This is a genomic window from Arthrobacter arnarulunnguaqae, from assembly GCF_051262515.1.
In the GTDB taxonomy this organism is placed as follows: Bacteria; Actinomycetota; Actinomycetes; order Actinomycetales; family Micrococcaceae; genus Arthrobacter_N.
The window spans coordinates 57,672-170,631 of the sequence record NZ_JBIMER010000003.1; the positions used below are offsets into that span (position 1 = coordinate 57,672).

A 112,960-nucleotide genomic window follows, 5' to 3' on the forward strand; every position below is an offset into this window, starting at 1 on the left:
ATGCCCGACGGCGAGGTCGGAACCGTCGAAGCGTAGGCGTTCCCGGGCACCGGGGGAGCGGCGCGTGCGGGGGGCGACACACCGCTGCATCGCGGGCGTCCGCGTCCGGGGCGGCGGCCGGCATTAGAGTGCTAGTGCCGGTGCCGCAACTTCCCCCAGCAAAAGCCCCGCATCCATGGCCGTTGAACCGGTGGTCCGTGTGGGCAGAACCGACATGATCAGATTTGAGCACGTCACGAAGGTCTACGACCAGACGTCGCGTCCGGCATTGGACGACATAGACATCGAGATTAACCGTGGCGACTTCGCCTTCCTGGTCGGCGCCTCCGGCTCCGGCAAATCGACGTTTATCCGGCTGATTCTCCGCGAGGACACGTCCTCGCGTGGTTCCGTGCACGTCGCCGGGAAGAACGTCGCGCGCATCCCCTCCTGGCGAGTCCCGCGCCTGCGGCGGGGCATCGGCGTCGTGTTCCAGGACTTCCGCCTCCTGCCGAACAAGGACGTGTTCGGCAACGTCGCCTTCGCCATGCAGGTGATCGGCAAGAGCCGTGCGATGATCCGCGAGACCGTCCCCGAGGTCCTGAGGACCGTGGGCCTGGAGGGCAAGGAAAAGCGCATGCCCCACGAACTCTCCGGCGGGGAGCAGCAGCGCGTCGCAATCGCCCGCGCGATCGTCAACCGGCCCGGGATCCTCCTGGCGGACGAGCCCACGGGCAACCTCGACCCCGCGACAAGCGTGGGGATCATGAACGTCCTGGACCGCGTCAACCAGAACGGCACGACGGTGGTCATGGCAACGCACGACGACGACATCGTCAACTCCATGCGGCGCCGGGTCATCGAACTCTCCGATGGACGGATCGTACGCGACGAGGCCGTCGGCGAGTACACGGCCATGATTCCCGTGGTCAAGTCCGACGGTTCCCGCGAGCTCCGCATCGCGGACCCCAACGACCAGGCGATCGCCCCCTTCGACCCGGAGGATTCCGACGCATGAGACTTGCATTCATCCTCGGGGAGATCGGCTCCGGCCTGCGCCGCAACCTGTCCATGGTCGTCTCCGTCGTCCTCGTGACGTTCATTTCGCTGACGTTCGTCGGGGGCGCCGCCCTGTTGCAGCTGCAGATCAACCAGATGAAGGGCTTCTGGTACGACAAGGTCCAGGTGGCCGTCTTCCTCTGCGGTGAGAACTACGGAACGCAGACCTGCGCGGACGGGGCCGTCACCGATGCGCAGCGCGACGACATCAAGGCCATGATGGATTCCGCCGCCGTCACGCCCTACATCGAAAGCTACGAATACGAGTCCAGGGAACGGGCCTTGGGCCACTTCCAGGACCAGTTCAGGAACTCGCCCATCGTCGACTCGGTGACGGCGGACCAGCTGCCCGAATCCTTCCGCGTGCGCCTGGTGGACCCGGAGAAGTACGAGGTCATCAACGAACTCTTCTCATCGATGGAGGGCGTGGACGTCGTGGTGGACCAGCGCGAGCTCCTCGAGAGGATCTTTTCGATCATGAACATCGCGTCCCTTGTCGCCGTGGGGATCGCGGGCGTCATGATTGTCTGCGCGGTGTTGCTGATCGCGACGACCATCCGCCTTTCGGCCTTCAGCCGTCGACGGGAAACCGGGATCATGCGCCTGGTCGGCGCATCCAAGCTGGTGATCCAACTGCCCTTCGTGCTGGAGGGTGTTATCGCCGCGTTGATCGGGGCGGTCCTTGCCTCGGGATCGCTGTGGGCCGTGGCACACTTCCTCATCGACGGGAGGCTGGCCAACGAATATCCTGACACGGCGTTCATTTCCACCGGTGAGGTGTTGCTGGTGACACCCGTGTTGCTGGTGTTAGGCGCGGTACTCGCTGGTGTATCGTCGATGCTAACCTTAAGGCGCTACCTTAAGGTCTAGTTCGCTCCCTGTTTTAATAGGCCTCCGCTCCCCCGTGGAGGTAGGTAACGAAAGGACGCCCCTTGGCGGATCGCCCCCGGTGCACTATGCCCATGACCGCCCTGAGCGGTGCCCTGGCGGCCGTGTTGGTCCTTTCCCTTGCCACGGGGGCGCACGCCGACGAGCTCAACGACCAGAAGCGCGACATCGAAAACAGCATCGACGGGCTTGAGACCGACCTCGAGTTCCTCAATGAGGACATCCAGAAGGTTGCCCGCGAGCTGAAGGGCTACCAGGCGCAGCTGCCGGCGGCCCAGCAGGCCCTCTCCGACGCGCAGGGACGGGTGCAGTCCGCCACGGACGAGGTCAACGCACTGTCCCAGCGCGTCCAGGTGGCCCAGGAGACGCGGGACGAGATCGCCCGCCAGATAGAAAACGACGCCGCGAAGCTGGAGGACACCCGAAAGCTGATCGGACAGATCGCCACGCAGGCCTACAAGCGCGGCGGGGTCTCAAGCAACCTCAGCCTGATGATGGACGCGGGCGCGGACGGAAACCTGGCAACCGGGATGGATCTTGCGGACCAGGCGCTGCGCAGCCAGAATGCCGTGCTGGACGAACTGAGCCAGCAGCACGCGACAGACCGCAATTCCCAGGCGCGCCTCGCTGCCGTCGAGGAAGAGATCCGCGGGTTGAAGGTCAAGGCCGATGCCGCGCTGGTCCGCGAACAGGGCGCCCGCGAAGAGGCGGAGGCCAGCAAGCGCAAGGTCGATGGGCTGATCGGGAAGGCCGAGGCGCTCAGTGCGGAGCTGACCGAAAAGCGTCCACAGATCAAGGCGCAGATCCAGGCCCAGGAGGCCGAACACGCCTCCGTGCTTTCGGATATCAAGGAACGTCAAGAGCGACTGATCCGTGAGGCCGCGGAGAAGAAGAAGCGAGAAGAGGCCGCCGCCGCCGCACGCAAGAAGGCCGCGGAAGCCGAGGCCCGAAAGCAGGCCGCGCTAGCGCGCGAACGTGCGGCCGAGGCCCGAGAGCGTGCGGCCGAGGCCGCCGAGGCCCGTCGGGCGAATGCGCGGGACGCGGCAGCCAAGCAGGCGGCCGCGGATGCCGCGGCCACGGCGTCCGCCCGCAAGGCGCGCCAGGCGCGCGATGCCCGAAACGCTGCGTCGTCGTCGAGCTCATCCTCGTCGGGTTCGTCGTCCTCGGGCACCTCCAGTAGCGCATGGGGCCTGCGGATCCCAGCGTCCGGAGGCTACATCACCTCGGGCTTCGGATGGCGTCCGACGCCGGCCGGAACGGTCGATTACGGAGGCATGGGCGGCTACGTCCACGCCGGCGTTGACTGGGGCTTCGGTGGCGCCTGTGGGGCACCCATCCACGCCGCCGCCTCCGGAGAGGTCTGGTACGCGCAGCGTTCCGGGAGCTCCGGGAACAAGGTCACCGTCAGCCACGGGGTGGTCAACGGCCACGCCTTGGCCACCAACTACCATCACATGTCCTACTACACGGTGTCCGCCGGGCAGAACGTCAGCAAAGGCCAGGTCATCGGCTACGTGGGGACGACGGGCAACTCGACCGGCTGCCACCTGCACTTCGAAACCATTCTGGACGGCAGCGCAGTCAACCCCATGGGCCTGCTGTAGCGTAGGATTGATCTTCCGCCATTGGGCGGAACCAATCACCGTTGCCAGAGGAGGTCGCCGTGCCCAAGGAAACCGGACGCAAGGTCGTTGCGACCAACCGCAAGGCCCACCACGACTACAACATCACCGACACCTTCGAGGCCGGGATGGTCCTGAGCGGCACGGAGGTGAAGTCGCTGCGCGAAGGCAAGGCATCGCTTGTCGACGGGTTTGGGCAGTTCTACCGCGACGAGCTCTTCATCGAGGCCGTCTACATTCCGGAGTACCTGAACGGTTCGTGGACCAACCATACGGCGCGGCGACGCCGCAAGCTGCTTCTGCACCGCGAGGAGCTGACGAAGATCGGCCGGAAAATCCAGGAGTCCGGGTTCACCATCGTTCCCTTGCAGCTGTATTTCAAGGACGGGCGCGCCAAACTGGAGATCGGCGTCGGCAAGGGGAAACGAGAGTTCGACAAGCGGCACACGCTTCGGGAAAAGCAGGACAACCGGGAGGCGCTGCGCGCCATGCGCGAGCGGAACCGCCGCTCCGCCTAGGCCCGGCGGGAATGGCCGGATCCGTGGGGAATGAATCGACGGCGGTCGGGGTTACACTAGAAGTCCGGAGCGAGAGTTCCGGGAGTTGGGCGGGGAAACCCGCCGTTGACAACAAAATACGGGGATGATCGGTTTCGACGATGTGAGTCGCGACAGGGGAAGCGGGCCGAGGATGCAGGGTTATCTCGCAAACGCTCTCTGCAAAACAATAAGTGCCGACTCTAAGCGCACTGACTTCGCTCTCGCTGCCTAAGCAGCCAGACAGTCCGTCAGCCAGGATTTGCTATCGCTCCTGATACTGGCGTCATTTAGATAGCCACTGCCAGGTATCCTCGTCACCGGGGTGCTTGGCATAACTTAGGTGACTGTGCCCAGGACGGCCCGCAAGGGTCCAGCCGCTTGTTTGCGCGACGGCTGATGGGGCAGAGAAAGTCCACAGCAAACTGCGCCCGGAGAAGACCTGGCAACACCACATCGGACGGGGGTTCAATTCCCCCCATCTCCACAGAATCGGGCCCCGGAAACGATGCGTTTCCGGGGCCTTTTTTGGCGTTGCCCCTACGCCGGCGTGGCGTCCCAAATCGGCTGCCGCGCAACAAGCACGAGAAAGCGTCCCCGCCTGCCTATGTGGCGGGGACGCTCTCAAGAAGTGCTGCAGCACTGGATTGCTTCGCGACCATGGGTGGCGAAGCGTGTCCGGCAACTCTTGGGGGACGCTGCCGGAACACATTTAACTTACCATGTAAGTTTCCGGTTTCCTGCATCCGGGTTACCCAACGGTAAACGCCGATTCACAAGCCATGACGGAGCCACCCGCATGCCGGTTTATGGGCGTCCGCCGCATCTTTGGGGTGCCAACGCCGGGTGCCACCGCGCATAGAATGGTCCCGGACATCATCACGCGCACGTTCGGGAGCCCCTCGGGTGGGTCGCGGCGGCCAAGACGGAGGGACCGCATATGGACATGGGGAGCAGGGAACCCGAGGGCAACGGCGGCCGGGTGCGTGCATCAGACGCCCTGGCGTTTGCGCTCGAAGTCGCGTTGCTGGGTGCCTCGGGTCTGTGGGCCATCGAGGTCCTGCCGCTGTTTCCGCTGTTCGCCATACTGGTGGTCGTAGTCCCGTTGATCGCTTTCTGGGGCCTGTTCATGGCCCCCACAGCCCCCTATCGCATCGCCTGGCCGGCCCACCCGGTGGTGGCCCACGGCCTGTTCCTACTGGGAAGCGGACTCCTGTTCGGGATCGAGCGGACAGGACTAGGCCTCGTGATGCTCGTCCTGACCGGCATGAGCGCGTTCCTGGCCTGGCGGCACCGCTCCCACGGAGCCGCGGAAGCCCGGCCCGCATCCGAACGGCGGCGCGGTCAGCCGGCGAGGCGGTCGGCGGGCCGCCGGACCGCGCGGTAACCCACCACTACCGTGTGCGATAGCCAGCAGCCACCGGTCCCGTTCGTGCGGCTAGCGGACTCCCAGCCAGAGGCCGGCCGTGGCCGCGGCAACCCCCAGCAACACATTGGCGCAAGCATTTCCCACGGCGGCTCCGTGCCGTTCCGCCTGCCACAGCCGCACGGTGGCTACGCCGAACGTGCTGAACGTTGTCAGCCCGCCGCAGAGGCCGACGGACAGGATGGCCTGAACCTCCGGACTCCAGCCCGAACCTTCCGCGAATCCGGCGAGCAGACCCATCGCGAAGGACCCCAGGATATTCGCCGCCAGCGTGCCGGCCGGCCATGGGTGGTCGTGCCCGGCGGAGACCGGGACATACCTGGTGACCAGCGTGTCGAGCCAGACGCGCAAGACAGAGCCGGCGGCCCCCGCGAGACCCACGCAAAGCCCGAGGACCAGCGCAGTCATCCGTTCCCCCTGCGTCGGGCGAGCACGCCGCCCAGCCAGAGTCCGCCGCCGGCCGCCGCCAGACCGAGGACGAGCGAGGCCGCAAGGTAGGCCGCGGCCTGTCCCGGCGACGGAGCGACGCCGTACCGAGCGCCGGCAGCCAGGTGGACGGCCACCGCGGAAAAGGTCGTGAACGACCCGAGCAGACCCGGACCGACGGCCGCGCGCAGCGCCGCGGAACGCGAGCCCGGGCCACCCGCCAACCAGACGGCCGTCAGCAGCCCCAAGACCAGGCAGCCGACGACGTTGATGGCGAGCGTGGTCCACGGGAAGCCCAAGTCGTCCGGTGCGATCCCGGCCAGGGAGTACCGCAGCAACGTGCCGACGAATCCACCCCCGGCCACGGCCCCCGCGATGCCAGGGGTGAGCCCTGCGGTCCTCACGCGCGCGAGGCCGATGGGACGATCCAGACCCCGCTGGCCTGTTCGGGGGTCAACGGATGGCTTTCCGGATCCAGCTGGGAGCCCGGGACGATGCCGACGGCCGCACAGGCGCGCAGCAGGCCTGGGTCGGCGTCGCTGACCCGAACGACGACGGCGCTTCCGGAAGACGCTTGATCCAGGCGCACCGCGGCGGGAAGCCGGAGATCGCCACCGGCCGTGGGAATGGGGTCCCCGTGCGGGTCGCTGGCGGGGTGGCCGAGGCGCGCGTCCAGCCGGTCGATGAACCGTGCCGAGACGGTGTGCTCCAGCAGCTCGGCCTCGTCGTGCACCTCGTCCCAGCCGTAGCCGAGCTCACCGACGAGGAACGTTTCGATCAGCCGGTGGCGCCTCACGACGGCCAGGGCGCAACGCCGTCCCTCCGGTGTGAGCGACACGGCGCCGTACGGCGGGTGGTCCAGCAGGCCCCGACCGACCAGCTTGGCCACCATGGACGTCGCGGAGGCGGGGGAGACCCCGAGCTTGGCGGCGACGGCTCCGGTGGTGACCGGGTGCCTGTCCCACTCGCCCAGGCCGTAGACGGCCTTGAGGTAGTCCTCTTCGTTGCTTGAGAGCGTCACCCGGACACAGTATCGCGCCGCAGGGCCGTCGTCAGAACCCCCGTGCGCGGGGCGAACAGATAGGCGATCAGGAACATCGCCGCCTGCGCCAGGACCACGGACGCTCCGGTCGACAGATCCAGGTAGTAGCTGGCGTAGATGCCGGCCACCGCGGAAAGCGCGCCCAGCGTGGAAGCCATGAGGAGCATGCGTCCGAAGCGGCGGGTGAGCAGGAACGCGGTGGCCCCGGGAATGATCAACATCGCCACGACCAGGATGATGCCCAGCGCCTGCAGGCTGGTGACGACCGTGAGGGCGAGCAGCCCCAGCAGGATGGCGTTCAGAACGCGGGCGTTGAGGCCGATCGCGTGCGCGTGCACGGGGTCGAAGGCCAACAGCGTCAGGTCCTTGCGCAGGTACAGGACCACGGCCAGTGTCACCGCGCCGAGGACGAGGACCTGGGCGAGCTCGCCCGGCCCCGTGCCGAGTACGTTGCCGAACAGGATGTGTCCGAGGTCGACCTGGCTGGGGGTGCGGGAGATGATGGCGAGGCCGAGAGCGAAAAGGGCCGTGAACACCACGCCGGTGGCGGTGTCCGACTTCAGTTTCGTGGTCGCCCGCAGTCCGCCGATGAGATAGACGGCGCCGAGCCCGAAGACCAACGCCCCGACAACGAACGGCACGCCCACCAGATAGGAGAGGGCGACCCCGGGCAGCACCGCGTGGGAGATGGCGTCGCCCATCAGGGACCAGCCCATGAGCACCAGCCAGCAGGACAAAACCGAGCACACCAGCGCCGCGGCGAGGGTGACGGCCAAGGCATTCGTCATGAACCCGTAGCCGAACGGCTCGACGAGCCATGCCACCGGATTCACTGTTCGCCCTCGCGCCCGTCGGAACCGAAGGCGAGCGCGAGGTTGGCGTCCGTGAGGACGTCGTCCGGTAGGCCGCTGGCGAGGACCCTACGGTGCAGTAGAAGGGCGTGGGTGCACAATTTGGGGACTCCGGCCAGGTCGTGGGTGGACATGAGGATGGTTCGGCCGGCTCCGCGCAATATCTCCAGCTGGGCGCTGATCAGGCGTTCCGAACCGACGTCGACGCCGGCGAACGGTTCGTCGAGCAGCATGAGGTCCGCGTCCTGCGCGATGCCGCGGGCGACGAAGGCACGCTTGCGCTGTCCGCCGGACAGTTCGCCGATCTGGCGGCCGCCCGAACCTGCCAGGTCCACGCGCTCCAGCGCTTCGTCGACTGCGTCCCGGTCGACGGCGGAGGGCCTGCGCGAGCGCCCCATGTATCCGTAGCGTCCCATCATGACGACGTCCCGGACGCTGACCGGAAAGGTCCAGTCGACCGCTTCCGCCTGCGGGACGTAGGAGATGCGACCTTCCTTGCGGGCACGGGCCGGTGCGAGGCCGAAGAGCCGGACCGTTCCGTTCGAGGGGGAGACCAGGCCCATGAGTGCCTTGAACAGTGTCGACTTTCCGCTCCCGTTGACGCCCACCAGACCGCACAGCTCTCCGGCCGGGAGGCTGAAGTCGACTCCCTCCAAGGCGCGGGTGCTCCCGTATTTGACGCCGAGTCCGGCCACGTGGATGGCCGCCTCCGGGGGTTCAGCCGTTGGCAGGGGCATGGTCGAGTCCTTCCAGGATCAGGTCCAGATCGTGGTTCAGCAGCTCCAGGAACGTGGGGACCGGCCCCTCGGGGCCGGAAAGCGAATCGACGTACAGGAGTCCGCGCAGGGAAACGCCCGCCTCTTGGGCGACTCGTTCCTGTGCCGCCGGGTTGATCGTGGATTCGCAGAAGACCGCCGGAACGTCCTTGTCCTTCACGAATTCAATCTGCTCGCGGATCTGGCGGGGCGTCCCCTCGGCGTCCGAGTTGACCGGCCACAGGAAGTGCTCCTCCAGGCCGAGGTCGCGGGCCAAATAGGAGAACGCGCCCTCGCACGTGACGAGGGCGGCGTGCGGGTTGTTGGCGACGCCTGCGCGCGTGCGGCGCTCGAGGTCCCTGAGCTCGCCGCGGAACGCGTCGGCGCGGCGGGCGAAGTAGTCGGCGTCCTCGGGGCTCAGCCGGGCCAGCGCCTTTTCGGCGTTGTCGACGTAGGTCCGTGCCTGCACGGGGGACATCCAGGCATGCGGGTTGGGCCGTCCCGAGTACGCGCCGGTGGCGATGTCCACCGGGTCCACCCCGGCGGACAGAACCGCATGGGGAACGTCGAGGTCGCGGACGAACCGGCCGAACCAGCGTTCCAGCCCGAGGCCGTTGTCCAGCACCAAATCGGCCTCGTGGATTCGCACGAGATCGGACGGGGTGGGTTCGTAGCCGTGGATCTCCGCGCCGGGTTTCGTGATGGACAGGACCTCCACGCGGTCGCCTCCGACCTGGCGCACCAGGTCCGCCAACACGCTGAACGTGGTCAGGACCACGGGCTTCTCGGTTCCGGTCTCCGCCGGGGCGGGCGCCGAACAGGCAACGAGCACCAGGACGCAGGTTAACGCCAGTGCCGCGGCGCAGCGCCGCGGGGGCGTGCCCTGTTCGGGGTTCACACGCACGGAACTAGGCGACGGTGACGATTTTTAGCCATGGCTGAATATTGCACTCAGGGGTGTTTGGCGCAACTCGGACGAAAAACGTCCGCACGCCAGACGGCGCGCGGACGGTGCAGATCCCCGGGGCGGCGTGCCCCTAGCCGCGCTCGAAGATGGCGAGCGCGGATTCGTGCAGCTTGTTGTTGGTCGCCAACGCGTTTCCGCCGAAACAACCGTCCTCGCCTTCGAGGGACGTGAAGCGTCCGCCCGCCTCGGTCACGATGGGCACCAGCGCCGCCATGTCGTGGAGGTTGAGCTCGGGTTCGCAGGCGATGTCCACGGCTCCCTCGGCGACGAGGCAGTACGACCAGAAGTCGCCGTAGGCGCGGGTGCGCCACACCGAGTCGTGGAGTTCGAGCATCTGGTCCAGCTGTCCGCGGTCCCGCCAACCCCCGAGGCTGGAATAGGACAGCGACGCGTCGGCCAGCGCGCCGACGTCGGACACCTGGAGACGGCTCGCGGCGGCAAGGGACTTGCCGGTGTAGGCGCCCATCGCCTCGGCCGCCCACCAGCGCCGGCCCAGCGCGGGCGCGGAGACCAGGCCGACGACGGGGCGTCCCTCGTCCAGCAGCGCGATGAGCGTGGCCCACACGGGCACACCGCGCACGAAGCTCTTGGTGCCGTCGATCGGGTCGATCACCCAGCGGCGGGGACCGTGTCCGGTGCTGCCGAACTCCTCGCCGAGCACCGCGTCCCGCGGCCGGGCCCGGGACAAGTGGCTTCGGATGGCTTCCTCGGCCGCGCGATCGGCGTCCGTCACGGGGGTGAGGTCCGGTTTCGTGTCCACCTTCAGGTCCATCGCCTTGAAACGGGACATGGTCAGGGAATCCACCGAATCCGCGATGACGTGGGCCAGTCGCAGGTCATCGTTGTAGTTCATAACATCGCGGTTCATGCCCTCCAACCTACCGCAGGCGCCGCCGCAGCCCGTGGTGCTAGACGGCTCCGAGCTGTTTGGCCTCCGCCTTGTCTTCGGCGCCGAGCAGCCGGCGCAGCGAGGCAAGCCTGGCCGGTGCGGACGGGTCCGCCTCGGCCCGGACCACCCACGCGTCGAGGGCGCATCCCACGGCATCGGCGGCATGCGTGCAACCCCGGGGGCAATCGGCGGAGGCGGGGAACAGGTCCGGGAACGAGTCGAGGATGTTGTCCGCGTCCACCAGCGCCAGTCCGAACGAACGGATTCCGGGGGTATCGATTATCCATGTTCCGGCGGGCGCGTCCCCGACCCGCAGGGCGATCGCGGAGGACGACGTGTGCCGACCCCGACCGGTCACCGCGTTGACGCCACCCGTGGCGCGCTGCGCCCCGGTCAATGCGTTGACGAGTGTTGACTTGCCGACGCCGGAGTGGCCCAGCACCACGCTGACCTTTCCGGCCAGGAGTTCGTGGAGCCGCTCGACGGCCGCCCCTTCCAGCCGCGCGGACAGACCGTCGGCCGACCGCGCGTCGATTCCGGTCGCCGAGTCGCCGGCGGACCTGCTCACCACCACCTCGAGGTCGAGATGCCGGTAGTTCTCCAAGAGCGCTCCCGGATCCCGGACATCGGCCTTCGTGACGCACAGGACCGGTTCGATTCCGGCGTCGTACGCGGCGACCAGAGCACGGTCGATGAATCCGGTGCGGGGTTCGGGGTTCGCGGCGGCGACCACGATCACCAACTGGTCGGCATTGGCCACGACGACCCGCTCCACGGGATCCGTGTCGTCGGCGCTGCGGCGCAGGACGGTCTCCCGGTCTTGGATACGCACCAAGCGGGCCAAGCTGTCCGGTGAACCGCTGGTGTCGCCAACCAACGCGACGAAATCCCCCGGCACCACGGGAGAGCGGCGCAGTTCGCGCGCGCGGGCCGCGACGACGATCCGCTCGGTGTCCGTGTCCTCGTCGAGAATGGCCGTGTAGCGTCCCCGGTCGACAGTGACGATGCGGCCGATCACCGCGTCATCGTAGGCGGGGCGGTCCTTGGTGCGCGGCTTGGACCCCTTCTTGTTCGGACGGATGCGGACATCCGATTCGTCCCACTCGTAGGCGTCGCGCCCCATGCTCAGCCCCGGTCCGCCGTAGCGGCGAGGGCGCTCCACAACTCGGGGAACTCGGGCATGGTCTTGGCGGTGGCACCGATGTCCTCGACCTCGACGCCTTCCACGGCCAGGCCGATGATCGCACCCGCGGTCGCCATGCGGTGGTCCGCGTAGGTGCGGAACAGGCCGCCGTGTAGCGGCCGCGGGCGGATGACCAAGCCGTCGGGAGTCTCCTCGGCGTCGCCACCGAGGTTGTTGATCTCCGTGACCAGCGCGGCGAGCCGGTCGGTCTCGTGGCCCCTGAGGTGGGCGATGCCGGTCAGGCGCGATTCGCCGTCGGCCAGTGCGCACAGCGCGGCCACGGTGGGGGCGAGCTCCGAGGCGTCGGCGAGGTCGATGCCCTTGATCCGTCCGCCGCCGCGGACCGTGAGCGTTCCGTCGCTCAGCTCCACGGAGGCCCCCATCCGCGCGAGGATCGACTGCCAGGCGTTGCCGACCTGGGTGGTGGGTTCCGGCCAGTCGGGGATCCGGACCGTCCCGCCCGTGGCCAGCGCCGCGGCCAGGAAGGGGCCCGCATTGGACAGGTCCTGCTCCATCCTGCGATCGAAGGCCGCGACGGGCCCGGGGGAGACCACCCAGTGGTTGGGCACGGAGTCGTCCACCTCGACGCCCACGCTGCGAAGCACTTCCACCGTCATACGGATGTGGTCCAGGCTCGGCACCGGGTTTCCGGCGTGCTCGAGGTGGAGCCCTTCGCTGAAACGCGAGGCCACGAGAAGCAGTGCCGAAACGAATTGGGACGAGCCGCTGGCGTCAATCACCACGTGTCCGCCGCGGACCCGGCCGGTGCCCGCGATCGTGAACGGCAGGCTACCGCGGCCGCCGTCGGCGACGTCGATTCCGAGGTCCCGCAGTCCGCCGAGCACCGCACCTATGGGGCGCTTGCGCATGTGGTCGTCTCCGTCGAAGGAAACCGTGGAACCCGTCATCGCCGCCAGCGGGGGCACGAATCGCATCACGGTGCCGGCGAGGCCACAATCCACGTGGACGCTCCCCAAATCAGCGCCGGGCGAGATCGGGTGGACCACCAGATCCGGGCCGAAGCGGTCGTCATCGCCGGCGACCTCTTCGATTCTCGCCCCGAGTGACCGCAGTGCGCTGACCATCAGGACGGAATCCCGCGAATGCAGCGGCGCGCGAAGTCGGCTCGGTCCCGACGCCACGGCGGCAAGCACCAGGTAGCGGTTGGTCAGCGACTTCGATGCCGGAACGCGCAGCGTCGCGTCGACGGGAGCCGCGGCCCGGGGGGCGGGCCAGGGAGCGGGTGTGGAGGGGGCTGAGCTGGCGGAAATCGTCATGCGGGTCGGGCCTAGTGGCCGATCACCCCTCCTGCGGTTTTCCGCGCCTCGGCGGTGGTGCGCTGGACGGTTCGTCCGAGGTCGCGGTTGGTCTTCGCCAGGTGCTTGCGGGCGTCGGCCGTCAGGTGCTGGGCGCGCCAGGCGAGCGAGGGTTGGCCGGCCGTGTCGACGGATGCCAAGAGGATCCCGCCCGCGAGGGAGGCGTTGCGAAGGCGCGACGCCGACTTGGCGCCGTTGGCCGAATCGGAGGAGTCCTCGAACGAGGCCAACGCGGAGGCGCCCACGAGGAGCGAGGCGGACAGGCGCGGGAAGCGGCCGAGGGCAAACAGGAGTCCGGCAACGACCTGCACGCCGCCGACCACGCGGGCGACCGCGGCGGGCTGATCCGCGAACTGCTGGAGCTGCGGGACGACCGTGGAGATGCGTCGCAGCCCCGGCTGGAGCCGCTCGCCCGATTCGTTCGGCTTGCGCAGGCGTTCCAACCCCGACCACACGAAGCTTGAGGCCAACAGGGGACGGGCAATCAGGCGGACGAGAGACATGTGTACCTCCGGGTTCGTCGGGTGCGTTTTCGCTGCACCTAGTCTTGCACTTTTTCCTTGCCGGCGGGCCCGTTGCGGGGAATACCGGCACTGATCCGGCTGTTGTGATGAGCACGTGTGGAACGAGCCCGGCGTCCGGTTGCGGCGTGTGTTCCGCGACTGAAAGGAGACGAGCCTATGGCGACACTGACGGAGGAAGCTCCCGCCGTGCCCGGCACGGCGTCCGGCGTAGACTGTGGCGTGATGACCGAGAGCAGCCAGAGCACCGAGATGGTGCCAGACGGAGCAGAGACCGAAGAGCAGCGGCGGGAGCGTTTCGAACGCGACGCCATGCAGTATGTCGACCAGCTGTTTTCCGCCGCCATGCGCATGGCGCGGAACCCCAGCGATGCCGAGGATCTCGTCCAGGAGGCGTACACGAAGGCCTATTCGGCGTTCCACCAGTACAAGCCCGGTACGAACCTGAAGGCTTGGCTCTACCGGATCCTCACGAACACCTACATCAACCTGTACCGCAAGCGCCAGCGCGAACCGCTGCGCGCCAATACCGACAACGTCGAGGACTGGCAGATGGCGCAGGCGGCGGAGCACACGCCGACCGGCCTGCGTTCGGCGGAGGCCGAGGCCCTGGACCATCTGCCCGACTCCGACGTCAAGGACGCGCTGCAGTCGATCCCTGAGGAGTTCCGCCTCGCCGTCTACTTCGCGGACGTCGAGGGGTTCGCCTACAAGGAGGTCGCCGAGATCCTCGGGATCCCCATGGGAACCGTGATGTCGCGCCTGCACCGGGGACGCAAGCAGCTACGCGAGTTGCTGGCCGACTACGCCGCCGAACGTGGGCTCGGCAAAAGGAAACCAACGGGTGGCCGCTCCGCGGCGGCCCCACAGGAGGAAAACTAATGGGCGATTGTCAATCGCTGGGCGACTGCGACGATAAGCGGATCGTCCGACTTTACGAATACCTGGACGGCGCGCTGTCGCTCGAGGATCTCAACGAGGTCAAGGACCACCTCGAACACTGCAAGGAGTGCGCGCACGAATACGACCTTGAGTGCATCATCCGCTCCGTGGTTCGGCGCAGTTGCCAGGAGGTTGCCCCCCAGACCCTGAAGTCGCGGATCATGGGCCGCATCAGCGAGATTCGCGTCGAGTCCGGCCACGCGTAGGGGCGGTGGTAACCGCCCCGCGCGGCAAAAGGGTCCGTCTCCCAGTGGGAGACGGACCCTTTCGCTTACCGAACCGTTTAGGTGTTGGGGCGCTTACCGTGGTTTGCGCCGCCACGCTTACGGTCACGACGCTTGCGTGCTCGCTTGCTCATAGCTGCCTCCTTACTTAGATCAAAAAGAACTGCGTCCCAGTCTCCCACACGCCGGTGGGGTGGCCTAACCGGCATGCGTGCGCAATCAACCCGCGGCGGCGGGCTCCGGGAGCTCCAGCCACTTGTGCCAGCCGCGGTGTAGCACCAACCAAGCCACCAGTCCGTGGCCCGCCTGCCCGGGGAGCCCCCCGTTCGCGGCCAGGTCACTGCGCCACTGCTCGTGGTTCTGCAGCGGGCCGAAGGTGTCCACAAAGGCATGATGGCGCCGGGACGCCACGTCGCCGTACGCGGCGGACAGCTCGGCCAATCGGGTGTTGCGCTCGGTATCCAGCCCTGGGGTGGGGCCGACGACGAGGGCCTTGATGCTGAGCTGGGACGCGGCGTCGAGAATGTTGGCAAGGTTGAGCCGACTCCGGGCGGTGGAGAGACCAACGTCGAGATCGAAGTCCGAGAGCGCGACAACCAAGCGGTTATCGCACCCGTCCCCGAAGCGACGCCCGGCTTCCTCCAGCCAACGCTGTGCCAGTACCTCGGTGCCCTCGTCGGGACTGGCAAGGGTGTAGCTCTCCAGACGCACGTCGTCGGCCGCTGTGCGCGCCAGGACGCGTCCGTACCACCCCAACGCACGTGGATCGCCGTGTCCGGCCAACAGCTCGTTGCCTACTGCCGCTATGCGGATGATGCGTTGTTGCACGAAGGACCTCTCTTGGCGGTTGGGGACGCCTCGCGGCGGCCACCCGGGTACGGCATGCGGGCGGGACGGAATCCGCCCCGCCCGCTGGAACTGCTCGCGTTCGCGGATCGGGTCTAGCCCCGACCGAAGGCCTGCTGCAGCAACTGGGACTGCTCGACGTCGTGCCGCTTGTGCGAACCGGTCGACGTCGCGGCGGAAGCCGTCCGGGACACGAGCCGGATATCGCGGTCCAGTTCCGGCGCAAGGTTGAGTCCGATGAAGGGCCACGGGCCCTGGTTCGCCGGCTCGTCCTGCGCCCAGAGCACATCCGCTTTGGGGTACTTGGCCAACTCGGCGGCGATCTCCTCCGCCGGCAGCGGGTACAGCTGCTCGACGCGGACGATTGCCGTCTTCTCGTCCGCGGCCTTACGGCGCGCCGACTCGAGGTCGTAGTACAGGCGCCCCGAAACGAGCACCACCCGGTCCACCTTCTTGGCGTCGAGTCCGGCGGTGTCAGGGATGACCTGCTGGAAGCGGCCCTCCGTAAAGTCCTCCACCGTGCAGGCCGCGGCCTTGAGCCGCAGTAGCTGCTTCGGCGTGAAGATGATCAGCGGCCGGCGCGGCCGCGCGTAGGCCTGCCGGCGCAGCAGGTGGAAGTGGTTGGCGCCGTTGGACGGGTTGGCGACCACCATGTTGTCCTCCGCGCACATCTGGAGGAAACGCTCGATGCGGGCCGACGAGTGGTCCGGGCCCTGACCCTCGTAGCCATGCGGGAGCATCAGCACCAGCGACGAGCGCTGGCCCCACTTCTGCTCGGCGGAGGAGATGAACTCGTCGATGACCGTCTGGGCGCCGTTGACGAAGTCTCCGAACTGCGCCTCCCAGAGGACGAGGGCGTCCGGCCGTTCCACGGAGTATCCGTATTCGAAGCCCATCGCCGCGTATTCGGACAGCAGCGAGTCGTAGATCCACAGCTTTGCCTGGTCGTCGGACAGGTGGTGCAGCGGCATCCACTCGTTGCCGTTGGCGCGGTCGTGGAAAACGGCGTGGCGCTGGACGAACGTACCGCGCCTCGAGTCCTGGCCGGCAAGCCGGACGGGTACGCCTTCCATGGAGAGCGAGCCGAACGCGGCGAGCTCGGCGAAGCCCCAGTCGATGCCGCCTTCGCGGGACATCTGCTCGCGTCGCTCCAGCAGCGCCTTCAGCTTCGGGTGCACCGTGAAGCCGTCGGGGATCTGCGTGTGCGCGGCGCCGATCCTGCCCAGGGTCTCCGGCGTGATGGCGGTTTCGGTGCGCGACGGCGTCGACTCGTCGTCGAGCTGCGACGTCGGCAGCTCGAGGTCGTGCACCGTGGTGCCGTCCGAGCTGATGACCGGGATGGGGGAGGTCTGGGCGGCGTGCGTCTCCGAGAAGACACGCTCCAGGCGTTCCTGGTAGTCGCGCAGGGCCTGGTCCGCTTCCTCCTGCGTGATGTCGCCGCGGCCGACGAGGGCCTCGGTGTATAGCTTGCGGGTGGAGCGCTTGGCCTCGATGAGGTTGTACATCATCGGCTGCGTCATCGACGGGTCGTCGCCCTCGTTGTGTCCACGGCGCCGATAGCAGACCATGTCGATCACGACGTCCTTGTGGAACTTCTGGCGGTATTTGAAAGCGAACTGGGCCACGCGGACCACGGCCTCGGGATCATCGCCGTTCACGTGGAACACAGGTGCCTGGACCATCTTCGCGACGTCCGTCGAGTAGACGGAGGAGCGCGAGGCGGTCGGTGAGGTGGTGAAGCCGACCTGGTTGTTCACGACGACGTGGATCGTGCCGCCGGTGCGGTAACCGCGCAGCTGGGAGAGGTTGAGCGTCTCCGCCACCACGCCCTGGCCGGCGAACGCGGCGTCGCCGTGCACGAGCAGGGGCAGGACTCCGAAGCCCTCGTCGCCCTGGTCGAGGCGGTCCTGCTTGGCGCGGACGATGCCCTCCAGGACCGAATCGACGGCCTCGAGGTGCGAAGGGTTCGCGGCCAGGTACACCTTCGTCTCGTTTCCGCGGTCGGAGACGAACTTCCCCTCCGTGCCGAGGTGGTACTTCACGTCGCCGGAACCCTGGACGCTGCGGGGATCCTGGGTACCCTCGAACTCGCGGAAGACCTGCGCGTAGGTCTTGCCGGCGATGTTGGTGAGAACGTTCAGGCGGCCGCGGTGCGCCATACCGATCGCGACCTCGTCGAGACCGTCGTCGGCGGCGTCGGAAATGATTCCGTCCAGCAGCGGGATCAACGATTCCCCGCCCTCGAGCGAGAAGCGCTTCTGGCCGACGAACTTGGTCTGGAGGAACGTCTCGAAGGCCTCGGCGGCATTCAGCTTGCTCAGGACGCGCAGCTGCTCCTCGCGTGTCGGCTTGGAGTACTCGTGCTCCAGCTCGGTCTGGAACCAGTCGCGCTCCTCCGGATCCTGGATGTGCATGTATTCGATGCCGGTGGTGCGGCAGTAGGCGTCGCGCAGGACGCCGAGAATCTTGCGCAGCGGGAGACGCGGTTCCCCGCCGAACCCTCCGGTGACCCATTCGCGGTCCAGATCCCACAGGGTCAGGCCGTAGGTCTGGATGTCGAGGTCCGGGTGGCGGCGCTGGACGTATTCGAGGGGGTTGGTGTCGGCCATGAGGTGGCCGCGCACGCGGTAGGCGTGGATGAGCTGCTGGATGCGCGCGATCTTGTTGACCTGCAGTTCGACGTCGACCTGGTTGTCGACCGTCCAACGCACGGGCTCATAGGGAATGCGCAGGGCCTCGAAGATTTCGTCGTAGAAGCCCCGTTCGCCCAGGAGGAGCGACTCCACCAGGCGCAGGAACTCGCCCGAGCCCGCACCCTGGATCACGCGGTGGTCGTAGGTGGAGGTCAGCGTGATGATCTTGCCGATGCCCTGGATGGCGACCGTCTTCTCGCTCGCGCCGCGGAACTCCGCCGGGTACTCGAGGGCGCCGACGCCCACGATTGTCGCCTGGCCCTTGGAAAGGCGCGGAACGGAGTGGACGGTGCCAATGCCGCCGGGGTTGGTCAGCGAAACCGTGGTGCCGGCGTAGTCGTCCGCCGTCAGCTTGTTGTTGCGGGCCCGTTTGATGAGGTCCTCGTAGGTGTTCCAGAATTCCGAGAAGTTCAGGTTCTCGGCCTTCTTGATGTTCGGCACGGCCAGCATCCGCGTGCCGTCCGGCTTCGGCATGTCGATGGCGATGCCGAAATTGACGTGGGCGGGCTGGACGGCGAAGGGCTTGCCGTCAACCTCCGCGTACGTGACGTTCTGCGAGGGGAAGAGTTTCAGGGCGCGGATGACGGCGAAGCCGATGAGGTGCGTAAAGGAGACCTTGCCGCCACGGGCGCGGGCGAGGTGGTTGTTGATGACCACCCGGTTGTCGATCAGGGCCTTGGCCGGCACTGCACGCACGGTGGTTGCCGTCGGGACGGTGAGGCTCTGCTCCATGTTGGTCGCGATGGCCTTGGCGGGGCCACGCAGGGGAGTGGACTTGTCCTCTTCCGTCGCGGCGGACGCCGAGGCGGACTTCGGCAGTTCCGCGGGGATGGGCTGGGTCTTGGGCGCGGCCTTGCTCTGGTCCTTGGGGGCTTCGGCGGGAAGGCTCTTGCCGGCCGCCGTGGTCGCGGGCTCGGAAGACTCGGCGGACGAGTTGGCGCCGGTGCCGGTTGCGTTCACGACGCGCGCGTCGGTCGCCGAACGGGGCGTGGCCTTCTTCGCTGCGGGCGCCGCGTCGGCCGGCTTCGCCGGCGCCTGCTGAGCCGGTGCGTTGTTCGGCTGGGCCTGGCGCGGGGAATCCGTGCCGCCGAAGGATTCGAAAATGTCCCACCACTTCTTGTCGACGGAGTTCTTGTCTCGGAGGAACTGCTGGTACAGCTCGTCGACAAGCCACTCGTTTCCGCCGAATTCCTCGGTCAGTCGGTGGTGTGGTTGTTCTGGCACGGTGACGCCTCTTCCCTGGTTGCCTCGTCGCTTGTAGCCCATGGGCCAGGACTGCACGACGACATAGTCCTAGGCCTCCGGCCAGTCTAGTGACTTTCCGCCGACCGTTGCGAATCTGCCGCCGTGCGTTTCCCCAGTCCCCGCGCGGCCCCGCGACCAGCGGTTGTTCTGTAGACTGGGGGCCTCATGGACAGCCATTCACCGTGCCGGCCAGCCGCCCCAGGGCGCAGCGCCGGCATTCCCCACATTGCCTCCCGCACGCCATCCGAGTCACCGACGGAGCCCTCCAGACCGGGTTCCCAGACTCCGCCGCCGCACATCGGCGCGCCTAGGGCGGTGGCCCGCTAGATGGAGTGGTTGCTGCTCCTGAGCGGCCTCGTTCTCATTCTGGGCACCGGTTTCTTCGTCGCCGTCGAATTCTCGCTGGTTGCCTTGGACCAATCCACGGTCCAGCGGGCCGTCGACTCCGGCGACAAGGCCGCGGTTCCCCTGATGCGTTGCCTCAAGTCCCTGTCGACACAGCTCTCTTCCTGCCAGCTCGGCATCACGCTGACCACGTTGCTGACCGGTTACGTGATGGAGCCCTCCGTGGGCAAGCTCCTAACGCCCGTGCTGGCCGCGGCCGGATTCGGCAACGCGTCCGCCCCCACCTCGCTGATCGTGGCCATGATCTTGGCCACGCTCTTTTCGATGGTGCTGGGTGAACTGATCCCCAAGAACCTGGCCATTGCCGAGGCGCTCGCCATCGGCAGGCATGTGGCGCGTCCGCAGCTCGTCTTCACGGCCATTTTCAGGCCGGCCATCGTCCTGCTCAACGGTTTCTCCAACCGGGTCCTGCACCTCGTGGGCCTCGAGGCCAAAGAGGAGATCTCGGGGGCGCGGAGCCCGGCCGAGCTGGCCTCCCTGGTGCGTCGTTCGGCGGACATGGGGACCCTGGACCCGGACACCGCCAACTTCCTCTCGCGAACGCTGCGCTTTTCCGAGCGGTCCGCGGCGGATGTCATGACCCCGCGCATCCGGATGGAGACGGTTCGCAACGACGACCCGCTCACCGAGGTGATCGAAACGGCCCGCCGGACCGGCTATTCGCGGTTTCCCGTGATCGGGGATTCGGCCGACGACGTCCTCGGCGTCTGCCACATCAAGAAGGCCGTCGCCGTGCCGCGGCGCAAGCGTGGCGGCCTGGTCGCCGGGAACATCATGACGGACATCGTCTCCGTGCCTGAGACCGTCCACCTGAACTCGCTCATCTCCGACCTGCGGGAAGCCAATCTCCAGGTGGCCATGGTCTTGGACGAATATGGCGGCACTGCCGGCATGGTCACGTTGGAGGACCTCGTGGAGGAGATCGTCGGAGAGGTGGTCGACGAGCACGACCGCACCAAACCCGGCGTCCTGCAGTCGGCCTCGGGCGACTGGTACTTCCCGGGGCTGCTTCGCCCGGACGAGCTGAGGGACCAGGTTCCCGGACTCCACATTCCCGACGACGCATCCTACGAGACGGTCGGGGGCTACCTCATGAGCGAGCTCGGCAGGATTCCCGCCGTCGGAGACACGGTTGCAACGGGTACCGGCCAACTGGAAGTCCAGCGCATGGACGGACGCCGCGTGGAACGCGTGCGCTTCCGGCCGGAGCGCGGTTCCTCCGCGCACATCGACGGTCCGATGGCGGAGGAGGTCCGATGAGCGACTGGGCCGGCATCGTCTGGTTGGTGGTGCTTCTTATGGGCAACGCGTTCTTCGTGGCCGCCGAGTTCGCCGTGATGACGGCGCGGCGCAGCCAGATCGAGCCGCTGGCGGACGCCGGAAGCGTCGCCGCGCGAACGGCCCTGAGGGCCATGGAAAACGTGTCGCTCATGCTCGCGGTGTGCCAGTTGGGGATTACGGTGTGTTCGCTGTTGATCCTCAACGTGGCGGAGCCCGCCATCCACCATCTCTTCGCGGCGCCGTTGGAGTCCGTCGGCGTTCCCCACGCGGTGGCCGACACGACGGCGTTCGTCCTGGCACTGGCCATCGTCACCTTCCTGCACGTGACGTTCGGGGAGATGGTGCCGAAGAACATCTCGGTCAGTGTCGCGGACCGCGCGGTCCTGGTCCTCGCTCCGCCCCTGCTGTGGATCTCGAAGCTGGTCCACCCGGTGGTGGCGTCCCTGAACTGGATCGCGAACCGCGCCCTGCGGCTGATGCGGGTCGAGGCCAAGGACGAGGTGACGTCGTCGTTCACGCTCGAAGAGGTGCAGTCGATCGTTCAGGAGTCCACCCGTCACGGCTTGGTGAAGGACGAGAGCGGCCTGCTTTCCGGGGCCCTGGAGTTCTCCGGACACACGGCGGGCAACATCATGGTGACCCTCGACGAGCTCGTGTCGCTGCCGCCGAGCACGACGCCGTCGAAGTTCGAGCGGGCGGTGGGCCGCACGGGGTTCTCCCGGTTCGTCATCCTCGACGAGGACGGCGAGCTCTTGGGCTACCTCCACCTCAAGGACGTCATGAACATCCCGCCCGCACGCTACGACGAGCCGATACCGGTGACCAAACTCAGGACGCTCGCCAACCTCGCCCTCGACGACGAGATCGAGGACGCGCTGGCGGTCATGCAGCGGACCGGCTCCCACCTGGCCCGAGTCAACGACGTCTCGGGGACGACGCGCGGCGTCCTGTTTCTCGAGGATGTGTTGGAGCAGCTCGTGGGGGAGATCCGCGACGCCACCCAATCCCAGGGCCTGAGACGGACCAATGGCAGCGGCGATAATGCAAATGAATCGCATTTGAGTTAGACTGGGATGGGCCGTTTGGCCCTACCACGCGTCATCCGAAAGGCATTCCCATGCGGCCGAGCGTCCTCCTGTCAGTCACCGCCCTGGCCTCCCTCGTCCTCGCGGGCTGCGCCACTGAACCCGCCGAAGAATCCGCGGACGGGACCCTCGCCGTCGTGGCTTCCACGAGCGTGTACGCCGACATCGCGCGCGCCGTCGGAGGGGACGGGGTCGAGGTCACCGCGATCATCGACAAGACGTCGCAGGATCCGCACTCCTACGAGGCGACGGCCCAGGACAAGTTGGCCATCTCGAAGGCCGACCTGGTGATCGCCAACGGCGGCGGATACGACCAGTTCATCGACGTCCTGACCAAGGACCTGGACATGGACGAGAACGCCGTGGTCACCGCCGTCGACCATGCCGAAGGCGCGCACGAGGGCGAGTCCGAGGCCGGACACGACGACCACGCGGGTGGGGACGAGAGCTCCCACTCCGAAGAGGAAACCCCTGCCGACGACGACGGCCACGACCACGCCGCCGGCAACGAGCACGTCTGGTACGACGTCCACACGGTCGCCGCCGTTGCCGGGGAGATCGCCCATCGACTCGGTGAGTCCCAGCCGGAGAACGCGGAAGACTTCGAAGCGAACGCGGAAGACTTCGTCGCGTCGCTGAAGCCGGTCGAGGACCGCATCGCATCGTTGGCCGAGGCGACCTCCGGCAAGAAATTCGCCATGACCGAGCCCGTTCCCTACTACCTGCTCCTCGAGGCCGGCCTCGAGGACGGGACCCCGCAGGGATTCAGCGAGGCAATCGAACAGGGCGACGACGTTTCCCCCGCGCTGCTGCGGGAACTGCGCGACGGCCTGGCCGATGGTGGGTATGCTGTCCTCGCATACAACCCGCAGACCGCGGGACCCCAGACGGAATCCGTGCGCAGCGCCGCGGAGTCCGCGGGTGTCCCCGTCGTCGAATTCACCGAGACCCTGCCGGAAGGTACCGATTACGTGTCCTGGATGATGTCCAATGCCGAGGCCCTGGCGGCGGCACTTGACGGCTGATTTACCCGCAGCCGGACCCGCCCTCCGGTTGCGCGGGGCACGGTTGAGTTTCGGACGCCGGACCCTGTGGGAAGGACTCGATCTCGACGTCGCCCCGGGGGAATTCCTGGCGGTCCTCGGACCCAACGGATCCGGCAAGACCACCCTCTTGCGGGTGTTGCTTGGCCTCCAGGAACTCTCGGCAGGCACCGTGGAGGTCTCCGGCCGCCCCGCCAGCCGGGGGTCCCGACTCATCGGCACGATTCCACAGCAGAAGGGCTTCCCCGAGGACACACCCCTGCGCGCGCGCGACCTCGTGGCCCTCGGCATCGACGGCCACCGATGGGGCCCCCGGCTCTCCAGCCGCAAGTCGTTGGCGCGGCGCGTCGATGGACTGTTGGAGAAGGTCGGCGCGACGGACTACGCCGACCGCCCCGTGGGAGTGCTCTCCGGCGGCGAACAGCAGCGGCTCCGCGCCGCGCAGGCGCTTGCAGACAACCCGCGACTACTGCTCTGCGACGAGCCGCTGTTGTCCCTGGACATGCACCACCAGCAGGCGGTCTCGTCGCTGATCCACCGGCAGGCATGCGACCAGGGAAGCGCCGTGGTCTTCGTCACGCACGAAATCAATCCCATCCTGCAGTACGTCGACCGGGTGCTCTACCTGGCCGGGGGCAAATTCCACATCGGAGCACCCCACGAGGTGATGACCAGCGAGGTCCTGTCGGAGCTCTACGGCAGTCCCGTGGACGTCTTCCACAGCAACGGGCGCATCGTCGTCGTCGGAATTCCCGACGCCGTCGCCCACCACCACGGAGAGGACGCCTGAGACCCGTGGACACCAACGAATTCCTCCGCACGGTCTTCAGCTTCGAGAACTACGGCGAGATCCTGCCGCTCGTGTCCAACTCGATCGTCGCCGGGGCCGTGCTCGGGCTGGTCGGGGGGCTCATCGGCGTGTTCATCATGATGCGCGACATGGCGTTCGCCGTGCACGGCATCGCCGAGCTGAGCTTCGCGGGCGCGGCATTCGCCCTGCTCATCGGGGCCAATGTGGTGTTCGGCTCGATCGCGGGTTCCATCGTCGCCTCACTGGTGCTCGGACTCCTGGGCGCGAGCGCCAAGGACCGGAACTCCATCATCGGCGTGATGATGCCGTTCGGCCTGGGCCTGGGCATCCTCTGCCTGGCGCTCTACGAGGGCAGAAGCGCCAACAAATTCGGCCTGTTGACGGGACAGATCGTGGCGGTCGACGACGTCCAGCTCGGACTGCTCGTGGTCTGCGCCGTCGTCGTGGTCGCCGGACTGGTCGCCATCTGGCGCCCACTGACGTTCGTCAGCGCGGATCCGGTCGTTGCCGCCGCGCGCGGCGTGCCCGCCGGCCGGCTCTCGGTGGCCTTCATGTTGCTGCTCGGGCTCGCCGTGGCCCTGTCGATCCAGATCGTCGGCGCGCTGCTCGTCCTCAGCCTCTTGGTGACTCCCGCGGCCGCCGCCCTGCGCGTCACCGCGCGGCCGGCGCTGACGGTGTTCCTGAGCATCGCATTCGCCATGACGAGTGTGGTGGGCGGGATCATGTTGGCCCTGGCCGGAAGACTGCCCATCAGCCCCTATGTGACGACCATTTCGTTCCTGATCTACGCCATCTGCAGGGTCATCGCGTGGCGCAGGCACGCCACACGGCGCGAGCACATCGCAACGGCGTCGCCCACGGCTGCCTAATTCGGCGCGTTTTTGCGGGCGGTGCGGACGCGGTCAGCCGCGCGGGCCATCCGCCGCCGCCGTGCACGCGGGACAAAGACCGTAGATCTCGACCGTGTGTGTCGGCGCCGTATAGCCGTTCTCGGATGCCATGCGTGCCGCCCAGGTCTCCACCGCGGGCGCCTCCACCTCGACGGCCTTGCCGCAGTTTCGGCAGACCAGGTGATGGTGGTGGTGGTCGGCGCGGCAGCGCCGGTACACGGACTCGCCCTCCGCGGCGCGCAACACGTCGACCAGTTCGTCGTCGGCCATGGACTGGAGGATCCGGTACACCGTGGCCAGCGAGACCTTGTCCCCGCGGTCGAGGAGCAGGCGGTGCAGGTCCTGCGCGCTGACGAAGTCGTCGAGCTCCTTCAGGGCCGCCGCAACGGCCAAGCGCTGCTTGGTGACGCGCTGTTCGCTGCCGCGCTTTTCGGGGGCGGGGCTCGTCATGACGGGGATGGCTCCTGGTGCTTGGTGGACGGTCCGGCGCACACCGCGGGTGCGCGGCCGGGGATCCAAGCCTAACAGCGCAAAGGCGCGCCCGCGGGGCCCGTTCCGGGCGCCAAACCCCCGGCGTAGGCTGGCCCCATGAGACTCGCCAAGCATGGGCACGCGTGCGTGCGGTTGGAGAAGGACGGCAGGGTCCTGGTGATCGATCCCGGGACATTCAGCGATGTCGAAACCGCCGTGCCGGGGGCCGCCGCGATCCTCGTCACCCACGAGCATCCCGACCACATCGACGCGGACCGTGTCCTGCCGCTGCTCGCGGCCGACGCCGCGGCGGTCCTTTACGCTCCGGCCACCGTGGTGGACCGGCTGCGGCACCACGCGGCGGCCGGCGACGCCGCCGGACGCATCCACGCGGTCGAACCGGATGGCGCCTTCGAGGTCGCCGGTTTCCGGATCAGGACCTTCGGGGGCCAGCACGCCCTGATCCATCCACGCATCCCGATGGTCGCGAACATCGGCTACCTCGTCGACGAGCGGGTCTACCACCCCGGCGATTCGTTCACCGTCCCCCACGGCGCCGCCGTGGAGACGCTGTTGGTTCCCGCGCACGCGCCCTGGTCCAAAACCGGGGAGGTCATCGACTTCGTGGTCTCCGTGCGCGCCGAGGCGGCCATCCCGATCCACGACGGCCTGCTGAACGACGTCGGACTGCGCCTCGTCGACGGACACCTGTCCCGGATCGGCGGACTCCACGGCACCGAGTACGTGCGGCTGGCGGACGGCGAAAGCCGGGAGGTCTAGCTCTAGCCGCGCTTCCCGCGGCGCGGCCCGACGGGTCCCGACCAGAGGCCGGTCTCGAGCAACGCCTCTATGGTCCCCTTGAAGGGGGCGGGGTCGATCCCGGCCCGTGCCAGCCACGCGGGATTTCCGTGCGAACCGGCGTAACGTTCCCCGCCGTCGCACAGGATGGACACCACGCTGCCGGGTCGCCCCTCGGCGACCATGCGCGCCACCAGCTGCCAGGCGAGCCAGAGGTTGGTTCCCGTGGAGGGGCCGGCCGACAGGCCGCCCCAGGTCGCGAGGTGGCGCATGGCGGCGACCGAGGCGCCGTCGGGGACGGCCCGCACCAGGTCGATGACCGAGGGGATGAAGCTGGGCTCGGGCCTGGCCCGGCCGATGCCCTCGATGCGGCTGGGCCGTCCGACGGCCGCGAGGGGGTCGCCGCCGTCGTGCCACGCCTGCCAGGAGGGCAGGAACGCGGAGCCTTCGGGATCGGCGACGGCGAGCCGGCTCCGGAGCCGGTGGTAGCGGACGTAGCGCCCGATCGTGGCGCTGGTGCCGCCCGTCCCCGCGCCGACCACCACCCACTCCGGCACGGGATGCGGTTCCATCGACAGCTGGGAGAAGATGGACTCGGCGATGTTGTTGTTGCCGCGCCAATCCGTGGCCCGCTCCGCGTGCGTGAACTGGTCCATGTAGTGCCCGCCCGTGGCCCGGGCGACTTCCTCGGCCCGCGCGTAGACCGACGCCGGGTCGTCGACGAGGTCGCAGGACCCTCCGAAGCCCTCGATGAGTGCGATCTTCTCCGCCGACGTGCCCCTCGCCATGACCGCCACGAACGGCAGTCCCAGCAGCCTCGCGTAGTAGGCCTCGGAAACGGCGGTGCTCCCGCTGGAGGCCTCGACGATCGTCGTCGTCTCGTTGATCCAGCCGTTGACGAGGCCGTAGAGGAAGAGCGAGCGGGCCAGCCGGTGTTTGAGGCTGCCGGTGCGGTGGGTCGACTCGTCCTTCAGGTAAAGGTCCACGCCCCACCGCGCCGGGAGCGGCAACCGGTGCAGGTGGGTGTCCGCGGAGCGGTTGTTCTCTGCGTCTATCAGGTGGACGGCCCGGTCCACCCAGGCGCGCCCGGTGAGGCGGGGGAGCGGGGAAACGGGGTTCGGCTGGCTGTCCACGGAATCACCCTACCCGTGGCGTCAGCGGTCGACGGGCCCTTGCCGCGCGATGCACCGGCGGGTGCAGAATGGAGACGGAAACCCGAGGAAAGGTCGAAGCGATGCGCGCGTTGGTGGGTGTGGACGAGCTGTCCGAGCGGATGGCGGGCGCGGAGCGCACCGTGTTGCTCGACGTACGCTGGGCGCTGGGGGATCCCGACGGGAAACGGCACTACCTTCAGGGGCATCTCCCGGGTGCGGTCTACGTGGATCTGGCGACCGAGCTCGCGTCGCCGGGCGGACCGGAGACCGGCCGGCATCCGCTGCCCGAGCCGGAGGACTTCGCCGTCGCCGTCCGGCGGTGGGGCGTCCGCGACGGCGACACCGTCGTCGCGTACGACGCCACCGGTGGGCTCGCGGCGGCCCGGGCGTGGTGGCTGCTCCGGCACGCCGGCGTGGGGGACGCGTACCTGCTCGACGGCGGCCTGTCCGCCTGGACGGCGGCCGGCCTACCGCTCGAATCGGGGGACGTGCATCCGAGCGCCGGCGACGCCGCCACCGGCTGGGGCCACCTGCCCGTCGTCGACACCGAGACGGCGGCACGATGGCCGGACCGCGGGATCCTCCTCGATGCGCGAGCCGGCGACCGCTACCGCGGCGACAGCGAACCGGTCGATCCGCGGGCCGGCCACATCCCCGGCGCCCTGAGCGCACCGACGACGGGGAACCTGGGCGCCGACGGCCGGTTCCTGCCGGCGGACGCGCTCCGTCGGCGGTTCGCGTCCCTGGGGGCCGGGCCGGCCGCCAGGGAACTCGCCGTCTACTGCGGTTCGGGGGTGACCGCCGCGCACCAGATCGCGGCCCTGGCCGAGGCGGGCATCCCGGCGGCGCTCTACCCGGGTTCGTGGTCGCAGTACCAGGCGGATCCGAAGCGGCCCGCCGCCACCGGACCCGAACCGCGTTCGCGCGACGGCGGCCGGGACGTATAGGTTCAAACCATGACAGGACGTCCCGTTCCCCCCAGCCCCTCGGCCATGGCGCAACTGCGCACGGCCGCCCCCGTGACGGTCGGCGCCTCCGGCGTCGCCACGCCCGGCGGCGTGCTGGAGCCGGTCTTGATTTCGCGTCGCGCGCCGCTGGAGGACGACGTCGTCATCGACATCGACTTCTGCGGCCTCTGCCACTCCGACGTCCACGCGTCCCGCGGGGAATGGGGCGCACGCCAACTCCCGCTCGTGCCCGGGCACGAGATCGTCGGGCGGGTGGCCGCCGTCGGCTCCGCCGTCGCACGCTTCTCCGTGGGCCAGCGCGTCGGCGTCGGATGCCTCGTGGATTCCTGCCGCGAGTGCGGCGCGTGCCGCGGGGGCTTGGAGCAGTACTGCGAAAACGGCGCCACCGGCACCTACGGGGCGACCGACTGCCGCACCGGCGAATATACCCAGGGCGGCTACTCCACATCCATCGTGGTCAACGAGGGCTTTGTCCTGAACATCCCCGTCTCGCTCGATCCGGCCGCCGCGGCGCCGCTGCTCTGCGCGGGGATCACCACCTTTTCCCCGCTGCGGCACTTCGGCGCAAAGGCCGGGGACGCCGTCGGGGTGGTGGGACTCGGGGGCCTCGGGCACATGGGGGTCAAGATCGCCAAGGCCATGGGCTGCACGGTCACGGTGTTCACCACCAGCGCCGCGAAGCGCGGGGCGGCCGCCGAACTGGGCGCGGACCGCGTCGTCGTCTCCACGGACGACGGCGAAATGGCGGGCGCCAGGGACAGCCTGGACCTCATACTGGACACGGTCGCCGCCCCGCACGATCTGGAGCCCTACCTCGCCGCGCTCCGCCTGGACGGCGCGCTCGTGCAATTGGGCCTCCCGGCCGGACCGATGCCGCCGGTGAGCCCGGGGCGACTGATACGGCGCCGGCTGCGCTACGGCGGCTCGATGATCGGCGGCATCGCCGAGACGCAGGAGATGCTGGACTTCTGCGCCGCGCACGACGTCCAGGCGGGCGTCGAAGTGGTGCCGGCCGGCGGGCTCAACGATGCCTGGGACCGGATGGTCGCGGGTGATGTGAAGTACAGGTTTGTTTTGGACAACTCGACGCTGGGCACGCCGGCGTCGTCCGAGGCTAGGAGTGATGGCGCATGAGTACCCTCTTCACCAAGATCATCGACGGGGAGCTGCCCGGCCGGTTCGTGTGGAAGGACGCCGACGCCGTCGCGTTCCTGTCCATCGGCCCGATCACCGACGGCCACGTGCTGGTGGTCCCGCGCCGCGAGGTCGACGCCTGGACGGACGCGGAACCGGCGCTGGTGGCGCACGTGGTTGAGGTGGCGCGGATCATCGGCCGCGCGCAGGTGCGGGTGTTCGGGGCCGAACGCGCCGGCCTCATGGTGGCCGGCTTCGAGGTGCCCCACATGCACGTGCACGTGTGGCCGACGAACTCGTTGGCGGATTTCGACCTCTCCCGCGCGGACAGCGACCCGGACCCGGGAGGTCTCGACGCGAACGCCGACCGCCTCCGCGTGGCGCTGCGCGAGGACGGCCACGCGGACAATATCCCCGCGGAGTAGACCCGTCCCGCCCCCACCCCGCGAAGTGGACATTACCGCGGTTAACTAACCCCCGGTAATGTCCACTTCCGGTGGTTAGGTGGGCGGGGTGGGGAGGCCGCGGTGCTAGGCCTTTGCCGCGGCGCGGAGGGCCGTGCGGATTCGCTTTTCCGACACCGAGAACGCGGTCCCCAGCTCCTGGGCGAACAGGCTGACCCGCAGTTCCTCGATCATCCACTTGACGCTGGCGAGCGAGGCCGGTGTCCGCGCGCCCGGAACCAGGGCTTCGAGTGCGGCGTCGTATTCGTCCTCGAGCGCCTGGACCGCGAGCGTCGCCACGTTGTCCCGCGCCACGTTGCCGGCCTCCAGCTTGTCCAGGCGCTTCTCGATGCCGGACAGGTAGCGCGGGAGCTGCGAGAGCTGGGCGTAGCCGGTCCGCGCGACGAAACCGGGATAGACCAGCTGTCCCAGGTGCGTGCGGATGTCGCCGAGCGCGTTGACCAGGGCCAAGCTGGAAGCGGATTTGATCCGCTTTTCGATCCGGCGGGCGGAGGACAGCACGCGCTCCACCACGGCCGTCACGGTGAACATCGTGTCGATCAGCTCGGCACGCACCGACTCGAAGAGGTCCAGGAAGGCCTCGCGGGTGAACGGCAACTCGGCCGGCACCAGCTTGTCCACGGCCGCCAGGGTGCAGTCCTCGATCAGCGACGCGACCGAGCCGTGCGGATTCTGCGTGAAGACCAGCTTCTCCGTGTTGTTGAGATGGTCCAGGACGTAGCGCGCGGGCGAGGGCACCTTGAGCAGAAAAATGCGGACGACGCCGGAGCGGTGCGCGGCGAGCTGCTCGGCCTCGTCGCGGAACACCGTCAGGGACGCGGTGGCCCCGGCATCCACCAAGGCGGGATACGCGGTGACCCGCTGGCCCATGATGTTGGTGACGACCTGGCGCTCGATCGTCCCCGCGGCGCCGAGGTCCTCCGGCCAGTCCGTTAGGCCGGTGCGCTCCCAGCGCGCGGCGGCGGCCCGGTTCGCCTCCGCGGCCGACGCCGGAGCCGCTGTCGTCCGGGAGGGCTCCCCGGCGCGATCCGCGCCACGAGGGGTGGGGCCGGGTGAATCCGTGCCCGGGGCGGCGGACACCGACCGGGCACCCGCGGCGACCAGGCGTTCTGAGCCGGCGCCGAGGGACTCCGCCAGCGCCTGCCGGTTCTCCGCGGCCAGCGTCTCCTGCAGGCGCGCGAGGTCCTTCGACTCGTCGAGGACGCGCGCGGTCGAGTCCACCACCTGGAACGAGGGCAACAGGTGGGCGGGAACCGCGCCCCAGTTCCACGACCCCGGCGGTATCACGTGCCCCTTGAGCCGGCGCAGGGCCAACTCGAGCGATCCCTCCACGGGGTCGGTGGCCGGATCGAAGTCGCGGGCTAGGATCTCGACCGCCTGCCGCGCCACGTCGGGGGCGGGGACGAAGTTCTTGCGGACCTGCTTCGGGAGCGACTTGATCAGCGCCGTGACCAGTTCGGTGCGCAATCCCGGGATCTGCCAGCGGAAGACGTCCGGATCCAACTGGTTCAGGAACAAGACGGGAACCCGCACCGTCACGCCGTCGGACTCGCCGGCGCCCGCGGCCGGATTGAACTCGTAGGAGAGATCCAGGTCCAGCGTCCCGTGGCGCCACGTGCGGGGGTACGCGTCGACGTCGAGCTCTTCGGCGTCGGCCTGCAGCAACGCGTCGGGGTCGAAGTCCAGCAGCGCCTCATCGTCGCGTCGGGCCTGTTTCCACCAGCGGTCGAAGTGGCGCTCGGACACGACGTCGGCGCCCACGCGCGCGTCGTAGAACTCGAAAAGGTCCTCGTCCGAGGCGCGCAGGTCGCGCCGGCGCATGCGCGTCTCAAGCTCCTCGATGTCCGCCAGAAGCCGGCGGTTCCGGTGGAAGAACTTGTGGTGGGTTTTCCAATCGCCTTCCACCAGCGCGTTGCGGATGAACAACTCGCGGCTGAGCTCCGGGTCCACGCGGCCGTACTGGATCCGGCGGCTGGGAACGACGGGCACCCCGTAGAGGGTGACCTTCTCGTAGCCCATCACGGAGCCCATGCGCCGGGACCAGTGCGGCTCCGAATACGAGCGCTTGACCAGGTGCCCGGCGACCTCCTCCACCCAGAGCGGATCGAAGCGGGCGGCGGTGCGTGCCCAGAGCCGGCTGGTCTCGACGAGCTCCGCGGCCATGACCCAGTCCGGCGACTTCTTGAAAAGGGCGGAACCGGGGAACACCGAGAAGCGTGTCCCGCGGGCTCCGGCGTACTCGCGTTTGCGCTCGTCGTAGGCGCCGATGTGGCTCAGCAGGCCGGCGAGGAGGCTGGTGTGTATTTCGCGCTCCAGCCCCACCGGGTCCACGGGACCGGTGGACAGCGTGACGCCGAGCGGCTTGGCGAGCTGCCGTAGCTGCGCGAAGAGATCCTGCCACTCGCGCACCCGGAGGTAGTTGATGAACTCGTTGCGGCACAGCCTCCGGAACGCGGAGGAGGAGAGCTCCTTCTGCTGTTCCTGCAGATAGCGCCAGAGGTTGAGGTATCCGGTGAAATCGGACTTCTCGTCCGAGAACCGCTTGTGCAGCTCGTTGGCCCGTTCCCGTTTGCCCGTCTCCAGCGACGGCCGCTCGCGCGGGTCCTGGATGGTGAGGGCGGCGGCGAGAACCATGACCTCCTTCGCGCAGCCGCGCTTCCCGGCCTCGACGATCATGCGGCCGAGCCGCACGTCCACGGGCAACTGCGCGAGCTGGCGTCCGACGGCGGTGATCCCGGCGTCGCGGTCCTCGCCGACGGCGCCCAGTTCGCGCAGCAGCGTCACGCCGTCGTTCACCGCCTTGGCCTCCGGCGGTTCGACGAAGGGGAAATCGGCGACGTCCTTCGGCGCCTTGACGACGCCGATGGCCGCCATTTGGAGGATGACGGCGGCCAGGTTCGTGCGCAGGATCTCGGGATCAGTGAACTCGGGGCGGGAGGCGTAGTCGTCCTCGGAGTAGAGCCGGATGGCGATGCCGTCGCTCACGCGGCCGCAGCGGCCCGACCGCTGGTTGGCGCTGGCCTGGGACACCCGTTCGATGGGCAGGCGCTGGACCTTGGTGCGGTGCGAATACCGCGAGATGCGGGCCGTGCCGGTGTCGATGACGTATTTGATGCCGGGCACCGTCAGGGACGTCTCGGCGACGTTCGTGGCCAGCACGATCCGCCGCTTGGAGCCGGGGTGGAAGACCTGATGCTGCTCCGCGAGGCTGAGCCGGGCGAAGAGCGGCAGGATCTCGGTGCCGGCGAGGCGCTTGTTCGTCTGGACCCGCGCGCGCAGGGCCTCGGCCGCGTCCCTGATCTCGCGTTCGCCCGAGAAGAACACCAGGATGTCGCCGTGCGCCTCGAGCGCGAGTTCGTCGACCGCGTCGCACACCGCGTCCAGTGGGTCGCGGTCCTCTTCGGCGGCGTGGTCAGGATCCAGCTCGTCCGGGTCCAGGCCCTCCGCGGGATTCAACGGGCGGTAGCGGATCTCGACCGGGAAGGTGCGCCCGGACACCTCGATGATCGGCGCCGGCTCGATCTCCGGGGCGCCGTCCACCGAGCGGCCGGTCTCCCTGCCGAAGTGCCGGGCGAAGCGCCCGGGATCGATGGTGGCGGAGGTGATGACGATCTTGAGGTCCGGCCGGCGCGGAAGGATGCGACGCAGGTAGCCCAGTAGGAAATCGATGTTCAGGCTGCGTTCGTGGGCCTCGTCGATGATGATGGCGTTGTAGCGCCTTAAGAGCCTGTCGTGCCGGATCTCCGCGAGGAGGATGCCGTCGGTCATGATCTTGAGCCGGGTGGCGCGGGAGACCTCGCCGGTGAAGCGGACGTGGAATCCGACCTCCTGGCCGATTTCACTGCCCAGCTCCTCCGCGATGCGTTCGGCGACCGTGCGGGCGGCCAGACGCCGGGGCTGCGTGTGGCCGATCATGCCGTCGTCGCCGAATCCCAGTTCCAGCAGCATCTTGGGCAGCTGCGTCGTTTTGCCCGAGCCGGTTTCGCCGGCGACGACCACCACCTGGTTGCCGCGGATGGCCTCCATGATGTCCTCGCGCCGGGCGCTGACGGGAAGGGCCTCGGGATATGTAATGGTGACTGCCATGGTGGGTTCCAGTCTAGTGCCGAAGCCGGGGCGGACCCGGGCGGCCGACGGGCGCCGCCCCAGGACGCCACCCGCCGGAGTTTCCCGAATACGAAACCGCGCTAATCTTGTCCAAGACGGTCCATTTGTCTTCGAAGTCGCGGAAATCCCCGCGCTGCGTCCATCCGCGGGACGCGGGGTTGGACAATGTGACTTGATTCACAGGTACTATCGTCGTGCCGGTGTAAATGGCCCGTCAAATCAACCGACCGCCCCATCACCCGCACCAGACCCCGGGCCACGCGACGCGCACCAAGGACGACCGCGCCGCGTGAGACACCCGCATGTTGCGAAAGGAACTTCCATGAAATCCCTCCATAAGGCCAAGCTGGCCACCGGCCTCGTTGCCACCGCGCTCCTCGCCACGGCCTGCGGCGGCGGCGCTTCGACGGATGACGCCGCCTCCGGCGAGTCCGTGAAGGTGGGCATCACTCAGTACGTCACGCACGCCTCGCTCGACGCGACCAGGGAGGGCTTCAAGCAGGCCCTCACGGACGCCGGCTACACCGGCGACAGCCTGGTCCTGGACGAGCAGAACGCCCAGGCCGACGCGGCGACCAACACCGCGATCGCGGGCAAGTTCGCCTCCGACGGGTTGGACCTCGTGCTGGCCATCGCCACGCCGAGCGCCCAAGCGGCCGTGCAGGCCGTCGCTGACGTCCCGATCCTCTTCACCGCCGTGACCGATCCGGTCGCCGCCGACCTGGTCGACTCCATGGAGACACCCGGCGGAAACGCCACGGGCACTTCCGACGGCGTGCCGGACGACGTCGTCGTGCAGCAGCTCGAGCTCATCAAGGAGCTCAACCCGGACGCGAAGAGCATCGGAATCGTCTACTCCTCCGGCGAGGTGAACTCCGAGGTGCAGGTCGACGCCGTCAAGGAGGCCGCCTCCGGTCTCGGCCTCGAGGTCAAGGAGGCCACCGTCAGCGTCGCCGGCGAGGTCCAGCAGGCCGCACAGTCGCTGGACGTGGACGCGTTCTACATCCCCACCGACAACAACGTGGTCTCCGCGCTTTCATCGCTCATCCAGGTCGCGGAAAGCAAGAAGATCCTGACGATCGCCGCCGAGGGCGATTCGGTGCGCAACGGCGCCGTGGCGACCTGGGGCATCGACTACGAGAAGCTGGGCTACCAGACCGGCGAGATGGCCGTGAAGATCCTCAACGGCGAGGCCGAGCCGGCCGACATGCCCGTGGAGACCCAGACCACGATGAACCTGTACGTGAACGAGGCTGCGGCGGAGCGCATGGGCGTCGAACTTCCCGAGGGCTTCCTCGAGAAGGCCGACGTCGAAATCACCGAGTAGCCGGCGCGCCGCCAAGCCCGACACGGGGCCGGCCGGACAACCCGGCCGGCCCCGCTCCACTCCTACAGAAACCAAGGTCACCACCTATGATCACCGCGGTTGAACTGGGCCTGATCTACGCGATCATGGCGCTGGGGGTCTACCTGACCTTCCGCATCCTGGACTTTCCCGACCTGACCGTCGACGGCTCCTTCACCACCGGTGCGGCCGTCGCCGCGACCGGCATCATCAACGGCGTGCCGCCGCTGCTCGCCACGCTCATCGCGTTCGCGGCGGGCATGGCCGCCGGCATCGTCACCGGCCTGTTGCACACCAAGGGCCGGATCAACGGCCTGCTCGCCGGCATCCTGACCATGATCGCCCTCTACTCCATCAACCTGCGCATCATGGGCAAGGCCAACCTGCCGCTGCTGCGCGAGGACACGCTGCTCAGCCCGCTGCGCGAGGGCGGTTTCATGGGCAGCTGGCTCTCCATCCTGATGTTCGCGGTGCTCGCGCTCGTCGTGAAGCTCGTCTTGGACTGGTTCCTGCACACCGACGTGGGCCTGGCCATGCAGGCGACGGGCGACAACGAGGAGATGATCCGCAGCTTCGGCGCCTCGACCGACAACCAGAAGATCCTGGGCCTCGCCTTGTCCAACGGGCTGGTCGCCGTGTGCGGCGCGTTCATCGCGCAGTACCAGGGTTTCGCGGACATCGGCATGGGGATCGGACTCATCCTCGCCGGGCTCGCCTCCGTCATTATCGGGCAGGCCATCTTCGGCACGCGCCTGGTCGTCATCGCCACCTTCGCCGTCGTGCTGGGTTCGGTGCTCTACCGCGTCGTCATCCAGCTCGCGCTGGAGGCGGGTCTCCAGCCGAACGACATGAAGCTGATCTCCGCCGTCCTGGTGGTGCTCGCGCTGATCCTTCCGCAATGGAGCGGGTTCAGGAAGCTGGGAGCCCGGATGGGAACGGCCAAGCCGGAAAAGAAGGGGGCGGTGGCCTAGCCATGCTGGACATCACCAATGTGAACAAGACGTTCTTCCCGGGAACGGTCAACGAACGCAAGGCCCTGCGCGGCATCGACCTCCACCTCTCGTCGGGGGAGTTCGTGACCGTGATCGGCTCCAACGGCGCCGGCAAGTCGACCGTCCTGAACATCACCTCGGGCAAGATGCGCCCGGACGCCGGGACGGTCTTCATCGACGGAAAGGACGTCACGAAGCTGCCCGACCACCGCCGCGCGCAGTACATCGGGCGCGTGTTCCAGGACCCGATGGCGGGGACCGCGCCCACCATGAGCATCGAGCAGAACATGTCGATGGCGCTCGAGCGGGGCCGGCGCCGCGGCCTCGGCATGGGGGTCACCAAGGCCAAGCGCGAGCGGTTCCGCGAGGAGCTCAAGTCCCTGGAGCTGGGCCTCGAGGACCGGCTGAAGGCCAAGGTCGGTCTGCTCTCGGGCGGCCAGCGGCAGGCCCTGTCGCTACTCATGGCGACGTTCAGCGGGCCCAAGATCCTGCTGCTGGACGAGCACACCGCGGCGCTGGACCCCCAGCGCGCCGCACTCGTCTCGCGGCTCACCGCGGAGACCGTTGACCGCTTCGGCCTGACCACCCTGATGGTCACGCACAACATGGAGCAGGCGCTGCGCCTGGGAACCCGGCTGGTCATGATGCACGATGGCCGGATCATTCTGGACCTGGACCGGGAGCAGAAGTCCAAGATGACGGTCCAGGGGCTGCTGGCGGAGTTCGAGAAGATCAAGGGCGCGCAACTCGACGACCGCACCATGCTCCAGTAGAAGCGCCGAAGCAAACCCGTACGACGCCGGTGCGCCGCCGGCGTCGTACGGGTTTACTTCGTTTCGGGCAGGAGCTCGAAGTAGAGCCCGGCGTGGAGTTTGCAGCCGGGATTGAACCCCGCGGAACACTCGGGGCAGCGATCGGCGGCCAGGTACCCTGCCACGGTGAGCTCCGCGGAGCACACCCCGCACAGCACGGCTCGCGCGTGGCGTTCGTCCGCCGGCCACGGCACGGCGGGATGCTGGCCCGGGACGGAGTCGTGGCACAGGTGGCACGGGTAGTACTCGCCGCAGCAGCGGAAGCGGATGGCGATGACGTCCAGTTCGGTGCGGTAGTGCACGCACCGGGTCTGGGCGTCGACCGTTTGCCCGAGGACGCGCGGGCGGCTCACCGCACGCCCCGGGCGGCGAGGGCCTCGCCGAGCTCGTCGGCGTGCTTGAGCGAGACCACCAGAAAAGGCACCACGAACGTGGCCAGGCCGCCGCGCGCGCCCCGGGCACGCTGGGCCTCCCGGACGCCCGCGCCGAGGCGTGCCAGCACCGGCAGGGTGGTGATGGTGACGGTCAGCAGCAGGGCGACGCGCTCGGGGTCGACACCTGCGCGCGCGGCCGGACGGAGCCAGCGTTCCACGGCATCCAGCAGGTCGGTGATGCGCGTCGTCAGCACCAGCAGGCCGGCAAGGAGGATGGCGGCGAGTACGCGCGAGGCGTTGGAGACCGCGGCCTCCGGGGGAAGGAAAACCAGCTGTGCCCCGAGGGTCACCAGGACAATCCAGCGCAGGGCATACACCTGGCCGCCGATGACGCGCGGGCCCAGTCCGGCCACGAGGTAGGCCACCAGGGCCACCGCCCAGGCCGCACCCGCCGCCCACCAGGTGGAGGGCAGGAACGAGATCCCCATGACGGCCGCGGCCAGGGCCACGGTCTTGGGCCCGGCCGGCATCCGGTGCAGCGGTCCGGTCCCCTCGCGGTAGAGCGTCAGCACACGAGGCTCCGCTCGTACGCGGCGACGACCTCGTCCGAACCGCCGGCCGCCGCGATCCGGGATCCGGCCACCAGGACGGCGGCCTCGCAGCGGGCGGCCAGGGCGAGGTCGTGGGTGACCAGCACCAGGCGGTGGTCGTCGCCGTCGAGCAGGTGGTCCGCGACCCGACGCCCGTTGCGGGCGTCCAAGAGGGCGGTGGGCTCGTCGGCGACCACCAGTTCCGGCCGCCGGACGAAGGCCCCGCAGAGCGCGAGGAGCTGCTTTTGGCCACCGGAAAGCTCGTGCGCGGAGCGCGACGCGAGTTCGCTGAGTCCGAATTCCTCGAGGGCGGCGTCCACGCGGGCCTTGACGACGTCCCGCGGAAGCTTCTCGGTGCGCAGCGAGAACTCAACGTCTTCCCGCACGGTCGGCATGATGATCTGCGCATCGGGGTTGCTGAAGACGATCGCCACGAGCCGCCGCAGCTCGCGCGCCTGGCGGACGGGGTCGACGCCGTGGACGCGCACCGTGCCGGACGTCGGCGGCACCAGGCCACCGATGACGCGCGCCAGGGTCGACTTTCCGGAGCCGTTGTCGCCGACGACGGCGATGGTGCGCGCGTCCAGCTCGAGGGTGACGTTGTCCAACGCCGTCGTCTCGCCGAGGCTGACGGAGACGCCGTGGAGGGTGATGGCACTCATCGGACCACCTCGAAGACGGCGGCGACGCCCATGCCGCCGCCGATGGAGGCCGCGGCGACGCCGAGCGTGCCCGCCGGGGCGCCCGAACGAACCAGCCGGCCGAAGAGCCGGACGACTCCCACGGCGCCGCTCGCGCCCCACGGGTGCCCGAGCGCCAGGGCGCCGCCGTCGGAGCAGAGGCGGGAGTCGTCCTCGGCGACGCCCAGGCGGTCCAGCACCGCCAACGTCTGGGCGGCGAACGCCTCGACGATCTCGATCGCGGCGAGGTCGCCCACCCCGAGGCCGGCCGACCGGAGCGCCGCGGCCACCGCCGGTGCCGCCCCGATTCCCGGAAGCCCCGGGTCGCAGCCGACGACGGCGTGGGCGCGTAGCGCCAGGCCGGTCAGACGCCCCGCCCCTCCGGTAGCCCGTGCCCCGCCGAGGCCCTCCGGAACCAGCGCGACGGCGGCGGCGCCGTCGCTGACCCGGCAGGAGTTCCCGGCAGTGACGCTTCCGGATGCGAAGAGCGGTGTGAAGCGGGGCAGGAGCGCGGCGACTCCGCGCCGGGTTTCGTCCGCGTCCACGCCACCGATCGGAACGAGCTCCGCCGCGAAGGCCTCGCGGGCCGTGGCCTCGGCGGCGAGCCGGTGGCTCGACGCCGCGTAGGCGTCCTGGCGCGCTCGTCCGATTCGATCGGCCGCAGCCAGGCGCTCGGCGGCCTCGGGCATGTCCGGGTCCGGGAATCCCGCGGGAACGAACGGCGCCCGTCCATAGGGGACGCCGCCGACCGAGCGGACGGGGGCCGTCGAGGCGCTCTCGGCGCCGCCGGCCAGCCGAAGTCCCTCCTCCCCGGCGCGGATGGCGCGCGACGCCTCGATGATGGCGGCCAGGCCGCTGCCGCACTGGCGGTCGATCGTCAGGCCCGGCACCGAGTGCCCGAACCCGGCGCCGAGTGCGGCGACCCTCGCGGTGTTGCCGCCGGGCCCCATGCAGTTGCCCAAAACGACGTCGACAACCGGTTCCGCGCGCTCCAGCACGGCGCGCGCGTCCTCCAGCGCCGCCCGCAACACGGGTGCGGCCAATTGGTCCACCGTCAGCAGGGCGAGGCCCCGCCCACGGGTGGCGATGGGGGACCGGCGGGCGGCAATGACGACGGGATCGTTTTCAGGCAAGGATCTCCACCTCCCGGGCGGAGAGCATCCGCGCGAGCTCGGATCGGGCGGGCTTGCCGCTCGGGGTGCGGGGGAGTCGCGCGCCGAACCAGCGCCGCGGCCGGTGCGACGGCGCCAGCAGCCGGCCGGCGGCCGCCCGCAGCGCCGAGGACGTGGCGGGCGTTCCGGAGGCCGCGGGTTCGATGACGGCGGCCAGCAACGCACCGATCCCGGCGTGCGGCATGCCCAACACGACGGCGTCGCCCACGCCGTCGACCGTACGCAGGACGGCCTCGACATCCTCCGGAATGACGGTGGCGGACGCCGTGAGGACCGCGCCGTCCGCGCGGCCGAGCAGGCGCAGCGCGCCGCCGGAGTGCGCGGCGAGGTCGCCGACCGTGTGCCAACCGTCGGCGGAACGGAACGGCCCGGCGGTGTCGGCGCCGCGCCCGTCGTCGAGGTAACCGTCCGCGACGAAGCGCGAACGGACCCAGACGACGCCGTCGCGCACGTCGATCTCCACGCCGGGGAACGCAACGTACCCGTCGCCGTGGTCGACGGCCACGAAGGACAGCTCCGCGGCGCCGTAGTAGGCCGTCACGCGGATCCCGAGGGCTTCCGCCCGCCTCCGCAACGCGGAGTCAAGGCCGCTGCCCCCGACGAGGGCGGCACGCAGCCGCGGTGGGGAGCCGGCGTCGAGCAAACTGCGCAGGTGGTGCGGGGTGCCGTGGAAGAGTGTGGCGTCCGCGAAGTCCGCGGCGCCCGCGGCGTGGCCCGAGTTCAGGACGGGGCGCGGCCCGCCCTCCAACGCGTGGGCGAGGGAAAAGAGGGTCAGGGAGGCGCTCGGGGGAGCGGGCAGCGCCAGGACGTCGCCGTCGCGGGCTCCCAGCAGGTCCCCGACGGCGGCGAACGAGTCGGACCAGGAGGCCGCGCTGCGCAGCACCACGCGCGGGCGGCCGCCGCTGCCGGAGGTGAGGCCCGCCCACCCGACGCCGGGCGCCGGCTCGGCCGTGGCACAGAGCCGACGCACCCGTTCGGCGTGTTCGGCGCTCCATCGGTCGTCGCACACCAGTGGTATGCCTCCGTCGGCGCGGATCGCGCGCAGGTGTTCGACCAGGTCCCGGTCAGGGGCGGGGTGGACCGGAACCAAACCGCCCGTCAACGCGTGGTTCCGCCGACGGGCTCCGCCTCGATGTCGGCGGACGCGTCGGCTGCGGGCGTCGGGGACGGCGCGGCGTGAACGCGGCGGAAGGCGCGCGGGTAGGCGCGCGAGAGGGTCATGGTGATGGCCGCGGCGATGGCGGCCTTGATGAAGTCGCCGGGGAGGAAGACGAGGCTCTGCAGCGCGGTGGCGCCCAGCGGGAGCCGCGTGACGTAGGACTGCACGGGAATGCCGAACGCGTAGATCACCAGGATGCCGCCCACGACCACGCCGAGCACCGTGCGCCACCGGGACAGGCGCTTGCCGCCGTGCACGATCAGCCCGATCGCGAACGCGCCGGCGATCCAACCGATCAGGTAGCCCGCGGACGGTCCGACGAACACGCCGATGCCGCCGCGGCCGCCCGACAGGAGCGGAAGTCCGATGGCGACCAGTGCGAGCAGGACCACCATGGACAGTGCGCCGCGCCATGGTCCCAGGATGGCGCCGGCGAGCATGACGCCGAGCGTCTGGGCCGTAATGGGCACTGACCCGAAGACGGAGAGTCCGCCGGGGAGCCCGAGGACGGCGACGATGGCGGTGAAAACGGCGATGCGGGCAATATCGGTGGCATCGAGGCGCAGGCGGTTCATGGCAATCCTGGGGGAGTCGTGGGGGCAATGCTTCTTGAACGGCGTTCACTTGAACGCTGTTCACTTTAGCGCTGCGGCTTCATCCGCGGCAAGAACGTGACGGATCTCGCATCCGGAGCGTGGGGCGGGAGGCCCCGCAATCGGCGCGCGCAACGGGGCCGGGACGACAAAAGGTCCCCGGCCGAAGCCGGGGACCTTTTGTCCGTGGACGGTGTTCCGAACACGTGTGGTGCCCTCGAAAGGATTCGAACCTTCGACCTTCCGCTCCGGAGGCGGACGCTCTATCCCCTGAGCTACGAGGGCCGGCCGCAGACTGCCGGCGGCGGAACCTAGAAGAGCTTAGCAGTACGTGCGGGACGTGCGGAAACCGGCGCCCCGCGGCCTTCCGCGTCCCGGCTATTCTTGTCTGGTGACTCCAGAACAACTCTCCTCCGCCATTTCCGCCTGCCTGCGCGACGCCGTCGCCGCGGGCGACTTTACCGTCGACGTTCCCGAACAGGTGCGCGTGGAACGGCCGAAGAGCCGCGACCACGGGGACTGGGCCACGAACATCGCCCTACAGCTCGGCAAGCGGGCCCGAATGGCCCCGCGCGAGTTCGCCGAGATCCTTTCGTCGCGACTGCGGCGGATCGACGGCGTCGACTCCGTGGAGATCGCCGGCCCCGGCTTCCTGAACATCCGCGTGGACGCGGCTGCCGCCGGTGAGCTCGCCCGCGTGATCGTCGAGGCGGGGGCGTTCTACGGTACGAACGACGCTCTGGCCGGAAGCGTGGTGAACATGGAGTTCGTCTCAGCGAACCCCACCGGTCCGCTGCACATCGGCCACACCCGCTGGGCGGCCCTGGGCGATTCGATCGCCCGGGTGCTCAAGGCCAGTGGCGCGCAGGTCACCAGCGAGTACTACATCAACGACGCCGGCAACCAGATGAACATCTTCGCACTGTCCGTCTACAACCGCATCCATTCGCTGCCGGTTCCCGACGGCGGATACCCCGGCGAATACATCCGCGAACTCGGCGACCACGTCCTGGCCGAGCATCCGGGCATCCGCGAGCTCACCCTGGAGGCGGCCATCCCCGTCATCCGTCAGCTTGCCTACGAGGCGCAACTGAGGGACATCAAGGAAACCCTGTCCGATTTCGGTGTCTCCTTCGATGTCTACTACTCCGAGCAGGACCTCCACGCGACGGGCGCGGTCGAGGACGCCGTCGCGCGGCTGCGCGAACAGGGCCATGTCGACGACGTCGACGGCGCCGTGTGGCTGCGCACCACGGACTTCGGCGACGACAAGGACCGCGTGCTGATCCGCGCCAACGGCGAACCCACGTACTTCGCGGCCGACGCCGCCTACTACCTGTCCAAGAAGGACCGCGGGTTCTCCGAGAAGATCTACCTGCTCGGGGCGGACCACCACGGCTACGTCAACCGGCTCAAGGCCCTTGCCGCCGCGGCGGGCGACGACCCGGAGCGCAACATCGAGGTGCTGATCGGCCAGCTGATGTCCGTCAACGGCGCCAAGCTGTCCAAGCGCGCCGGCAACATCATCGAGCTGCGGGACCTCATCCATTGGCTGGGCGCCGACGCCCTGCGCTACTCGCTGGGCCGCTACCCGGCCGATTCGCCCATGACGATAGACCCCGAGCTGGTGAAGAAGAACACCAACGACAATCCGGTCTTCTACGTCCAATACGCTCACGCCCGGTCGCGGGCGGCCTCCGTCAACGCCGGCGCCAAGGGCGTGGACCGCGGCGCGTTCGACGCCTCGCTGCTGACGCACGAGACCGAAAACGAACTGCTCTCCCACCTGGGCCGGTTCCCCTCGATTGTGGCGCAGGCCGCGTCCTTCCGCGAACCGCACCGCGTGGCCCGCCATCTGGAGGTCATCGCCGGCGCGTACCACCGCTGGTACCAGGCCTGCCGCGTCGCACCGCTGGCGGACGAACCCGTGGAGGACGTGAACCGGACTAGATTGTGGCTCAACGACGCCACCAGCCAGGTGCTCGCCAACGGGCTGGGCCTGCTGGGCGTCACCGCACCGGAGAAGATGTAGCAGTGGGCGCCTCACCGTTGGCCCCCGAATGGCTGAGCTTCCCCGACGACGTCAACGCGCTCCGCGTCCCGCTGTGGGCCTCCGGCGTCGAACGCGCCGCGGACGGCCAGATCGCCGTCCAGGGCGTCGGCGTCCGGGAGCTGCAGGCCGAGTACGGCACACCGCTGTTCGTGATGGACGAGGACGACTTCCGGTCCCGAGCGCGGGCCTTCAAGCAGGCCTACGACGGCGCCTTCGCCGACCTGTGCGGGGGAGTGGACGTCTACTACGCCGGCAAGGCCTTCCTGTCCGTCGACGTCGCCCGGTGGGTGACCGAGGAGGGGCTGCGGCTGGACACCTGCTCCGGCGGGGAGCTGGCCGTGGCGCGGCGCGCCGGCGTTCCGGCCGCCAACCTGGGCCTGCACGGCAACAACAAGTCCGCGGCGGAAATCCGTCTGGCGCTGGACATGGACCTGGGACGGATCGTCGTGGACAGCCTCGACGAGCTCGGGCGCGTGGCATCGATTGCCGCGGAGTCCGGGCGACGGGCCAACGTGATGCTGCGCCTGACGCCCGGCATCCACGCGCACACGCACGAGTTCATCGCCACGGCCCACGAGGACCAGAAGTTCGGGCTGTCCATGGCCGACGGCGACGCGCCCGAGGGAGGGGAGCCGGCCGACGGCGTCCCGGAGGGCAAGTCCCCGGCGGCGGTCGCGGTCGCGCGGGCCCTGGCCAGCGGATCCATCAACCTGCTGGGCCTGCACTGCCACATCGGGTCGCAGATCTTCGAGGCGGAGGGCTTCGCCCTGGCGGCCGAGCGGCTCCTCACCTTCCTCGACACGGTCCGCCGGGACCACGGCGTGGAACTGCCCGAACTGGACCTCGGGGGCGGCTACGGCATCGCCTACACGGAGGCGGACACCCCGCGCGCGCCGGCCGAGCTGGCCGGGGCGATGGCCGCCGTCGTCGGCGAGGTCTGCCGTCGCCTCGGGCTCCGGGTGCCCCGCATCTCGATCGAACCGGGCCGGGCGATCGTCGGGCCCTCGACCTTCACGCTCTACGAGGCGGGCGTCCGCAAGACCGTCCAGGTGGACACCGCGGAGGGCACGTCGCCGCGGCGCTACGTCTCCGTGGACGGCGGCATGAGCGACAACGCCCGCCCGGTGCTTTACGACGCCGACTACTCCGCGGTTCTCGCCTCGCGTGTGACGGAATCGGAAGCGATTGTTTCCCGGGTGGTTGGAAAACACTGCGAGAGCGGTGACATAGTCGTCAGGGACGTTTACCTGCCGGAGGACGTCGCGGCGGGAGATCTCGTTGCCGTCCCCGCCACCGGCGCCTACTGCTGGGTGCTGGCCAGCAACTACAACTACCTGGGCCGCCCCGCCGTCGTCGCGATCCGCGACGGCAAGGCGCGGTTGATCATTCGCAGGGAAACGGAAGACGACCTTTTAGCCCGGGACATGGGAGCGTAGATAGCACGTGAAGAACCTCAAGGTGGCCCTGCTCGGCTGCGGAAACGTGGGATCCCAAGTGGCCCGCATCCTGCTCGACGACGCGGACGAGCTCGCGGCGCGGACGGGCGCCCGACTGGTCCTGGAGGGGATCGCGGTCCGCGACACGGCCGCGCCCCGCGATGTGGAGCTGCCCAGCGGCCTCTTCACCACGGACGCGGAGACGCTGATCGACGGCGCCGACGTCGTCATCGAGCTGATGGGTGGCCACGAGCCCGCAGGGACGCTGATCCGACGGGCCATCGCCGGCGGCGCCGCCGTCGTCAGCGGGAACAAGGCGCTGCTGGCACGCGACCTGCCCGAGCTTTCGGCGCTCGCGGACGAGGCGGGCGTGCAGCTCTCCTACGAGGCGGCGGTCGCCGGTGCCATCCCGATCCTGCGCCCCCTGCGCGACAGCCTCTCCGGCGACCGAGTGACCAAGGTGATGGGCATCGTCAACGGCACCACCAACTACATCCTCGACGCGATGGACACCACGGGCGCCCAGTTCGCGGACGCGCTGGTCGAGGCCAAGGCACTGGGCTATGCCGAGGCGGACCCGACCGCCGACGTCGAGGGGCACGACGCCGCCGCCAAGGCCGCCATCCTGGCCAGCCTTTCCTTCCACACCGCGTTCAACCTGTCCGACGTGCACTGCGAGGGCATCACCGCGGTGACCGCCGACGACGTTAGGGCCGCCCGCCAAGCCGGCATGGTGATCAAGTTGCTGGCCATCGCGGAACGGATCGACGGAACCGATGGCGCGGACGGCATCGCCGTGCGCGTGCACCCGACCCTGCTGCCGCGCGAGCACCCCCTGGCCACGGTCCACGGCGCGTTCAACGCCGTGTTCGTCGAGGCGGAGAACGCCGGACAGCTGATGTTCTACGGACAGGGCGCGGGCGGCATGCCGACTGCGTCCGCCGTGGTGGGCGACGTCGTCAGCGCCGCCCGTCGCACCGTGGCCGGCGGCCCCGGCCGCACCGAGAGGACGACGGGAAGCATGCGCGCCCTGCCCATCGACGAGATCCGCACCAGCTACAGCATCGGGCTGGAGGTCAGCGACGAAACCGGCGTCCTCGCGGCGATTGCCGGGATCTTCGCCGAGCGCGGCGTGTCCATCGAGACGATGCACCAGAAAACCCACGCGGACGCCGACGGCGAACCCGGCTACGCGACACTGCGCTTTGTGACGCACGTCGGCCGGGAATCCGCGCTGGCCGCGACCGTCGCCGACATCGGGCGCCTGCCCGTCGTCCGCGACATCACCTCCGTTCTCCGAGTCGAAGGAAACTAAGTGGCCCACCAGTGGCGCGGTGTCATCCGCGAATATTCCGACCGCCTGCCCGTCTCCGAGTCCACCCGGGTGATCACCTTGGGGGAGGGCGGCACGCCGCTCGTTCCCGCCCCGGCGCTCTCCGAACTCACGGGCTGCGAGGTGTACCTCAAGGTGGAGGGGATGAATCCCACCGGATCCTTCAAGGACCGCGGGATGACCATGGCCATCACGGCCGCCGTAGAGGCCGGCGCCAAGGCCGTGGTGTGCGCGTCCACGGGCAACACCTCCGCCTCTGCGGCCGCCTACGCCACCCAGGCGGGCCTGACCTGCGCGGTCCTGGTTCCGGACGGCAAGATCGCCATGGGCAAGTTGTCCCAGGCCATTGCGCACGGCGCGGAACTGCTGCAGGTGGACGGCAACTTCGACAACTGCCTCGAGGTGGCCCGCAAGCTCAGCGAGAACTATCCCGTGTTCCTGGTGAACTCGGTGAACCCGGCACGCATCCAGGGGCAGAAGACCGCGGCCTTCGAGGTCGTCGACGCCCTCGGCGACGCCCCGGACCTGCACGTGCTCCCCGTCGGAAACGCGGGAAACATCACGGCCTACTGGAAGGGCTACACGGAGTACGCGGCCCCCTTCGAGTCCGCGACCGCCGGCGAGCTGCCCGCGGTGGCCTCCAAGACCCCCGTCATGTGGGGCTTCCAGGCCGCGGGGTCGGCACCGCTGGTGGCCGGGCACCCGATCACCGAACCGGACACCATCGCCACCGCGATCCGCATCGGCAATCCGGCGTCCTGGGACCAGGCTATCGCCGCGCGCGACGAGTCCGGCGGCCTGATCGACGCCGTCACGGACGAGGAGATCCTCGAGGCGCACCGTTGGCTGTCCGCGCGGGAGGGTGTGTTCGTCGAACCCGCCTCCGCCGCGGGGGTCGCCGGCATCATCAAATATCACGCGCTGGGGAAGGTCGCGGCCGGGCAGCGGATCGTCATCACGGTCACCGGCCACGGGCTGAAGGATCCCCAGTGGGCACTGAGGAACGCGGACGGTTCCGACGTCGCGCCAACCAAGGTCGGGTTCGACGTCGTCTCCGTGGCCGACGCGCTCGGGCTCGGCTAGGGGAGATGGCAATGCGCGAGTACTCGTCCGGAGCAGTCGAGGCGCCCGGTCACGCCGGCACGCCGCGGATCGCCGCCGGCCAGTCCATCACCGTGACGGTCCCGGCGACCACGGCGAACCTCGGACCGGGTTTCGACGCGCTCGGCATGGCCTTGGGGCTGCGGGACACGCTTCGTGTTCGCACGACCGACGGCTCCGGTGTCCGGGTCGCGGTTACGGGCGAGGGGGCAAGCTTGCTTCCCAACGACGAGACGCACCTGATCGCGCGGATCATGCTGGAACGCTGGAGCGAACTCGGCGTGGCCCCCGCCGGGCTGGAGATCGAGGCGGAGAACGTTATTCCGCACGGCCGCGGGCTGGGTTCGTCGGCTGCTGCGGTCGTCTCCGCGCTCACCGCCGCGGACGCCCTTCTTCCCGCGTCCGTCCGGAATGCGCTGGACGCGGATGCGGTGTTTATCGGGGCCGCGCGGCACGAGGGCCACCCGGACAACGTCGCGCCGGCGGTGTTCGGTGGCCTGACGCTCTCCCTTCAGGAGGAGGGACGCATCGAATCCATCCCCCTGGACCTCGACGAGGCGATCGTGCCCGTCGTCGCTGTCCCGGACGTGGAACTGTCGACCCAGCGCGCCCGGGGGTTGCTGCCGGCTTCCGTTCCGCATGCGCTGGCGGCCGCAAACGGCGCCCGTGTGGGGCTGCTCGTCAAGGCGCTGGCGGGCTCAACCCGGTGGCTCCTGTCCGGAACGGAGGACTTCCTGCACCAGGGATTCCGTGCCGAGGCCATGCCACACAGTGCTGCCCTGATCGCCGGACTCCGCGCACACGGCTTGGCCGCGGTGGTGTCCGGCGCCGGCCCCACGGTGCTGGTGCTCGCCGCCGGCGCCGACGAGGCCCGCCGTGCCGCCGAGCTCGTTTCCGGCATGGACACGTCGGCAGCCGGACCGCAGGGCGAAACCACGCCCGTCGAGTGGCGTGTCCTAATGCCCGGCGTTGACCGCGCGGGTGCTAAGCTGGAAGTGCACTAGCGGCCAACGAGTCGTGGCCCCCGAGTCCAGGACTTCCAAGCTCCTGACCTTTGGGCCCGACCACCGCGGATCGTGCACTCCTGGGACAGCCAATCCGGTCGGTCCCGCGTGTCGATTTCAGTGGCTGGCCGCGTGCGGCTTCCAGACCGGCTGTTCCCCAATCATCCCGAGGGATCGCACGGACAATCCAAAGTAAGCCAGACCGGCATCGGCGGTAGCATCTCCGCCGTGGTCGGCCGCCGGAACCGCTTCTGACGCGGATCAGGCGAGACAATGTTCCGCGAACCGTTCCGATACGGTTCGCCCGACGAGGGGGAAGGAACCTTCGTGACCGAAACCACCAGCCTGCCCGCAGGCGTGGAGACCACCGACAACGAACCCAAGAGCAGCGGATTGGCGGGGCTCAAGCTCGCGCAACTCCAAGCCTTGGCGTCCCAGCTGGGTATCACCGGGGGATCGAGGATGCGCAAGGGCGACCTCGTTGCCGCCATCTCGAACCACCAGCGCGGTGGCTCCGTCGCAGACCGCGACATGCAGACCAAGCAGGCACCGGTCTCCGAGTCCAAGGCGTCCGAGCCCAAGTCTCCCGCGGGCGATGCCCCGGCCCAGGAGGCGTCCGCCCAGGAGGACGGGTCCGCGGCGCGCGCGCCGCGGACCCGCAACCGCAACCGCCGGGCGAGCAGCGACGGCGTTGCCGCGCAGTCGGCGAACACGGACGCGTCCGAGACCCCGGAGGCAGCCGCCGCGGACCCTTCCACCGAGACCGAGCAGCCGGCGGGATCGCGCCGCAGCCGCGGCAACCGCCGCGCCGAGGGCAACCAGGCGGAAGCCGCGTCCGGCGAGCCGGCGTCCCAGGAACAGGTCACGCCCCAGGCCGCCGACGTCGAAGAGCGCCCCGAGCGCTCCGGCCGCAACCGCCGCAACCGCAATCGCCGCGAGGACCGAGACGGTGACAACCAGGACCAGCGCGACTCCGGCCAGCAGCGCGAGGCGCAGCGGGACTCCGGCCAGCAGCGCGAGGCGCAGCGGGACTCGGGCCAGCAGCGCGAGGCGCAGCGGGACTCGGGCCAGCAGCGCGAGGCGCAGCGGGACTCGGGCCAGCAGCGCGAGGCGCAGCGGGACTCCGACGGCCAGGACCGCGGCGGCCGCTCCAACCGGCGCGAGCGCAACCGCGACCGGAACGAGCGCAACGACCGCAACCGCAACGAGCGCAACGAGCGCCGCCGGGGCCGCGGCCGAAACCAGCCCGAGGTGGACGACACCGAGGTCACCGAGGACGATGTCCTGCTGCCCGTCGCCGGTATCCTCGACGTCCTGGAGAACTACGCGTTCGTCCGCACGTCCGGCTACCTACCGGGACAGAACGACGTCTACGTCTCGCTCAACCAGGTCAAGAAGTACAACCTGCGCAAGGGCGACGCCGTCGTCGGCGCCATCCGCGCACCGCGCGACGGCGAGAACACCGCCAACCAGCGCCAGAAGTTCAACGCCCTGGTCCGCCTGACCAACATCAACGGCAAGCCGGCCGAGGACAACAAGGACCGGGTCGAGTTCAACAAGCTCGTGCCGCTCTACCCGTCCGAGCGCCTGCGCCTGGAGACCGAGTCGAAGAAGGTCGGACCGCGCGTCATCGACCTCGTCGCACCGATCGGCAAGGGCCAGCGCGGCCTGATCGTTTCCCCGCCAAAGGCCGGAAAGACGCTCATCCTGCAGTCCATCGCGAACGCGATCACCATCAACAACCCCGAGGTCCACCTCATGATGGTGCTGGTCGACGAACGTCCCGAGGAAGTCACGGACATGCAGCGCACGGTCAAGGGCGAGGTCATCGCCTCGACGTTCGACCGTCCAGCGGATGACCACACCACGGTCGCCGAGCTCGCCATCGAGCGCGCCAAGCGCCTGGTGGAAATGGGCATGGACGTCGTGGTCCTGCTCGACTCGATGACCCGCCTGGGCCGGGCCTACAACCTGGCGGCTCCGGCCTCCGGCCGCATCCTCTCCGGCGGTGTCGACTCCTCGGCGCTGTACCCGCCGAAGCGCTTCTTCGGTGCCGCGCGCAACATCGAGAACGGCGGATCGCTGACCATTCTCGCCACGGCGCTGGTGGAGACCGGGTCCAAGATGGACGAGGTCATCTTCGAGGAGTTCAAGGGCACCGGCAACATGGAGCTCCGGCTCTCGCGCCAGCTGGCCGACAAGCGCATCTTCCCGGCGGTGGACGTCAACGCGTCCGGAACCCGACGCGAGGAGAACCTGCTTTCCCCGGACGAAGTCAAGATCATGTGGCGCCTGCGCCGCGTGCTCTCCGGCCTCGACACGCAGCAGGCGCTCGAGCTGCTCACGGGCAAGATCCGCGAGACCCAGTCGAACGCGGAGTTCCTGATGCTGGTCAACAAGACCACCCTCGGCACCAAGAACGACTAGCTGTCCATACGCCCGGTCCCGTCCCCGCCTCGTGCGGGCGACGGGCCGGGCTTTGGCCGTTAAGGCGCCAACCCGGTGCCGTTCCCTACACTTGAACCAGCCGCAGCGAAAGAAGTAGACACCATGTTCGAGTCCGTCCAGGGCCTGCTCGACGAGCACGCCGAACTCCAGCGCCGACTCAGCGACCCCGCCGTCTACCAGGACCAGGGGCTCGCCCGGAAGCTGGGACGCCGAAGCGCGCAGCTCAACGGCATCGTCGAGGCGCACCGGCGATGGCGCCAGATGCAGGAGGACCTCGAGGCGGCACGCACGATGGCCGATGAGGATCCGGAGTTCGCGGCCGAGGTCGAGGAACTCGAGGCGACCCTTCCGGCGGCCGAGGAGAAGCTGCGCAGGCTCCTCATCCCGCGGGACCCCAACGACTCTCGCAACGTCATCCTCGAGGTCAAGGGCGGCGAAGGTGGGGACGAGGCCGCCCTGTTCGCCGCGGACCTCCTGCGCATGTACACGCGCTACGCGGAGACCAAGGGCTGGAAGACGGAGATGATCTCCTACAACGAGTCGGACCTCGGCGGCTACAAGGACGCGCAGATGGCCATCAAGGGTTCGTCCAACGACCCGGCCGAGGGTGTGTTCGCGCACCTGAAGTTCGAGGGCGGCGTGCACCGGGTACAGCGCGTGCCGGTCACGGAGTCGCAGGGCCGCATCCACACGTCCGCCGCGGGCGTGCTGGTGCTCCCGGAGGTCGACGAGCCGGAGGAGGTCGACATCCACCAGAACGACCTGAAAATCGACGTCTACCGTTCCTCGGGGCCCGGCGGCCAGTCCGTCAACACCACCGACTCGGCGGTGCGCATCACCCACCTCCCCACCGGGATCGTTGTGGCCATGCAGAACGAGAAGTCGCAGCTGCAAAACCGCGAGGCCGCCATGCGCGTCCTGCGTTCGCGACTGCTCGCCCACCAGCAGGAGATCATCGACGCCGAGAACTCCGAGGTGCGCAAGTCCCAGGTGCGCACCATGGACCGCTCGGAGCGCATCAGGACCTACAACTACCCGGAGAACCGGATCGCCGACCACCGCACGGGCTACAAGGCCTACAACCTCGACGCGGTCATGAACGGCGACATCGGAGCGGTCATCCAGTCCTGCATCGAGACCGACGAGCAGTCGCGGCTGGACGCGCTCGGTGACGACCAGAAGTAGCCCGATGGAGGGTCCCGGCGCGCACGACGCCCCGGATCTCCAGACCGCCATCCGCCGGGCGTCGGCGCGGCTCGCGGCTGCGGGCGTTCCCTCGGCGCGCGTCGACGCCGAACTGCTGGCGGCGCACCTGCTCGGCGTCGGCCGCGGGCGCGTCGCCGCGCTTGCGCTCGGTGGAGCGCCCGTCCCCGCCGGGTACGACGAGCTGGTGGGCGAGAGGTGCCGGCGGCTGCCGCTGCAGCACCTGACCGGTACGGCCCACTTCAGGCACCTCGAGCTTTCCGTGGGACCGGGGGTTTTCGTTCCCCGGCCCGAGACCGAGATGCTGGCGCAGTTGGCCATCGACCGTGCCAGGGTCGTCCTGGCCGCCACGGGGCACGCCAGGATCGTGGACCTCGGCACGGGATCCGGCGCCATCGCCGCGGCCGTGGCGTCGGAGGTTCCCGGAACCACCGTCTATGCGGTGGAGCGAAGCCCCCTCGCGCTGGCTTGGGCCGAGCGCAATCTGTCCCCCCATGGCGTCCTCCTCGTGTCGGGGGACCTGCGCACCGCGCTGCCCGAACACGACGGCGCGTTCGACGTCGTGGTCAGCAACCCGCCGTACATTCCCGCCGGGGCCGTGCCCAACGAACCGGAGGCTCGCGAGCACGATCCGCACGAGGCGCTCTACGGCGGGGGGGCGGACGGCATGGACGTGCCCGCCGCCGTCGTACGGTCGGCCTCCCGACTGCTGGTTCCCGGCGGCTACGCCGCCATGGAACACGCCGAGGTGCAGGCCCCGGCCGTGGCCGGGCTGTTTGCCTCCGCGGGGTGCTGGACCGGTGTCACCGGGCACCGGGACCTCGCGGGACGCGACCGGGCCACCTCGGCAACCAAGCTGTGACCGCGTTCGCATGGAAGAATAGGCACCGTGACTTCACGTTTTGATTGCCAGGACCCCACCGCCCGAAGCGCCGGACTGGAGGCTGCACGCGAGGCCATCGCGGCCAAGCAGTGCGTAGTGCTGCCCACGGATACGGTGTACGGCATTGCCGCAGACGCCTTTTCGCCGCAGGCGGTTGCCACTTTGCTGGCCGCCAAGGGCCGAGGGCGCAGCATGCCGCCGCCGGTGTTGATCCCCGGCCTGGCCACCCTGGACGGGCTGGCCGCGGACGTCTCGGAGGACGCGCGGAGGCTGGCGAACGAATTCTGGCCGGGCGCCCTGACGTTGATCCTGCATTCGCAGCCGTCGCTGACGTGGGATCTGGGGGAGACGCGCGGAACCGTGGCGTTGCGGGTGCCCGACGATGAGTTGGCCCGCGAGATCCTTGACGCGACGGGCCCGCTGGCCGTCTCGTCCGCGAACCGGTCCGGACGCGCCGCGGCGTCGACCGCCGAGGACGCCGAGGAGCAACTGGCACAGTCGGTAGTGGTCTATCTGGACGACGGGGTCCGCCCGCGCGAGGGCGAGGCATTGGCCTCGACGATCGTGGACTGCACCGGGCGGACCCCGCGCGTGGTGCGTCAGGGCGCCTTGCCGCTGGAGGAACTGAGGAGGGTGGCTCCGGACACGCTCGGCCTCGGAGAGGAGCTCCCGGAGGAGCCGGCCCGCGACGCATGAGGGTCTACCTCGCGCTGATCGGGATCAGCTTCGTCGCGTCTCTGCTTCTGACGCCGGCGATGCGCCGGCTCGGGCTCAGGGTGATGGGCGCTGCGCCCCTGCGCGCCCGCGATGTGCATGATCGGCCCATTCCCAAACTCGGCGGCGTCGCCATGATCGCCGCGGTGCTCCTCGGACTCGCGGTGGCAACCCGGTTCGGGTTCCTGTCCGGTGCCTTCAGTAACCCCCGGCCCGTGGGCGGTGTCGTCGTCGCCTGCGGGCTGATCCTGCTCATCGGCGTCGCCGACGACATCTGGGACCTGCGCTGGTACGTGAAACTCGTGGGGCAAACCCTCGTGGGCCTGGTCATCGCCGCCTCCGGGATACGGCTCGAGGCCATGCCGGTGGGCTGGATCCATGTCACGAGCGAACCACTGCAGATCGGGCTCACGGTCTTCCTGGTGGTGCTGACCATGAATGCCATCAACTTCGTGGACGGGCTGGACGGATTGGCCGCCGGCATGGCGGCGATCGGCGCCTCGGCGTTCTTTATCTACTGCTACATGCTCGCCCGCACCATCAACCAATTCGACCACTCGAACTTCTCCGCCATGCTGATGGCGCTTCTGCTGGGATCCTGCCTCGGATTCCTGCCGCACAACTTCAACCCGGCCAAGGTGTTCATGGGCGAGTCCGGCGTGATGATGATCGGCATGCTCATGTCCGTCGCCGCGATCGCGGTGACGGCGGACCTCGACGCGCTCGGGGGCTTCAGGTTCCGCAACGTGCCGGCCTACATGCCGATCGTGTTGCCCATTGCGGTCGTTCTGCTTCCTTTGGCGGACCTGCTGATGGCGGTGGTGCGTCGCACCGCCGCGGGCAGGTCGCCCTTCTCAGCGGACCGCGGCCACCTCCACCACAAGCTGGTCGATGGCGGCTACACCCAGCGCCAGGCGGTGTTCCTGCTCTACCTCTGGACGGCGCTCGTGGCCTTCGGAGTCGTGTCCTTCAATTTCCTGGACTGGCGCCTGCTCCTGCCGGCGCTCGGCCTGCTGATGCTGGCCGCCGCCTTCGTGACGATGCGACCATGGCTTCGCCGGGCACGCGCCAGGTAACGTGCGCTCAGCGGTTTCTATCTCGTGTAGAATTTGATGTCGGCGCCGCTAGGCGCCGCAATCCAACCAAGACATTCGCCACCAATCACAATGGGACGATCATGACGGAGCACGGCGGCGTGACGGGAAACGGCCACGTTTCCGGCGCCTCGGGGGAGACCCCGGGGCCGTGGCTGGCAATCCTCCGTCGTTCCGCCGCCGTGAGCGGCGTGGGAATCGCGGCGCTCGCTCTGGCGGGTCTGGCGGTTGCCGGCATGCCTGCCGCGGGAAGCGCGCTCATGGGCGGACTCATCGTCGTCGTGTTCTTCGGCATCAGCCTGCTGCTCGGCCATGTCGTCGGGCGTCGCAGCCCTTCCGCGGCCCTTGGCGCCTTCATGGCGGGCTACGCCGTCAAGGTGCTGGTGCTTGGCGTCCTAGCATTCGGCTTCGGGGCTCCGGCGTGGCTTGAGGGCGTTTGGTTCCTCATCGCGGTGGTCACCACCGTTGTGCTGTGGCAGGCGGCTGAGCTGCACGCGTTCTCCAAGCTCCGCTTCCAGCTGTACGGGGATCTCCCGACCCCGGGCGCGTCGGCGGGCGGAGCATCGAATGAGCGCTGAAAACGGCCCCATCGGCGAGTCGCGGAAGTGGCCCCGATTCCGCGAGTTCCTCAACTACACAGTTGGCGGGATCCTTGCTTGGGGTTTGATAGGCTGGATACTGGACTACCTGTTGGATACCCGCTGGATCTGGATCTTCGGTGCCATCCTCGGCGCCGGCGCCGGCTATTACTTGGCCCACCAACACCGCAAGGCGCGCACCTCCGGGAGCGACCCGGGCGAACAACACACAAGCCCATAATTTTCACTGGTGGGAACGCCGCTGGCCGGCGCCCCGCCCAACATGCCCAATGACGGACACTGCAGAGAGGAAACGCGTTGATCGCGCTTGCGCTTCCGGCGGCCACTGAAGAAGGTGGCTTCAAAGCCCCCGCCCTTGAAGACATGCATCTTCCCGAGATTCTTCCCTGGTACGCCGAATACGGAACGGGTTTCGGCAAGCAGATGCTGCTGGTCCTTCTCTCGGTCGCACTCATCTCCTGGTTCTTTGTCGCGGCCTCGCGCCGCGGTGCGCTGGTGCCGGGGAAGATGCAGTTCCTGGGGGAATTCTCCTACAACTTCGTCCGCAATTCCGTGGGCAAGGACGTGATCGGCGAGCGGGACTTCAAGCCGTTCGTGCCGATCCTGTTCTCGTTGTTCTTCTTCATCATCGTGAACAACCTGTTCGGCGCCATTCCGTTCCTGCAGATCCCGACGCCGTCGCACGTGGGCACCGCCTACGCCCTAGCCGGCATCGTGTACTTCCTCTGGATCGTGCTGGGCATCAGGAAGCATGGGATCAAGTACTTCAAGGTCGCGACGGTCCCGTCCGGCGTCCCGAAGGCCATCCTGCCGCTGATCGTCGTCATCGAGATCATCTCGACGTTCTTCGTCCGCCCGTTGACGCACAGCCTCCGTCTGTTCGCGACCATGCTCTCCGGCCACCTGATCATCATGCTCTCCGCCTCGGGAACCGCGTTCCTGCTGCTGGAAACCGAAGGCATGATGAAGGGCCTGGGCGTCCTCACGCTCATCGGCGGCGTCGGCATGTACCTGTTCGAGATCCTCATCATGGTTCTCCAGGCTTACGTCTTCGTCCTGCTGACGGCCATCTACATCCAGGGTTCCCTGGTCGAAGAGCACTAAAAAGCTTTCCCTCTCCGGAGGGGATATCCCGTACCCAACACCCTGCCAACTCAAACTGGCATTCTGAAAGGAAAACAATGGAAATCTACGGTAGCCTCAACGCCATCGGTTACGGACTCTCCGCAATCGGCGGTGCTATCGGCGTGGGCCTGGTGTTCGCCGCCTACATCAATGGTGTTGCCCGCCAGCCGGAGGCCCAGCGCGTCCTGCAGCCGATCGCATTCCTCGGCCTGGCGCTGACCGAAGCTCTTGCCATCCTCGGCCTCGTCTTCGCCTTCATCTGGGGCCGGGTCTAAGCCTCGGTCTGTTCGCAGAACCGAAGCTTCGAGTCTTAGAAAGACGGGTGAAACATGAACGAGGCAATTATCCTTGCCGCAGAAGAGAGCGCTAACCCGCTGATCCCCAACATCTGGGAGATCGTGGTCACGCTCATCGGATTCGGCGTCCTGCTGTTCATCGTCTCCAAGTATGTCGTTCCGGCATTCGAGAAGACCTATGAAGAGCGTTCCGCCGCAATCGAGGGTGGGATCGCCAAGGCGGAGGCCGCGCAGGCCGAGGCCAACGCGGCACTGGACGAGTACAAGCAGCAGCTGACCGACGCCCGCACCGAGGCCAACCGCATCCGTGAGGAAGCGCGTGCCGAGGGGGCCAAGATCCTGGCCGACCTCAAGGAGAAGGCGGCGGCGGAGTCCGCGCGCATCTCCGAGCAGGCACACGTCCAGATCGAGGCGGAGCGCCAGGCGGCGGTTGTCTCCCTGCGCACCGAGGTCGGAACGCTGGCAACCCAGCTGGCCAGCCGCATCGTTGGCGAGTCCCTCGCCGACGACGCACGCTCGGGCCGTGTCGTTGACCGCTTCCTGGCGGATCTCGAGACCCAGCAGAGCGCAGGTGCATCGAACTAATGGCAGGTGTATCGAGCAATTCCCTCGCCGCGGCCCTGGAAACGCTGGAGGCCAAGCTGCCGACGGCCGACCTGTCGCTGGCCGGGGACCTCTTCGGAGTCCTGGGCATTTTGGACGGTAACGCCGGCCTGCGCCGGGCGCTGACGGACCCGGCCCGCGAGGGCAAGGACAAGTCTGCGTTTATCTCGCGGCTGCTGGCGGACAAGGTCTCGGCCGACGCCGTGGCCACCGTCGCAGATCTTGTCGCCGCACGCTGGCGCTCGGCCCGCGACATCGGGGATGCGCTGGAGACACTGGCCGCCACCGCGGCGATCGCCGTTGCGGAGCGCCAAGATGCGGGTCCGGCCGGACTCGAGGCTCTCGAGGAGGACCTGTTCGGGTTCATTCGGGTTGTCTCATCGAGCCATGACCTGCAGCGCGCCCTTGACGAGCCGCAGGCCACCGGCGAGGCCAAGCGGGCGCTCGCGCTCAAGCTGGTCCCGCAGGCCGGACCCGCGGCCCGGTTGCTGATCGGCCAAGCGGCGACTTCGCCGCGCGGCCTGAAGCCCACCGCGCTGGTCCAGCGCTTCGTTGAGCTGGTTGCGAAGCGGCAGGAACGGTGGATCGCTAACGTCAGCGTCACCCGTCCGCTGACGGACGAGCAGTTCAACCGCCTGAAGTCCGGCCTCAACAATCTGTACGGCCGCGATCTGAAGATCAACGTCGAAATCGACGCATCGCTCGTGGGCGGCCTCCGCGTGGTCGTGGGCGACGAGGTTGTAGACGCAACCGCGGCGACCCGGCTCACCGAGCTCCGCCGCAGGCTGGCCGGCTAGGAATCCCTTTGGGTTCCGGTGGGCCAACCACACAACAGACTGAACAAACCCCGGTCGTCGCAGGGAAACACCGCGATGATCACAACCAAGGAGAGCAGGGACTGCAGATGGCCGAATTGACCATCAATGCCGATGACGTCCGCAACGCCTTGACCGACTTCGCCGCGTCCTATGAACCGGGCACTGCGCAGCGCGTTGAGGTTGGCCGCGTCACCACGGCAAGCGACGGCATCGCCAAGGTGGAGGGCCTTCCCTCCGTCATGGCCAACGAGCTGCTTCGTTTCGAAGACGGCACCCTGGGCCTGGCCCAGAACCTCGACACCCGTGAAATCGGCGTTGTCGTGCTCGGCGACTTCGCCGGGATCGAAGAGGGTCAGGAAGTCCACCGCACCGGAGAAATCCTCTCCGTACCGGTCGGCGACGCCTTCCTCGGTCGCGTGGTCGACCCGCTGGGTGTTCCCATCGACGATCTGGGTGAGATCGCGGCCGAGGGCCGCCGTCCGCTGGAGCTCCAGGCGCCCGGCGTCACGCAGCGCCAGTCGGTCACCGAGCCGATGCAGACGGGCATCAAGGCCATCGACGCCATGATCCCGATCGGCCGCGGCCAGCGTCAGCTGATCATCGGCGACCGCCAGACCGGTAAGACGGCGATCGCGGTCGACACCATCATCAACCAGAAGGCCAACTGGGAGTCCGGGGACGTCAAGAAGCAGGTTCGCTGCGTCTACGTAGCCATCGGCCAGAAGGCCTCGACGATCGCGGCCGTTCGCCAGACGCTCGAGGACAAGGGCGCGCTGGAGTACACCACGATCATCGCCTCCCCTGCCTCCGACCCGGCGGGCTTCAAGTACCTGGCGCCCTACGCCGGTTCGGCCATCGGCCAGCACTGGATGTACGGCGGCAAGCATGTTCTGATCGTGTTTGACGACCTCTCCAAGCAGGCCGAGGCCTACCGCGCCGTGTCGCTGCTGCTGCGCCGCCCGCCGGGACGCGAAGCCTACCCGGGCGACGTGTTCTACCTGCACTCCCGCCTCCTGGAGCGTTGCGCGAAGCTGTCCGACGAGCTCGGCGGAGGTTCGATGACCGGCCTTCCGCTCATCGAGACCAAGGCCAACGACGTCTCGGCGTACATCCCGACCAACGTCATCTCCATCACCGACGGGCAGATCTTCCTGCAGTCGGACCTCTTCAACGCCAACCAGCGCCCGGCCGTCGACGTGGGTATCTCCGTGTCGCGTGTCGGTGGTGCGGCGCAGATGAAGTCCATGAAGAAGGTCTCCGGAACGCTGAAGCTGGAGCTCGCGCAGTACCGGGACATGCAGGCCTTCGCGATGTTCGCATCGGACCTGGACGCCGCGTCCAAGCAGCAGCTCACCCGCGGCGCCCGCCTGATGGAACTGCTCAAGCAGGGCCAGTACTCGCCGTTCCCCGTCGAGGACCAGGTCGTCTCCGTGTGGGCCGGCACCAACGGCTACCTCGACGACGTTCCCGTTGAGGACGTTCGGCGCTTCGAGGGCCAGTTCCTCGAGCACCTGCGCAACCGCAGCGACGTCTTGAACACCCTTGCCCAGACCGGCAAGATCGAGGATTCGACGGTCGAGGCCCTACGGGCCGAGATCACCGAGTTCAAGAAGGGGTTCTTCGGGGAGGGCGACGACCACCTGGTTGGCGCCGGCCACGAGGAGCACTCGGCGCTGGGCGAAGAGTCCGTCGACCAGGAAAAGATCGTCAAGCAGAAGCGCTGACCATTCGTGAAGCGGTGCCGGCCGCACGCCGGCCAGCACCGCATTCGCGAATAAGGAAAGGATAAACATGGGAGCCCAGATCCGGGTCTACCGCCAGAAGATCGCCTCGACGTCGTCGATGCGCAAGATCTTTAAGGCGATGGAACTGATCGCTACTTCCCGCATTGGCAAGGCGCGCAGCCGCGTCGCGGCGTCGATGCCGTACTCCAATGCGATTACCCGTGCCGTTTCCGCCGTCGCGTCCCAGTCCGAGGTCGAGCACCCGCTCACCACCGAGCCGGAGCAGATCCGCCGGTCGGCAGTGGTGGTCATGACCTCCGACCGCGGCTTGGCCGGTGCCTACTCCGCCAGCGTGATGAAGCAGGCGGAGTCGCTTGCGGAGTTGCTCCGTGGGGAAGGCAAGGAAATCAAGGTGTACCTGGTGGGCCGCAAGGCCCAGGGATACTTCGACTTCCGTGGACGCGAGTACACGCGGGTCTGGACCGGCGGCACCGACGCGCCGGACTTCGAGACCGCGCGCGAAATCGGCCAGGCACTGCTGGAGGACTTCGCTACGCCCTTCGAGGAGGGCGGAGTGGATGAAATCCACATCGTGCACACGCAGTTCAAGTCCATGGTGGTGCAGATCCCGACGGTCATCCGTCTGCTGCCGCTCGAGGTCGTGGAAGAGGAGGTCGTGAACGAATCTGATCTCCTTCCGCTCTACGAGTACGAGCCGGAACCGGAACAGGTCCTCGACGCACTGCTGCCGAGGTACATCGAATCGCGCATCTTCTCGGCGCTCCTTCAGGCCGCGGCCTCCGAGCTCGCGGCACGCCAGCGGGCGATGAAGTCGGCGGGCGACAACGCCAGCGACCTCATCGAGAAGTACACCCGGCTGCGGAACAACGCCCGCCAGGCGGAGATCACGCAGGAGCTGACCGAGATCATCGCAGGTGCCGACGCGCTCAGCGTGTCCTAGCCGGCTGACCACCACGTAACCCCACGCTAGACAGACAAGCGAAGTGAGAGAGATGACTGCCCAACTTAACGAGCAGGGAACGGCTGCCGCGAAGCCCGGTGCCACCGGACGCATCGCCCGCGTCACCGGTCCGGTCGTCGACGTCGAATTCCCGGCCGATGCCCTTCCCGCAATTTACAACGCACTGACCACGGAGCTCACCCTCAACGGCGAGACCCGCGCGATCACCTTCGAGACCAGCCAGCACCTCGGTGACAACCTGGTCCGCGCCATCGCCCTGCAGGCCACCGACGGACTTGTCCGCGGCACCGTCGTGCAGGACACCGGCTCGGCGATCTCGGTTCCGGTCGGCGACGTCGTCAAGGGACACATCTTCAACGTCCTCGGCGAGCCGCTGGACGTCGCCGCGTCCGACCTGGAGATCAACGAGCGCTGGCCGATCCACCGCAAGCCGCCGGCATTCGCCTCGCTTGAGGGCTCCACCGAGATGCTGGAGACCGGCATCAAGTCGATCGACCTTCTCACCCCGTACATCAAGGGTGGAAAGATCGGACTCTTCGGTGGCGCCGGCGTCGGCAAGACGGTTCTGATCCAGGAAATGATCACCCGTGTCGCGCGCAACTTCGGCGGCACCTCGGTGTTCGCCGGTGTCGGCGAGCGTACGCGTGAGGGCAACGACCTCTGGGTCGAAATGGAAGAGTCGGGCGTCCTGAAGGACACCGCCCTCGTCTTCGGCCAGATGGACGAGCCGCCGGGAACGCGTCTGCGCGTGGCGCTCTCGGCCCTGACCATGGCGGAGTACTTCCGCGATGTCCAGAACCAGGACGTTTTGCTGTTCATCGACAACATCTTCCGCTTCACGCAGGCGGGCTCCGAGGTTTCGACTCTGTTGGGCCGCATGCCTTCCGCAGTCGGCTACCAGCCGAACCTCGCCGACGAGATGGGCATCCTCCAGGAGCGCATCACCTCGACCAAGGGGCACTCGATCACGTCGATGCAGGCCGTCTACGTCCCCGCGGACGACTACACCGACCCGGCCCCGGCCGCGACGTTCGCGCACCTGGATGCCACCACGGAGCTCTCCCGCGAGATCGCCTCGCGCGGCCTCTACCCGGCCATCGACCCTCTGACCTCGACGTCGCGCATCCTCGACCCGCAGTACGTGGGCCAGGAGCACTACGACGTGGCCGTGCGCGTCAAGCAGATCCTCCAGAAGAACAAGGAGCTGCAGGACATCATCGCGATCCTGGGTATCGATGAGCTCGGCGAAGAGGACAAGATCGTCGTCTCCCGCGCCCGCCGGATCCAGCAGTTCCTGTCCCAGAACACCTACACCGCAAAGCAGTTCACGGGTGTCGAGGGCTCGACGGTTTCCATCAAGGACACCATCGAGGGCTTCAAGGCCATCGCCGACGGCGACTTGGACCACATCGCGGAGCAGGCCTTCTTCAACATCGGCGGGCTCGACGACGTCGAGCGCCAGTGGGCCAAAATCCAGGAACAGACCAAGTAGCCATGGCCGAACTCGAAGTCGAAATCGTAGCTGCCGACCACTTCGTGTGGTCGGGGGCGGCGACCATGGTCAAGGCCCGTACAAGCGACGGCGACATCGGTGTTCTGCCGGGACACAGTCCGGTTCTCGCCGTGCTCGCCGAGGGCGTGCTGGAGATCCAGCCCGTCCACGGTTCGCGGCTCACGGTCCAGGCCGACGGCGGATTCTTCTCCGTCGACAAGGACCGGGTCGTAATCGTCGCCGACAACGCTCAGCTGGACGGTTCCGCCACGGCAGGAAACCGATAGTCCGGCCTTGAACGAAGTCGGCATCACCTTCGCCATCCTGGCCGCGGCACTGCTGCTGGTCGCGATGGTCGTCGGTGCCATGGGACTGCGCCGCTTCCATCTGCAGCGCGCCCTGGGCACCTTCGACGCCTCCATCTCCACTGCCCGCGGGCACTGGATGATGGGGGTTTGTCGTTATGCGGAGGGCGAACTGGAGTTCATGCGTTTGTTCTCCGTCTCGCCATCACCGCTGCGGCGTTTCCTTCGCAGCTCCCTTGAGCTGCGCGGCTGGCGGCAGCCGGGAGAGGCCGAGGTGTCGCGCGTGCAACCCGGGAGCATCATCGTCTCCCTGGACTACGACGGCGAGGCCGTCCTCCTGGCCATGGACTACGGCTCCTACACGGGGCTGAGTACGTGGCTGGAGGCCGGCCCCGTCGTCGGCGTGGGGACCTGGCGCTAGGAAGGCCGGCCGCCAAAGGGGCAACAGCAAGGGGCGCATCCTCGAGGATGCGCCCCTTGCGTGTTCCGTGCGCCGGGTCCGGGCCGCCGCGCGCCATGGACGCTGACACCGCCGTCGGGGCGACTGCCCTACGCCGGCGGTCCGCCGGTGGGCGCGGGCCGAAGCAGCTCGCCGCCGCGGTAGACCGCGCTGAGGTTCATGCCGGCGTCGAGCACCAAGACGTCCGCGCGGAATCCCAGGTGGAGCGATCCGACCTCGTCGGGCAGCCCCAGGACCGCCGCCGGGACGGACGTGGCGCTCCGCAGGGCGTCGGCGAGCGGGACTCCCGCCTCGACGGCCGATCGAACGACGTCGAGCATCGTCGCCGTCCCCCCGGCCAGGGATCCGTCGGGCAGCCGCGCCTTGCCGTCGACCACGTGGACCTTTGCGGGGCCGAGCACGTAGTCCCCGTCGCCCAAGCCCGCGGCCGCCATCGAATCGGTGACCAGCGCGATCTGCTCGGCGCCAACCAGCGCGAACACCGTGGCGACCGTGTGGGGATCGAGGTGCGTGCCGTCGCCGATCAGCTCGACGATCGCCCGCCTCCCGGCGGCCGCCTCCAGGCACGCCGCGACCGGCCCGGGAGAGCGGTGGTGCATCGCCGGCATGCCGTTGAACAGGTGCGTGACCGTCGGCTTCTCGGTGTAGCCGTCGAAGCCGGCGGATCCGAGTTCCTCGGCCGCGAGCCGCAACGATGCGCCGGCGGTCGCGGCGTCGGCGTCCGTGTGGCCGACGGATGGCACGACGCCGTGGGAGGCCAACTGCTCGACCAGCGCGTCCGCACCGGCCAGTTCGGGCGCGTACGTCATGGTGCGGAGCTGGCCGCGGGCCGCCTCCACGAGGCTGTCGACGAAGTCCGGGTCCGGTTCGCCGAGGAAGGCCGGATCCTGGGCCCCGCAGCGCGCGCTCGACAGGAAGGGACCCTCGGAGTGGATGCCGGCGAGCTCGCCCCGTTCCGCGAAATAGGCCAGGTTCCCCGCCGCGGCGACCATGTCGGACCGTTCGGCCGTGACAAGGCTGGCGAGCAGCGTGGTGGTGCCGGACGCGTGGAGGAACCCGACGGCACGGGCAATGTCCTCCGGACCGGCGGTCGGGAAGTCGACCCCAGCGGCGCCGTGGCAGTGGAGGTCAACGAGTCCCGGAACGAGAATCGCCCGATCGGGCACGGGCAGTCGCTCGAACGCGCCAAAGTCGTCCCGCCCCGCGAACTCGTCCGCCGAGCCGACGAAGGCAATCCGGTCGCCCTCCACGGCCACGGCTCCGGCCTCGATGGTGTTGCCGTCCGTGACGATCCTGCCGGCCAGCCAGAAGCGGCGTGGTTCCTCGCTCGAAGTCATGCGTCCATCATAAGGGTGTGCTTCCGTCTGCCGACGATGTCCGTCAGAAGAGCCGCGCCGCGCTGTCGTCGACGCCGCGCATCGAGTCGTAGTCGAGGGTGATGCATTCGATTCCGCGGTCCACGGCCAGCGTGCGTGCCTGTGGCTTGATCTGTTGCGCCGCAAAGACTCCGCGGACGGGCGCAAGCCGTGGATCTCGGTTCATCAGCTCGAGGTAGCGGGTGAGCTGCTCGACGCCGTCGATGTCGCCGCGCCGCTTCAACTCGATGGCGACGGAGGCGCCCTCGGCATCGCGGGCCAGGATGTCCACGGGCCCGATGGCGGTCATGAACTCGCGGCGGACCAGCGTGAAGCCGGCACCAAGCGTCTCGATCTGTTCGGCGAGCAATCGCTGAAGGTCGGCCTCGACGCCGTCCTTGATCAGGCCGGGGTCGATGCCCAACTCGTGGCTGGTGTCGTGCAGGGTCTCGTGGATGCGGATGACCAGACGGTCGTCGCTCTTGGCGTGCTGCACGTGCCAGACGTCGGTGACGCCGGTCAGCGCCTCCTCCTCGTCGGCCGCGACGGCCCGCATCTTCGCGGGCGGACTCATCCAGTTCAGCGGCTTGTAGGAGCCGCCGTCGGAGTGCACCAGGACGGAACCGTCGGCCTTTACCATCAGCAGGCGGGTGGCCAGGGGCAAGTGGGCGCGAAGGCGTCCCTCGTAGTCAACGGAGCAGCGGGCTATCACTAAACGCACAGGCTGTACTGTACCGGATTGACCGTCCGCCACGCGCAGTGGGGCAGAATGGAGGCATGCCCCGCTCCAACCGTCCCCGCCGACAGGGCGGCAACGCACGCGACGGCAAGTGGGCCCAGTCGTCGGATTCCGGCGGCCCGCCACTGGAACGCACGCGCTTCGGCGTGCCGGAACTCCAGGACGCCCCGGACGGGCAGTGGCATGTTAGGCGGGTTTCCCCGGTCCGAGCCGAGAAGACGTATTCCTGTCCCGGGTGCCGTGTCCGCATCGCGCCGGGCACCGACCACGTTGTGGCCTGGCGGGCTGACGACCTGTTCGGCGACGAACGCGCGGCGGCGGAACGCCGTCACTGGCATACGCGGTGTTGGGACACGCGGAGCCACCGGTACCGCTGAACAACCGCGGCTCGGGCGACGGGGGATCGCTACCTGCGGTCTTGCCGGTCGATCAACACCTCGCGCAGCAGCAGCACGGCAGCGGCCGCCAAGGGGATGGCCATCAGCGCCCCGGCGATTCCCAGGAGGCTGCCGCCCGCGATGACTGCGATTACGGCCACCGCGCCGGGGACCGCGACGGCGCGCTGCATGACGCGTGGGGAGATGATGTAGGCCTCGACCTGAAGGTAGGCGAAGTAGAAGGCCGCATAGGTTGCCGCCGTCTGCCATCCAACCGTCAGCGCGATGAGGGAGACGACGATCCCGGCGATGACGGCGCCCACCAGCGGAACGAAGGCCAACATGGCCACCACGAGCGCCAGCAGCAGGGCGAAGGGCATGTCCAGGGCGGACATGACGATGAAGGCATAGGTCGCGTTGAGGAAGGCGACGAAGGCCTGCCCTATCACGTAGTTGCCCACGCTGGTGGTGATCTGTTCGGAGAGCTCCTGGACGCGGGCCCGGCGCGAGCGCGGGGCCAGACGGTAGAACCAGGCCTTGAGCGAGGGCAGCGAGGCGAGGAAGTAGATCGCCAACACGAGCACCGTCAGCGTTCCGAAAAGCCCCTGGGCGATAATCGTTCCGGCCCCGATGACGCCACCGAAGACGCCCCCGACGGCGTCTGAGTCCCGGAAGAACCTGTTGACCTCCTCGGTGGCCCGGTCCCGAACCTGGAACTGGTCGTCGATGGTCCGGAAGAATTCGGAGTTGAGGAAGTCGTCGGCGAACCCGGGTGACCGTTCTATGAACTGGCCGGTTTGCGTGACGATCGTGGGTATGAGGGTTCCGAACACGGCGGCGAAGACGCCGGCCAGCAACAGCATCGCCATGATCACGCCCGCCGGCCGGGGCAGGCCGCGGCGTTCGATCCACTTCACCACCGGGTCCAGACCGAGCGCGATGAACAGCGCGACGGCGATCCACACCACGAGTTGTCCGACGTTGGTCAGGATGAAGTAGCCCAGCAATGCCAAGCCGACCCCGACGGTGCCCATGAAACCGACCTGTATGGGGTGGAGGGCAGCCCGGCCGGCCGCGAGCGCGGCATCGGGATCCACCTCGGCATCGGGCTCGGGCGGGACGTCGAACCGCACGCGCTGCGGCGATCGTCGCAGCGCCGTGCGGAGGCGCCCGACCACGGACGGGGTGGATGGATCCGCAGACGGACCCGTCTGGTCGACCGGGTCGGTGGAGCCGCCGGCCGGAATGGGGGCTGAAACGTGGGAGGCGTTGTACTCCCCGGACGGTGCGCCGCCGGCGGGGGCACCGTCGTCTTCGGAATGCCTATTCACAGGGCGAGCCTACCCGCCGGAAGCGCGATGTCGGTGCCGTGGCGCAGCGGGGACTGGAAGGTGGACGACAGTGTTGCCAGCCACATGGGGAACACAAATGGTAACCAATTCGTTACCATAGAAGTGCGGCCGGTGGCGACCCCTGACCACCGCCGTGTCAAAGCCGTTGGGCGTCTCCATCCGTTAGGTGATTTGTAGTGCGACTCTTGTTAGCTGTGTTGGCAATCCTGCTCGGGGCTGCCGCCCTGGTGCTCGGCATCGGCCAGCGGACCTTCTGGTCCCCGCCAGAGACCGCAACCGCGACGCTTGCGTCCCCACTCGGGGATGCCCCGCTGACCGTCGTCGAACCCGGTGTGGCCGGTGTCCACCCGGACGCCGTCGACGTGACCATCGAGGGTGACGGCGAGTTCCTCGTGGCCTTGGGCCGGAGCGAGGATGTCGACGCGTGGGTGGGCGACGCCGCACACAACACCATCACCGGCGTGGACACCATCCAAGGGCAACTGTTCGCGGAGCACACCAAAGGCGGGGCCGAGGTGCCCAACCCCGCGGGCTCCGACCTATGGGTCGATTCGGAGACGGCGGACGGGGAGCTGGTGCACAAGTGGACCGAGCCCGCGCAGGGCGACTGGTCGCTGCTTTTGGCGGCGGACGGGAAGTCGCCGGCTCCGACGTCGGTCACCGTCTCGTGGCCCAACGACGCGGGCACGCCGTTCGCCATTCCGCTGATCATCGCCGGCTCGCTACTGCTCGTGTTGGGGCTGGCCCTCACCGTCGTGGCGGGACGCGGACGCGGTGGGCGCGGTGCCAAGGGAACTTCGCCCGCGCCCGCGACCGCGCCCCTAGGACACGTCGGCTCGGACCCGGCGTCCGGTGGAGTGGTTAAGCGCGGTGCCGCCGTCGCCGTCGCCGCGGTGCTGGCCATGGGGTCGGCCACGCCCGCCATCGCGGCGGGAGCCGCCGTGCCGAACTCTCCATCCTCCTCCAGCGATTCCGCGACTGCCGAGCCCGCGGACGGAGAGAGCGGCCCACCGGCGGTCCTTCTCGATGTCCAGCTCGAGCGCATCCTGGCGTCCGTCTCGGAGGCGGTGTCCGCGGCCGATTCGGCGAAGGACGCGAAGAAGCTCGCGGACCGCGTGACCCACCAGGCCCACCAGCTCCGCGAAACCAACTACGACCAGCGTGCCGACGGACTCAAGGTGCCCGCGCCGGCCGCCGTCGCCGAGGGGCCGCTGCTCTCCGCCGCCGTCACAACCTCGACCGAGTGGCCGCGCACGGTTGTCGCCGTCACGAAGGCGGAAAAGGCGACGGTCCCGCAGGTTCTCACCCTGACGCAGGCCGACCCGCGGTCCAACTACAAGCTGGTGTCGAGCGTCTCCATGCTGCCGGGCTCCGAGTTCCCCGGCATCGCCGTAGGCGATCCGGCCGTGACCACCCTCCCGACCGACGCCAAGGATCTGCGCCATACGCCCGAGGTCGCCGCCGCACGCCTGGCCGGGTACCTGAGCGACCCCAGCTCCAAAGCCAAGGACTCTTTCGCGGACAGCGTGTTCATCACCGCCACGCACGAGGGACAGGACGAGGTGGCACAGGCGAACGAAGACGCCTCGATCGAATACTCGCGGAAGGTCGCCAAGGACCGGACCACGGCCGTTTCCACCCCGGACGGCGGCGCCATCGTCACTGCCTATCTGACGAGCACCATGACGGCCCAGCCCAAGGAAGACGGCGGCACGGTGGCTCTGGACGACCTCAGCGCGGAGCTCGCCGGCGCTAGCACCACGCAGGAACGTGTTGACATCTCCTACGCGGAGCCGGTGGTCTTCTACATCCCGGCCGCCGGAAGCAAGGAAAAGATCCGTCTGGTTGCCGGCGACGTCCTATTGATGTCGGCGAAGGTCGCCGACTAGGTAGGCGGCCACCCGGCCGCGGCGCCGGCGCCGTTCCGAAGAGCGACGAAGGAATGCATAAGGTAGAGGCATGACGAGTACAGAAGAACCCGCAGCGGCGTCCTCCCGGGGCGCATTCGACCTTTCGTCCCTGGCTGGCCCGGTCCCCGACGCCGCCGGCGGTCCGGGCGACCCGGCCGACCCCGTGACCTCGGCCGGGGCGTGGGTCCGGTCCGTCACGCAGGAGGACTTCCCCGAATTGGTCACCCTCTCGCAACGGGTGCCCGTGGTGGTCTCGCTGGGAAGCGGCCGCTCGCCGGCGTCCGCGCAGCTGGACGCGTCCATCGGACGGGTGGTCGACACCTACGCCGGTCGTCTCGTGCTGGCCACGGTGGACACCGATCGGGAGCAGGCCATCGCGCAGGCGTTCCGGATCCAGCAGATTCCGGCCGTCGTGGCGCTGCTGAACGGACAGCCGGTCCCGTTGTTCCAGGGCGCCGTGGCCGAGGACCAGCTCAGGTCCCTGCTGGATGAACTGCTGCAGCTGGGTGTGCAGCACGGGGTCGCGGGGACGGTTCCGCCCCTGAGCGGCCCGGCAGAGGAAGCGCCGGTACCGCCGCTGCACCAGGAGGCCATGGCGGCCATCGACGCCGGGGATTACGACGGTGCGGCAGCGGCCTACCGCAAGGCGCTGGCGGAAAAACCGAACGACGCCGACGCGGCAACCGGACTGGCGCACGTGCAGCTTCTGCAGAGGACCGCAGGGGCCGACGTGCAGTCCATCCGGACCGAGGCCGCGGAAAACCCGGACTCCTTGCCGGCGCAGCTGGCCGTGGCCGACCTCGATGTCACCGGCGGTCACGTGGAGGACGCGTTCGCACGGCTCGTTTCGCTGGTGGGGCGCACCGCCGGCGAGGAGCGGGAGACCGTTCGGGCGCGGCTGGTCGAGCTCTACACGGTGGTCGGGGCGCAGGATCCGCGCGTCGCCAAGTCCCGTCAGGCCCTGGCCAGGGTGCTTTTCTAGCCGCAGCCCCTTTCGACGAAGGTAGACGCCACCCCCTCCCGTTTCGACGAGGGCAGATGTCCAAACCGAGCGGATTCCGGACATCTGCCTTCGTCGAAACGGTGGAGGGGGGCAGCTGCCTTCGTCGAAAATGTGCGTGGGGTTGCGGAGGAATCCGCCGGGGAGACCGTCCCGCGGTTGGTAGACTAGTGGGCATGAGCCTGCCTGCAGATCCCTTTGAACGAGACCCCCGCGATCCCGGCACGGGCGGCGGCACCGCGACGCTCGAACGCCAGGAGCAGCAGGAAGTGGAGCCCGGCGACCGGGATCGATTCGCGCACTACGTCCGCAAGGAAAAGATCATGGAGTCCGCGTTGACCGGGGAACCGGTCATCGCGCTCTGCGGCAAGGTGTGGACCCCGGGCCGCGACCCGCAGAAGTTCCCGGTGTGCCCGGAGTGCAAGTCCATCTACGAGGGCATCAACCCCGGCGGCGACGACAAGAAGTAGCCACGCACCCCGCGGCCGGAATGCCCGGGCCGCGGCCGTAAACCGCAACGCATGGACCGGCGCCATCGCCGTGCCACACACGCGCCGTTTGGCGTTCCGAGGAGTTTGTTCGTGGACGATGCCCTGTTCCATGTGGGCGAAAGCATGCCCCCCGCGTACCCCGAGAGGGCCGCGTGGGGGACGGCGCCGAAGCTCCGGCAGTGGCAGACCGAGGCGTTGGCCGCGTATTTCGCAACGGGTCCGCAGGACTTCCTCGCGGTGGCCACGCCGGGCGCCGGCAAGACCACCTTCGCCCTGCGCGTGGCGGCCATGCTGGTCGACGCCGGCACGGTCAACCGGATCACGGTCGTCGCGCCCACCGACCACCTCAAGCGCCAGTGGGCGGACGCCGCGGCGCGCATCGGGCTCTCCCTGGACCCCAACTTCAAGAACGCGGACGGGCGGCACGGCGCGGGCTTCATCGGCGTGGCCGTGACCTACGCCCAGGTGGCCAGCAAGCCCATGCTGCACCGCGCCAAGACCGAGGCCGCGCGGACGCTGGTGATCCTGGACGAAATCCACCACGGCGGCGACGCGCTGAGCTGGGGCGAGGGGATCCGCGAGGCCTTCGAACCCGCCACCCGCAGGCTCGCCCTGACGGGCACGCCGTTCCGCTCGGACACCGCGCCCATCCCGTTCGTCGACTACGTCGAGGACAACGCCGGAATCCGCCGGTCCAAGGCGGACTACACGTATGGCTACGGCGATGCGCTGAAGGACAACGTGGTCCGTCCGGTGATCTTCATGGCCTACTCGGGCCAGATGCGCTGGCGGACGTCGGCCGGCGAGGAGATGGAGGCGCAGCTCGGGGAGGGCTTCACCAAGGACATCACCGCGCACGCCTGGCGCACCGCGCTGAACCCCGAGGGGGAGTGGATCCCGTCGGTCCTCGCGGCCGCCGACAGGCGACTCACCGAGGTGCGGCGCACCATTCCGGACGCGGGCGCGCTGGTGATCGCCACCGACCACGACGACGCACGCGCCTACGCGGCGCAGCTCAAGCGGATCACCGGAGAGCCGGTTACCGTGATCCTTTCCGACGACGCCAAGGCCTCCGCCAAGATCGAGGACTTCTCCGCCGGGACCCAGCGCTGGATGGTGGCCGTGCGGATGGTCTCCGAAGGCGTGGACGTGCCGCGGTTGGCGGTCGGCGTGTACGCCACCTCCACTTCGACACCGCTGTTCTTCGCGCAGGCCGTGGGCCGCTTCGTGCGCTCCCGGAAACGGGGCGAGGTCGCCTCGGTCTTCCTTCCCTCGGTGCCGATCCTCATGGAGCTCGCCAACCAGATGGAACTCGAGCGGGACCATGCCCTGGACCGGCCGGAAAAGCATGTCGAGGATCCCGAGTTCGTTCCGGAAGACGCCCTGATGGATGAGGCGAACCGCGAGGACAAGGCCTCCGACTCGCTCACCAAGCAGAAGTTCGAGGCGCTGCAGTCGCAGGCGTCGTTCGACAGGGTCCTGTTCGATGGCGGCGAGTTCGGAATCGGCGGGACGATGGGCTCCGACGAGGAGCAGGACTTCCTCGGGATTCCCGGCCTGTTGGACGCCGACCAGGTGGGCCACCTGCTGCGGCAGCGCCAGCAGGAACACGCCACGCGGCGGAGCCGGAAGTCGGCGGTCCAGGGCCAGGAACCCGTTCCGTCGGTCGTGGACCACCGGCAGCTGATGGACCTGCGCAGCGAACTGTCCAAGAACGTGTCCGCATGGTCCGCCCGGACGGGCACTCCACACGGCGTCATCCACACCAAGCTGCGCGAGGTCTGCGGCGGCCCCGCCGTGGCACAGGCCAGCGCCGAACAGTTGAACAAGCGCCTCACCAAGCTGCGGGATTGGTTCGTCGGCCGCAAGTAGGGTGTTCCGGCGCGGTCCGCGACCCGTTCCCGGGACGGCTAGGAGATGACGACGCCGGCCGCGCGGAAGGCGGCGGAGGTCGCCGCGGCGTTCTCCGGGTGGACCGCGGCCGTGAGATTCGTCAGCACCGTCGTCGTGAAGCCCTCCGCCGCGGCGTCGCGCGCCGTGGCGAGCACGCAGTAGTCCGTGGCGATGCCGACGACGTCGACGGATTCGACGCCGCGCGAACGGAGCCAATCGCCCAACGGCGGCCCCGGGGGCGCCTCGCCCGGTCCCGGCTCCGGCTCGGGCCAGGCCGCGGAATCCGGCCGCGCGCCGGCTCCCTCGAACCCCGAGTAGGCGGCCGCATACCGGCCCTTGCGGAACCACGCGTCCACGAGTCCGGCCTCGATGGCAGGGGCGAGGCCGTCGTGCGGTTCGGCGCCACCGGTGCCGGCGACGCAGTGCGGCGGCCAACTGTCGACGTAGTCGGGGTCCGGGGAGAAGTGGTCGCCGGGATCGATGTGCCAGTCCTGCGTCGCGGCCACCGCCGCGTAGTCCCCGCGGCGCCGCGCGAGGTGTCCGGCGATGCGCGCCGCGACGGCCCCGCCGCCGGCGACCCCCAGGGATCCGCCCTCGCAGAAGTCGTTCTGCACGTCCACGATGATCAGAGCCCTGCCGGCCATGGTGTCTCCCCGTTCGTCGTGTTCCTGGTCCTGTAACTATTCCTTGTCGATGAATTCCGTCGGGATGACCGGCTCGCCCTTCTGCAGCCGGCGCGCCACGCCGGGCAGTTCCTGGACGCTGTCGTGGTGGCGTTGGGCGGCCCGGACCACGCCGTCGGCGCCGGTCCAGCCGTCCAGCAGTTCGCCCCCGGAGACGAACAGGTGGAGCAGCTCGCGGTCGTTGGCGTCCGAATCGGGCCGCTCGCCGATGCCGACGAGTTCCGCCGTCGCGCGCCCGCGTTCGTTGATCCGCCGGAACGCCGTCTTGCGTCCCCCCACGCTCAGTTTGTTCTTGGCGGCCTTGGCGACGTCGACGAACGTTCCGGCGTCGTCCTTGCGGCTAACCAGCTTGTACACCATGGAGGCCGTCGGCGCGCCGGAGCCGGTGACCAGTTCCGTTCCGACGCCGTAGGCGTCCACCGGGGCCGACTGCAGCGCCGCGATGGCGTATTCGTCCAGGTCGGACGTGACCATGATGCGCGTGTTGTGGTTGCCGAGGTCGTCCAGCAGGGTGCGCACCCAGCGCGCCTGCTCCACCAGGTCGCCCGAGTCGAGCCGGACCGCGCCGAGCTCCGGCCCGGCCACCTCGACGGCGGTTCGGACGCCCTGCTCGACGTCGTACGTGTCCACCAGCAGTGTGGTTCCCTTGCCCATGGATGCGACCTGCGCCTCGAACGCCGCGCGCTCCGAATCGTGCAGCAGCGTGAACGAATGCGCAGCCGTCCCCACCGTCTTCAGGCCGTAACGGTAGCCGGCCTCCAGGTTGGAGGTGCTGTCGAAGCCCGCGACGATGGCCGCGCGGGCCGCGCCGACGGCCGACTCCTCATGGGTCCGCCGGGACCCCATTTCGATGCAGGGCCGCGTGCCCGCGGAGGCGACCATTCGCGATGCCGCGGATGCCACGGCGGAATCGTGGTTCAGGACGGACAGGATGAACGTCTCCAGGACGCAGGCCTCCGCGAAGGTCGACTCCACGATGAGGATCGGCGAGTTGGGGAAGTAGAGATCGCCCTCCGCATAGCCGTAGATGTTCCCCGAGAACCTGAAGTCGGCGAGGAAGTCGATCGTGGTGGCGTCGACGACCTTGCGGGACGCCAGATGGTCCAGCTGCTCCTGTCCGAAGCGGAAGTGCCGCAGGCCCTCGAGGATGCGGCCGGTGCCCGCGACGACTCCGTAGCGGCGCCCCTCGGGCAGGCGGCGGGCGAAGGCCTCGAAGACCGAGCGGCGGTGGGCGGCTCCCGAATGCAGGGAGGCCTGCAGCATGGTGAGCTCGTAGTGGTCGGTGAAGAGCGAGGTGGGCTGCTGCCACATGCGCGGTACTCCTCGGTCGGCGGGTGGGCGGTGGGGCGGCCCCCGGCCGCCGTCCCTGCCACTCTAGATCAGTAACTCCGGGCGAGGGCCGGCGCGTGACGGTGCGGTCGTAGAATGGGTGCATGCCAGTGATCACCGCCCAGACCGATGTCCTGCCCCGGGCCGAGACCGAAGGCGTTGTCCGCCTCGACGTTCCCTACGTGCTGATCGTATGGAACGATCCGGTCAACCTCATGAGCTACGTCAGCTTCGTGTTCCGCAGCCACTTCGGCTACAGCGAGGCCAAGGCCGACGCCCTGATGCTGGAGGTGCACCAGGCCGGCCGGTCCGTCGTCGCCACCGGGACGCGCGAGAAGATCGAGACCGACGTCGCGGCGATGCACGGTTTCGGGCTGTGGGCCACGCTCCAGCGGGCGGACGAGTCCTAGGCGTGGCACGGGCCTTCAAGAATTCGCACCGCGGCCTGACCTGTCAGTTGGAGAAGGCCGAGCGGGACCTGTTGCGCGGCCTCTTCGAGGACGTCGTCACCATGCTGGAGCCGGCGCCACCGGCAGCCGGCGCGGCGGACGAGGATCCGCTGTGGGCCTTGGTGGGCATGGACCCCCAGGCGCACGCGGAGGGCTTCGCCGCACCGACCGACGAGGCCGTGCTCCGCCTCCTGCCGGACGCGGTCAAGGACGATCCGGCCGCTTCGCTGGAGTTCCGCAAGCTCACCGAGCGCCCGCTGCGCGAATCCAAGGTCGGCGCACTGCGGGCCGCGGCGTTGGCGGTGGAGACGTCGCCCGTGGTTCTTTCGCCGGCCGCCGCGCCGCAATTCGCCGCCGCCCTCAACGACGTTCGCCTGGTCCTGGCGAAGCGGCTCGGGCTGGAAAGCGACGAGGACGCGGAGCGCGTCCACGCCCTCGACGACTGGGGCCGGGCGGAAACCGTCGACGAGTACCTGGCCCTGGTCTACAACTTCGTCACGTGGCTGCAGGAATCCCTCATGCAGGCCCTCCACGGGTCGCTGTGACGTGGATGACACTTCGCCGTCAACCGCCCGGGGAGGTGGCCGGAGGAAGTATGGTCTGTAGACCATGACTCACGATCTAGGCCCGCGCGCAACCGCGGACGCTGTGACACCGCCGCGGGCGGCGTCGCCCCTGGGGATCTTCGACTCCGGCGTCGGCGGTCTCACGGTTTCGCGTGCCGTCATCGACCAGTTGCCGAACGAATCCACGCTCTACGTCGGGGACACCGCGAACAGCCCCTACGGTCCGCTGCCGATCGCCGAGGTCCGCGCCAACGCGCTGGGCGTCATGGACGAGCTGGTGGACGCCGGCGTCAAGCTGCTGGTCATCGCGTGTAACTCGGCGTCGTCCGCGGTGTTGCGCGATGCCCGAGAGCGCTACACGGCGCGCTACGGGATCCCGGTGGTGGAGGTCATCCAGCCGGCGGTGCGCCGGGCCGTCGCGGCGACCCGCAGCGGCCGGATCGGTGTCATCGGCACGTCCGCGACCGTGGGGTCGCGCGCCTACGAGGACGCGTTCGCGGCCGCGCCGCACCTGCACATCACGGCCGCGGCCTGCCCGCGTTTCGTCGAGTTCGTCGAGCGCGGCGTCACCACGGGGGACGAGCTGCTGCGGACCGCTGAAGAGTACCTGGCCCCGCTCAAGGCCGCCAACGTCGACACCCTGGTCCTCGGGTGCACGCACTATCCGCTCCTGACCGGTGTCCTCTCATACGTGATGGGGGACTCCGTCACGCTGGTCTCCAGCGCGGAGGAGACGGCCAAGGACGTCTACGCGGCCCTCATGCGCCACGGGTTGTCGCGCCCGGACGGCCCGCGGCCGACCCACGAGTTCATCTCCACCGGGGACGCCGGCTCGTTCGAGGTGCTGGCCCGGCGCTTCCTCGGACCCGAGGTGCTCGGTGTCCAGCGCGTTGACCACGTGGCGGCGCGCTATCCCACCGGATCCATCGCGCGGATCACCCCGGAGATGGTCGCCCGCGCCGGCGTCGGAACGGGCGGCCGGCCATGAAGCTCACCATCATCGGCTGCAGCGGATCGTTCCCCGGCCCGGGCTCGCCGGCGTCGTGCTACCTCGTCACGGGGCACGACGGCGTCCGCCCCTGGCGCATCATCCTGGACCTGGGCAGCGGCTCGCTGGGCGTGCTCCAGCGCTACATGGACCTGAAGGACATCGACGCGATCTTCCTCAGCCACCTGCACCCCGACCACTGCATGGACCTTTGCGGCCTGCACGTGGCCGTGCACTGGGACCCCACGGGCTGGAACCGGGACCGCATCACCGTCTGGGGGCCGGCAGCGACGGCGGACCGGATGGCCACCGCGTACGGCCTGCCGCTGGATCCGGGAATGCACGAGGACTTCGACTTCAACCACTGGACCGAGCGCGCCCCGGTGCGGCTCGGGCCGTTCACCATCACCGCGGTCCCCGTTCGGCACCCCGTCGAGGAGGCCTATGCGCTGCGCGTCGAGGCCAGCGAGCCGACGTCGGACGGTGGGATGCGCACGTCGGTCCTGGCCTATTCCGGGGACACCGACACGTGCGACGGACTCGTCGAGGCGGCGGCCGATTCGGATATGTTCCTGTGCGAGGCCGCCTTCGAGGAGGGCCGCGACGACGGGATCGACGGCGTCCATCTCACCGGGCGCCGCGCCGGGCAAATGGCGACCCAGGCCCGTGCCCGCCGCCTGCTGCTGACGCATGTGCCCGTCTGGACGGATATCAACACGGTGGTCTCCGAGGCCAAGGAAACGTACGACGGCGGCCTGGCGGTGGCGGTCTCCGGCGTCACCTACGGCGTGTGGTCCGGCACCCGGCTCGGGGAGCCGCAGGCGGCGCCCGAGGCGCAGGACCCGACGCGCGCGTAGCCGGCGGATCGACGCCCGTCCGCGCACACGCCCGGCGCGCCCGCGCGATGTCCGGCCGGGGCCGCTCCGCGCCTAAGCTGGAGGCATGACTGACGCATCGACCGTTTCCCCCGTCCTGCGCGCCGACGGGCGCACCCCCGGGCAGCTTCGCCCGATCAGCATCACGCGCGGCTGGTCCAGCCAGGCCGAGGGGTCCGCCCTGATCGAGTTCGGCAACACGCGGGTCCTGTGCACCGCGTCCTTCACGGCGGGCGTCCCGCGCTGGCTCAAGGGCGAGGGCAAGGGCTGGGTGACCGCCGAGTACGCCATGCTTCCGCGGGCTACCAACACCCGTTCGGCCAGGGAGTCCGTCAAGGGCAAGATCGGCGGCCGGACCCATGAGATCTCCCGGCTGATCGGCCGCTCGCTGCGCTCCATCATCGACACCAAGGCCCTCGGCGAGAACACGATCGTCCTGGACTGCGACGTTCTGCAGGCCGACGGCGGTACGCGCACCGCGGCCGTCACCGGAGCCTATGTGGCACTGGCCGAGGCCGTGCGCTGGGCGCGCGCGGAGAAGCTCATCAAGCCCAACGCCGAGGTGCTCCGCGACACCGTGGCCGCCGTCAGCGTGGGCATCATCGACGGCGTCCCGATGCTGGACCTGCCGTACGTGGAGGACGTCCGCGCCGAGACGGACATGAACGTCGTCGTCACCGGATCCGGCCAATTCGTCGAGGTGCAGGGCACCGCCGAGGGCGCGCCCTTCGACCGCGACGAGCTGGACCGCCTGCTGGACCTGGCGCTCGCCGGCACCACGGAGCTTTCGCGTATCCAGCGCGAGACGCTGGGGGGTTCCGCGTGAGCGGCGCCGTGGCGGACAAGGTCCCGCGGCTGGTCCTGGCCACCCGCAATCCCGGCAAACTGCGCGAACTCCGCGAGTTGCTCCGCGACCGCATCCCGGGGATCGACGTCGATACGCAGGTCGTGGACGCGGCCGCGCTCGGCGCCCCCGACGTCGCCGAGACGGGAACGACGTTCGAGGAGAACGCCCTGCTCAAGGCCCATGCGATCGTCGCGCACACGGGCCTGCCCGCGATCGCCGACGACTCGGGGATCGCCGTCGAGGTACTGGGCGGGGCGCCCGGAATCTTTTCGGCGCGTTGGGCCGGCACCCACGGCGACGACCGCGCGAACCTCAAACTGCTTCTGGACCAGGTGGCCGACATCGACGATTACCACCGCGGAGCCGCGTTCGTCTGCGCCGCGGCGCTGGCCCTTCCCGGCGGTGCGGAGGCGGTGGAGACGGGCCGGCTCCCCGGCACGCTGCTGCGCGAGCCGCGCGGCGAAGGCGGTTTCGGCTACGACCCCATCCTCCGGCCCGAGGGACTGGAACGGAGTTGCGCCGAGCTCGGTCCGGAGGAGAAGAACGCGATCAGCCACCGCGGTCAGGCCTTCCGGGCGCTTTTGCCGCACATCGTCGAGGCGCTGTCCGGGAACGTACCGGGCGCCTGAGGCATTCGCCACACGGACGGGCGAGGACCGCCGAAACGTCGGGGACCTAGGGCACACTTGAGGGCAATGAATACTTTTTCCGTGCTCCCGACCGCCGCGGCCACCGACCCCTCGGGAGGCAGTGCCTTGTCAGGCATCGCCGACTGGGCCGTCGGCCTCATGGAGACCATTGGGGCGCCCGGCGCCGCCTTGGCCATCGCGTTAGAGAACCTTTTCCCGCCCTTGCCCTCGGAAATCATCCTGCCCCTGGCCGGGTTCACCGCCAGTCGCGGTTCGTTCACTTTGGCGGAGGCGCTCTTTTGGACCACGCTGGGTTCCGTGGTGGGCGCCATCGCCCTGTATTGGCTCGGGCGTGCCCTGGGGCGCGAACGCACGCGGTGGATCTTCGGCAAGTTGCCGCTGGTGGATCTGAAGGACGTCGACCGCGTCGAGGCGTGGTTCGACAGGCACGGGGCCGCCGCCGTCTTCTTCGGCCGGATGATTCCGCTCTTCAGGAGCCTGGTGTCCATTCCCGCGGGTGTGACGGCCATGCCGCAATGGAAGTTCATCGGGCTCACCACGGCGGGCAGCGCGATCTGGAACTCCATCTTCGTGCTCGCGGGCTACTACCTGGGCGAGAATTGGCACGTCGTGGAGGCCTACGCCGGGGTCTTCCAGAAAATCATCATCGCCCTGGTGGCGCTGTACCTCCTCTACTTCGTGGTCAGCCGCGTCGTCAAGCACCGCCGCGACCGCGCGGCCGTGCCCGGCGTCGACCCGGCCAACGACGGTCCGTCCAGCTAGGCACGGGGGCATGTCCTACGACTTCACGTCCATCGACTTCGAGACCGCCAACGGATTCCGCGGTTCGGCCTGCAGCGTGGGCCTGAGCAAGGTCCGGGGCGGCAGGATCGTCGAGGAGGCTTCGTGGCTGATGCGGCCGCCGGAGGGATTCGACCACTTCGACGCGCGCAATGTGCAGATCCACGGCATCACCGCCGACATGGTCGCCGGGGAACCGCGATTCGGCGACCTCTTCCCGGAGATCGCCGGATTCATCGGTGGCGACGCGCTGGTTGCCCACAACGCCGCCTTCGACCTCGGGGTCATCCGCTCCGGCCTCGAGGCGTCCGGCCTGCCGGGCCCCGCCTACGACTACGCCTGCACCGTGATCCTCGCACGGCGCAGCTACGACCTTCCCTCGTATTCACTGCCTTTCGCGGCGGAGGCCGCAGGCGTTCCGCTGCGCAACCACCACGACGCCGTGGAGGACGCGCGCGCCTGCGCCGGGATCATGATCGACATCGGACGCATCCACGGCGCCCCCACGGTTGGCGGGCTCCTCGGGGCGCTGGCGGTGCGCCCGGGCCGTTCGGAGGCTTTTGTCCCGGGCGATCCGCTGTCCAAGGCCACGCGGGACGCGCAGGGCTGGAAACAGGCCGGCGGCACGGTCCCGCAACAGCCCGAATGGGCGGTGTGGCCGCAGGAGGGCAAGGATCCGGCGCCGAATCCCGACGCCGACGCGGCGCACCCGCTTTTCGGCGAGACGGTGGTCTTCACCGGGAACCTGGGCATCAGCCGCCAGGACGCCAAGAACCGCGCCGCGGACGTCGGCGCGACCACGGCGAGCCGCGTGACCCGCAGGACCTCCGTGCTGGTGGTCGGCGACGGCTTTGCCGCCCGGGATCTGGCGGGCGGGAGGCTGACCTCGAAGGCGAAGCACGTGCTGCGTCTCCGCGAGGCGGGTGCCCGCGTGGAGGTGCTCGCCGAGGGGGAGTTCCTGCAGATGGTCGGCGGCTCCTGGCCGGAGGGCCGCTAGCCCTCGCCGAAGGTCAGCCGGATCCACCGTCGCGCCATCTCCCGGATGGCGTCGGCGCTTGGTGTCAGCGATTCCCAGTCCGCGGGCAGGGCTGCCGTCCCGTGGGCGGCGGCGAGCAGGGCTCCCGCGAAGGCCGCCTCCGGTGTCCGGCCCCGGGCACAAAGCGTGCCCGCCGCGTCCGCCAGCGCGTCCGCCGGATCCGCATAGGCCCGTCCTGCCGCCGCGACGGCGGCAACCGCGGCGCGCAGCGCGTCCCACGCGTGACCCTTTTCCCCCGTTCCCGCGTCCTTCTCGCCGGGCACTCCGGCGCCGGACAGCGCCCGGTGGACGAGCATCGCGGCAGCGGCCGCCGCCGACGTCGCCGCGCGTGATCCGTGGGTTAGGGCGGCGGCGTCGGTCGCGAACTTCGCCGTCGTCGCCGGGGTCACCCGGGGGAGCAGCGCGCTCACGGCGGCGCGGGCCAGGACGCCGGGACCGTCGGCGGACGCATCGTGGGGGCGCCCCACGGTCCCCATCGCGTCGTGGTCCAGCCCGGACAGGTCCAGCGGGTCGGCGGGGGCGATCCCTCCCGGGGCCAGCGGTGCCAGCGCCTCGTCGAGCCATCGCGGCCGGGGCTCGGGCGCGCCATCCGGGAAGGACCCGGTGGCCAGACGGTGCCAGCGGAGACCGGCCAGCCACATGCACGCCGCCTCGTCCGATCCGAACCCGTCGTTTGCCCATTCGAGGGCCTCGAGCAGCCCGTCCATGAGGTAGAGCTGGAGGCTGGAACCGCCGTCGAGCGTCCCCTGCGGCGCGGCGTCCGCGGCGTGCCCGAGTCCCGGCGCGATGGCCGTCGCGGCCAGGACGGCCACCACGCGGTCGGCGAACTGCTCGGCGGTCAGGGAAGTCTCATGGGTCGAAGTCACTGGGCCAGTGTAGTGAAGGCGTGGCGGAACCAACCTGTCGGGGGCGGACAGTAACGTGGCGGTATGAGAATGCTCCACACTTCCGATTGGCACCTCGGCCGGTCGTTCCACGGCGCCGGCCTCCTGAAAGATCAGGAGGCGTTCATCGACGAACTCGTCGACGTCGTCGGTCAGCGCTCGGTCGACGTCGTGCTCATCGCCGGCGACGTGTACGACCGCGCGCTCCCGGGAGTCGACGTCGTGTCGCTATTCGACGACGCGCTGGTCCGCCTGCGCCGCGCGGGGGCACAGGTGGTGGTCAGCAGCGGCAACCACGACTCCGCGACCCGGCTGGGCTTCGGTCGCCGGCTCTTCGAGGAGGCCGGGCTGCACCTTCGAACCAATGCCGCGGACCTGGCCCGGCCCGCGCTGTTCGATGGCGGGGACCACGTCCTCGCCGTCTACGCCCTGCCCTACCTCGAGCCCCGCATGGTCGCCGAGGAGCTGGACGTCGAGGAGCCCGGCCACGCCCCGGTGATCTCCGCGGCGCTGGACCGCGTCAGGCTGGATCTGGCCGCACGGCGCGCGGGATCGCCGGTTCCGGTGCGTTCCGTCGTGCTGGCCCACGTGTTCGCCGCCGGCGGCGCCGCCTCCGAGAGCGAGCGCGAACTCAGCGTCGGCGGCCTCGATGTGGTGCCCGTGTCGCACTTCGAGGATTTCGACTACGTCGCGCTCGGCCACCTGCACGGCCGCCAACGGCTGGCCGAGAACGTCCGCTACTCCGGTTCCCCGCTGGCGTACTCCTTTTCGGAGGCCGGCCACACGAAGGGCGCACTGCTCGTGGATGTCGGGCCGGAGGGGCTGCGGGACGTCGAGGCCGTCGAATGGGCGGCGCCGCGGCGCCTCGCGGTCCTCCGCGGGGAGCTCGAGGCGCTGCTGTCCAATCCGGAGTACGAGTGGGCGCGGACGGCCTGGTGCCAGATCAGCCTCACGGACACGGAACGTCCGGCGCAGGCGATGGAGCGGCTGCGCGCCCGGTTTCCGGACACCCTTGTGCTGTCCTTCGACCCCCAGGGGCGGAAGGACGACGCCGCCACGACGTACGGCGAGCGAATCGCGGCGGCGGACACGGCGCAGGAGGTCTGCGAGGGGTTCGTGGAGCACGTGCGGCAACGTGCGGCCAACGACGCCGAGTCCGGCCTGTTGAACGACGTCCTGGCCGATGCCGCGTCCACCCTGGTGAGCGCATGAGGATCCACCGGCTGGAGGTCGAGGCGTTCGGGCCGTTCGCGGATCGGCAGACCGTCGACTTCGACGAGCTCTCCGGAGCGGGGCTGTTCCTCCTGAACGGGGAGACCGGGGCAGGGAAGACAAGCGTGTTGGATGCCATCTGCTACGCCCTCTATGGAGGGCTTCCCGGGGCGCGGGAGGGATCCACGCGACTGCGGAGCGACCATGCCGCGGAGTCCGTCGCCCCCGAAGTCCTCTGCGAGTTCAGCACCGGCGGACGGCGTTTCGAGGTGCTGCGCAGCCCGGCGTGGGAGCGGCCGAAGTCCCGCGGATCCGGGACCACCAAGCAGCAGGCCCAGAGCCGCCTGCGCGAACACGTCGACGGGTCCTGGCGCGAAAAGTCCACGCGCAACGACGAGGTTTCCGGGGAAGTCCGGGCCGTCCTGGGGCTGGACAAGGAGCAATTCACCAAGGTCGCCATGCTTCCTCAAGGCGAATTCGCATCATTCCTCCGTGCCAAGGACAAGGAGCGCGAGGCACTGCTGAAGCGGCTGTTCGACACGACCACCTACGCGTCCGTGGAGCAGCTCCTCGCCGATCGGCTGTCGTCCGCCCGCGTGGAGGCCGACGACGCCCGGCGCAGCCGTGTGACCAAGCTGGAGCACCTGCGGACGGAGGCCGGGGCAACACTCGGGTCCGAGGCCGAACCGGACGCGTTGGACGTCGGGGACGATCGACTGCCCCAGGCTATTGCGGACCTGTTGGAACTGCGTCTTGCCGAAAGCGACGGGCAACTGCGACTCACCGAGTTGTCGCTGTTCCAGGCGCAGACCACTGTCCGGGAGCTGGAGCAGCGGGTGGAGGACGCGCGCCTGCTGGGCGAACTCGACGAACGGACCCGACGGCACCGCGGGGAAGCGGCTGCCGCCGGGGAGGCCGCCGAGGTTCTGCGTGCCCATGAGCGGGCGGTGGCGGTCCAAGCCGAGGCGCAGGCGTCGGCCGCAGCCGAGGCCGAGTCGCTCGCCGCCACGAAGGAAGCGGACCGGACGCTTGCCGCACTGCGGGCGCATCAGATGGCGGCTTCCCTCGTGGAAGACGCCAAGTCCGTCGGCGAAGCCCACCGCCTGGCATCGGACGAGGCGGCCGTCGTGGCGGAGGCGCTTCCGCAGGAGACCGAACTGTCGCAACTGGACGCCCGCGTCACCGCTCTTGGTCGTGAGATCGTCTCCCTCGAGGCGGAGGTGGGCTCGGACGAGGCGGACCTCGCCCGGGCGCGGGAGTCGCTCCCGGGGCTGCGCGCCGATGTCGAGGCCACGTCCAAGGAGGCCTCCGCCCTGGACAGCAGGAGGTCTTCCCTCGAAAGCGCCGAACGGATCCTGGGGCTCGTCCGCGAACGCGACGCACACCGCCCACGGGCCCGGGCCGCGGCCGAAAAGTGGGTGCGCGCCTCGGAGGACGCCCTGCGCGCCCGTGGGGAAGCCACGCTCCTCTCACGGCATCGCCTGTCCCAGGCGGCGGCTTCCCTGGCCGTCGAGTTGACCGAGGGCGAACCCTGCCCGGTTTGCGGTTCGCACGAACACCCGATGCCGGCGACGTCGGGGGACGGGCCCCTGGTCACGGATGCCGACGAGGCCGCCGCGGAGGCGGCCGCGGCCGTGGCAGCCGCGACGGAGCTTCAAGTCCGCGAAGCGCTGGACAAGGAACGCATCGAGGAATCCCGCCTGCTGGCGCTGGCCGGCTCGATCGACGAGACCGACGCAGCGGAGACGGTCCGGCAAGCGAGTGGCGCCCTCGAGACGGCGCGGGATGCCGCGGACCGCCACTGCGCGGCGCGGGAGCGCGAGTCGGAAACGCTCCGCCGCGTCGAGGAGTTTGAGCCCCGTGTCGGCGCGGGCCGGCAGCGACTCGCCGCGCTGCGCTCGAGCGCGGAGGAGTTGGGGGCCACCGCCGGGGCACAGCGGAAGCGGCTGGCCAACCTGCGCGGATCCCACGCGTCTCTCGCCGCCCGGCTGGCTGACGTGCGGAGCGCAGCGGAGCTTTTGGGCCGGCGCGTCGACGCGGAGCGCAGGCTGGCCTCGTCCTCCGCGGCGTTGGTGTCCGCGCGCGCCAAGCTGGACGCGGTCCTCTCCGAGCGCGGTTTCGCGGACGCGGCGGAGCGCGTTGCCGCGCTTCAGCCCGCGCGGCGCGAGGGCGAGCTGCGGGCCCTGCTGGCCGAGCACGGCGCCGAGGCCGTCCGGCTCGAGACGCTGGCCGCGCATCCGGGCATCGCGCGGGCACGAACGGCAGCGGGGGAAGGTCCGGGGGAGCCGACGTCGGTGGCACTCGCGGCAGCCGCGGATCATCGGGCGTCGTGTGCCGGGGCCAGGGACGCGGCGTTGCGGGAACGCGCGGTGCTGGACTCCTACGCGGGACGGTTCGGCGCCGCGCGCACCGCCCTCGATGAGCTCCTCGCGCGCATGGGCCCGGTGCTGGAGCGGTTTGAGACGGTCAAGGCGGTGGCGGAGTTGGTCCGGGGCGGCGGCGAGAACATCCTGCGGATGACGTTGTCCACCTACGTCCTCGCGGCCCGGCTGGAGGCGGTCGCGGCGGCCGCAACTGTGCGCCTGAACGTGATGAGCAATGGGAGGTACGCGCTGGTCCACGACGACGGGCGGCGGGGGAACAACAAATCCGGGCTGGGACTGCAGGTCGTGGACGCGTGGACGGGCCAACAGCGGGACACGTCCACGCTCTCGGGCGGCGAGTCGTTCATGGCTTCGCTGTCACTCGCCCTGGGGCTCGCCGATGTGGTGCAGCAGGAATCCGGCGGCATCGACATGGAAACCCTCTTCGTCGACGAGGGGTTCGGGTCCCTGGACGAGGGCGCTCTCGAACTCGTCATGGACGCCATCGACGGACTGCGCGCCGGCGGAAGAACGGTGGGCGTGGTCAGCCACGTCCCAGAGATGAAACAACGGATCCCGGCCCAGCTGCGCGTCGACAAGGGGCGCCACGGATCCCGCCTCAGTGTCGTCATGGACACGGTGGGAGCGCGTTGAGCCGGTAGTAGAATGGGCCACACAAGGGTTGGGCGCTCCGGGTGGCTGGGACGGGCGCACGCTTTTGAGGAACCCTGAACCGTGACCGTCCACACCAAACGGCCCTCCGCCTTCCGGGCACTGCTCGACATCGCCGGACCGGCCTTCTTCCCGATCGCCTTCTTCGCCCGCCTGCCGCTGGCCATGCTCACGATCGGCGCACTCACCCTCGTCTCGTCGGTCAGCGGCTCCTACGCATCCGGCGGCCTCGCTGCCGGAGCCGTGGGCATCGGCTCCGCGGCGGGTGCGCCGCTGCTGGGCTACGCCGCGGACCGGTTGGGGCAGCGGCGCATCCTGTTGCCCTCCTCCCTGGCGCACGCCGTCGTCGTCGCCGCACTCGTCTTGACGGTTACGGCGGGGAACACCGGCGCGGGAAATCTGGCGCTGGCCCTCGCGGCCGGGGCAACATGCCCCCAGGTCGGGTCGATGGCACGGGTCCGCTGGATGTCGCTCACCACTGGCCGCCCCGCGGCGCGTCGGGAACTCGAAACGGCACTGAGCTACGAGAGCACCGTGGACGAGCTCACTTTCGTGATGGGACCGGCGATCGTGGGACTGCTGGCGTCGCTCGTCGCGCCGTGGTTGCCGCTGGCGCTCGCGGCCGCGTTGACACTGCTCCTGGTCCCCGCCTTCGCCATTCACCGCACGGGCACCGCCGTGCCGCAGCATGGACGCGCGGGCCACGAGTCCGCCGGCCGGTGGGATCGCGGCCGCCTGCTGCGGGTGGCAGTGGCGGTCGCCGGCATGGTGGGCATGGGCACCCTGTTCGGTTCCACGGCCGCCGGTGCGGTCGCCTTCGCCGGGCACCAGGGCCAGCCCAGCGCCGGCGGACTGCTGTACGCGGCGCTCGGCCTGACCTCCGCGGCCACGGCACTGTCCGTCTCCGCCTGGCCCTCGGGCTGGGCACAACCGGCCAGGTGGGTTGCCTGCTCTGCCACCCTGGTGCCCCTGACGCTGCTGCTCCAGCTCCCGGCAAGCACGGGGGCGATGGTGCTCGTGCTGCTGCTCGTGGGTCTGCCCGTCGGTCCCGTCATGGTCACGGTCTTCACCGTCGGCGGGGACGTCGCCCCGGCCGGGAGGCTGGGCACGGTCATGACCCTCCTGGCCAGCGGGATCGTCGTGGGAACGGCGATCGGGAACTCCCTCGCGGGGTTGCTGGCCGACGGCCACGGCCACCGCGGGGCCTTCGCGGTCGCCGCCGCGGCCGCCGTTGTCCTGCTCGCGGCAGGCACCCTGATGGCGCGGCTCCGCTCCCGAAAATAGGGGGTGGCGCAATATGCCCGTTGCCGTATTATGATTTCCAGCACATAAACCGTCCGAACGGTCGGTCTATGCGAACATCATCGATCCAGTGCGCAACCCACGGCGCAGAACAACGGAGCCCCCATGGCAACATCCACTCCACTTCGTCCCGCTGAAAAGCGGAAGGAAGAACGCAAGGTCCTCGCAGGCACCCTGGTCGGCACCACCATCGAGTGGTACGACTTCTTCATCTTCGCCCAGCTCACCGCCACGCTGCTGGCGCCGTTGTTCCTGACGCCGCTGCAGGAGGGCAACGCCGCCCTCGCCCAGATCCTGTCCTTCGCCATGATCGGCATCTCGTTCTTCTTCCGCCCGCTCGGCGCCATCGTCGCCGGCCACCTCGGCGACAAGTTCGGCCGCAAGCAGGTGCTCGTCTTCACCCTTATCCTCATGGGCGTGGCGACCGCACTGATCGGCCTGCTCCCCACCTACGCCCAGATCGGACTGTGGGCACCGCTGCTTCTCGTCCTGCTCCGGGTCATCCAGGGCTTCTCTGCCGGAGGGGAATGGGGCGGCGCTGCCCTCATGGCCGTCGAGCACGCACCCAACCACCGTCGCGGACTGTTCGGGGCGTTCCCGCAGATCGGCGTGCCCATCGGAATGATCCTGGCCACCGGCCTGCTCTTCCTGCTGCGCACGTCCATGAGCCCGGAGGACTTCCTCGCCTGGGGCTGGCGCATCCCGTTCCTGCTTTCCGTTCTGCTGATCGTGGTCGGTTACATGATCCGCCGCACCGTCGAGGAATCACCGATCTTCAAGGAGCTCGAGCAGCGCAAGGCCAGCGAGCACACCCCGCTGCGCCAGCTGTTCCAGACGAACACGAAACAGGTCGTCCAGGCGGCCCTGATCTTCATCTCCAACAACGCCGCCGGCTACCTGGTCATCGCGTTCTTCATCACCTACACCACCAAGGTGCTCGGCATGGAGCTCGCGCCGGTTCTGCTGGCCACGACGTTCGGCTCGTTCGGGTGGCTGATCTTCACGCTCGTCGGAGGGTGGCTGTCCGACCACATCGGGCGGCGCAACACGTTCCTCATCGGCTACGGAATCGTGTTCGTGTGGATGATCCCGATGTTCGCGCTGATCGACGGCGGCAACATCTTCGTCTACGGCGCGTCCATCTTCATCCTCACCATCGGCCTGGGCCTGTCCTACGGTCCGCAGTCCGCGCTGTACGCCGAGATGTTCCCGGCGCACATCCGCTACTCGGGCATTTCGATCGGCTACGCGATGGGCGCCATCCTGGGCGGGGCGTTCGCGTCCACGATCGCCCAGGCGCTGCTCGCGGCGACCGGCTGGTCCGGCTCCATCGCGCTGTACATCATGGCCATCACCGTGGTTTCGGTCGGCGGCGTGCTGTGGGTCGGCGAGACCAAGGGCCGCAACCTGCGCGTCGAGGACGTCGTGGAGACGACCCCGGTCGCCTAAACGCACCGCAAACGACGCCGGCCGGCTCCCGTTCGGGGGCCGGCCGGCGTCGTTGTGCCCGGGTGGATCAGCGCGCGGAGAGGAACTCCAGCGTCCGCTGCTTGAAGGACCGGGAGGTGACGGCGTTGGCGTGCGTGCGGGCCGGCAGCAGGTATTCGGCGACCTCGGTCCCGCGCACGCGCAGCAGGGTGGTGAGGTCCGGCAGCGTCGCGGCCATCCCGTCCCGGTCGCCGGCGACCAGAAGCACCGGCATACCCGGCACGGTGTGGGCCGGGTCGAACGGCTCGGACTTGACCGCCTCCACCATGCTCATCAGCGCGAACAGGTCGTTGCCCGGGACCAGGCGCGCCATGCGCAGCAGCTCCGCGGTCGGGGCGTCCTCGATCGTCGAGCCGTCGGCGAGGTGGCGCTGGGCGGCGGCGAGGTCGAAATCCGCCAGCGGATCGTGGGCGGCCGCGCCGCCGAGAACCAGCCGCCGCACCAGCTGCGGCTGCGTGGCGCCGAACTCCCAGGCCAGCCGCGACCCCAGCGAATAGCCCAGGACGTCGACGCCGGAGCCGGGATCGCCCTCGCGCAGGGGCCGCACGTGTTGGTCCTGCAAAACCTGCAGGAGATCGGCGCGGATGCGGCTTGGGGTGTACGCGTCCAGGTCCTCCGGCGCGGGGCTTGCCCCGTGGCCGGGCAGGTCGACGGCGATGGCCCGCCGGCCGGCGTCGTTCAGCGCAGCGATCCAACCGGTGGAGACCCAGTTGAGTTCCGTGGAGGAGGCGAAGCCGTGCACCAGCAGGACCGGTGGCGCGCCGGCGTCGTCCGCCGGATCGAACGTGCGGACGGCCAGGCCGTTGGCCGAACCCTCGACCAGGTGCTCCGGGTGCGTGGCCACGGCCTAGTCCTCGTCCGGGTTCGCCGTGAGGCGGACGCGCCGTTTCGGCGCGGCGTCCCGCGGAACGGTGCCGACGATCCCCGCGGCGTCGTCCGGAACCTCGAACACCACCAGCGTCTCGCCGACGCGGATCGTGTCCCCGGGCCCGCCGTGCGTGCGCAGGACCCGTCCTGCCTGGGGGCTGGGGAGCTCCAGGGCGCTCTTGGTGGTCTCCACCTCGACGAGGGGCTGGTTGCGTTCGACCTGGTCGCCCTCGGCGACCAGCCATTCCAGGACGGTCGCCTCGATCAGGCCCTCGCCGAGGTCCGGCAGCGGGAAGGGAAGCTCAGCCACGGCGGTACTCCAATACTCGTTGAATGCCGAACAGGATCCGGTCGATGTTGGGGATGTACTCGTCCTCGAGGTCCCCCGAGGGATACGGTACGTCGAACCCGGTCACCCGCTCAACGGGCGCCCGGAGTGTGCCGAAGCAACGTTCGGTGACCAGTTGGGCCACCTCGGCCCCCAGGCCGGCGGTCTGCGGGGCCTCGTGCACGACCACGGCGCGGCGCGTCTTGGCCACGGAGGCTGCCAGGCCCTCGGCGTCGATGGGCTTGAGCCAGCGCAGGTCCACCACCTCGACGTCGATCCCGTCCTCGGCCGCCAACTCGGCGACCTGTTGGCAGCGGGCCACCATGGCGCCCCACGCGATCAGCGTCAGGTGGCGCCCCTCCCGGGCGACGACGGATCCCGTCAGCGTGCCGGGGTCCCCGAGCAGCACCTCGCCCTTCTGCCAGTAGCGGGACTTGGGTTCCATGAAGATGACGGGGTCCGGCATCGCGATCGCGTTCTTGAGCAGGTGGTATGCCTGGTGCGGGTTCGCGGGGGAGACGACCTTCAGTCCCGGTACGTGGGCGAAGAGGGCCTCGAGCGACTCCCCGTGGTGCTCCGGTGCGCGGATGCCGCCGAAGCTGGGAACGCGCAGCGTGACGGGCATGGGCAGGGTCCCGCGGCTGCGGTAGTTCATGCGGCCCAGCTGGCACACGATCTGGTTGACCGCAGGGTAGGCGAAGCCGTCGAACTGGACCTCGGGGACGGGGCGGAACCCGGCCATGGCCAGGCCCACGGAGAGGCCGATGATCCCGGACTCGGCGAGCGGGGTGTCGTAGACGCGGTCCGCCCCGTGCTTGGCCTGCAGCCCGTCGGTGATGCGGAAGACGCCGCCGAGGGCGCCCACGTCCTCCCCGAACACCATGGCACGCGGGTCCGCGGCGAGGGTTTCGTCCAGGGCGCGGTTCAGGGCCTGTTGCATGGACATCGTGGTGCCGGCCGTTCCGCGGTGCGCGTCCATGGAGGTCCCTTCGAGGGTGGTGGTCTCAGGCATGTTCGGTCTCCTTGCGCCAGTTCGCGGCCTGGGCCTTCAGGGTGTCGGTGGGTTGCTGGAAGACGAAGTCGAACATCTCGTTGCCCGGGCGCGGACCGAGGTCCTGGATGCCCAGTCGGACCCGCTCCTCGAGCTCGGCGGCGCGGTCGCGCGCCGCCGCGACATCGGCGGCCGTGATGACGCCATCGGCCAGCAGCCGCAATTCGAGGCGGGACACGGGGTCCTCTCCGGCGTCGCGACGCTCGTCCTCGAGCGTGCGGTAGCGCCCCGGGTCGTCCGAGGTGGAGTGCGGTCCGCGCCGGTAGGTCATCGCCTCGACGATGGCCGGCCCGTTGCCGGCGCGGCCGTGTGCGGCGGCCGCGCGCACGGCCTGGACCACGGCAACGACGTCGTTCCCGTCCACTTGGAGGGCGGGTATCGCATAGGCGGCTCCGCGCGCGGCGACCGATCCGCCGGCGACCTGGCGCTCGGTGGGGACGGAGATGGCCCAGCCGTTGTTCTGGATGAAGAAGACCACCGGCGCCTTCATCACCGCGGCGAAGTTCATCGCCTCGTGCACGTCGCCCTGCGAGCTGGCGCCGTCGCCGAAGTAGGCGATGGCCACGCCGTCCTTGCCGTCCGTCCGCTGGCCGTGCGCCCACCCGACGGCGTGCAGCACCGAGCCGGCCACGACCGCCTGGATGGGGGCCACGTGGGTCTCCGCCGGGTTGTAGAGGCCCCCGTGCCAGGTGGCCTTGTGTGTGGACATGTACTGGACCATGTCGACCCCGGCCGTCAGGGCGACGCCCATCTCGCGGTACGTCGGGAACGCGAAGTCACGGGTGAAGTCGAGGGCGTGGGCGCTGCCCACCTGGGCGGCCTCCTGCCCGAGCTCCGGGGCGTAGCCGGGGATGATGCCCTGCCGCTGCCACGCGACGGCCGAGGAATCGAGGTGGCGGACCTGGACCATCAGCCGGTGGAGGTCCCTGAGCTCCTCGGGGGAGAGCGCCGCGGCGTCCGGTTCCAGTGCGGGTGTGCTGCCCACGAGGCGGCTCCTTCGTTGTGCGGATGGCTAGATGCCAGTGACGCTAGTCACCGCCCCAGATCTGCGCAATCTGGTCGCCAGGACCGGTGCAGTGTGTGCAGTCTGTGGCATGATCTGCGCAAAGACTCAGACAAAATGTAAATCTAGCCCCGGGAGTACCGCATGCCTGTCGATTCGTTGGACGCGAAGATCCTCGAGGCCTTTTCCGGCGATCCGCGGATGTCGGTGTTGGAGGCGTCGCGCGCGCTCGGGGTCGCCAGGGCGACCGTTCAGGCGCGGCTGGACAAGATGCAGCGCCAGGGGGTGGTCACCGGCTGGGGTCCGCACCTCTCCGCGGAGGGGCTCGGGTTTCCGGTCCGGGCCTACTGCTCGCTCGCTATCCACCAGGACGCGGGGCACGACGCCGTAGCGGACGCGCTCGCGGCGATCCCGGAGGTGTTGGAGCTCCACACCGTGTCGGGGGAGAGCGACCTGCTGGCGTGCGTCGTGGCGCGCTCCAACCCGGACCTGCAGCGGGTGCTCGATGCGGTCATCTCCACGGGTACCGTGGTGCGGTCCTCTTCGCTGGTGGTGCTGAACACGCCGATCCCGCTGCGGGCGCTGCCCTTGGCGCGCGCTGCCGCGGCTTCGTGACGCCGACTGTTTGCGGAGTCCCCCGGTGCGGGAGTATCCTCAGTTAGAGTCAATCTGACACTAACTAAGGGGCCCGTGGGTGAGACCATCGGGAGGGAGTCGCGTCATGGAGTTCGCCAACGTTTCCGAACGCCGCGACCTGACCCCGGAACTGGCCGTCTCCACCGTGATCTTCGCGTTGCGCGACGACGGGACGGGAAGCGGCAAAACCTTGTGGCTGCCGCTGGTGCGCAGAACCAGGGAACCGTACAGGGGCCGGTGGGCACTGCCCGGGGGACCTCTCGGTGCCCGCGAGACGCTGCAGGACGCCGCCGCGCGCAACCTGCTGACCACCACGGGTCTGGTTCCCCGCTATCTCGAGCAGCTTTACGCGTTCGGCGGGCTGGACCGTTCCCCATCGCGGCGCGTCGTCTCGATCGTGTACTGGGCACTGGTGCGGGAGGACGACGCCGCGGACCCCGCCGCCGGGGAGGCGACGTCGGTGTTGCGCCAGGACCCGAACGTCGCCTGGTTCCCCGCCGAGGGCCCCGAGGCCCAGGAGGCCTTGGCCTTCGACCATTCGGAGATCGTCCGCTACGCGCAGTGGCGGTTGCGGAACAAGGTGGCCTACGGCTCCATCGCCCACCGGTTCCTCGGCGACCGCTTCACGCTCGCACAGGTCAGGGAGGTCTACGAAGCGGTGCTCGGCCGCCGGATCGACCCGGCCAACTTCCGCCGCCAGCTCCGCGGCGCCGAGGACATCGAGGCCACAGACGAGTACCTCCACGGCGGCAAGCACCGGCCCCCGCGGCTTTACCGCTACACCGGTCCGCCGCCCACCAACGGCGCTCCGGCCCCGGCACGGAACCCCGCAGACACCCACGGCAGAAACAGGAACCCAGCATGAGCAGCGTGAACACCACCATCCAGCGTTTGACCCTGGGCAAGGCACCGGACGCCACCTGCACCACGGACCTTGCCAAGGCCCCGTGGAACTTCGACGCCGGGGCGCCCTCCTATGGTCCGGGTTCCTCCATGGGCGACACCGCCCCGCCCGCCACCCCGCGGCAGGGCGAACTGCCCGAGGAGTACCGCAACGCCGGTGACGCCGAGCTCGACGGCCGGATCCGCGCGGCCAAGCGGACCCTCGGCGACCGGTTGGTGGTGTTGGGCCACTTCTACCAGCGCGACGAGGTGGTCCAGTACGCGGACTTCGTCGGAGACTCCTTCCAACTCGCCAACGCCGCCCAGACGCGCGACGCGGCGGAGTACATCGTCTTCTGCGGCGTCCACTTCATGGCCGAAACGGCGGACATCCTCTCCCGCGAAGACCAGGCCGTCGTCCTGCCGAACCTCGCCGCCGGTTGCTCGATGGCCGACATGGCGGACGAGTCCTCGGTCGAGGAGTGCTGGGAGCAGCTCATGGAGCTCTACGCCGCCGAATCCGACGAGGACGGCAAGGCCCCGGTCATCCCCGTCACCTACATGAACTGCTCCGCCGCCCTGAAGGCGTTCGTCGGGCGACACGGCGGGATCGTGTGTACGTCCTCGAACGCCGCCACGGTGCTCGAGTGGGCCTTCGAACGCGGGCGCCGCGTGCTGTTCTTCCCCGACCAGCACCTGGGGCGGAACACCGCCAAGGCCATGGGGATCCCGCTGGAGCGCATGCCGCTGTGGAGGCCGCGCAAGGCGCTCGGCGGAAGCACGGCGGAGGCGTTGGCGGACGCCCAAGTCATCCTGTGGAACGGCTTTTGCTCCGTGCACAAGCGCTTCAGCGTCGCGCAGATCGAGAAGGCGCGGACGGACTACCCCAACGTCCAGGTGATCGTGCACCCCGAGTGCCCCATGGAGGTCGTCGACGCCGCGGACTCCGCGGGCTCCACCGACTTCATTCAGAAGGCGGTGGCCGCCGCGCCCGCCGGCTCGACATTCGCCATCGGGACCGAGGTCAACATGGTGAACCGACTCGCTTCCCAGTACCCGCAGCACACCATCTTCTGCCTCGATCCGGTGATTTGCCCGTGTTCCACCATGTACCGGATCCACCCGGGATACCTCGCGTGGGTCCTGGAGGAACTGGTCGCCGGGCGCGTCGTCAACCGCATCGGCGTTCCGGGGGACGTCGCCGTCGAGGCCAAGGTCGCGCTGGACCGCATGCTGGCCGCCCGCCCATGAGCAGGCGCCCGTCGCTGGCCGTCGTCGGATCCGGCATCGCCGGCCTCTACGCCGCGGTGGTGGCCGTCGAGCGGGGACACGAGGTGCGGCTGCTGACCAAGGACAGGCTCGGCGACTCGAACACCTGGTACGCCCAGGGCGGGCTCTCGGCGGTCGGTCCGCAGGGACGTGCCGGCGGAGACTCGATCGGGGCGCATGTCGCGGACACGCTGGTGGCCGGCGCGCGGCTGGGCGACCCGCGCGCCGTGCGCATGGTGTGTGCGGCCGCCTGGGGCCACGTGGAGCGGTTGGCCCTCATGGGCATGGCGTTCGACGCCGACGCATCCCGCGGCGGAGAGCCGCTGTACCGGCTGGGGCTCGAGGGCGCCCATTCCCGCCCGCGGATCCTGCACGCGTCCGGGGACGCCACGGGCCGGGCCATCGCCCAGAGCCTGATCGCCGTGTGCCGCCGCCTGGAGTCCGAGGGACGGCTGGCGATCGAGGAGGGGACGTTCGTCCACGCGCTGGAGCACGACGCCGGCCGCGTCGCCGGCGTGCGGGCCACGGGCGGGTCCTCCGGGCACGGAAGCTCCATCCGCGCCGACGCCGTCCTGCTGGCCACCGGAGGGATCGGGGTCCTCTACCCCTGGACGACCAATCCCGCCGGCGCCACGGGAGACGGGGCCGCCCTGGCGTGGAACGCCGGTGCGGCGATCGCCGACGCCGAATTCGTCCAGTTCCATCCCACCCTCGTGCCGGACGGACCCTTCATGGTCTCCGAAGCCGTGCGCGGGGAGGGCGCCGTCCTGCTCGACGGCACGGGACACCGCTTCATGCCCGGCCTCCATCCGGACGCGGAACTGGCGCCGCGGGACGTGGTGGCACGGGCCATCCACCGCGTCCGCGCCGCCACGGGCGCGGTCTACCTGGACGCCACCACGGTGGAGGCGGACCGCGGCAGGGGATTCCTCGCGGGACGGTTCCCCGGCATCACCTCCCGACTGCGCGAACTGGGACACGACCTGGCCGTGGCACCCGTGCCCGTTGCCGAGGCGCAGCACTACTGGATGGGCGGCATCGTCACCGACGCCCACGGGCGCACCACCATTCCGGGACTGCTTGCCGCCGGGGAAACGGCCTGCACCGGCGCCCACGGGGCCAACCGGTTGGCCTCCAACTCGCTGCTGGAGGGACTGGTCTACGCGTGGACCAGCGTTGTGGCGCTCTCAAACGACGACGGCCGGCCCCCCGCGCCCCTGCCCGGGGACATGGACACGTTGACGCTCGCGGAGCCCGCCGGGACGGACTCCGGCGAGCCCCAGTCCGTGGACCTGGCGGCCCTGCACTCACTCACGGGGCGGGCGCTCGCCGTCGAACGCGAGGAAGGCTCACTGCGCGTGGCCGCCAAGCAACTCACCGCGTGGTCGGCCCCGGCCGGTGGTCGTCCGCGGCGGGAACTGGCGCACCTGCTGACGGTCGGGCGCATCATCGCCGCCGCGGCCCTGGCCCGGGAGAACTCACTGGGTGCCCACCACCGCACCGACTTCCCCCAGCCGCCGGCCTCCCTGGCCCGGCGCGCCCTCGTCAAGACAGGACAGTAGACCATGAGCACACCCACCACCTGGCCGGTGCCCGCCCGCATCCTCGAACCCCTCGTGGCCGCCGCGCTCGCCGAAGACGCACCCTCGGGGGACCTGACCGGTTCCGTGCTGGTCCCGGCCGACGCGACGGCGCGGGCGGGCGTCGTGGCCCGCGAGCCCGGCACATGCGCCGGGCTCGCGGCTTTCCGCACTGCCATGCTGCTGACCGATCCCACCTTGCGCGTGGACCTCCTGGTGTCCGACGGCCGGAAGTTCGCCGCCGGCGACACGCTCGCGACGGTGGCCGGCAACGCCCGGTCCGTGTTGGCCGCGGAGCGCGTGGGGCTGAACCTCCTGCAGCGGATGTGCGGCATCGCCACCGCGACGGACGCCTTCGTCCGCGCGGCCGCGGGCCATGGCGCGCGGATCGCCGACACGCGCAAGACGACTCCGGGGCTGCGCGTGCTCGAACGCTACGCCGTGCGCTGCGGCGGGGGCTACAACCACCGGGACAACCTCTCGGAGGCCGTCATGGCCAAGGACAACCACCTGGCCCTGCTGGGATCGGGGGAGGCACTCACCGTGGCCCTGCGCCAGGCCCGCGGTCGCCTGGGGCACACCACGCACTTCGAGGTGGAGATCGATTCCCTCGAGCAGCTCGAACCGGTCGTCACGGCCGGGATCGACACGCTGATGCTGGACAACTTCAGCCTCGCCGACCTCGCCGAAGGCGTGCGACGTGTGGGCGGTCGGTGCCTGGTGGAGGCGTCGGGCAACGTCCGGCTCGAAACGGTCGCCGACATCGCCGCGACGGGTGTGGACGTCATCTCCTCGGGAGCGCTCACGCACAGCGTCCGTGCCCTGGACCTGGGGCTGGACTTCCGCGCGGAGAACACCGCGGCCGGGGATCTGCCGTGATCTACCTCGACGCCGCCGCGACCACCCAGACGCTTCCCGAGGTGCTGGACACCGTGTGGCCGCTGATGACCACCGAGTTCGGCAACCCCTCCAGCCGGCACACGGCGGGGGAGACCGCGGCCCGCGCCCTTGACTACGCGCGCTCCACCGCGGCGTCGGTCCTGGGCGTCCGCGACGGGGACGTGGTGTTCACCTCGGGCGGCACCGAATCCAACAACCTGGCCATCAAGGGCCTCGCGCTCACTCGGCCGCGCGGACGCCACCTGGTGGTCACCGCGGTCGAACACTCGTCGGTCCGCGGGGCCGCCGACTACCTCGCGCGGCACCACGGCTTCACGGTGGACGTCCTCGCCGTGGACGGACTCGGCCGGATCGATCCAGACGAGCTTTCGCGCACCGTCCGCGCGGACACCACCCTGGTCTCCGTGATGGCGGTGAACAACGAGGTCGGAACCATCCAGCCCGTCGTCGAGGCGGCCGCCCTCGCGCACGCTGCCGGGGCGCTCTTCCACACGGACGCAGTGCAGGCAGCCGGCTGGCTCGACCTGGGCCCGCTGGCCGCGGCCGCCGACGCACTCAGTGTCTCCGGGCACAAGCTCGGAGGGCTCAAGGGGGCCGGACTGCTCATGGTGCGCGGACGTCACGAACTGGAACCCGTGGCGCACGGCGGCGGACAGGAGCGCGGCCGGCGCGCCGGAACCGAAAACGTCGCCGGGGCGGTGGCGACGGCCACGGCCCTGCGGCTGGCCGCGGAGGGCGCCGAGCGCGGCGGGCCGGAGGACGGGTACGGCGCCTACCTCGCCCGTACCGTCCTGGCGGGGCTCGCCGGGGCCCTGCCCGAGGCTCCCGTCGCCACGGGCCACCCAGAACTCCGGGTGCCGGGCATCGTCTCCTTCTGCTTCCCCGGGACGGCCGGCGAGGCGGTGCTGCTCGAGCTCGAGCGGCGCGGGGTCCTCTGCTCTTCCGGTTCCGCCTGCCATGCTGGATCGTCGGACCCCTCGCCCGTGCTCCTGGCCATGGGCCTGGACGCGGACACGGCCCTGACGGCCGTCCGGCTCAGCTTCACCCGCCGCGTCAAGGAGGGGGAGATCACGACGGCGGCGCGCAGCCTCGTCGCTGCCGTGCGGGCCGTGGCGGCCAACGGCGGGCACGGCTAGTTTTCGGCCGCCGGAGACTTTCGCCCCCGGCGGCCGCAGGCACTACGCTGGACGCGTGTCCGCCCCCGGGCCGCGTCGGCGTGCCGCGCCGCCGCCGGGGCCGGCATTCCCACCGCCAGGCCGACCCAGCATCGGAGCCGCATTCCATGAAGCGCAACGTCTCATCGCGCATTGTCTCCAGCACGAGCGCCGGAACACGCCTCGTGTTCGCCGTGGCAGCCGTCCGCGATCCCGGCTACGACTCCTTCACCGAGCAACTCTCCATCGCCGTCGACGGCCGGCCGGTCGAGGCCCGGGAGCTTGCCGACCACCACGGCGGACGCTTCCACGTCCTGGACACCCCGGACGCCGCGGAGGTCGTGGTCGAATACAACGCGGAGATCCTCGGCCGCGCGCGCCCGGCGGAGGCCGACCCGGCTGACCTGATCCGCTACGTGCGCCCCTCGCGCTACTGCGAATCCGACAAGCTGCTGCCGACGTCGTACGCGGAATTCGGAACGCTGGGCGGCGCGGAACTGGTGCTGGCCGTGCGCGGCTGGGTCGCCGGGAAACTGGACTACGTCCTCGGGTCCTCGCGCGGTACGGACGGCTCCGTGGAGACGCTGCTGGCACGCCGGGGCGTGTGCCGGGACTTCGCGCACCTGGTCGTGTCCCTGCTGCGGGCCAAGGACGTCCCGGCGCGGCTGGTGGCCGCGTATGCCCCGCATCTGTCCCCGATGGACTTCCACGCGGTCGTCGAGGCCTACGTCGAGGGCCGCTGGGTGGTCGTGGACCCCACGGCACTGGCCCCGCGGCAGGGTCTGGCGCGGATCTCCACCGGCGCCGACTCATCCGACACCGCGTTCCTCTCCACGGTCGGCGGTTCGCTCACGCTCAAGGAACTGCGCATCACGGCGGAGGGGGACGCCGGCGCCCTGGATCCCGGCGCGGGCGAACTCGTCGAACTGCGCTAGGCCCGGGCCGGGAGTTCCGCGACCCGGCCCGCGTCCACGCCCCAGCGCTGGTCCAGGCGCACGTTGCCGAGCAGCCTGCGGTCGTGAGAGACCAGCAGCAGCGCGCCGTCGTACCCCTCCAGCGCCTCCTCCAGCTGTTCGATCGCCGGGAGGTCCAGGTGGTTGGTGGGTTCGTCGAGGACAAGCAGGTTCACGCCCCGGGCCTGAAGCAGCGCCATGGCGGCGCGGGTCCGCTCCCCTGGGGACAGGCGCCCCACGAGGCTGGCGACCTGGTCCGCCTTGAGTCCGAACTTGGCCATCAGGGTCCGCGCCTCGGCGGGGGCCAGATCCGGCAGCGCGGCGGCGAACGCATCGCCCAGCGGGAGCGCCTCGTCGAGTCCCGTGCGGGCCTGGTCGATTTCCCCGACGGCCACGCTGGAACCGAGGCTGGCCGTTCCGCTCTCGGGCGCCTCGCGGCCCAGCAGGAGCCGCAAAAGCGTGGTCTTGCCCGCGCCGTTCGGGCCGGTGATGCCGATCCGTTCGCCGGCGTTGACCTGCAGCGAAACGGGTCCGAACGCGAAGCCGCCGCGCCGCAGCGTCGCCTCGTTCAGGGTCGCGACCACCGAGCTGGACCGCGGGGCGGAACCGATGCTGAACTGCAGGGCCCATTCCTTGCGGGGCTCCTCCACCTCGTCCAGCCGCGAGATGCGGGACTCCATCTGGCGGACCTTCTGGGCCTGCTTCTCCGAGGACTCCGTGCTGGCCTTGCGGCGGATCTTGTCGTTGTCCGGGCTCTTCTTCATGGCATTGCGCACGCCCTGGCTGCTCCACTCGCGCTGCGTCCGCGCCCGGGAGACGAGGTCCGCCTTCTTGTCCGCGAACTCCTCGTACGCCTCGCGCGCGTGCCGGCGGGCCACCTCGCGCTCGGCGAGGTAGGACTCGTAGCCGCCGTCGTACAGCGAGACCCGGTTCTGCGCCAGATCGAGTTCGACGATCTTCGTGACGCAGCGCGCCAGGAACTCCCTGTCGTGCGAGACGAGCACGACGCCGGCCCGCAGGCCCCGCACGAACGCCTCCAGCCGCTCCAGACCCGGCAGGTCGAGGTCGTTGGTGGGCTCGTCGAGCAGGACCAGGTCGAACCGGCTCAGGAGCAGCGCGGCGAGCGCGGCCCGCGCCGCCTGCCCGCCGGAGAGCGCGGTCATGTGCGTCTGCGGGTCCAGGTCCAACCCGAGTTCCGCGAGCACGGGCCCCGTGCGCTCCTCCAGGTCGGCGGCGCCGGAGGCCATCCAGTGGTCGAAGGCGTCCGAATACGCGTCGTCGGCTCCGGGGCCGGCGTCGGCGAGGCCCTCCGCTGCGGACTCCATGGCCGCCGTGGCCGCCGTCGCGCCGGTCCGCCGGCCGAGGTAGCCGGCGATCGTCTCGCCGGGGATCCGCTCGTGCTCCTGGGGCAGCCAGCCGACGAACGCGTCGGAGGGCGCCGTCGAGACGGTTCCGGACTGCGGACGGTCCGCCCCGGCCAGCAGCCGGAGCAGGGTCGACTTGCCCGCCCCGTTGGCCCCGACGACGCCGACCACGTCGCCCGGGGCGACGGTGAGGTTCAGCCCGGAAAAGAGGGTGCGGTGGGCGTGGCCTCCGGAGAGGTCCTTGGCCACGAGGGTAGCGCTCATCCCTCCATCCTAGGAGCCAGAGACCCCGTCGCCGAGCCGGCGGGTGAGGGCGGTCAACTGTGCCAGCTGCGCGCTGTCCAGGGCGGGGGAGAGCAGCTCGTGGATGTGGCGGACGTGCTCCCGGCCGATGCTCCGCTGGAGGTCGGCGCCGGCAGGGGTCAGCTGTAGCAGCACGGCCCGCTGGTCCCGGGGGTCGGGCGTCCGTGCCACCAGGCCCTTGGCCTCGAGCCGCTCGACCATCCGACTGAGGCTCGGCTGGCTCATCAGCAGGTGCTCGTTGAGGTCCGAGAGCCGCTGTCCGCCCGCGGGGCACCGCGCCAGGTTGAACAGCACGTCGTACTCGCGCATGTTCAGCGCCTTGAAGGCGGGGTGCTTCTGCAGGCGGCGCATCACCGTGACCTGGCAGCGGAACAGCGACTCCCAGGCCTCGGCGGCGTCGCGCAGCGACGCGTCGTCAGGCACCTTCGGCTACTCCCGCTCCCGCGGGCACGGCCGCGGAGGCGTTCTTCGCGGCCACGCGGTTGGCGTGGGTGGGCGAGTCGGGGTGGTCGGCGGGCTTGCGCTTGGCGTATTCGGCGCGCAGTTCCGGCAGGACGGTCTCCCCGAAGAGGTCCAGCTGGTTCAGGACCGTCTTCAGCGGCAACCCGGCGTGGTCGATGAGGAACAGCTGGCGGTGGTAGTCCCCGAAGAACTCCTGGAAGGACAGCGTCTTCTCCAGGACCTCCTGCGGGGATCCGACGGTCAGCGGCGTCTGGGACGTGAAGTCCTCCATCGACGGCCCGTGGCCGTAGACGGGCGCGTTGTCGAAGTACGGGCGAAACTCCTTGACCGCGTCCTGCGAGTTCCGGGCCAGGTAGAACTGTCCGCCGAGGCCGACGACGGCCTGGTCCGCCCGCCCGTGGCCGTAGTGCTCGTAGCGCTCGCGGTAAAGGCTGATCAGCTGCTGGTAGTGCTCCTTGGGCCAGAAGATGTTGTTGGCGAAGAAGCCGTCGCCGAAGTACGCGGCGATTTCGGCCACCTGCGGCGTGCGGATGGATCCGTGCCACACGAAGGGGGCGACGCCGTCGAGCGGGCGCGGGGTTGCGGTGAAGTTCTGCAGCGGGGTCCGGTGTTTTCCGGACCATGTCACGGAGTCCTCGTCCCACAGGCGGCGCAGCAGGTTGTAGTTCTCGATGGTCAGTTCCAGCGAGTCCTGGTTGTTCTTGCCGAACCAGGGGTAGACGGGCGCGGTGTTGCCGCGGCCCAGGACCAGGTCCACCCGGCCGTCGGAGACGTGCTGCAGCATCGCGAAGTCCTCGGCGATCTTCACCGGGTCGTTGGTGGTGATCAGGGTGGTGGCGGTGGAGAGGATGATCCGCTCCGTCTGCGCAGCGATGTTGGCCAGCAGGGTCGTGGGGGAGGAAGAGAAGAACGGCTCGTTGTGGTGCTCGCCAATGGCGTAGACGTCCATGCCGATCTCTTCGACCTTCTTGGCGATCGCCACTGACGCCTTGATGCGTTCGTTTTCGGTGGGAACCCGGCCCGTGGTGGGATCCGCGGTGATGTCGCTGACGCTAAAGACGCCGATCTGCATGGGATGCTCCTTCGTGGGGTTCGCTAACTACCAGTGTGACACATATTAGATGCGTATACATGTAATAAGCGCCCCGGCGGCCCTGGCATTCCCCCCGTTCCCGTGATGTCCCTCATGCCCGTCCGCCGATTCGACTGCGACGCGAAGGGCGGCCCCTGACGTGGGACCGCCCCGCGGAGAGCGCATGGCCGCCACCCCGCGGGCGGCCACGAAAACTAAATGAGCATCAGGGTCTTGTTCGTCGCCGCCGTGACTTCGTCCAGCAGATCGGGGTTGTCGTTGAGCCGGGTGCCGTGGCTCGGGATCATCTCGGCCAGCTTCGCCTCCCACGAGGCGAACTTCTGCGGGAAGCAGCGGCGCAGGACCTCGATCATGATCGGGGCGGCGGTGGACGCCCCCGGAGAGGCGCCGAGCAGACCTGAGATGCTGCCGTCGGCGCTGGTGATGACCTCGGTCCCGAACTGCAGCACTCCGCCCTTCTTCGCATCCTTCTTGATGACCTGGACGCGCTGGCCGGCGCTGATGAGCTCCCATTCGGAGCCGTTCGCCGCCGGGAAGTACTCGGTAAGGGCCTCGTCCTTCTTCGCCCGGGACTTCGCGACCTCCTTGATGAGGTACTTCGTCAGGTCCAGGTTGTCCTTGCCGACCGCCAGCATCGGGAGGATGTTGTGGGCGCGCACCGAGAGCGGCAGGTCCAGCAGCGAACCGGTCTTGAGGAAGTTCGTGGAGAAACCGGCATAGGGACCGAACATCAGGGACCGCTGACCATCAACGAACCGCGTATCCAGGTGGGGGACAGACATCGGCGGGGCGCCGACGGAGGCCTGTCCGTACACCTTGGCGTGGTGCCGGGAGATCGTCGCCTCGTTGGTGTTGCGCAGGAACTGCCCCGAAACGGGGAACCCGCCGAAGCCCTTGATCTCCGGAATGCCCGCCCCCTGGAGCAGCCGCAGGGCGCCGCCGCCGGCGCCGACGAACACGAACTTCGCCGTCACCGTCCGCGACTGGCCGGTGGCGTTGTTCTTGACGGTGAGGTTCCAGCCGGAGCCCGCACGGTCCAGCTTCGTGACGCGGTGCCCGAAGTTCAGGTCGGTCCCGACCGCGCCGAGGTGGGTGGTGAGCTGGCGGGTCAGCGAACCGAAGTCGACGTCGGTTCCGCCCGCGACGCGGGAGGCGGCGACGCGGACGTTCGCGTCGCGGCCCTCGGCGACGAGGGGAGCCCAGTCCGCGATGGTGGCCAGGTCCTCGGTGTGCTCGATCGTCTCGAAGAGCGGCTGGGCACGCAGCGCTTCGTAGCGGGTCCGTAGGTAGTCGGCGTGCTGGTCGCCGATGACGAAGCTCATGTGCGGCAGTGCGTTGATGAACGTCTTGGGCGAACCGATGAATCCGTTGCCCACCATGTGCGCGTAGAACTGGCGCGAGACCTGCCACTGTTCGTTGATGCCTATGGCCTTGGCCGGATCCACGGTCCCGTCGGCGGCGGGGGTGTAGTTCAGTTCGCAGAGGGCGGAGTGTCCGGTGCCGGCGTTGTTCCAGGGACCGGAGGACTCGAGGCCCGCCTGGTCCAGGTTCTCGAAGAGGCCGACGCTCCAGTCCGGCTGGAGCTCCTTCACGAACGTGCCCAGCGTCGCGCTCATGATGCCACCGCCGATCAGGGCGACGTCGAGGTTCTGCGATGAGGTGGGGGCGGGCACGGGGTTTCTCCATCCGACGGGTCTGGTGGCTTAGGGCAAGGTTAGCGCCCAGCCGCAACGGGCGGGAAATCAAGGTGACGCATCGCGGGACTCACGTGGCGAGCGTCACGCGGTCCATCACTTCGTCCAGCACCGGGCTGGAGGGATAGCTCACCACCCGGTCGCTGACGGCGACGGCGGAGATCGGGAAGGCGATGGGCAGCGCCGGCAGGTCCTTGGCCACAAGTTCGCCGATCCGCTGGTAGGCGGCGGTGCGATCGTCGCCGTTGGGCATGGAGCGCGCGGCGACCACCATCGTCCGCAGTTCGGCCGAATCATGGCTGAATTGCGCCGACAGGGTCCCGAAGAGCGATCCGATGAAGTGGTCCGGATCGCGGTAGCTTCCGTTCCAGCCGAGCAGGTGGAAACCGGCGGTCCTGCCGGACAGCACGGCGTCGACGTACCCCTCCGACCATTCGATCGGAACCGGCTTGATGTTGAAGCCGACTTCCGTGAGCTGGCTGCTGAGTTCCGCATAGATCCGCTCGGGCAGGGGCAGATAGGCCCGCGTGGCGTTCAGCGGATAGAGGAAGGGGATGGGCTCGCCGTCGTACCCGGAGGCCTCCAGCAGTTCGTTCGCCATCGACGGGTTGTACCCGTGGTAGGTCTCGGCGTTCGGAACGCCGAGGCTGGGTGGGACGAAGCCACGGGCCTCCTTGGTGCCGGCGATGAAGTACCGCTCGATGAGCTGTTGGCGGTTGACCGCGTGGGCGGCGGCCCGGCGCACATCTGCGGAGGCGAGCTGGGGATTGGACTGGTTCATGCCCAGATACAGGACCGAGAAGGGGTCGCGCTGAAGGACCTGCTGGCCCGCCCGCACCAGGTCCCTGAGTTCCTCGAGCGTGACCATGTCGTAGCCGTCGACCGTTCCGCGGCGCAGTGCGCGCAGCCGTGACGGGGCATCGCGTAGTACCTCGAAGGTCACGGAGTCGATTTTTCCGTCGTCCCGCCAGTGGTTCGGATTGGCCTTCAGGGTGACGGAAGTGTCCTCCTGCGCGGCGAAGGCGAAGGGTCCGGTGCCCACGGGGCGTTTCCCGAAGGGCGAGACGCTTCGCCCGGAACCGTCGTCGGCGGGGTGGTCGGCGTCGAGCTCCCGGAGTGCCTGCGGCGAGGCCATCCCGAACCCGGGCAGCGTCAGGGCCTCGATCAGGCCGGTCAGGGGTTTGCGCAGCTCCAGCACGAATGTGCCGGCGTCCTGGGCCCGGCAACCGCCGTAGTAGCTGCCGCCAGGGACGGCGGACCCGTCCTCGCCGCCGGCCTCGTCTTCTGGGTCCGCGTCGCCTTCCGCGGGCAGGTCGCTGTGGTGGAACACCGATTCGAACGCCTGGCCGGCCAGCCCGCCCAGCTTCCGGCGCAGGGCCGCCCACCGCTCGAAGTTGGCCACCACGGCCTCGGCGTCGAAGGTGGTTCCGTCGTGGAACACGACGTTCCGCCTCAGGGCAAAGGTGTGTGTCAACCCGTCGCCCGATGATTTCCATGCCGTGGCAAGCCCCGGCGTCGGGGCTCCCGTGTTGGGATCGACGCCGACGAGCCCCTCGAAGATCTGCCGGGTGATGCGCAACGAATCGGTGTCCGCCACCAGGGCGGGATCAAGGGTCTCCGCCGCGCCTGATGCGCCAAACGTGAACTTCACCGGCGCACCCGGCGTCGGCGTCGCGGATTCGCCGGCGGTGCCCAGTGGCGGCTGTCCGGCGCCCGTGCAACCGGTGACGGACGCGAGCACCACGGCCCCAAGGCCCAGCATCGAACGGCGCGTCGGAAGCAACGCCGGTGCGTCGACCGCGGGGGATTCACCGTCGGTGAGGGGGCTGCGCTGCACGCTGTGTTGCTCCTTGCCGTCAGTGGTGGGGGATGGCTGTCGGCGGGAAGAATATGGGCCTCCGGTCGGTTCCGGAGGCCCATCCCGGGATCGCGGGGATCCCATGTTTCGTGCGAGCGGGGGGACTTGAACCCCCACGTCCGAAGACACTGGAACCTAAATCCAGCGCGTCTGCCAATTCCGCCACGCTCGCGGGCCGTCGGCTCCCGGATCGCCGACGTCGGGCGGTCCCTGGGCAACGCGGCCGGTGGACCGCGGGAGCCTGAACCAGTGTAGCCGAAACGGGCAGGCGGCCCAGGAGTCGCCGGGGCCTACGCGGCGTCGATCCCGAGGTCCCGGCGGAGCTTGGCGACGTGCCCCGTGGCGCGGACGTTGTACTGCGCCTCGAGGACCTTGCCGGCCTCGTCCACGACGACGGTGGAACGGATGAGTCCCTCGTACGTGCGGCCGTAGTTCTTCTTCTCGCCCCATGCGCCGAATGCCTCGGCGACGGCGTGGTCCTCGTCGCTCAGCAGCGGGAAGGTGAGCGCCTCGGCGTCGACGAACTTCTTCAGTTTCGCAACGGGGTCCGGGGACACGCCGAGCACGGTGTAGCCGGCGGCGGCCAGCGCCTCGAGGCTGTCGCGGAAGTCGCAGGCCTGGGTGGTGCATCCGGGCGTCGAGGCGGCCGGGTAAAAGTACACGACGACGCGGGATCCGGAGAAGTCCGACAGGGAGAGGGGATTCCCCTCGGCATCCGAGAGGGTGAACTGCGGCGCGGTGTCGCCGGTGGACAGGCGGTTGGTGGTCGTCATAACGCTCCCTAAGTAATGGCGTGCTGCTTCGTCCCGGGGTATAGCAAAAGGAGGCCGACCCGTCGGGCCGACCTCCTTCCTGCGTGTGCACCCCCCGGGACTTGAACCCGGAACCCATTGATTAAGAGTCAATTGCTCTGCCAATTGAGCTAGAGGTGCATCATGCTCTGCGGCCCGTCCGTTTCCGGCCCGGCCGCTTTCGCAACGGGATGAAACACTACCAGCGTCTTGACGGCGATGCAAAACGGAAGAGGCCATTGAGTTGCAGGTCACAAGTCCCTACGTGGCGTCTGCCGGCCGGGGTTCTTCGAAGGCATCGACCAGCGTCATGAACTCGTCCATGAAGGCGACGAAGTCGAGAGCGTCCGCGCCCTGGTCCAGTCGGACCCGGCTGGCCGCGCCGGGGGCCACGGAGGCCGGCACATCGATGGTCGGGGTGCCGGCGACGTCGAACCGGAAGACCCGGCCGGTGCTGGTGCCGACCTCGTGCCCGCCGGCCCGGACCTCCGCGAGGTGGCTCAGGTTGGTCAGGTTCACGGCGACGGCCGGCTCAAGCGCGGCAAGGGTGGCCGGGTGCAGCGGCGCGATGACGATTTCCATGGGTTGCCGGCGGAAACCGACGACGAAGCGGCCGCCCTCGCCGGCGCGCCCGGCCGCGTAGACCAGGTTGTAGCTGCCGAAGTTGGGGATCTGTTCGTCGAATGCGTGGTGCAGGTGGGCCTTCAGTGCCGCGTCGCCACCGTTGGCGTTTTCGTGGGTGCCCATGTCCCCAGTCTAGGCGGGGCGCGTTCCCGCGCCGCGCAATGAACGCTTCACGTGCGGGTCACGGGTTCGTGGTCGCCGGTCCGGAGTCCTAGAATCGGGTTCATGAGCCAGGACACCACCCCAGACATCAAACCCCGTAGCCGCGCGGTCACCGACGGCAACCACGCCATGCCCGCGCGCGGCATGTTCCGCGCCGTCGGAATGGGCGACGACGACTTCGCCAAGCCGCAGATCGGGGTGGCGAGTTCCTGGAACGAGATCACGCCGTGCAACCTGTCCCTGAACCGTCTGGCGCAGAGCTCCAAGGAGGGCGTCCACGCCGGCGGCGGCTTCCCGATGCAGTTCGGAACCATCTCCGTCTCCGACGGGATTTCGATGGGACACGAGGGCATGCACTTCTCGTTGGTGTCCCGTGAAGTCATCGCCGACTCCGTCGAGACCGTCATGATGGCCGAGCGCATCGACGGGTCCGTGCTCCTCGCTGGCTGCGACAAGTCGTTGCCCGGCATGCTGATGGCCGCCGCCCGCCTGGACCTGTCCTCGGTGTTCCTCTACGCGGGAACGATCATGCCCGGCTTCGCGCGAATGAGCGACGGCTCGGAGAAGGAGGTCACGCTGATCGACGCCTTCGAAGCCGTCGGCGCGGCCGCGGCCGGGAAGATCAGCCAGGAGGACTTCGACGCCATCGAGCGGGCCATCTGCCCGGGCGAGGGTGCCTGCGGCGGGATGTACACGGCCAACACCATGGCGTGCATCGGCGAGGCGCTGGGGATGTCGCTGCCCGGATCAGCGGCCCCGCCGTCGGCCGACCGCCGCCGCGACATGTACGCGCGCAAGTCGGGCGAGGCCGTGGTGAACCTGCTGCGCAAGGGCATCACCGCGCGCGACATCATGACCAAAAAGGCGTTCGAGAACGCGATCGCCGTCACCATGGCATTCGGGGGTTCCACGAACGCGGTCCTGCACCTGCTCGCCATCGCGCGCGAGGCCCAGGTCGACCTCTCGTTGGAGGACTTCAACCGCATCGGCGACAAGATCCCGCACCTCGCGGACCTGAAGCCATTCGGCCGGTACGTCATGTTCGACATCGACAAGATCGGCGGCGTACCGGTCATCATGAAGGCACTGCTCGACGCCGGCCTGCTGCACGGCGACTGCCTGACCGTCACCGGCAAGACGGTCGCCGAGAACCTGGCCGACATCAACCCGCCGGCACTCGACGGCGAGGTGCTGCGCACGCTGGACAACCCGATCCATAAGACGGGCGGCATCACGATCCTGCACGGTTCGATGGCGCCAGAGGGCGCCGTCGTGAAGAGCGCGGGCTTCGACGCCGACGTCTTCGAGGGCACCGCGCGCGTCTACGAGCGCGAACAGGGCGCCCTGGACGCGCTAGACAAGGGTGAGATCCACGCGGGCGACGTCGTGGTCATCCGCTACGAGGGCCCCAAGGGTGGACCCGGCATGCGGGAGATGCTCGCCATCACCGGCGCGATCAAGGGCGCCGGACTGGGCAAGGACGTGCTGCTTCTCACCGACGGCCGCTTCTCCGGCGGCACCACGGGGCTGTGCATCGGGCATGTCGCGCCGGAGGCGGTCGACGGCGGTCCCATCGCGTTCGTCCGCGACGGCGACCGCATCCGGGTGGACATCGCCGCGCGCACCTTCGACCTCCTGGTGGAGGGGGATGAGCTGGAAACGCGTAAGGAAGGCTGGACCCCGCTCCCGGCGAAGTTCACCACCGGCGTGCTCGGCAAGTACGCCAAGCTGGTCCACTCGGCCAGCACGGGGGCGTACTGCGGCTGACCTGCGGCGTGTCCGATGGGTGGATGTCCACCCATCGGACAAGTTGTCCGTATTATGAGACAAGCAGTGGGTTTGTTGACAGTCCCCCCGGGCCGGGGAAGACTGGCAACATGCTGATTCGCACCGAAGTCCTACGAGTTACCAGGCGCGTGGCCTAGGCCCTCGTTGGTAGGACCGGTGACGCGCAAACCCCACTGATGCCGCAAGGCCAGAGGGGTTTTTTCATGCGCAGAACACGCAGGACAAGAGAAGAGAAGGAAGAATCCTATGAGTAACGGAACACCCATCAGCCCTTCGCTGGTGGCCAAGGCCGCTGGCCGTGCCAAGGATCAAGCCCCCGTCTCTTCCGTCGTGGATGCGTCGAGTCCCGTTCAGGGGCCGAACAACATCATTGCGCCCACGGAGATGACTGGCTCACAAGCCATCGTCCGCTCATTGGAAGAACTCGGCGTCACAGACGTCTTCGGGTTGCCTGGCGGGGCCATCCTCCCCACCTACGACCCGCTGCTCGAATCGACCAAGATTAACCACATCCTGGTCCGCCACGAACAGGGTGCCGGCCACGCCGCACAGGGTTATGCCATGGTCACCGGACAGGTCGGCGTCTGCATCGCGACGTCGGGCCCGGGCGCCACCAACCTCGTCACCGCGATCGCGGACGCGCACATGGACTCGGTCCCGATGGTCGCCATCACGGGCCAGGTCAACAGCGCGTTCATCGGCAGCGACGCCTTCCAGGAGGCGGACATCGTCGGCATCACGATGCCGATCACCAAGCACTCGTTCCTGGTCACCAGAGCCTCGGAGATTCCGCGCGTCATGGCGGAAGCCTTCCACATTGCGGCGACGGGGCGACCCGGACCCGTGCTGGTGGACATCACCAAGGACGCCCAGACGTCCATGGCGGAGTTCTCCTGGCCACCGAAAATCGACCTGCCCGGGTACCGCACCGTCATGCGCGGCCACGCAAAGCAGGTCCGCGAAGCGGCCAAGCTCATCGCCGCCTCGCACAAGCCCGTGTTCTATGTGGGCGGCGGCGTGATCAAGGGCCACGCCTCGGCCGAGCTCCTCGAGCTGGCCGAATTCGTGGGGGCGCCCGTCGTGACCACGTTGCAGGCCCGGGGCGCGTTCCCGGACTCCCACGAGCAGCACGTGGGCATGCCGGGCATGCACGGCTCGGTCTCCGCGGTGACGGCGCTGCAGCAGTCGGACCTGCTGATCACCCTCGGTGCGCGGTTCGACGACCGCGTCACCGGTGTCCTCAGCTCGTTCGCGCCCCAGGCCAAGGTCATCCACGCGGACATCGATCCGGCGGAGATCTCCAAGAACCGCACGGCCGACATTCCGATCGTCGGTTCGGTGAAGGAGATCATCCCCGAACTCCTTGAGGCGTGCCGCACGCGATTCGAGGCGGAGGGCGCACCGGACCTGTTGTCCTGGTGGGCCACGCTCAACCGGCTGCGCGAAACCTACCCGATCGGCTACACCGACACGGCGGACGGACTCTCGGCCCCGCAGAACGTGATCGGCCGAATCGGCGCGCTGACCGGGCCCGAGGGCGTGTACGTCGCCGGCGTCGGGCAGCACCAGATGTGGGCGGCGCAGTTCATCAAGTACGAGCGCCCGCACCAGTGGCTGAACTCCGGCGGGCTCGGAACCATGGGCTACTCGGTCCCGGCCGCCATGGGGGCCAAGGTCGGCAACCCGGACCGCGTCGTGTGGTCGATCGACGGAGACGGCTGCTTCCAGATGACCAATCAGGAACTGGCCACCTGCGTGATCAACAAGATCCCCATCAAGGTCGCGGTGATCAACAACTCCTCGCTCGGGATGGTTCGCCAGTGGCAGACCCTCTTCTACGAAGGCCGGTACTCCAACACCGACCTGAACACCGGGCACGGAACGGTTCGCGTCCCGGACTTCGTCAAGTTGGCCGATGCCTATGGCTGCGTGGGCCTGCGGTGCGAACGCGACGAGGACATCGACGCGACCATCGAGGCGGCGCTGGCGATCAACGACCGTCCCGTCGTGATCGACTTCGTCGTCAGCCGCGACGCCATGGTTTGGCCCATGGTTCCGTCCGGCGTCCCCAACGACGCCATCCAGATTGCCCGAGACATGACCCCCGAATGGGAAGAGGAGGACTAGGGCATGGCACGCCACACCCTTTCCGTGCTCGTGCAGGACGTTCCCGGCGTCCTCACCCGCGTCGCGGGGCTGTTCGCCCGCCGCGCGTTCAACATCCACTCGCTGGCCGTGGGCCCCACGGAGGTCTCGGGCATGTCCCGGGTCACCGTGGTCGTCGACGCGGAGGGCGACCTGCTGGAACAGGTGACCAAGCAGCTGAACAAGCTGATCAACGTCATCAAGATCGTCGAACTGACACCCGAATCCTCCGTGCAACGCGACCACATCCTGGTCAAGGTCCGCGCGGATGCCGCAACACGGCTGCAGGTAACCCAGGCAGCCGACCTCTTCCGTGCCTCCGTGGTGGACGTGTCCACCGACTCGGTCATCATCGAGGCCACCGGAACCGCTGAGAAGCTGACCGCCCTGCTGGCCGTTCTCGAACCCTTCGGCGTCCGTGAAATCGTCCAATCAGGAACCCTGGCCGTCGGTCGCGGTTCCAAATCGATGTCGGACCGCGCGCTGCGGTCCGTCTCCGCCTGATCCCCAGCCCCACATAGGAGTAATCACAGTGACCGACATGTACTACGACGACGATGCCGACCTCTCGATCATCCAGGGCCGCACCGTTGCCATCATCGGCTACGGCTCCCAGGGCCACGCCCACGCGCTGAACCTCCGCGATTCCGGCGTCGACGTCCGCGTTGGCCTGAAGGCCGGCTCCAAGTCGATCGCCAAGGCCGAGGCCGAGGGCCTGCGCGTCCTCTCCGTCGCGGACGCCACCGCCGAGGCGGACCTGATCATGATCCTCACCCCGGACCAGATCCAGCGTTCCGTTTACGCCGAGGAGATCGCCCCCAACCTGCAGAAGGGCGACGCTCTGTTCTTCAGCCACGGCTTCAACATCCGCTTCGGCTACATCACTCCGCCGGCCGACGTCGACGTTGCGCTGGTCGCCCCGAAGGCTCCCGGCCACACCGTGCGCCGCGAGTTCGAGGCCGGTCGTGGCATCCCGGACCTCATCGCCGTGGAACAGGATTTCACCGGCGCCGCCAAGGCCCTGGCGCTGTCCTACGCGAAGGCGATCGGCGGCACCCGCGCGGGCGTCATCGAGACGACCTTCACCGAAGAAACCGAGACGGACCTGTTCGGCGAGCAGGCCGTGCTTTGCGGCGGCACCTCGCAGCTGGTCCAGTACGGCTTCGAGGTCCTGACCGAGGCCGGATACAAGCCGGAGATCGCGTACTTCGAGGTCCTCCACGAGCTCAAGCTCATCGTGGACCTGATGTGGGAGGGCGGCATCGCGAAGCAGCGCTGGAGCATCTCCGACACCGCCGAGTACGGCGACTATGTTTCCGGCCCGCGCGTCCTCACACCCGAGGTCAAGGAGAACATGAAGGCCGTTCTCGCGGACATTCAGAGCGGTGCTTTCGCCAAGCG

General features: G+C 69.2%; 108 protein-coding genes, 3 tRNA genes and 1 other RNA gene (2 of these 112 only partly in view). 70 read left to right on the top strand and 42 right to left on the bottom strand.

Features of this window, described 5'->3' with window-relative positions; genetic code table 11:
* The 7 genes from ACHAAJ_RS04030 to ACHAAJ_RS04060 all read left to right on the top strand — a co-directional run.
* On the top strand, positions 1-36 hold the end of the coding sequence (locus tag ACHAAJ_RS04030) for a CoA transferase subunit B (protein WP_435726641.1). It extends 624 nt beyond the left edge of the window; 36 of the gene's 660 nt are visible here — the last part of the coding sequence; its start codon lies beyond the left edge, outside the window; its stop codon occupies positions 34-36.
* 178 nt (positions 37-214) lie between these two features.
* Positions 215-997: a cell division ATP-binding protein FtsE gene (gene ftsE, locus ACHAAJ_RS04035; protein WP_435726642.1), complete on the top strand. Its 783-nt coding sequence runs from the start codon at positions 215-217 to the stop codon at positions 995-997.
* Positions 994-1,908: a permease-like cell division protein FtsX gene (gene ftsX / locus ACHAAJ_RS04040; protein WP_435726643.1), complete on the top strand. Its 915-nt coding sequence runs from the start codon at positions 994-996 to the stop codon at positions 1,906-1,908. The genes ftsE and ftsX overlap by 4 nt, the downstream gene beginning before the upstream one ends.
* A gap of 92 nt (positions 1,909-2,000) precedes the next feature.
* Complete coding sequence (locus ACHAAJ_RS04045) at positions 2,001-3,530, top strand: peptidoglycan DD-metalloendopeptidase family protein (protein ID WP_435726644.1); 1,530 nt, start codon at positions 2,001-2,003, stop codon at positions 3,528-3,530.
* 59 nt (positions 3,531-3,589) lie between these two features.
* Positions 3,590-4,066 carry an SsrA-binding protein SmpB gene (gene smpB, locus ACHAAJ_RS04050; RefSeq protein WP_435726645.1) on the top strand — a complete coding sequence of 159 codons (477 nt, stop codon included), beginning with the start codon at positions 3,590-3,592 and terminating at the stop codon, positions 4,064-4,066.
* 120 nt (positions 4,067-4,186) lie between these two features.
* Positions 4,187-4,574: a transfer-messenger RNA gene (gene ssrA, locus ACHAAJ_RS04055) on the top strand.
* A 456-nt stretch (positions 4,575-5,030) separates the two neighbouring features.
* On the top strand, positions 5,031-5,471 hold the full coding sequence (locus ACHAAJ_RS04060) for a YrdB family protein (RefSeq protein ID WP_435726646.1): 441 nt from the start codon (positions 5,031-5,033) through the stop codon (positions 5,469-5,471).
* A gap of 51 nt (positions 5,472-5,522) precedes the next feature.
* On the opposite strand, the gene crcB is transcribed toward ACHAAJ_RS04060, so the two are convergent.
* From crcB to ACHAAJ_RS04110, 10 genes are all read right to left on the bottom strand, one after another.
* Positions 5,523-5,918: a fluoride efflux transporter CrcB gene (gene crcB / locus ACHAAJ_RS04065; RefSeq protein WP_435726647.1), complete on the bottom strand. Its 396-nt coding sequence runs from the start codon at positions 5,916-5,918 to the stop codon at positions 5,523-5,525.
* On the bottom strand, positions 5,915-6,340 hold the full coding sequence (locus ACHAAJ_RS04070; protein WP_435726648.1) for a fluoride efflux transporter FluC: 426 nt from the start codon (positions 6,338-6,340) through the stop codon (positions 5,915-5,917). Before ACHAAJ_RS04070 ends, crcB begins: the two co-directional genes overlap by 4 nt.
* Positions 6,337-6,957, bottom strand: a complete 621-nt coding sequence (locus tag ACHAAJ_RS04075) for a metal-dependent transcriptional regulator (RefSeq protein WP_435726649.1) — start codon at positions 6,955-6,957, stop codon at positions 6,337-6,339. Before ACHAAJ_RS04075 ends, ACHAAJ_RS04070 begins: the two co-directional genes overlap by 4 nt.
* Positions 6,954-7,811, bottom strand: a complete 858-nt coding sequence (locus ACHAAJ_RS04080; protein ID WP_435726650.1) for a metal ABC transporter permease — start codon at positions 7,809-7,811, stop codon at positions 6,954-6,956. Before ACHAAJ_RS04080 ends, ACHAAJ_RS04075 begins: the two co-directional genes overlap by 4 nt.
* Positions 7,808-8,566, bottom strand: a complete 759-nt coding sequence (locus tag ACHAAJ_RS04085; protein WP_435726651.1) for a metal ABC transporter ATP-binding protein — start codon at positions 8,564-8,566, stop codon at positions 7,808-7,810. The genes ACHAAJ_RS04080 and ACHAAJ_RS04085 overlap by 4 nt, the downstream gene beginning before the upstream one ends.
* Entirely contained in the window at positions 8,547-9,488 is a 942-nt protein-coding gene (locus ACHAAJ_RS04090; protein ID WP_435726652.1) for a metal ABC transporter substrate-binding protein, read from the bottom strand. Before ACHAAJ_RS04090 ends, ACHAAJ_RS04085 begins: the two co-directional genes overlap by 20 nt.
* A gap of 133 nt (positions 9,489-9,621) precedes the next feature.
* The gene (hisN, locus tag ACHAAJ_RS04095; protein WP_435726653.1) at positions 9,622-10,419 is read right to left on the bottom strand and encodes a histidinol-phosphatase; all 798 of its coding nucleotides are present in this window, start codon (positions 10,417-10,419) and stop codon (positions 9,622-9,624) included.
* Positions 10,420-10,459: 40 nt separating this feature from the next.
* Positions 10,460-11,563 (bottom strand): ribosome small subunit-dependent GTPase A, encoded by a 1,104-nt coding sequence (gene rsgA, locus ACHAAJ_RS04100; protein ID WP_435726949.1) that lies wholly within the window; start codon positions 11,561-11,563, stop codon positions 10,460-10,462.
* Positions 11,564-11,565: 2 nt separating this feature from the next.
* On the bottom strand, positions 11,566-12,900 hold the full coding sequence (aroA, locus tag ACHAAJ_RS04105) for a 3-phosphoshikimate 1-carboxyvinyltransferase (RefSeq protein WP_435726654.1): 1,335 nt from the start codon (positions 12,898-12,900) through the stop codon (positions 11,566-11,568).
* Positions 12,901-12,911: 11 nt separating this feature from the next.
* Entirely contained in the window at positions 12,912-13,442 is a 531-nt protein-coding gene (locus ACHAAJ_RS04110) for a DoxX family membrane protein (RefSeq protein WP_435726655.1), read from the bottom strand.
* Between the two features lie 177 nt (positions 13,443-13,619).
* Between ACHAAJ_RS04110 and ACHAAJ_RS04115 the strand changes: the two genes are divergently transcribed.
* Together ACHAAJ_RS04115 and rsrA are read left to right on the top strand one after the other, a co-directional pair.
* On the top strand, positions 13,620-14,342 hold the full coding sequence (locus ACHAAJ_RS04115) for a sigma-70 family RNA polymerase sigma factor (RefSeq protein WP_435726656.1): 723 nt from the start codon (positions 13,620-13,622) through the stop codon (positions 14,340-14,342).
* Positions 14,342-14,608, top strand: a complete 267-nt coding sequence (gene rsrA, locus ACHAAJ_RS04120; protein ID WP_435726657.1) for a mycothiol system anti-sigma-R factor — start codon at positions 14,342-14,344, stop codon at positions 14,606-14,608. The genes ACHAAJ_RS04115 and rsrA overlap by 1 nt, the downstream gene beginning before the upstream one ends.
* A gap of 77 nt (positions 14,609-14,685) precedes the next feature.
* Here the strand turns inward: rsrA and ACHAAJ_RS04125 are convergent, their stop codons facing one another.
* The 3 genes from ACHAAJ_RS04125 to ACHAAJ_RS04135 form a co-directional block, all read right to left on the bottom strand.
* Complete coding sequence (locus ACHAAJ_RS04125; RefSeq protein WP_369299106.1) at positions 14,686-14,760, bottom strand: 50S ribosomal protein bL37; 75 nt, start codon at positions 14,758-14,760, stop codon at positions 14,686-14,688.
* An 85-nt stretch (positions 14,761-14,845) separates the two neighbouring features.
* Positions 14,846-15,454, bottom strand: coding sequence for a GDSL-type esterase/lipase family protein (locus ACHAAJ_RS04130; protein WP_435726658.1), 609 nt, complete (start codon positions 15,452-15,454; stop codon positions 14,846-14,848).
* Between the two features lie 113 nt (positions 15,455-15,567).
* Positions 15,568-19,389: a multifunctional oxoglutarate decarboxylase/oxoglutarate dehydrogenase thiamine pyrophosphate-binding subunit/dihydrolipoyllysine-residue succinyltransferase subunit gene (locus ACHAAJ_RS04135; protein WP_435726659.1), complete on the bottom strand. Its 3,822-nt coding sequence runs from the start codon at positions 19,387-19,389 to the stop codon at positions 15,568-15,570.
* Between the two features lie 348 nt (positions 19,390-19,737).
* Between ACHAAJ_RS04135 and ACHAAJ_RS04140 the strand changes: the two genes are divergently transcribed.
* The 5 genes from ACHAAJ_RS04140 to ACHAAJ_RS04160 are packed head-to-tail and all read left to right on the top strand — an operon-like array spanning position 19,738 to position 24,904.
* Positions 19,738-21,075, top strand: coding sequence for a hemolysin family protein (locus tag ACHAAJ_RS04140; protein WP_435726660.1), 1,338 nt, complete (start codon positions 19,738-19,740; stop codon positions 21,073-21,075).
* Entirely contained in the window at positions 21,072-22,163 is a 1,092-nt protein-coding gene (locus ACHAAJ_RS04145) for a hemolysin family protein (RefSeq protein WP_435726661.1), read from the top strand. Before ACHAAJ_RS04140 ends, ACHAAJ_RS04145 begins: the two co-directional genes overlap by 4 nt.
* A 50-nt stretch (positions 22,164-22,213) precedes the next feature.
* Complete coding sequence (locus ACHAAJ_RS04150) at positions 22,214-23,206, top strand: metal ABC transporter solute-binding protein, Zn/Mn family (RefSeq protein WP_435726662.1); 993 nt, start codon at positions 22,214-22,216, stop codon at positions 23,204-23,206.
* Positions 23,172-24,014 (top strand): metal ABC transporter ATP-binding protein, encoded by an 843-nt coding sequence (locus tag ACHAAJ_RS04155; RefSeq protein WP_435726663.1) that lies wholly within the window; start codon positions 23,172-23,174, stop codon positions 24,012-24,014. The genes ACHAAJ_RS04150 and ACHAAJ_RS04155 overlap by 35 nt, the downstream gene beginning before the upstream one ends.
* A 5-nt stretch (positions 24,015-24,019) precedes the next feature.
* Positions 24,020-24,904, top strand: a complete 885-nt coding sequence (locus ACHAAJ_RS04160; protein WP_435726664.1) for a metal ABC transporter permease — start codon at positions 24,020-24,022, stop codon at positions 24,902-24,904.
* Positions 24,905-24,937: 33 nt separating this feature from the next.
* On the opposite strand, the gene ACHAAJ_RS04165 is transcribed toward ACHAAJ_RS04160, so the two are convergent.
* Complete coding sequence (locus ACHAAJ_RS04165; RefSeq protein WP_435726665.1) at positions 24,938-25,375, bottom strand: Fur family transcriptional regulator; 438 nt, start codon at positions 25,373-25,375, stop codon at positions 24,938-24,940.
* 138 nt (positions 25,376-25,513) lie between these two features.
* Between ACHAAJ_RS04165 and ACHAAJ_RS04170 the strand changes: the two genes are divergently transcribed.
* Entirely contained in the window at positions 25,514-26,176 is a 663-nt protein-coding gene (locus ACHAAJ_RS04170) for an MBL fold metallo-hydrolase (RefSeq protein ID WP_435726666.1), read from the top strand.
* 2 nt (positions 26,177-26,178) lie between these two features.
* On the opposite strand, the gene ACHAAJ_RS04175 is transcribed toward ACHAAJ_RS04170, so the two are convergent.
* Positions 26,179-27,327, bottom strand: a complete 1,149-nt coding sequence (locus ACHAAJ_RS04175) for a PLP-dependent cysteine synthase family protein (protein WP_435726667.1) — start codon at positions 27,325-27,327, stop codon at positions 26,179-26,181.
* A 101-nt stretch (positions 27,328-27,428) separates the two neighbouring features.
* Here ACHAAJ_RS04175 and ACHAAJ_RS04180 point away from each other — a divergent pair, with 101 nt between their 5' ends.
* From ACHAAJ_RS04180 to ACHAAJ_RS04190, 3 genes are read left to right on the top strand one after another with little or no spacing between them, the layout of a single operon-like run.
* Positions 27,429-28,295, top strand: a complete 867-nt coding sequence (locus tag ACHAAJ_RS04180; protein ID WP_435726950.1) for a sulfurtransferase — start codon at positions 27,429-27,431, stop codon at positions 28,293-28,295.
* A gap of 9 nt (positions 28,296-28,304) precedes the next feature.
* Positions 28,305-29,450 carry an NAD(P)-dependent alcohol dehydrogenase gene (locus ACHAAJ_RS04185; RefSeq protein ID WP_435726668.1) on the top strand — a complete coding sequence of 382 codons (1,146 nt, stop codon included), beginning with the start codon at positions 28,305-28,307 and terminating at the stop codon, positions 29,448-29,450.
* A complete protein-coding gene (locus ACHAAJ_RS04190) occupies positions 29,447-29,875 on the top strand; it encodes an HIT family protein (protein ID WP_435726669.1) in 429 nt (142 codons plus the stop codon). The genes ACHAAJ_RS04185 and ACHAAJ_RS04190 overlap by 4 nt, the downstream gene beginning before the upstream one ends.
* Before the next feature lie 105 nt (positions 29,876-29,980).
* Here the strand turns inward: ACHAAJ_RS04190 and hrpA are convergent, their stop codons facing one another.
* Positions 29,981-34,000: an ATP-dependent RNA helicase HrpA gene (gene hrpA / locus ACHAAJ_RS04195; protein WP_435726670.1), complete on the bottom strand. Its 4,020-nt coding sequence runs from the start codon at positions 33,998-34,000 to the stop codon at positions 29,981-29,983.
* Between the two features lie 343 nt (positions 34,001-34,343).
* Between hrpA and ACHAAJ_RS04200 the strand changes: the two genes are divergently transcribed.
* The 3 genes from ACHAAJ_RS04200 (at position 34,344) to ACHAAJ_RS04210 (ending at position 37,131) form a co-directional block, all read left to right on the top strand.
* Positions 34,344-35,348, top strand: a complete 1,005-nt coding sequence (locus ACHAAJ_RS04200; protein ID WP_435726671.1) for an ABC transporter substrate-binding protein — start codon at positions 34,344-34,346, stop codon at positions 35,346-35,348.
* A gap of 86 nt (positions 35,349-35,434) precedes the next feature.
* The gene (locus tag ACHAAJ_RS04205) at positions 35,435-36,337 is read left to right on the top strand and encodes an ABC transporter permease (RefSeq protein WP_435726672.1); all 903 of its coding nucleotides are present in this window, start codon (positions 35,435-35,437) and stop codon (positions 36,335-36,337) included.
* A 2-nt stretch (positions 36,338-36,339) separates the two neighbouring features.
* Positions 36,340-37,131 carry an ABC transporter ATP-binding protein gene (locus tag ACHAAJ_RS04210; protein WP_435726673.1) on the top strand — a complete coding sequence of 264 codons (792 nt, stop codon included), beginning with the start codon at positions 36,340-36,342 and terminating at the stop codon, positions 37,129-37,131.
* 53 nt (positions 37,132-37,184) lie between these two features.
* On the opposite strand, the gene ACHAAJ_RS04215 is transcribed toward ACHAAJ_RS04210, so the two are convergent.
* From ACHAAJ_RS04215 to ACHAAJ_RS04245, 7 genes are all read right to left on the bottom strand, one after another.
* On the bottom strand, positions 37,185-37,472 hold the full coding sequence (locus ACHAAJ_RS04215) for a CHY zinc finger protein (protein WP_435726674.1): 288 nt from the start codon (positions 37,470-37,472) through the stop codon (positions 37,185-37,187).
* Positions 37,473-37,519: 47 nt separating this feature from the next.
* Entirely contained in the window at positions 37,520-38,116 is a 597-nt protein-coding gene (locus ACHAAJ_RS04220; RefSeq protein WP_435726675.1) for a CbiQ family ECF transporter T component, read from the bottom strand.
* Positions 38,110-38,796: an energy-coupling factor ABC transporter ATP-binding protein gene (locus tag ACHAAJ_RS04225; RefSeq protein ID WP_435726676.1), complete on the bottom strand. Its 687-nt coding sequence runs from the start codon at positions 38,794-38,796 to the stop codon at positions 38,110-38,112. Before ACHAAJ_RS04225 ends, ACHAAJ_RS04220 begins: the two co-directional genes overlap by 7 nt.
* Positions 38,793-39,947, bottom strand: coding sequence for a thiolase family protein (locus ACHAAJ_RS04230; RefSeq protein WP_435726677.1), 1,155 nt, complete (start codon positions 39,945-39,947; stop codon positions 38,793-38,795). The genes ACHAAJ_RS04225 and ACHAAJ_RS04230 overlap by 4 nt, the downstream gene beginning before the upstream one ends.
* On the bottom strand, positions 39,940-41,088 hold the full coding sequence (locus ACHAAJ_RS04235; protein ID WP_435726678.1) for an AMP-binding protein: 1,149 nt from the start codon (positions 41,086-41,088) through the stop codon (positions 39,940-39,942). Before ACHAAJ_RS04235 ends, ACHAAJ_RS04230 begins: the two co-directional genes overlap by 8 nt.
* Positions 41,085-41,720: a biotin transporter BioY gene (locus ACHAAJ_RS04240; RefSeq protein WP_435726679.1), complete on the bottom strand. Its 636-nt coding sequence runs from the start codon at positions 41,718-41,720 to the stop codon at positions 41,085-41,087. The genes ACHAAJ_RS04235 and ACHAAJ_RS04240 overlap by 4 nt, the downstream gene beginning before the upstream one ends.
* A gap of 227 nt (positions 41,721-41,947) precedes the next feature.
* A tRNA-Arg gene (locus ACHAAJ_RS04245) sits at positions 41,948-42,023 on the bottom strand.
* A 106-nt stretch (positions 42,024-42,129) separates the two neighbouring features.
* Between ACHAAJ_RS04245 and argS the strand changes: the two genes are divergently transcribed.
* From argS to ACHAAJ_RS04350, 21 genes are all read left to right on the top strand, one after another.
* On the top strand, positions 42,130-43,770 hold the full coding sequence (gene argS, locus ACHAAJ_RS04250; RefSeq protein WP_435726680.1) for an arginine--tRNA ligase: 1,641 nt from the start codon (positions 42,130-42,132) through the stop codon (positions 43,768-43,770).
* 2 nt (positions 43,771-43,772) lie between these two features.
* On the top strand, positions 43,773-45,227 hold the full coding sequence (gene lysA / locus ACHAAJ_RS04255; protein WP_435726681.1) for a diaminopimelate decarboxylase: 1,455 nt from the start codon (positions 43,773-43,775) through the stop codon (positions 45,225-45,227).
* A 7-nt stretch (positions 45,228-45,234) separates the two neighbouring features.
* Positions 45,235-46,542: a homoserine dehydrogenase gene (locus ACHAAJ_RS04260; RefSeq protein WP_435726682.1), complete on the top strand. Its 1,308-nt coding sequence runs from the start codon at positions 45,235-45,237 to the stop codon at positions 46,540-46,542.
* Positions 46,543-47,643, top strand: a complete 1,101-nt coding sequence (thrC, locus tag ACHAAJ_RS04265) for a threonine synthase (protein ID WP_435726683.1) — start codon at positions 46,543-46,545, stop codon at positions 47,641-47,643. It abuts the gene before it with no gap.
* 11 nt (positions 47,644-47,654) lie between these two features.
* Positions 47,655-48,665 carry a homoserine kinase gene (gene thrB, locus ACHAAJ_RS04270; protein ID WP_435726684.1) on the top strand — a complete coding sequence of 337 codons (1,011 nt, stop codon included), beginning with the start codon at positions 47,655-47,657 and terminating at the stop codon, positions 48,663-48,665.
* 327 nt (positions 48,666-48,992) lie between these two features.
* Positions 48,993-51,092 carry a transcription termination factor Rho gene (gene rho, locus ACHAAJ_RS04275; RefSeq protein ID WP_435726685.1) on the top strand — a complete coding sequence of 700 codons (2,100 nt, stop codon included), beginning with the start codon at positions 48,993-48,995 and terminating at the stop codon, positions 51,090-51,092.
* A gap of 123 nt (positions 51,093-51,215) precedes the next feature.
* Entirely contained in the window at positions 51,216-52,298 is a 1,083-nt protein-coding gene (prfA, locus tag ACHAAJ_RS04280) for a peptide chain release factor 1 (protein WP_435726686.1), read from the top strand.
* Positions 52,299-52,302: 4 nt separating this feature from the next.
* Positions 52,303-53,178 carry a peptide chain release factor N(5)-glutamine methyltransferase gene (gene prmC, locus ACHAAJ_RS04285; RefSeq protein WP_435726687.1) on the top strand — a complete coding sequence of 292 codons (876 nt, stop codon included), beginning with the start codon at positions 52,303-52,305 and terminating at the stop codon, positions 53,176-53,178.
* 27 nt (positions 53,179-53,205) lie between these two features.
* Positions 53,206-53,895, top strand: a complete 690-nt coding sequence (locus ACHAAJ_RS04290) for an L-threonylcarbamoyladenylate synthase (RefSeq protein ID WP_435726688.1) — start codon at positions 53,206-53,208, stop codon at positions 53,893-53,895.
* Positions 53,892-54,989, top strand: coding sequence for an MraY family glycosyltransferase (locus ACHAAJ_RS04295; RefSeq protein WP_435726689.1), 1,098 nt, complete (start codon positions 53,892-53,894; stop codon positions 54,987-54,989). Before ACHAAJ_RS04290 ends, ACHAAJ_RS04295 begins: the two co-directional genes overlap by 4 nt.
* Positions 54,990-55,090: 101 nt before the next feature.
* Entirely contained in the window at positions 55,091-55,585 is a 495-nt protein-coding gene (locus ACHAAJ_RS04300; RefSeq protein ID WP_435726690.1) for a hypothetical protein, read from the top strand.
* Positions 55,575-55,826: an AtpZ/AtpI family protein gene (locus ACHAAJ_RS04305; protein ID WP_435726691.1), complete on the top strand. Its 252-nt coding sequence runs from the start codon at positions 55,575-55,577 to the stop codon at positions 55,824-55,826. The genes ACHAAJ_RS04300 and ACHAAJ_RS04305 overlap by 11 nt, the downstream gene beginning before the upstream one ends.
* A 77-nt stretch (positions 55,827-55,903) precedes the next feature.
* A complete protein-coding gene (gene atpB / locus ACHAAJ_RS04310; protein ID WP_435726692.1) occupies positions 55,904-56,710 on the top strand; it encodes a F0F1 ATP synthase subunit A in 807 nt (268 codons plus the stop codon).
* A gap of 77 nt (positions 56,711-56,787) precedes the next feature.
* Complete coding sequence (gene atpE / locus ACHAAJ_RS04315) at positions 56,788-57,006, top strand: ATP synthase F0 subunit C (RefSeq protein WP_343901976.1); 219 nt, start codon at positions 56,788-56,790, stop codon at positions 57,004-57,006.
* A 54-nt stretch (positions 57,007-57,060) separates the two neighbouring features.
* Positions 57,061-57,612 carry a F0F1 ATP synthase subunit B gene (locus ACHAAJ_RS04320; RefSeq protein ID WP_435726693.1) on the top strand — a complete coding sequence of 184 codons (552 nt, stop codon included), beginning with the start codon at positions 57,061-57,063 and terminating at the stop codon, positions 57,610-57,612.
* Positions 57,612-58,427, top strand: coding sequence for a F0F1 ATP synthase subunit delta (locus tag ACHAAJ_RS04325; RefSeq protein ID WP_435726694.1), 816 nt, complete (start codon positions 57,612-57,614; stop codon positions 58,425-58,427). The genes ACHAAJ_RS04320 and ACHAAJ_RS04325 overlap by 1 nt, the downstream gene beginning before the upstream one ends.
* A 107-nt stretch (positions 58,428-58,534) precedes the next feature.
* On the top strand, positions 58,535-60,172 hold the full coding sequence (gene atpA, locus ACHAAJ_RS04330; protein ID WP_435726695.1) for a F0F1 ATP synthase subunit alpha: 1,638 nt from the start codon (positions 58,535-58,537) through the stop codon (positions 60,170-60,172).
* A gap of 67 nt (positions 60,173-60,239) precedes the next feature.
* The gene (locus ACHAAJ_RS04335) at positions 60,240-61,133 is read left to right on the top strand and encodes a F0F1 ATP synthase subunit gamma (RefSeq protein WP_435726696.1); all 894 of its coding nucleotides are present in this window, start codon (positions 60,240-60,242) and stop codon (positions 61,131-61,133) included.
* Positions 61,134-61,185: 52 nt separating this feature from the next.
* Entirely contained in the window at positions 61,186-62,646 is a 1,461-nt protein-coding gene (gene atpD / locus ACHAAJ_RS04340) for a F0F1 ATP synthase subunit beta (protein WP_435726697.1), read from the top strand.
* Between the two features lie 2 nt (positions 62,647-62,648).
* Positions 62,649-62,933 carry a F0F1 ATP synthase subunit epsilon gene (locus ACHAAJ_RS04345; RefSeq protein ID WP_435726698.1) on the top strand — a complete coding sequence of 95 codons (285 nt, stop codon included), beginning with the start codon at positions 62,649-62,651 and terminating at the stop codon, positions 62,931-62,933.
* A 7-nt stretch (positions 62,934-62,940) separates the two neighbouring features.
* On the top strand, positions 62,941-63,372 hold the full coding sequence (locus tag ACHAAJ_RS04350; RefSeq protein WP_435726699.1) for a DUF2550 domain-containing protein: 432 nt from the start codon (positions 62,941-62,943) through the stop codon (positions 63,370-63,372).
* Between the two features lie 128 nt (positions 63,373-63,500).
* Here the strand turns inward: ACHAAJ_RS04350 and ACHAAJ_RS04355 are convergent, their stop codons facing one another.
* Both ACHAAJ_RS04355 and nucS read right to left on the bottom strand, forming a co-directional pair.
* Positions 63,501-64,748, bottom strand: coding sequence for an N-acetylglucosamine-6-phosphate deacetylase (locus ACHAAJ_RS04355; RefSeq protein WP_435726700.1), 1,248 nt, complete (start codon positions 64,746-64,748; stop codon positions 63,501-63,503).
* Positions 64,749-64,791: 43 nt separating this feature from the next.
* Complete coding sequence (nucS, locus tag ACHAAJ_RS04360; RefSeq protein ID WP_435726701.1) at positions 64,792-65,487, bottom strand: endonuclease NucS; 696 nt, start codon at positions 65,485-65,487, stop codon at positions 64,792-64,794.
* A gap of 56 nt (positions 65,488-65,543) precedes the next feature.
* Here nucS and ACHAAJ_RS15660 point away from each other — a divergent pair, with 56 nt between their 5' ends.
* Positions 65,544-65,882 carry an Rv1322 family protein gene (locus ACHAAJ_RS15660; RefSeq protein WP_494337657.1) on the top strand — a complete coding sequence of 113 codons (339 nt, stop codon included), beginning with the start codon at positions 65,544-65,546 and terminating at the stop codon, positions 65,880-65,882.
* Positions 65,883-65,911: 29 nt separating this feature from the next.
* Here ACHAAJ_RS15660 and ACHAAJ_RS04365 read toward each other — a convergent pair whose 3' ends face one another.
* Positions 65,912-67,213 carry an AI-2E family transporter gene (locus ACHAAJ_RS04365; RefSeq protein WP_435726702.1) on the bottom strand — a complete coding sequence of 434 codons (1,302 nt, stop codon included), beginning with the start codon at positions 67,211-67,213 and terminating at the stop codon, positions 65,912-65,914.
* A gap of 197 nt (positions 67,214-67,410) precedes the next feature.
* On the opposite strand from ACHAAJ_RS04365, the gene ACHAAJ_RS04370 reads away from it, so the two are divergent.
* The 4 genes from ACHAAJ_RS04370 (at position 67,411) to ACHAAJ_RS04385 (ending at position 72,507) form a co-directional block, all read left to right on the top strand.
* On the top strand, positions 67,411-69,123 hold the full coding sequence (locus tag ACHAAJ_RS04370; protein ID WP_435726703.1) for a hypothetical protein: 1,713 nt from the start codon (positions 67,411-67,413) through the stop codon (positions 69,121-69,123).
* 70 nt (positions 69,124-69,193) lie between these two features.
* The gene (locus ACHAAJ_RS04375) at positions 69,194-70,126 is read left to right on the top strand and encodes a tetratricopeptide repeat protein (RefSeq protein WP_435726704.1); all 933 of its coding nucleotides are present in this window, start codon (positions 69,194-69,196) and stop codon (positions 70,124-70,126) included.
* A gap of 194 nt (positions 70,127-70,320) precedes the next feature.
* Positions 70,321-70,614: a DUF3039 domain-containing protein gene (locus ACHAAJ_RS04380; protein WP_435726705.1), complete on the top strand. Its 294-nt coding sequence runs from the start codon at positions 70,321-70,323 to the stop codon at positions 70,612-70,614.
* A gap of 144 nt (positions 70,615-70,758) precedes the next feature.
* The gene (locus ACHAAJ_RS04385; RefSeq protein WP_435726951.1) at positions 70,759-72,507 is read left to right on the top strand and encodes a DEAD/DEAH box helicase; all 1,749 of its coding nucleotides are present in this window, start codon (positions 70,759-70,761) and stop codon (positions 72,505-72,507) included.
* Positions 72,508-72,545: 38 nt separating this feature from the next.
* On the opposite strand, the gene ACHAAJ_RS04390 is transcribed toward ACHAAJ_RS04385, so the two are convergent.
* Positions 72,546-73,172: an isochorismatase family protein gene (locus ACHAAJ_RS04390; protein WP_435726706.1), complete on the bottom strand. Its 627-nt coding sequence runs from the start codon at positions 73,170-73,172 to the stop codon at positions 72,546-72,548.
* 36 nt (positions 73,173-73,208) lie between these two features.
* Positions 73,209-74,522: a nicotinate phosphoribosyltransferase gene (locus tag ACHAAJ_RS04395; RefSeq protein WP_435726707.1), complete on the bottom strand. Its 1,314-nt coding sequence runs from the start codon at positions 74,520-74,522 to the stop codon at positions 73,209-73,211.
* A 122-nt stretch (positions 74,523-74,644) separates the two neighbouring features.
* On the opposite strand from ACHAAJ_RS04395, the gene clpS reads away from it, so the two are divergent.
* The 8 genes from clpS to ACHAAJ_RS04435 all read left to right on the top strand — a co-directional run bounded on the left by clpS (position 74,645) and on the right by ACHAAJ_RS04435 (position 80,692).
* Positions 74,645-74,950, top strand: coding sequence for an ATP-dependent Clp protease adapter ClpS (gene clpS, locus ACHAAJ_RS04400; protein WP_435726708.1), 306 nt, complete (start codon positions 74,645-74,647; stop codon positions 74,948-74,950).
* A 2-nt stretch (positions 74,951-74,952) separates the two neighbouring features.
* The gene (locus ACHAAJ_RS04405; RefSeq protein ID WP_435726709.1) at positions 74,953-75,534 is read left to right on the top strand and encodes a DUF2017 domain-containing protein; all 582 of its coding nucleotides are present in this window, start codon (positions 74,953-74,955) and stop codon (positions 75,532-75,534) included.
* 64 nt (positions 75,535-75,598) lie between these two features.
* On the top strand, positions 75,599-76,543 hold the full coding sequence (murI, locus tag ACHAAJ_RS04410; RefSeq protein WP_435726710.1) for a glutamate racemase: 945 nt from the start codon (positions 75,599-75,601) through the stop codon (positions 76,541-76,543).
* Positions 76,540-77,400, top strand: coding sequence for an MBL fold metallo-hydrolase (locus ACHAAJ_RS04415; RefSeq protein WP_435726711.1), 861 nt, complete (start codon positions 76,540-76,542; stop codon positions 77,398-77,400). Before murI ends, ACHAAJ_RS04415 begins: the two co-directional genes overlap by 4 nt.
* Before the next feature lie 85 nt (positions 77,401-77,485).
* Positions 77,486-78,244 (top strand): ribonuclease PH, encoded by a 759-nt coding sequence (gene rph / locus ACHAAJ_RS04420; RefSeq protein WP_435726712.1) that lies wholly within the window; start codon positions 77,486-77,488, stop codon positions 78,242-78,244.
* The gene (rdgB, locus tag ACHAAJ_RS04425) at positions 78,241-78,894 is read left to right on the top strand and encodes an RdgB/HAM1 family non-canonical purine NTP pyrophosphatase (RefSeq protein ID WP_435726713.1); all 654 of its coding nucleotides are present in this window, start codon (positions 78,241-78,243) and stop codon (positions 78,892-78,894) included. The genes rph and rdgB overlap by 4 nt, the downstream gene beginning before the upstream one ends.
* 66 nt (positions 78,895-78,960) lie before the next feature.
* Complete coding sequence (locus tag ACHAAJ_RS04430; protein WP_435726714.1) at positions 78,961-79,677, top strand: DedA family protein; 717 nt, start codon at positions 78,961-78,963, stop codon at positions 79,675-79,677.
* 10 nt (positions 79,678-79,687) lie between these two features.
* Positions 79,688-80,692, top strand: a complete 1,005-nt coding sequence (locus ACHAAJ_RS04435; RefSeq protein WP_435726715.1) for a 3'-5' exonuclease — start codon at positions 79,688-79,690, stop codon at positions 80,690-80,692.
* On the opposite strand, the gene ACHAAJ_RS04440 is transcribed toward ACHAAJ_RS04435, so the two are convergent.
* On the bottom strand, positions 80,689-81,597 hold the full coding sequence (locus tag ACHAAJ_RS04440; protein WP_435726716.1) for an ADP-ribosylglycohydrolase family protein: 909 nt from the start codon (positions 81,595-81,597) through the stop codon (positions 80,689-80,691). The genes ACHAAJ_RS04435 and ACHAAJ_RS04440 overlap by 4 nt on opposite strands.
* Before the next feature lie 63 nt (positions 81,598-81,660).
* Between ACHAAJ_RS04440 and ACHAAJ_RS04445 the strand changes: the two genes are divergently transcribed.
* The 4 genes from ACHAAJ_RS04445 (at position 81,661) to ACHAAJ_RS04460 (ending at position 88,613) form a co-directional block, all read left to right on the top strand.
* Positions 81,661-82,827, top strand: coding sequence for an exonuclease SbcCD subunit D (locus tag ACHAAJ_RS04445; RefSeq protein ID WP_435726717.1), 1,167 nt, complete (start codon positions 81,661-81,663; stop codon positions 82,825-82,827).
* Positions 82,824-85,844, top strand: a complete 3,021-nt coding sequence (locus ACHAAJ_RS04450) for an AAA family ATPase (RefSeq protein WP_435726718.1) — start codon at positions 82,824-82,826, stop codon at positions 85,842-85,844. The genes ACHAAJ_RS04445 and ACHAAJ_RS04450 overlap by 4 nt, the downstream gene beginning before the upstream one ends.
* Positions 85,845-85,925: 81 nt before the next feature.
* Positions 85,926-87,146, top strand: a complete 1,221-nt coding sequence (locus ACHAAJ_RS04455) for an MFS transporter (protein WP_435726719.1) — start codon at positions 85,926-85,928, stop codon at positions 87,144-87,146.
* 123 nt (positions 87,147-87,269) lie between these two features.
* Positions 87,270-88,613: an MFS transporter gene (locus tag ACHAAJ_RS04460; RefSeq protein ID WP_435726720.1), complete on the top strand. Its 1,344-nt coding sequence runs from the start codon at positions 87,270-87,272 to the stop codon at positions 88,611-88,613.
* Between the two features lie 67 nt (positions 88,614-88,680).
* Here the strand turns inward: ACHAAJ_RS04460 and ACHAAJ_RS04465 are convergent, their stop codons facing one another.
* From ACHAAJ_RS04465 to ACHAAJ_RS04480, 4 genes are read right to left on the bottom strand one after another with little or no spacing between them, the layout of a single operon-like run.
* Entirely contained in the window at positions 88,681-89,496 is an 816-nt protein-coding gene (locus tag ACHAAJ_RS04465) for an alpha/beta fold hydrolase (RefSeq protein ID WP_435726721.1), read from the bottom strand.
* 3 nt (positions 89,497-89,499) lie between these two features.
* Positions 89,500-89,829 (bottom strand): biotin/lipoyl-containing protein, encoded by a 330-nt coding sequence (locus tag ACHAAJ_RS04470; RefSeq protein WP_435726722.1) that lies wholly within the window; start codon positions 89,827-89,829, stop codon positions 89,500-89,502.
* Positions 89,822-90,826, bottom strand: a complete 1,005-nt coding sequence (locus tag ACHAAJ_RS04475) for an alpha-ketoacid dehydrogenase subunit beta (RefSeq protein ID WP_435726952.1) — start codon at positions 90,824-90,826, stop codon at positions 89,822-89,824. The genes ACHAAJ_RS04470 and ACHAAJ_RS04475 overlap by 8 nt, the downstream gene beginning before the upstream one ends.
* Positions 90,827-90,851: 25 nt before the next feature.
* Entirely contained in the window at positions 90,852-91,808 is a 957-nt protein-coding gene (locus tag ACHAAJ_RS04480) for a thiamine pyrophosphate-dependent enzyme (protein WP_435726953.1), read from the bottom strand.
* A gap of 237 nt (positions 91,809-92,045) precedes the next feature.
* On the opposite strand from ACHAAJ_RS04480, the gene ACHAAJ_RS04485 reads away from it, so the two are divergent.
* The 7 genes from ACHAAJ_RS04485 to ACHAAJ_RS04515 all read left to right on the top strand — a co-directional run bounded on the left by ACHAAJ_RS04485 (position 92,046) and on the right by ACHAAJ_RS04515 (position 99,257).
* Positions 92,046-92,516 carry an Lrp/AsnC family transcriptional regulator gene (locus ACHAAJ_RS04485; RefSeq protein WP_435726723.1) on the top strand — a complete coding sequence of 157 codons (471 nt, stop codon included), beginning with the start codon at positions 92,046-92,048 and terminating at the stop codon, positions 92,514-92,516.
* A gap of 106 nt (positions 92,517-92,622) precedes the next feature.
* The gene (locus ACHAAJ_RS04490) at positions 92,623-93,402 is read left to right on the top strand and encodes an NUDIX hydrolase (protein ID WP_435726724.1); all 780 of its coding nucleotides are present in this window, start codon (positions 92,623-92,625) and stop codon (positions 93,400-93,402) included.
* A complete protein-coding gene (gene nadA, locus ACHAAJ_RS04495) occupies positions 93,399-94,670 on the top strand; it encodes a quinolinate synthase NadA (protein ID WP_435726725.1) in 1,272 nt (423 codons plus the stop codon). The genes ACHAAJ_RS04490 and nadA overlap by 4 nt, the downstream gene beginning before the upstream one ends.
* On the top strand, positions 94,667-96,250 hold the full coding sequence (locus ACHAAJ_RS04500) for an L-aspartate oxidase (RefSeq protein WP_435726726.1): 1,584 nt from the start codon (positions 94,667-94,669) through the stop codon (positions 96,248-96,250). Before nadA ends, ACHAAJ_RS04500 begins: the two co-directional genes overlap by 4 nt.
* A 3-nt stretch (positions 96,251-96,253) precedes the next feature.
* The gene (gene nadC, locus ACHAAJ_RS04505) at positions 96,254-97,147 is read left to right on the top strand and encodes a carboxylating nicotinate-nucleotide diphosphorylase (RefSeq protein WP_435726727.1); all 894 of its coding nucleotides are present in this window, start codon (positions 96,254-96,256) and stop codon (positions 97,145-97,147) included.
* Positions 97,144-98,304 (top strand): cysteine desulfurase family protein, encoded by a 1,161-nt coding sequence (locus ACHAAJ_RS04510; RefSeq protein WP_435726728.1) that lies wholly within the window; start codon positions 97,144-97,146, stop codon positions 98,302-98,304. Before nadC ends, ACHAAJ_RS04510 begins: the two co-directional genes overlap by 4 nt.
* A 146-nt stretch (positions 98,305-98,450) precedes the next feature.
* Positions 98,451-99,257: a transglutaminase-like domain-containing protein gene (locus tag ACHAAJ_RS04515; protein ID WP_435726729.1), complete on the top strand. Its 807-nt coding sequence runs from the start codon at positions 98,451-98,453 to the stop codon at positions 99,255-99,257.
* Here the strand turns inward: ACHAAJ_RS04515 and ACHAAJ_RS04520 are convergent.
* The 9 genes from ACHAAJ_RS04520 to ACHAAJ_RS04560 form a co-directional block, all read right to left on the bottom strand.
* A complete protein-coding gene (locus ACHAAJ_RS04520; protein WP_435726730.1) occupies positions 99,254-100,903 on the bottom strand; it encodes an ABC-F family ATP-binding cassette domain-containing protein in 1,650 nt (549 codons plus the stop codon). The genes ACHAAJ_RS04515 and ACHAAJ_RS04520 overlap by 4 nt on opposite strands.
* Positions 100,904-100,912: 9 nt before the next feature.
* Positions 100,913-101,365 (bottom strand): MarR family winged helix-turn-helix transcriptional regulator, encoded by a 453-nt coding sequence (locus ACHAAJ_RS04525; RefSeq protein ID WP_435726731.1) that lies wholly within the window; start codon positions 101,363-101,365, stop codon positions 100,913-100,915.
* The gene (locus tag ACHAAJ_RS04530) at positions 101,358-102,476 is read right to left on the bottom strand and encodes an LLM class flavin-dependent oxidoreductase (RefSeq protein ID WP_435726732.1); all 1,119 of its coding nucleotides are present in this window, start codon (positions 102,474-102,476) and stop codon (positions 101,358-101,360) included. Before ACHAAJ_RS04530 ends, ACHAAJ_RS04525 begins: the two co-directional genes overlap by 8 nt.
* A 215-nt stretch (positions 102,477-102,691) precedes the next feature.
* Positions 102,692-104,170 (bottom strand): malate:quinone oxidoreductase, encoded by a 1,479-nt coding sequence (locus ACHAAJ_RS04535; RefSeq protein ID WP_435726733.1) that lies wholly within the window; start codon positions 104,168-104,170, stop codon positions 102,692-102,694.
* Positions 104,171-104,261: 91 nt separating this feature from the next.
* Positions 104,262-106,028 (bottom strand): ABC transporter substrate-binding protein, encoded by a 1,767-nt coding sequence (locus ACHAAJ_RS04540; RefSeq protein ID WP_435726734.1) that lies wholly within the window; start codon positions 106,026-106,028, stop codon positions 104,262-104,264.
* Between the two features lie 111 nt (positions 106,029-106,139).
* Positions 106,140-106,221: transfer RNA gene (locus ACHAAJ_RS04545), tRNA-Leu, on the bottom strand.
* 118 nt (positions 106,222-106,339) lie between these two features.
* On the bottom strand, positions 106,340-106,822 hold the full coding sequence (gene bcp, locus ACHAAJ_RS04550; protein ID WP_435726735.1) for a thioredoxin-dependent thiol peroxidase: 483 nt from the start codon (positions 106,820-106,822) through the stop codon (positions 106,340-106,342).
* Between the two features lie 86 nt (positions 106,823-106,908).
* Positions 106,909-106,981 (bottom strand) — tRNA-Lys (locus tag ACHAAJ_RS04555).
* 120 nt (positions 106,982-107,101) lie between these two features.
* Positions 107,102-107,587 carry a hypothetical protein gene (locus ACHAAJ_RS04560; RefSeq protein ID WP_435726736.1) on the bottom strand — a complete coding sequence of 162 codons (486 nt, stop codon included), beginning with the start codon at positions 107,585-107,587 and terminating at the stop codon, positions 107,102-107,104.
* 102 nt (positions 107,588-107,689) lie between these two features.
* On the opposite strand from ACHAAJ_RS04560, the gene ilvD reads away from it, so the two are divergent.
* From ilvD to ilvC, 4 genes are all read left to right on the top strand, one after another.
* Entirely contained in the window at positions 107,690-109,393 is a 1,704-nt protein-coding gene (gene ilvD / locus ACHAAJ_RS04565) for a dihydroxy-acid dehydratase (protein ID WP_435726737.1), read from the top strand.
* A gap of 267 nt (positions 109,394-109,660) precedes the next feature.
* Positions 109,661-111,541: an acetolactate synthase large subunit gene (locus ACHAAJ_RS04570; protein ID WP_435726738.1), complete on the top strand. Its 1,881-nt coding sequence runs from the start codon at positions 109,661-109,663 to the stop codon at positions 111,539-111,541.
* Between the two features lie 3 nt (positions 111,542-111,544).
* Positions 111,545-112,063 (top strand): acetolactate synthase small subunit, encoded by a 519-nt coding sequence (gene ilvN, locus ACHAAJ_RS04575; RefSeq protein ID WP_435726739.1) that lies wholly within the window; start codon positions 111,545-111,547, stop codon positions 112,061-112,063.
* Positions 112,064-112,091: 28 nt separating this feature from the next.
* Positions 112,092-112,960, top strand: the 5' portion of a protein-coding gene (gene ilvC, locus ACHAAJ_RS04580; protein WP_435726740.1) for a ketol-acid reductoisomerase. The gene runs 157 nt beyond the window's last position; the window shows 869 of its 1,026 coding nt (coding positions 1-869); the start codon lies at positions 112,092-112,094; the stop codon falls past the right edge of the window.

Bases quoted from the DNA above. Each gene is read 5' to 3' on its own strand.
- ACHAAJ_RS04300 (WP_435726690.1), top strand. From the start codon at position 55,091: ATGACGGAGCACGGCGGCGTGACGGGAAACGGCCACGTTTCCGGCGCC.
- ACHAAJ_RS04460 (WP_435726720.1), top strand. From the start codon at position 87,270: ATGGCAACATCCACTCCACTTCGTCCCGCTGAAAAGCGGAAGGAAGAA.
- ftsX (WP_435726643.1), top strand. From the start codon at position 994: ATGAGACTTGCATTCATCCTCGGGGAGATCGGCTCCGGCCTGCGCCGC.
- ACHAAJ_RS04475 (WP_435726952.1), bottom strand. From the start codon at position 90,826: ATGGACGCGCACCGCGGAACGGCCGGCACCACGATGTCCATGCAACAG.
- clpS (WP_435726708.1), top strand. From the start codon at position 74,645: ATGCCAGTGATCACCGCCCAGACCGATGTCCTGCCCCGGGCCGAGACC.
- ilvD (WP_435726737.1), top strand. From the start codon at position 107,690: ATGAGCCAGGACACCACCCCAGACATCAAACCCCGTAGCCGCGCGGTC.
- ACHAAJ_RS04395 (WP_435726707.1), bottom strand. From the start codon at position 74,522: ATGTGGCAGCAGCCCACCTCGCTCTTCACCGACCACTACGAGCTCACC.
- bcp (WP_435726735.1), bottom strand. From the start codon at position 106,822: ATGACGACCACCAACCGCCTGTCCACCGGCGACACCGCGCCGCAGTTC.
- ACHAAJ_RS04390 (WP_435726706.1), bottom strand. From the start codon at position 73,172: ATGGCCGGCAGGGCTCTGATCATCGTGGACGTGCAGAACGACTTCTGC.
- ACHAAJ_RS04485 (WP_435726723.1), top strand. From the start codon at position 92,046: ATGCCTGTCGATTCGTTGGACGCGAAGATCCTCGAGGCCTTTTCCGGC.
- rsrA (WP_435726657.1), top strand. From the start codon at position 14,342: ATGGGCGATTGTCAATCGCTGGGCGACTGCGACGATAAGCGGATCGTC.
- ACHAAJ_RS04110 (WP_435726655.1), bottom strand. From the start codon at position 13,442: ATGTCTCTCGTCCGCCTGATTGCCCGTCCCCTGTTGGCCTCAAGCTTC.
- ACHAAJ_RS04140 (WP_435726660.1), top strand. From the start codon at position 19,738: ATGGAGTGGTTGCTGCTCCTGAGCGGCCTCGTTCTCATTCTGGGCACC.
- ACHAAJ_RS04385 (WP_435726951.1), top strand. From the start codon at position 70,759: ATGCCCCCCGCGTACCCCGAGAGGGCCGCGTGGGGGACGGCGCCGAAG.
- atpA (WP_435726695.1), top strand. From the start codon at position 58,535: ATGGCCGAATTGACCATCAATGCCGATGACGTCCGCAACGCCTTGACC.
- ACHAAJ_RS04435 (WP_435726715.1), top strand. From the start codon at position 79,688: ATGTCCTACGACTTCACGTCCATCGACTTCGAGACCGCCAACGGATTC.
- ACHAAJ_RS04225 (WP_435726676.1), bottom strand. From the start codon at position 38,796: ATGAGTGCCATCACCCTCCACGGCGTCTCCGTCAGCCTCGGCGAGACG.
- aroA (WP_435726654.1), bottom strand. From the start codon at position 12,900: ATGACGATTTCCGCCAGCTCAGCCCCCTCCACACCCGCTCCCTGGCCC.
- rsgA (WP_435726949.1), bottom strand. From the start codon at position 11,563: ATGGGGCGCGACGCCTACGAGTGGGACGAATCGGATGTCCGCATCCGT.
- crcB (WP_435726647.1), bottom strand. From the start codon at position 5,918: ATGACTGCGCTGGTCCTCGGGCTTTGCGTGGGTCTCGCGGGGGCCGCC.
- ACHAAJ_RS15660 (WP_494337657.1), top strand. From the start codon at position 65,544: ATGCCCCGCTCCAACCGTCCCCGCCGACAGGGCGGCAACGCACGCGAC.
- ACHAAJ_RS04480 (WP_435726953.1), bottom strand. From the start codon at position 91,808: ATGGTCCAGGTCCGCCACCTCGATTCCTCGGCCGTCGCGTGGCAGCGG.
- ACHAAJ_RS04515 (WP_435726729.1), top strand. From the start codon at position 98,451: ATGAAGCGCAACGTCTCATCGCGCATTGTCTCCAGCACGAGCGCCGGA.
- atpE (WP_343901976.1), top strand. From the start codon at position 56,788: ATGGAAATCTACGGTAGCCTCAACGCCATCGGTTACGGACTCTCCGCA.
- ACHAAJ_RS04145 (WP_435726661.1), top strand. From the start codon at position 21,072: ATGAGCGACTGGGCCGGCATCGTCTGGTTGGTGGTGCTTCTTATGGGC.
- ACHAAJ_RS04325 (WP_435726694.1), top strand. From the start codon at position 57,612: ATGGCAGGTGTATCGAGCAATTCCCTCGCCGCGGCCCTGGAAACGCTG.
- nadA (WP_435726725.1), top strand. From the start codon at position 93,399: ATGAGCAGCGTGAACACCACCATCCAGCGTTTGACCCTGGGCAAGGCA.
- ACHAAJ_RS04190 (WP_435726669.1), top strand. From the start codon at position 29,447: ATGAGTACCCTCTTCACCAAGATCATCGACGGGGAGCTGCCCGGCCGG.
- ACHAAJ_RS04085 (WP_435726651.1), bottom strand. From the start codon at position 8,566: ATGCCCCTGCCAACGGCTGAACCCCCGGAGGCGGCCATCCACGTGGCC.
- ACHAAJ_RS04320 (WP_435726693.1), top strand. From the start codon at position 57,061: ATGAACGAGGCAATTATCCTTGCCGCAGAAGAGAGCGCTAACCCGCTG.
- ACHAAJ_RS04335 (WP_435726696.1), top strand. From the start codon at position 60,240: ATGGGAGCCCAGATCCGGGTCTACCGCCAGAAGATCGCCTCGACGTCG.
- prmC (WP_435726687.1), top strand. From the start codon at position 52,303: ATGGAGGGTCCCGGCGCGCACGACGCCCCGGATCTCCAGACCGCCATC.
- thrB (WP_435726684.1), top strand. From the start codon at position 47,655: ATGCGCGAGTACTCGTCCGGAGCAGTCGAGGCGCCCGGTCACGCCGGC.
- ACHAAJ_RS04500 (WP_435726726.1), top strand. From the start codon at position 94,667: ATGAGCAGGCGCCCGTCGCTGGCCGTCGTCGGATCCGGCATCGCCGGC.
- ACHAAJ_RS04045 (WP_435726644.1), top strand. From the start codon at position 2,001: ATGACCGCCCTGAGCGGTGCCCTGGCGGCCGTGTTGGTCCTTTCCCTT.
- ACHAAJ_RS04185 (WP_435726668.1), top strand. From the start codon at position 28,305: ATGACAGGACGTCCCGTTCCCCCCAGCCCCTCGGCCATGGCGCAACTG.
- ilvN (WP_435726739.1), top strand. From the start codon at position 111,545: ATGGCACGCCACACCCTTTCCGTGCTCGTGCAGGACGTTCCCGGCGTC.
- nadC (WP_435726727.1), top strand. From the start codon at position 96,254: ATGAGCACACCCACCACCTGGCCGGTGCCCGCCCGCATCCTCGAACCC.
- ACHAAJ_RS04450 (WP_435726718.1), top strand. From the start codon at position 82,824: ATGAGGATCCACCGGCTGGAGGTCGAGGCGTTCGGGCCGTTCGCGGAT.
- ACHAAJ_RS04165 (WP_435726665.1), bottom strand. From the start codon at position 25,375: ATGACGAGCCCCGCCCCCGAAAAGCGCGGCAGCGAACAGCGCGTCACC.
- hrpA (WP_435726670.1), bottom strand. From the start codon at position 34,000: ATGGCAGTCACCATTACATATCCCGAGGCCCTTCCCGTCAGCGCCCGG.
- ACHAAJ_RS04445 (WP_435726717.1), top strand. From the start codon at position 81,661: ATGAGAATGCTCCACACTTCCGATTGGCACCTCGGCCGGTCGTTCCAC.
- ACHAAJ_RS04355 (WP_435726700.1), bottom strand. From the start codon at position 64,748: ATGACTTCGAGCGAGGAACCACGCCGCTTCTGGCTGGCCGGCAGGATC.
- ACHAAJ_RS04150 (WP_435726662.1), top strand. From the start codon at position 22,214: ATGCGGCCGAGCGTCCTCCTGTCAGTCACCGCCCTGGCCTCCCTCGTC.
- atpD (WP_435726697.1), top strand. From the start codon at position 61,186: ATGACTGCCCAACTTAACGAGCAGGGAACGGCTGCCGCGAAGCCCGGT.
- ACHAAJ_RS04155 (WP_435726663.1), top strand. From the start codon at position 23,172: ATGCCGAGGCCCTGGCGGCGGCACTTGACGGCTGATTTACCCGCAGCC.
- ACHAAJ_RS04530 (WP_435726732.1), bottom strand. From the start codon at position 102,476: ATGCAGATCGGCGTCTTTAGCGTCAGCGACATCACCGCGGATCCCACC.
- ACHAAJ_RS04375 (WP_435726704.1), top strand. From the start codon at position 69,194: ATGACGAGTACAGAAGAACCCGCAGCGGCGTCCTCCCGGGGCGCATTC.
- ftsE (WP_435726642.1), top strand. From the start codon at position 215: ATGATCAGATTTGAGCACGTCACGAAGGTCTACGACCAGACGTCGCGT.
- ACHAAJ_RS04520 (WP_435726730.1), bottom strand. From the start codon at position 100,903: ATGAGCGCTACCCTCGTGGCCAAGGACCTCTCCGGAGGCCACGCCCAC.
- ACHAAJ_RS04180 (WP_435726950.1), top strand. From the start codon at position 27,429: ATGCGCGCGTTGGTGGGTGTGGACGAGCTGTCCGAGCGGATGGCGGGC.
- ACHAAJ_RS04570 (WP_435726738.1), top strand. From the start codon at position 109,661: ATGAGTAACGGAACACCCATCAGCCCTTCGCTGGTGGCCAAGGCCGCT.
- ACHAAJ_RS04295 (WP_435726689.1), top strand. From the start codon at position 53,892: ATGAGGGTCTACCTCGCGCTGATCGGGATCAGCTTCGTCGCGTCTCTG.
- ACHAAJ_RS04115 (WP_435726656.1), top strand. From the start codon at position 13,620: ATGGCGACACTGACGGAGGAAGCTCCCGCCGTGCCCGGCACGGCGTCC.
- ACHAAJ_RS04205 (WP_435726672.1), top strand. From the start codon at position 35,435: ATGATCACCGCGGTTGAACTGGGCCTGATCTACGCGATCATGGCGCTG.
- prfA (WP_435726686.1), top strand. From the start codon at position 51,216: ATGTTCGAGTCCGTCCAGGGCCTGCTCGACGAGCACGCCGAACTCCAG.
- rph (WP_435726712.1), top strand. From the start codon at position 77,486: ATGACTGACGCATCGACCGTTTCCCCCGTCCTGCGCGCCGACGGGCGC.
- ACHAAJ_RS04240 (WP_435726679.1), bottom strand. From the start codon at position 41,720: ATGAACCGCCTGCGCCTCGATGCCACCGATATTGCCCGCATCGCCGTT.
- ACHAAJ_RS04170 (WP_435726666.1), top strand. From the start codon at position 25,514: ATGAGACTCGCCAAGCATGGGCACGCGTGCGTGCGGTTGGAGAAGGAC.
- ACHAAJ_RS04430 (WP_435726714.1), top strand. From the start codon at position 78,961: ATGAATACTTTTTCCGTGCTCCCGACCGCCGCGGCCACCGACCCCTCG.
- ACHAAJ_RS04380 (WP_435726705.1), top strand. From the start codon at position 70,321: ATGAGCCTGCCTGCAGATCCCTTTGAACGAGACCCCCGCGATCCCGGC.
- ACHAAJ_RS04060 (WP_435726646.1), top strand. From the start codon at position 5,031: ATGGGGAGCAGGGAACCCGAGGGCAACGGCGGCCGGGTGCGTGCATCA.
- ACHAAJ_RS04305 (WP_435726691.1), top strand. From the start codon at position 55,575: ATGAGCGCTGAAAACGGCCCCATCGGCGAGTCGCGGAAGTGGCCCCGA.
- hisN (WP_435726653.1), bottom strand. From the start codon at position 10,419: ATGAACCGCGATGTTATGAACTACAACGATGACCTGCGACTGGCCCAC.
- ACHAAJ_RS04490 (WP_435726724.1), top strand. From the start codon at position 92,623: ATGGAGTTCGCCAACGTTTCCGAACGCCGCGACCTGACCCCGGAACTG.
- ACHAAJ_RS04210 (WP_435726673.1), top strand. From the start codon at position 36,340: ATGCTGGACATCACCAATGTGAACAAGACGTTCTTCCCGGGAACGGTC.
- ACHAAJ_RS04200 (WP_435726671.1), top strand. From the start codon at position 34,344: ATGAAATCCCTCCATAAGGCCAAGCTGGCCACCGGCCTCGTTGCCACC.
- ACHAAJ_RS04415 (WP_435726711.1), top strand. From the start codon at position 76,540: ATGAAGCTCACCATCATCGGCTGCAGCGGATCGTTCCCCGGCCCGGGC.
- ACHAAJ_RS04560 (WP_435726736.1), bottom strand. From the start codon at position 107,587: ATGGGCACCCACGAAAACGCCAACGGTGGCGACGCGGCACTGAAGGCC.
- murI (WP_435726710.1), top strand. From the start codon at position 75,599: ATGACTCACGATCTAGGCCCGCGCGCAACCGCGGACGCTGTGACACCG.
- ACHAAJ_RS04345 (WP_435726698.1), top strand. From the start codon at position 62,649: ATGGCCGAACTCGAAGTCGAAATCGTAGCTGCCGACCACTTCGTGTGG.